Origin of the sequence: Streptomyces albiflavescens (genome assembly GCF_014645835.1) — a bacterium.
GTDB lineage: Bacteria > Actinomycetota > Actinomycetes > Streptomycetales > Streptomycetaceae > Streptomyces > Streptomyces albiflavescens.
In genome coordinates, this window is record NZ_BMMM01000030.1 from 1 (window position 1) to 111,767 (window position 111,767).

A 111,767-nucleotide genomic window follows, 5' to 3' on the forward strand; every position below is an offset into this window, starting at 1 on the left:
TCCTCGGTGACCGGGTGTTCGACCTGCAGGCGGGTGTTGACCTCGAGGAAGGAGATCGTGCCGTCCTGGCCGACCAGGAACTCACAGGTACCCGCGCCCTCGTAGGCGGCTTCCTTGAGGATGGCCTTGGAGGCGCGGTACAGCTCGGCGACCTGGGCGTCGGAGAGGAACGGCGCAGGGGCTTCCTCGACCAGCTTCTGGTGGCGGCGCTGCAGCGAGCAGTCACGCGTCGATACGACGACCACGTTGCCGTGCTTGTCGGCGAGGCACTGGGTCTCCACGTGCCGGGGGCGGTCCAGGTAGCGCTCGACGAAGCACTCGCCACGCCCGAACGCGGCCACCGCCTCGCGGACCGCGGACTCGTACAGCTCGGGCACCTCGTCCAGGGTGCGGGCGACCTTCAGGCCGCGTCCGCCGCCGCCGAAGGCGGCCTTGATGGCGATCGGCAGGCCGTGCTCCTCGGCGAAGGCCACTACCTCGTCGGCGCCGTTCACCGGGTCAGGCGTACCGGCGACCAGCGGGGCGCCGGCACGCTGGGCGATATGCCTGGCTGCGACCTTGTCGCCCAGGTCGCGGATCGCCTGCGGCGGCGGGCCGATCCAGATCAGGCCCGCGTCCAGGACCGCCTGCGCGAACTCCGCGTTTTCGGAGAGGAAGCCGTAGCCCGGGTGGACGGCGTCCGCCCCCGCCTCACGCGCCGCGTTCAGGACCTTGGCGATGTCCAGGTAACTGGTGGCCGGGGTGTCACCGCCCAACGCGAACGCTTCGTCCGCCGCACGGACATGCGACGCGTCCCGGTCCGGTTCCGCATATACGGCAACGCTCGCGATCCCGGCATCCCGGCACGCCCGGGCCACGCGGACAGCGATTTCGCCGCGGTTGGCGATGAGCACCTTGCGCACGATGGCTCAGTTCCCCTCGTGATCGTGTGGGTTGGTACGTCCAGGATCCGGCAGGGTGGCGTGGGACGTGGCGATTGGGCCCCGGGGCGGCTTCAGTGGCGCTGCGTGCCGCGACGGCCGTACGTCACATCGGGGGGTTCCCGTGCTTGCGTGACGGCAGGTCGGCGTGTTTGCTGCGCAGCATCGTCAGGGAGCGAATCAGCGCCGACCGGGTGTCGCGCGGGTCGATGACGTCGTCGACCAGCCCCCGTTCGGCCGCGTAGTAGGGGTGCATCAGCTCCGACTTGTACTCCTTGATCTTCTGCTGCCGCACCGCCTCGGGATCGTCGGCGGCCGCGATCTCCCGGCGGAAGACGACGTTGGCCGCGCCCTCCGCCCCCATCACCGCGATCTCGTTCGTCGGCCAGGCCAGCGAGAGGTCCGCGCCGATGGACCGGGAGTCCATGACGATGTACGCGCCGCCGTACGCCTTGCGCAGGATGAGCTGGACGCGCGGCACGGTGGCGTTGCAGTAGGCGTACAGCAGCTTGGCGCCGTGCCGGATGATGCCGCCGTGCTCCTGGTCGACGCCCGGCAGAAAGCCGGGGACGTCCACGAGGGTGACCAGCGGAATGTTGAACGCGTCGCAGAACTGGACGAAGCGAGCGGCCTTCTCGGATGCCCTGATGTCCAGCACACCGGCGAACGACGCGGGCTGGTTGGCCACGATCCCCACGACGTGGCCGTCGAGCCGGGCCAGTGCGCAGACGACGTTCGTCGCCCAGGCCTGCTGCACCTCGAACACCTCGCCGTCGTCGACGATCTCCTCGACGACCGCGCGCATGTCGTAGGCACGGTTGGGATCGTGGGGGACCAGTTGCAGCAGAGCATCGGTACGCCGGTCGGCGGGGTCGTCGCACGGTGCGGCGGGCGGGAGTTCGCGGTTGTTGGAGGGCAGCAGCGTCAGCAGGAACCGTATGTCCTCCAGGCAGGACTCCTCGTCGTCGTAGGCGAAGTGCGCGACGCCCGAGGTCGCCGCGTGGACGTCGGCTCCGCCGAGCCCGTTCTGGGAGATCTCCTCGCCGGTGACGGCCTGGACCACGTCGGGGCCGGTGATGAACATCTGCGAGGTCTCGCGGACCATGAAGACGAAGTCCGTCAGCGCGGGGGAGTACGCGGCCCCGCCCGCGCAGGGACCGAGCATGACGCTGATCTGGGGGATGACACCGGAGGCGCGGGTGTTGCGCCGGAAGATGCCCCCGTAGCCGGCGAGTGCCGAGACGCCCTCCTGGATGCGGGCACCGGCGCCGTCGTTCAGCGAGACCAGCGGGGCTCCGGCGGCCTCCGCCAGGTCCATCAGCTTGTGGATCTTCTCGGCGTGGGCCTCGCCCAGCGCGCCACCGAAGATACGGAAGTCATGGGCGTACACGAAGACGGTCCGCCCGTGCACGGTGCCCCAGCCGGTGACCACGCCGTCCGAGTGCGGCCGCCGCCGTTCCAGGCCGAAGCCCGTGGCCCGGTGCCGTCGCAGCGACTCGACTTCTGTGAACGAGCCCTCGTCCAGGAGCAGTTCGACGCGTTCTTGGGCCGTCAGCTTGCCCCTGGCGTGCTGCCGCTCGGTGGCGGCCGGGTCGGGGCCCTGCCGGGCCGACTCCTTGATCTGGTCCAGTTCGGTGAGGCGGTCGTGCAGCGTCAGCGACGCGGGGCGGTCGGCGAGGAGCCTTCGGCCCGGTCCGGTGGTCTCTTGGGAGGTGTCGGAAGCGGTCTGCTCAGCCGTGTGCACAGTGGTCCACCCTTTCTCCGCGGGATGCCCGCGTGATCCGCGTGATGCGTTGGTCAGGCCCGTGATGTGCTGTCCGTCGCCACGGCGGCGCAGATCCGCTCGGCGGCCGCCACGTCCAGGCCCATCACGGTGCCCATCCGTCGCGGCGGTGACGCAGCCCGCGCGCAGGGCATGCAGCGTGACCAGGCTGGTCAGGAACACCGAGGGCTGCGTGACGGCGGTGTCGCGCAGCCCCTCGGCGGAACCCGCCCAGCACGGCCAGGACAGGGCGGTGCGTTCCTTTCGGACGGCGCCGCCGTCCACGAGGACCTGCTCAGACCTGCGAACCGGCGCTGATGTCCTCGGCGTACGCCTTGGCGTGTTCCAAGGTGATCCGGCTGTTGCCGCTCAGCGCGGTGCGGGCGAACTCCCGGGCGTCGGCCACCGTGGCGGCCTCGCCGAGGACGCCCGGCACGGCTTCGGGCCGGATCGCGACGGTGTGCCGGGAGGTCACCGCGACGCCGCCGCGCACGGTCGTCACCCGCCACTCGCCCGTGTGGGCCGTCATCAGTGGGGGCACGACGGTCTGCTTGTAGACGATCCGTTCGTCGGCGAAGCAGACCCGCACCGACTTGGTGGTGTGCATGGCACCGTCGGCGGTGATGGTGTCCATCTCCATGATCTGGACGCCCGGTTCATCCTCCCTGAGGTCCATGCGGGCGACATGCGGCAGCCGCTCGGGCCACCGCCGGGCCTGGTACAGGAAGTCGTACACATCGCCTGCCGCGCCGTCGACGACGACCCTGTCCTCGAAGGTCAGCCGCAGTTCGGACCGGTCGGCCGCCTGCTCGGCCAGCGCCTTGAGATTCGCCAGCTCGGTGCGGCTGTTGCGGTCCGTGACCTCGGTGATCCAGGCGAGGTCGTCCGGGGCGTCGTCGACCGCACGGTAGCTGTGCTCAAGGGTGACCTCGGTTCCGCCGTCCGACAGACCCCGCAGCACCCATGCGCCGGACATCGCGGCGATCGGCGGCTGGGAGACTTCCTGCCGGAAGGTGATGCGCAGGGCTTCGGGGTCCAGTTCTCGGAGCGAGGTCCAGGCCTTGACCTGGTCGCCGGCGACCGCCCAGATCTGTATGCGTTCGTGGGACTCGTCCTGTTCGAGCGGTTCGACGTGGACGGTGGGATGGAAGTTCACCGGCCACGCGGAGGCGTCGGCCAGCAGCTCGTAGACGGTCTCGGGTGTGGCCGCCACCGTGAGGGCGTGCTGCACATCGCTCATGGGTTCACCGGTCCTTGTCCGTGGTTTCCGAGGCGTCAGTAGTTGCCGAGTCCGCCGCACACGTTGAGCGCCTGTGCGGTGATGGAGGCGGCGAGGTCCGACATCAGATAGCCGACCAGGCCGGCCACCTCCTCCGGGGTGGAGTAGCGGCCGAGCGGGATCTTGGTCTGGAACCGCTCCAGGACCTCCTGCTCGTCGCTGGCCCAGATCCGCGCGTAGTTGGTGCGTACCAGCTGCGCCATGGGTGTCTCGACGTAGCCCGGGCACACGGCGTTGACGGTGATCCCCGTCTTCGCCAGCTCCAGGCCCAGGGCCTTGGTGAAGCCGACGACCCCATGCTTGGACGCCGAGTACGGGGCTCCCAGGACGACGCCCTGCTTGCCGCCCGTCGAGGCGATGTTGACGATGCGGCCGCGCGGCTTGTCGCGCATCCCGCCGGTGGTGAGAACCTCCCGGGTCATCAGGAAGACGCTGTTGAGGTTGGTGTCGATGACGTCGTACCAGGTCTCGTCGGCGAGGTCGGCGGTGATGCCGCCGCCGCTGCGTCCGGCGTTGTTGACCAGGGCGTCGACGGTGCCATAGCGGTGCACGGCTGCCTCCACGAAGGCGCGCACGTCGTCGCGGGACCGGACGTCGCAGCGCTGCCCGTCCACTTGGAGGCCGCGCTCGCGCAGATCCTTGACGGTGACGGCCAGGTCCTCCTCGTGCCGCGCGCAGATGAACACCTTCGCGCCCCGCTGGGCCAGGGTCTCAGTGACCGCGAGGCCGATTCCGCTGGTGCCGCCGGTGACGATCACGATGTCGGCGCTGTCATTCGCCATGCTCTGTGCTCTCCTTTACCGGTGGATGTCCTGTGACCGATGGATTCCGCAAGCCCGAGGTTCAGGTGCCGACCGTGACCAGCTCGTTGACCAGGGCCAGGAACAGCCGGGGAGTCTCCGCCTCGCCGACTACGTCGTCGGAGAGCTTGATCCCCGTCTCTCGCTCGACGCGGCCGGCCGCTTCGAGCAACGCCAGCGAGTCGTAGCCGAGTTCGGTGAACGAGAGGTCGAGGATGTCGCCGTCGAGGTCGACGCCCTCGTCCTCACCGGCGCTCTCGCGCAGGATGCGGGTCAGGCCGGCCAGGGTCAGTTCGTGTGTCGCCATGGGTGAGGTCCTCACTTTCGGGGTGCCGCCGTCGGGCGGGCCGGTGGGTGTCGTACGGCGGAGCGGACTGCCGTCGATGGGCGGTCAGTTGCTGTCGGGCCCGGCGCGCAGCACGACGGCCGCGTTGAATCCGCCGTGGCCGCGGGCGACCACCAGCGCGGTGCGTACGGTCATCTCGCGCGCGGTGTCGCGGACCAGGGCGATCGGGCAGTCCGCCGCCTGGTCCGGCACGCGCAGGGTCGGCGGGACGATCCCGTCCCGCATGGCCAGCAGTGCCGCCGCCACGTCGAGGCAGGCCGCGCCGGAGTACAGTCGGCCGGTCATCGTCTTGGGCGCGGTGACCGGCACGGTGTGCGGGCCGAACACGGCGGCGAGGGTCTGCGCCTCCGTCCGGTCGAGATCGCGCACTCCGGCCGCGTCCGCGAACACCACGTCGATCTCCGGCGGCGCGACCGCGGCGTCCGCCAGGGCCAGCTCGACGGCCCGGCGCAGTCCCGGCTCCCGGTCGGAGCCGGGCGCGGGGTCGCAGGAGGCGCCGTAGCCGGCGATCGTGCCGTAGATCCGCGCACCGCGCTCCAGAGCTCCGGCTGCGCTCTCCAGTACGAGGATGGCGCCGCCCTCGCCGGGTACGTGACCGTCCGCGGAGACGTCGAAGGGTGCGTAGGCCCGCTCGGGATCGGCGGACCGGCTGAGCCGTCCGCTGGTGATCTGTGAGACCAGGCCCCATGGGGAGAGGGAGGCGTCCACCCCGCCGGACACGACGAGGCCGGTCCCCTTGCGCACGTGCCGCCGTCCGTGGCCGAGCGCGTCGAGGCCACCCGCCCCCTCCGTCACCAGGACGCCGCTCGGGCCTCGCATGCCGTGCCGGATGGAGATCTGGCCGGTGTTGACCGCGTAGAACCAGGCGAAGGACTGGTAGGCGCTGACGTATTCGGGGCCGTTGCTCCACAGCTTCTGCAGCTCGTTCTGGGCGAACTCGAAGCCTCCCGAGGCACTGGCGGTCACCACGCCCATGCCGAACTCCGGTACTGCCGCCGGGTCCACCTCGGCGTCGGCGAGCGCCCAGTCCGAGGCGGCCAGCGCCATCTGTGTCATTCGGTCGGTCTGCGGAAGCAGACGGCTGGAGAGATGGTCGGCCGCGTCGAAGGTCAGGACCTCCCCGGCCAGCGGCGAAGGATAGCCGCTGGGGTCGTAGCGGCTGATCCGGTCGATGCCGCTGACGCCCTTCAGTGTCGCGGTCCAGAACTCCTCGGTGCCCAGGCCGTTCGGCGCGACCACGCCGATCCCGGTGACCACCACGTCCGCGGTCATATGGCCGTCCTCCCGCCGGGCCGGGTCAGCACCATGGCGCTCTGAAAGCCGCCGAAACCGCTGCCCACCGTGAGCACCGTGTCCACGTCCTGCTCACGGGCCGTCAGAGGTACGTAGTCCAGGTCGCACTCCGGATCGGGGGTGTGGAGATTCGCGGTGGGCGGCACCACGCCGTGCTCGATGGCCAGCGCGCAGGCGGCGATCTCGATCGAGCCGATCGCCCCGAGCGAGTGCCCGATCATCGACTTGATGGAGCTGACCGGGACGTCGTACGCGTGCTCCCGGAGGCTGAGTTTGAAGGCAGCGGTCTCGTGGCGGTCGTTCTGCTTGGTGCCGGAGCCGTGTGCGTTGATGTACGACACGGCCTCGGCGTTCATCCGCGCCTCGGCCAGCGCGGTGGTGATCGCCTCCGCCATCTCCCGCCCGTCCGGACGCAGTCCGGTCATGTGGAAGGCGTTGCAGCGGGAGGCGAAGCCGGCCAGCTCGGCGTAGACGTGGGCGCCGCGCCGCCGGGCGTGCTCGTACTCCTCCAGGACGAAGACGGCCGCGCCCTCGCCCAGCACGAAGCCGTTACGGCTCTTGTCGAACGGGCGAGAGGCGTGCTCGGCGTCGTCATTGCGGGGGGTGGTCGCCTTGATGGCGTCGAAACAGGCCACCGCGATCGGTGAGATCGGGGCGTCGGTCGCACCGGCGACCATGAGGTCGGCGCTGCCCTCGGCGATCAGCTCGCGGGCGTAGCCGACCGAGTCGAGGCCCGAGGTGCAGCCGGCCGAGACGACCGCGGCCGGCCCCTCGGCGCCCACCGCCCAGGCGACCTCGGCGGCGATGCTGCTGGGTACGAAGTGCCCGTACAGATGCGGCACTCCGTAGGAGTTGTCGACCAGCCACTTGCGGCCGCTGTCGCTGAGGACGACGTACTCCTCCTCCAGCCCCATGGTGGCGCCGACCGCGCTGCCGATGGTCACCCCGATCCGTGCGGGATCCGGGTCGCCGAAGTCCAGGCCGCTGTCGTGAACCGCCTCCCGGGCCCCGACGACCGCGAACTGGGTCGCCCGGTCCATCCGGCGGATCTCACGGGGTGTCAGTCCCTGCTGGGCGGGGTCGAACGTGCACTCCGCCGCGACCTGGGAGCGGAACGGGGCGGGGTCGAAGAAGGAGATGCGCCCGGTCGCGGTGCGACCTGAGGTGATGAGGTCCCAGAACGCTTTGGTGCCCGTACCGCCGGGCGCCACGACGCCTATGCCGGTGATGACCACTCGGCGGGGGGCCGTGGGCGCTCGCCCCGGCTCCGGGGCGCGGCGGGCGTCCACAGCGGGGTCCGTCGCTGACATATGGGTTGCCTTTCGTGGATGAGTCCCCTTTGGCTGCGTCAGAACCTGGCCACCGTGGCTCAAGGACGACTCAAGGTCCGCACAAGGAGTTCGCGAACCGGACCCACGTGGGCATCCAACCTGCGGCGAGGTGTCCTTGACCGGCCTTCGAGCCGTCCTTGAGCGGGACTTGAGAGCGTCCGGCCAGCCACGAGACCGGCACCATCGACGCGATGCGAGGACTCCTTGAGCACGCACACGGCATCCGAGAAGAAAAGCCCCACGACCTCCCGGAAGAAGAGCTCGACGGCGGCGGAGGCGCAGGCCTCCACGGCGGGGGAGAGGAACTCCGTCGTCAACACCGTGGTCATCGAGGCTCCGGCCGACCGGGTCTGGCGCACCTGCACCGACGTCGAGCGCTGGCCGAGCATCTTCCCGACCACCCGTGAGGTCCGCCGCACCGAGGTCGGCGCCCACGAGGTGGTCATGGATATGACGGTCGCGAACGAGCTGGGCGTGAACGCCGTCCGCTCGCACCGCTGGTACCGGCCCGACGAGTTCCGCATCGACTTCCGGATGGTGACGCTGCCGCCGGCCATCGCCGAGATGGAGGGCAGCTGGACCGTCGAACCGGCCGACGGCGGCGCTCGTCTGGTCATCGAGCACATCTTCGTACCGCGGCAGGACGGGGAGCAGGAAGAGGGAGCGGACACGGCCGACCTCGGCGACACCCTGTTCCGTACGACGGAGAACGTACTGGCCGTGCTCAAGGAGTGGCTGGAGACCGACCGCGACCTCGCCGCGGACGAGGGCCTGCGCGACGCCTGGGGTCCGCGCAATGCCGGGAACGGCATCTCGGCCGAGACGTTCGAGAACTGCGAGCTGTTCTTCAGCCGCCTGGGCCTGGCGAGCCTCGACTGGGGCGACATCACCATGGTGCTCAAGGACCTGCGCAAAGAGAGCACGCACGAGGACTGGGCCGACTGGCACCGGCGGTGGTCCGCGCTCGGCGTGCACTACGAGGAGCGCGCCGCCGAGGCGCTCGCAGCGGGCCACCTGGAGACGTTCCGCACCGCCAACCGCAAGGCCGCCGCCTGCCACCACTACGCGGAGTTCTTCTACTTCGACGACGCGCAGGCCAAGATCGACAGCCGAGACCGGGTCACCGAGGTCTTCGAGCGCGGCATCCCGCACCTGAACGAGGTCGTCACCGCGTTCAATGTCACCTCCGACGGGCTGGTCGTCCCCGGCTACCTCATGCGGCCGCCGGGCGAGGGCCCGTGGCCGACCGTGCTGCTGATCAACGGCCTCGACTCGGCGAAGGAGGTCGAACTGTACGCCTTCGCCCGGGAGTTCATGGCCCGCGGCATGGCCGCCGTCGTCTTCGACGGCCCGGGCCAGGGTGTGCACATCGGCAGGACACCGATGGCGGTCGACTTCGAGCGGGTGGTTGCCACGGTGATGGAGGAGGTCGTACGGCGTCCCGAAGTGGACGAGGACCGTATCGGGATCTTCGGGGTGAGCTTCGGCGGCTACCTCGCCGCCCGCGCCGCCGCGACGGTCCCCGGCTTCCGGGCGTGCGTCAACCTCTCCGGAGGCTTCGACCTCGACAACTACTCCGACGTCAACGTGATGGTGAAGAAGGACTTTCGGTTCGTCTTCGACCAGACCGACGACGACGCCATGGCCGAGCTCGCCCGGACGAAGCTGAACCTGCGGGAGATCCCGCCGCTGCGCATCCCGCTGCTGGCCATCCACGGCGAACTCGACACCATCATCCCCATCGACTCCTGCGAGCGGATGCTGGACTGGGCCGCGGAGAAGACCGAAATGATCCGCTACCCCGGCGAACGCCATGTCGCCACCAACTACTTCGGCGACTTCATCCCCCGCTTCAGCGACTGGATGGCCGACCGGCTCGGCGCGCAGGCGCGGCCCTGAGGTCAGGGCCCTGCGGGGCGGCAGCGCGTCGGCGTCGGCGACGGGACGCGCTCCTCCCCGCGCGCGTTTGACATACATAGCAAGCTATGGATTAATCGAAGCAGTCAATGGCGCGCCGGAGGTGGACCGTGACCATGAAGCCCGAGAGCCTCTCCAGTCGGCCCACGAGCCGGCTGCCCCGGGAGGAGTCACTGGGGTACCAGGTCAACCATCTCGCGCGGCTTCTGGAACGCGCCCTGCGGCTGCGCATCGAGGAACACGGGGTCGTGCCGGGCCAGTTCGCCCAACTGCTCGCGCTGTACGAGCAGGACGGGCTCACCCAGCGAGAGCTGTGCGAGCGCGTACAGATCGAACAGCCGACCATGGCCTACACCCTGCAGCGGATGGAGCGCGACGGGCTGGTCCACCGCGTTCCCGATCCGCACGACAGACGCCAGGCGAAGGTCCTGCTGAGTGATCGCGCCCGCGAGCTCCAGGAACCTCTGGTCGCGGCCGCCGGCGAGGTCAACGATCTGGCGACCCGCGGTCTGGATGTGCCGGAGGTCGCCGCGCTGCTCGGCACGATCACGCGCCTCATCGAAAACCTGGAGTCGATCGGGCGCTCTTGAACCCGGGACGCCGATCGAGCGATCTTGAACCCGAGGCGGGGAGAAGTCCATGAAAACCCGAGTGCACGCCGTTGCCGGGGTTCTCGCGCTGACACTGATCAGTCTGTTCTTCACGGCATCGGCCGCGGTCGAGATCTTCGGCGACGACCACGCCGTACAGGTCGTCAAAACAGCGATCGCCTTCGCCCTGTTTGCGCTGGTGCCGTGCATGGCGATCACGGGCGGCACCGGGCGTTCCCTGGGAGCGAACCGGCGCCGCGCCCCGTTGATCCGGCGCAAGCAGCGCCGGATCGCGGCGGCCGCGGCGATCGGGCTCCTGGTCCTCGTTCCGTGCGCCGTCACACTCCAAGTGCTGGCCTCCGACCGCCACTTCGGTACGGAGTTCTCGGTGATCCAGGCCGTCGAGTTCCTCGGCGGCGCGGTGAACATCACCCTGCTCAGCCTCAACGTACGCGACGGAAGGCTGCTCACCGCGGCCGCCCGGCGTCGCCGGAACACCCCCGCATCCGTCGCAGCGCAGCCGTAGCAACACACACCGCAGCCGTAGCAGCAAGCCGCAATCGAACGGGAAGGGCCGGCTCATGGCAATCGCGGGAAAGGTCGCACTCATCACGGGTGCGAGCGAAGGCATCGGATGGTCCATCGCAGAGGCGCTCGTGGCGGCGGGTGCCCGCGTCGTCATCACGGCCCGCCGGGAAGGGCCACTGAAGGCATCGGCCGACCGCCTCGGCCCGTCGGCGTCCTGGATCGCCGGCGACCTGGCGGACGCGGCGACGGCGGAACACGCCGTCGCGCACACCCTCACCCTCCACGGGGGCCTGGACCTGGTCGTCTGCAACGCAGGCATCCTGATACCCGGGCCCCTCACCGAGCAGAACATGGCCGAGGTCGACCAGGTGATCAGCGTCAACCTCCGCGGCACGATCGCGCTGATGAAGGCCGCAGGGCCCGCGCTGGCCGGCCGCCCCGGCGCGTCGGCCGTCGTCATCTCGTCGTCCATCGGCAGGCACCCCACCGCCGGAATGGGTGTGTACGGCGCCACGAAGGCGGCCCTGCACTACCTCGTGCCCACCTGGGCCATCGAGCTGGCGCCGCGCGGCATCCGGGTCAACGCCGTCTGCGCGGGCATCACCGACACCCCGGGCCTGCGCGCCGGGGCCGCGCACATCCCCGGCCTCGAACAGGCTGTGATCGGCACCAACCTGATCAAGCGGATCGCCACGGCCGATGAGATCGCCCACCCCGTGCTGACCCTGCTGGACAGCGACGTCAGCGGCTATGTGACCGGATCGGTGTGGGACATCGACGGCGGCTTCCGGCGCGACGGGGGTGGTCCCGGCGGCCCGGCCCGGGACACCGACCTCGAAGGAGCACACCATGACGCGGCATGACGTGCACGACGTGGTGGTCGTCGGCGGGGGCCACAACGGGCTGACCGCGGCCGCCTACCTCGCCAAGGCGGGCCTGGACGTGGTGGTGTTGGAGGCGAAGGACTACGTCGGCGGCGGCGTCATCACCCGCGAGGTGACCGTGCCGGGCTTCCACCACGACCTGCACGCCATCGCGCACATCTTCATCCAGGGAAACCCCCTGATCCGCGACGACGAACTGGGCCTGCTGGCCCGCCACGGCCTTGAGTATGTCTTTCCGGACCCGAGCATCGCCGTCACCTTCCCCGACGGCGACTACATCGCCTTCTACCGGGACGTGACCAAGACGGCGGAGACCATCGCCAGGATCTCGCCGAGGGACGCGGAGAACTATCTGCGCTTCCACGAATTCGCCGACGGACTGCTGGACATGCTGATGGCGGGCCTCTTCGAACCCCCGCCGCCGCTGGGTGCGTTCTTCGGACAGCTCGACCAGTCCGAGGTCGGCCAGGAACTGCTCCGCATGCTGATGATGAGCTACCTCGACGTCGTCAACGAGTGGTTCGAGAGCCCCAAGGTCCGGGCTGCACTGGCCCGTTGGGTGTCGGAGATCCTCGCTGCCCCTGAAGAGGGCGGCACCGGAGCCTTCCTGCTGATGATGGTTCCGGTCATCCACCGCTACGGACTCGGCTACGCCGTCGGCGGCTCCGGATCGCTGACCCGGGCGTTGGTCAGGGCATTCGAGGAGCAGGGCGGAATCATCAGGACCAGTGCCCCGGTCGAGCGGTTCACCTTCACCGGTGACCGGGCCACCGGTGTCGTCCTGGCCTCGGGAGAGCACGTCGAAGCCCGGCGCGCCGTGGTGGCCGACCTGAACATCAAACAGCTGCCCGGCATGGTCGACCACCGCTTCGGAGCCGACTGGGAACGCAAGGTGCGGCGGATCAAGTCCGTCGGATTCGCCCTGCTGACCGGGCACCTGGCGCTGAGCGAGGCACCCGTCTTCAAGGCGGGGCCCGAGGTGGGGAGCGCGGGCTTCCAGGAGATCGCCGTACCCCTGCCCGAGCTGATGCGGACCTTCGACGGCCTGAAGTACGGCGTTCCGATCAGCAACATCCCGAGCATCGCGGTGGCCAGCGCCTGGGACCCCACCCGCGCGCCCGCCGGACAGCACACCCTCTATCTGCTGAGCTACGCGCCGCTCGAACTGGACCGGGGGAGCTGGGACGAGCGCAAGGAAGAGCTCTTCGACCGAGTCTTCGACACCTTCTGCGGCCTCACCACGAACATGAGCCGGGAGAAGGTGCTCGGCAGGGTCGTCGACAGCCCGACGGACGGCGAACGCTTCAACGCCTCGTGGCCGAACGGCGACCCGGGCCACTTCGGGTCGCAGCTCTTCCAGTTCATGGGATACCGGCCCCTGCCCAACATGGGGTACCGGCTGCCCGGCGAGGGCTTCTACCTCGTCGGACCGTCCACGCACCCCGGATCCGGGGTCACGGGTGGAGCGAGGGCCGGCGCCCAGGCCGTTCTGCGGGATCTCGGATTCGACGTCGCCGCGGTGATGGCCGGCCCGTAGCCCGTGGTTCATCCCTGCGCGAAGGCGAGCGACGTGGACATAGGAATTCTCGGCCCCCTGACCGTGCGACCAGTCGGCGGACAGGCAGTACCCACCGCACCGAAGCCACGGCAGCTGCTGGCCCTGCTGGCGGCGCGCGTGGGCAAGGTGGTGCCCGTGGATCTCCTGGTGGACGAACTGTGGGAGAGCGATCCGCCCAGGAGCGCCCTGACCGCCGTACAGACCTACATCGTGCAGTTGCGCCGGTCACTCGCGGGCACCCCGCGGACCGACACCGCCGAAGTGACCCGCGACGTACTCCCCTTCGTCGGCTGGGGGTACCGCCTGATCGCCGACCCCGACCGGGTGGACGCCAGTGCGTTCACGCGCCACGCCGAGCTGGGCCGACGCGCGCTGCTGGGCGGCGATCACCACCGGGCGTCCGTGTTGCTGCGTCGCGCGCTGCGGCTGTGGCGCGGTCCGGCACTGGCGGACGTCCGCATCGGGCCGCACCTGCTGGCACACCGGACCAGTCTGGAGGAGATCCGGCTGGGCGCCATCGAACAGCGGGTGGAGGCGGATCTGCGCCTCGGCCGTCACCACGAACTGATCGACGAGCTCTCCGGGCTGGCGGCACAGTATCCCCTGTACGAGAACCTGCATTCCCTGTTCATCATCTCGCTGTACCGGGCGGGGCGCCCCCGACAGGCCCTGGACGCCTTCGAGTTGCTGCGGAAGAACCTCCGCGAAGAACTGGGGATCGACCCCTCGCCCCGCCTGCGCACCTTGCAGGAAGCCCTTCTCACCAGTTCGTGAGCAGCCAGTTGTCAACAGCCAGTTGTGAACGGCCAGTTGTGAGCGGTCTGTTCATGAACAGCCCATTGTGAACGGTCAGTTGTGAGCAGTCCGTTCGTGAGCAGCCAGGAGTGCGCAGATGCCCACCGAAGCGACCTCCGGCCGGCGCCGTCCGGCCGACCTCCTCTTCGACCCGCTGCTGGGTCTGTTCTTCGTCCGCGGACGGGTCGAGGAAGTCGAACAGGTGACGCCCCGCGTTCGCAGGATCCGGGTCAGCGGGCCTGGGGTACGGGGGCTGAGCTGGACCCCCGGCCAGCAGGTGCGCGTGCATGTCAAGGATCTGGGGGCGCCGGTATGGGCCGGGATGCTGCGCGATGTGCTGCGCACGTACTCGGTCTGGTCGTACGACGGGGAGGGGCTGGAGCTGTGTCCCCTGGACCACGGGGACGGTCCCGGCTCCCGCTGGGCCCGCTCGCTGAGGGTGGGGGACGAGGTGTCCTTCCGTAAACCCGAGGGGAACTTCTGCGTCGTCGAATCCGCCGCGTACCACCTCTTCGCCGGTGAGGAGACCGCCTCGGTGGCCTTCGGCGCGATGCTGCGCGGGCTGCCGGACGATGCGCGCGTCCACGGGACCGTCGAGGTTGCCGGGCCGCAGGACCGGCTGCCGCTGCCGCGGGCTTCGGAACTGACGTGGAGCTTTCGAGGCGCCGCCACCGCGGCCGCGTCCGCTTCGCTGGTCGCGGCCGCACGGGCACTCGACCTGCCCGGCGAACCCGGAGTCGCGTATCTGGCCGGGGAGGCCCGCACCTGTCAGGCCGTGCGGGATCACCTCGTCAAGGAGCGCGGCTGGCCGCGTCGGTCCGTCCTGGTCAAGCCGTTCTGGACCCCCGGCAGGCGCGGGCTGGACTGACGGCGCGCGCCTGCCGGGCTCATCGGCCCCTCGTGGGAGCCCTCCAGGCTCACGGCATCACCCGCTCACCGGACGACTCGGGAGAAGCCGGGGCCCGGGTCCCGACGGCAGATCCAGTTCCAGCCGGAACAGCCTCGACCGCGTTTCCGCCTCCAGTATCGGGTCGGCCGCGAGGATGGCCTGCTGCAGATTGCGTATGCGCGGCGATGGTTCAATTCCCAGCTCTTCACTCAGGCACCTCCGGAGCTTGTGAAAAGCATCGAGCGCCTGACCGGGGCGCCCTGCCCGGTACAGCGACATCATGAAGAGCGAATGCAGGTTCTCGTGCAGCGGATTCTGGAGTACGAGCGCGGACAGCTCGCTGATCAATTCATGGTGATGCCCGAGCCGCAGATCTACTTCGACCCGTTGCTCGACGGCTGCCAGGCGGTATTCCTCCAAATTGGTGCGGTGCGCGAACAAGTGAGGTCCGAGCCGTACGCCCGCCAGTGCGGGGCCGCGCCACATGCGCAGCGCCCGGCGCAATATCACCGACGCCTGGTCGTGCGAACCGGCGGCCAGCGCCTCGCGCCCCATTTCCGCACAGCGCAGGAACGTCTGAGCGTCATGCGTTCCTCCGGCGGACGCCAGGCGGTACCCCCAGCCCGTGAACGGAAGGATGTCCCCGGCGACTTCGGCGGGGCTGATCCGCAGGGCGCCCGCGAGAGCCCTGCGCAACTGCACGATGTAGGTCTGCACGGTGGTCACCGCGCTCGACGGGGGGCGGCTCTCCCACAATTCGTCGATCAGCATGTCGACGGAGACCGCTTGGTCCACGCGGGCCGCCAGCAGGGCCAGCAGCTGTCGTGGCTTGGGCGCGGTGGGCGCGGCCTCACGGCCGCTCGACCGGACGACCAACGGACCCAGAATCCCTATGTTCATCCGACCCCCGTTGAATATTGCACGGTATCGCAGAATGAATCTTCCCGGCCGTGTTGCAGCAGGTCGTATCATTTAGAAATACGTGTCGGCTCGATCGTACAAGTGCTACCGGGCGGTGCGTCAAGACTTTTCGGACCGATTTACTCCGCAGTGAATTCGGTGGCATAGCGGTTAAGGTGAGGTAAAAATCGGAAGTGGGTGTTCCGTCGGCTGGATTCGGTGTTCGTAAAGAAAGGGAGAATTTTTGCCGACATTCACGCGGCGCGACGCCCGTCGTCGACTTGACCCATTCTGTGGCGAGACCGGCTTCTGTGGCGGGTTGAACCTGACGCCCCGTCCCCGACCGCTTTGCCCCGGGAGCATGAGATGGAAGCCACCCCGCACACCCTCATCACCTACCAGCTCGAACAGCTGGCGGAAGGCGTGTACGCCTATGTCCAGCCCGACGGCGGCTGGTGCCTGAACAACGCGGGCATCGTGACCGGCGGCGAAGGCACCCTCCTCGTCGACACCGCGGCCACAGAGGCGCGGGCCCTCACGCTCAGGGAGACTGTCCACACCCTCAGCGCGCGTCCGGTCGGCACCCTGGTCAACACCCACAGCCACGGCGACCACACCTTCGGCAACTATCTCTTCGCCGAGAGCGCCACCGTCGTCGCCCACGAGCGGGCGGCGGCCGAGATGGCCGAGTACGGCCTGGCGCTTCAGAGCCTGTGGCCACAGGTGCGTTGGGGCCGCATAGAGCCGGCCCTGCCCGAGGTGACCTACCGCGACCGGATGTCGCTTCCGGGCCTCGGCCTGCGGGTGGAACTCTTGCACCTCGGCCTGGGACACACCGCGGGCGACACCGTGGTGTGGCTGCCCGACCAGCGGGTGCTGTTCACCGGAGACCTCGTCTTCTCCGGCGCGACGCCCTTCGTGCTCATGGGCTCGCTGAGCGGTTCGCTGCGCGTGCTGGACCGGCTGCGCGCGCTCGACCCCCTGCACGTGGTCCCCGGTCACGGACCGCTGGGCGGCCCCGAACTGCTTGATGAGAACGCCGACTACCTGCGCTGGGTCCACGAGTTGGCCCGCGCGGGCATCGCCGAAGGTCTCAGTCCGCTGGACCTGGCGCGTACCGCGGACTCCGGGCCGTACGCCCAACTCCTGGACAGCGAGCGGCTGGTGGGCAACCTGATCCGCGCCTACGCCGAGGAGCACGGCGCGCAGTCCGCCGAACCCCTCGATGTGCAGGCGGCGTTCGCGGACATCGTCGCCCTGCACGGCGGCCTTCCGCATTGCGGAGCCTGACCCGCCGTCCGAGAGCCGACCGCGAGGCGCGGATGAGGTATGCGGCAAGGGCACGGTAGGGAGGGATCCCGGCCCGCCCTTCGCGTTGCCGGCGTCCGCGTCTGCTCAGCCCACGCCGGGCTGCGGCGACGGCAGCGTGCCGGAACAGCTGGCCCGGCCGAACGCGCCCGTGGCCGTGGCGCTCTGGACGTGGCGTCCGCGGATCGCGACCGCGCAGGTCGCCCGGCCCCCGCCGTCGCCCAGCGTGATGCCGACCACCGGGGTGCGACCGAGCGGCACCCGAACCGTCTTGCGCCAGGGCAGTTCGGCGCGGGACACGGTCGTGGCCGTGCCGTTCTCGCTCGCTCCCTGGTAGCTGATGTCGGCGCGCCCCTCGCCCGTCACTTCGTATGTGACCGCGGCGGTCGGCACCTTCGGGCGCGGCTTCGGGTCCTCGTCGCTCAGGACGCCGTAGAGGACGAACCCGGCACACAGGGCGAGTGCGAGTGCCGCCGCGAGCACTCCGGCGCGGACGGCGCGCCGGCGGCGCGCCCCAAACGTGTCCGCCTCGGGCTCCCCCGACTCCGTCCGAGACTCGGCCGCCTCCTGAGCGCTGCTGGTCATGACGCCCCTCCCCCTTGGCGCGGCCCGACGCCGGCGCGACGGGCCCGATCAAAGAGGGGTGCATGACGCCCTGTCAAGCAAGCGCAGAAGCACGGCGTATCGGATCTCGGAGCGACACCCTCTCCTACTTTGACAACATTTGACCTTGATGGAGCGATCTTTCCCATCGCTTGACATGCGCATATCGCGGCCATGTAGAACGTGCCGCGACCAACTGCCGCCCGGCGGTTGGTACTTGGTTCCTTCGCGAAGGGAAACCGATGCGCAGACCGAGAGCCTCGAGGCTCCTGGCCACCACCGTGGTGCTGGGGCTGGTCACCGCCCTCGCTCCCACGACACCCGCATTCGCACGACCACCGGACACCGCCCGGATCGCCGGCGGGATCAAGGGCCTGTTCGGGGGCGACGACAAGGAGCAGGCCACCGCGCCGAAGCTCCCCGACACCGACGTACCTGGCAATGAGCATCTGGCCAAGGGCAAGGCCGCCGCCAAGCCGAAGCGCGTCAAGGAGCTCACCGGGCGCAGGACACCCAACGCCCGCTACTGGCGGCTCTCGGACGGGCGGGTCCAGTCCGAGATCTCGTCCGTGCCCGACTCCTACCCCGTCGGCAAGGGGTCGCACCGCACCTGGAAGGCCATCGACACCGCGGTCGGCGACACCGACCGCAAGGGCTTCGAGGTCGCCAACGCCACCAACCTCGCCCGCAGTTACTTCGGCTCGCGCCCCGGTGAGCTGGTGCGCTTCGAACTCGACGCCGGGCACTGGGTGTCCCTCGGGCTCAAGGATCCCGCGGCGAAGAAGCTGACGCCGCGCGTCGAGGGCAACACCGTCACGTACCAGGACGCCTTGGGCGAGGGCGTCGACCTCACGTACACCGTCGGCAACGGCAGCGTGAAGGAGGGCATCGTCCTGCGCGAGCGGCCGCAGGGCGCCGATGCCCCGTCCTTCGACTTCACGCTCGACACGCACGGGCTCAGCGCCAAGGCGCAGAAGAACGGCAGCATCGCGCTGTACGGCGAGAGCGCCGGTGCGAAGCGGCCGGAACTCGTCATCCCCGCACCGTTCATGACGGACTTCCAGGCCGACCGCAGCTCCGCGTACGGCACGAAGTCCTCCGACGCCGTGCGGCAGCAGCTGACCGGCAAGGACGGCTCCTACGCCGTGAGCCTGCGGCCCGACGCCAAGTGGCTCGCCGCGCCCGCGCGGAAGTACCCGGTGACGGTCGACCCGACCATCACCATCGCGCCGACCCCGTCGCAGTCCGAGGACGTCATGATCTCCTCGGACGACGCCACGGCGAACCACGACGGCAGCTGGCGCCTCTCGGTCGGCAACACCAGCACCGGCTCCAGTCGCGCCCTGCTGCGGTTCGGGCTCTCCGGGATCCCTGCCGGGACCAAGCTGGACTCCGCCGACCTCAAGCTCTACTACGACCAGACGCACACCACCGGGTCCGACGAGGTCGAGCTGGAGGCGCACCGCGCCACCGCCGCCTGGACCGAGTCGGGTGCCACCTGGAACAACGCCAAGGACCTGACCGGCGAGCTGTCCGGCACCTCGGTCCTGGTCGACGACGGCGACTCCGGGACCACTGCCGCCCAGGGCGCCTGGCCCACCTCGACCAACACCGCGTACACGCAGTACGCGGTCGGCCAGGACTACCGCTACAACAAGGACGCCACCGCCGGCGACACCTACGCCTGGCAGCCGAACCTGCCCGAGGACGGCACCTACCAGGTCGACGTGCACTACGTACCCGCCTCGGACCGCGCCTCGAACGCCCCGTACACGGTGACGTACAACGGCGGCACCAAGGCGTACACCGTCGACCAGCGGGCGGGCACCGCCGGGATGTGGAAGACCCTCGGGTCGCATCCGTTCAAGGCCGGGACCGCCGGCAAGGTCGTCCTCGGTGACGGGCCCGCCTCGACGGCCACCACCGTCCTCGCGGACGCCGTCCGCTTCACCAAGGGCGGCGTGGTCACCAAGCGGGCCGACGAGGCCAACACCTGGCACAGCTTCGCGGTGACCAAGACCGTGCAGCAGTGGCTCGACGGCACCTACACCAACAACGGCTTCGTGGTGAAGGCCGCCGACGAATCCGCCACCGGGCCCAAGGGCGGCCCACGGTACGAGGCCGCCGAGTACGCCTACAAGGGCGAGGTCGCCAACTACCCGAAGCTCGTGCTCACGTACGGCACGCAGGGCGTCGATGTGAACGCCCCGCGCGTCGTCCACTCCACGGGCGCCGAGCTGACCTGGCCCACGTACACCGACCCGTCGACCGGCACCGGCGACGACATCGTCGAGTACCAGGTCCACCGCAGTGTCTTCCAGCACTTCACGCCGTCGTCGCAGACCCTGGTCTCGCCGGTGGCCAAGGACACCCGATCGTTCACGGACACCACGGCCACGCCGACCCCGGCGGACTCCGCCGATCCGCTCGGCAGCGCCTACTACTACATGGTCGCCGTGAAGCTCAAGGACGGGCGCGTCCTGCCGTCGACGACCGAACTGGTGCGGCTGCCCAAGGCGGGCCGCACGACCGTGGTGCTGCAGAGCGGACAGAACGACACCACCCTGTCGTCGGCCCAGCCGGCCACGGGGCACGACACGATCTCCGAGTCCGGGATCGCCCGACCGTGGCTGTCGGTGGGCAACAACTCGGCGACGTACGGCACCACTCGGGCGCTGCTCGACTTCCCCGGAGTCTCCGACATCCCCGCCAACGCGCGGGTGCTCGACGCCGATCTCGACATGTGGGGCTTCACGACCACAACCGGTACGGCGGGCGCGGTCTATGAGGCGCGCGGGCTGACCCGGGACTTCGACGAGACCGCCGCGAACTGGACCAAGGCGGACGCGACGACGCCGTGGGGCAGCGCGGGCGGTGACATGGACGCCGCCGTCTCCGACACGGTCGGCACCGTCACCAACGACCCGGCGCGGCAGAGCTGGTCGCTGACCTCGCTCGCCCAGCAGTGGGTGTCCACCCCGTCGAGCAACCACGGTGTGGCGATCCGGCTGCGCGACGAGTCGGCGGGCGGGCCGCAGGAGCGGACCCTGTTCCTGTCGTCCGAGGCCGAAGAGGCGCAGCTGCGGCCGCAGTTGGTGGTCACGTATCTCGACAAGTCGACGGAGAGCACGTACTTCGCGCCGTACACCCCGGCGCGGATGATCCCCGGCGACGAGTACACGGTCGACGTCACCCTCACCAACACCACGACCAGCACCTGGCCCGCGGGGCAGCGCGCGCTGTCGTACACCTGGTCGCTGCCGGACGGCACGGACGCCACCACCGGCGGCAACCAGCTGGAGACGGTACTGGCCGGCGAGGTGCTGCCGGGTGACTCCCTCACCGTCCCGGCGAAGCTGAAGGCCCCGATCAACTCGGACTCCGGCAACAAGCGGCTCGAGTACGTCCTGAAGTGGGACCTGAAGAACACCGCGAACAACACCTGGCTGTCGGCTTCGGACGCGATCGCCCCGCTCGCCCAGAACGTCCGCACCGAGGACCCGACCTCCAACCAGCTCGGTCTGGAGAAGTTCTACTCGTACGCGGGCAAGAACACCGGCGCGGGCTCGTCGCTGATGACGAACCTGTACGCGGGCAACACGGTCTGGCAGTACAACGCGTTCAACAACCCGGGCCGCGGCATCGCCACCTTCGCGCGGTTCGCGTACAACTCCCAGGACACCTCCGACACGGTGCTCGGCCACGGCTGGTCGGCGCAGCTCGCGATGCCGCTCAGGCTCGGCGCGGCGCTGGACTTCCACCCGAACCCGAAGCCGACGGAGGTCACCCTCCCCGACGGCGACGGCACCGCGCACGTCTTCCGCAAGCAGGAGGACGGCAGTTGGCGGGCTCCGGCGGGCGTGCACTACCTGCTGCGCGAGGGCGCGGGCGTCGACTGCAAGCCGAACGCCGACGGCGACCCGCGTGCGTGGTCGCTGACCCGGCCCGACCGCACCCAGTTCTTCTTCGACTGCGACGGCTATCTGACGTCGGTCGTCGACAAGAACGGCAACACGCAGACGTATACGTACGCCGAGCGCAAGTCGAACAACAAGCCGGTCAAGTTCCTCACGTACATCGAGGACCCGGCGCAGCGCCAGTCGCTCGCGGTCGAGTACTACACGAAGGCCGACACCAACAGCCCGAAGATCATCGACCACGTCAAGTCGATGACGGACATCTCGGGCCGCAAGGTCGCCTTCGAGTACTCCGACCAGGGCCTGCTCACGAAGCTCACCGACGGCTCGGGCTCGTCCCAGCCGAAGGTCTTCGGCTTCACGTACGACATGGAGCAGGGCAACAAGAACGCCAAGCTGGTCAAGGTCACGGACCCGCGGGGGAACGGCACTTCGCTCGACTATTACTACCCGAGCGAGGGCGACGATCCGAAGTTCCATTGGAATACACAGGCGTTGACGGACCGTCGGGGCGGTGCGACGAAGTACGTTTACACCGACCCGGACGGCACGGCGGGCTCGGTCATCAAAACAAAGGTGACCGACGCGGAGAACCACGACACCGTCCAGACCCTCGACGGGTACGGCCGCGTCACCGAGTTCACCAACGCCAAGTCCGAGACCAGCAAGATGGGCTGGGACGCGGACAGCAACGTCACGCGCCTGGAGGAGGCCAACGGCGCCGTCTCCACCTGGGTGTACGACACCAAGACCGGCTATCCGCTGGAGAAGAAGGACGCCGAGGCCAACAAGAACGGCACTGCGGCGCAGACCTTCACCTACTCCTTCGGTCTGGACGGCCACATCGCCGACCTCTTCCAGAAGAAGTCGCCGGAGGGCCGTACCCATCAGTTCGGGTACGACACCAGGGGCAATCTGACCTCGGTCATAGACCCCAAGGGCGTCGCCACCGCGGACGTCGACGGGGACTACACCAGCCGTACCGAGTACGACAGTTACGGCCAGGTCAGCCGGGAGATCGACGCCAACGGGCACGACACCAAGTACTCCGAGTATGACCCGGTCGGCTTCCCGAAGGTCATCAACGACGCGACCCGGCACGACTCGCACTTCGTCTACGACGTACGCGGCAAGGTCACCAAGGTCATCAACGCCAAGGGTGCGGAGGTCACCCAGACCTACGACGTCTTCGGCCGGCCGCTGGAGAAGAAGGAGCCCAAGGACCAGTCCGCCGGTGAGTTCATCATCACCCCGGCCCCGGTCTACGACGCCAACGACAACATCACCCGGGTCATTGCTCCCAACGGCGCCGTCTCCGACTCCGTGTACGACGCGGCGGACCAGCTCCTCGAGAGCACGGTGCCGGGTGACGAGGCGGGCGACCCCGCGCGTAAGACCACGCGGACGTACGACCGCGTGGGCAACGTCCTCACGGTCACGGAGCCCAAGGGCAACGAGACCGCGACGGCCGGCGACTACACCACGGTCACGCACTACGACGACGTGTACCAGCCGGTCGAGGTGGTCGATGCGAACGGTGGCAAGTCCACCTCCACGTACGACAACGTCGGCAACATCACCAAGGTCGTCGACGCTCGGAAGAACGCCACGGCCGATGCGGACGACTACACCACGAAGTACGAGTTCGACCTGAACCACCAGGTGGTGCGGACCATCGACGCGCTCGAGTGGTCCACCTCCGCCAAGTACGACAAGGACAGTCTGGTCGTCGCCGAGACCGATGCCGAGGGCAACGAGTCGCTGGCGAAGTACGACGAGCGCGGCGATCTGGTCGAGTACAAGGTCCCGGTCCGCAAGGACGGCTCCGGCAACCTCGTGTACCAGACGACCCGCTACGAGTACGACCAGGTCGGCAACCAGACGAAGACGATCACGCCGAGGGGTGTCGAGACCACCGACGACGCCACCGACTTCACGGCGGAGACCGTCTACGACGAATTGAACCGGGTCAAGGAGGAGCGCTCGCCCTTCGACAAGGACGACGCCACCTACTCCACCCCGGACTCGACCTTCTACAACTATGACGAGGTCGGAAACCTCGCCTCGGTCTCCGCGCCGCCGTCGGACGGGCAGTCGGTCCGCAACGTCACCAAGTACGAGTACTTCGACAACGGCTGGACCCGCAAGTCCGAGGACCCGTGGGACATCAGCACGTCCTACGAGTACAACGTCATGGGTCAGCAGACCCGCAACACGCTGACCTCCGCGGGTGGTTCGCAGCAGCGCACCATGACGTGGGACTACTACCGGTCGGGCAACGAGAAGGCCAAGGCGGACGACGGTGTGCCCGTCGGGCGCCATGTGGTCCTCGTGGACAGCTCCGACTTCAACAACACGGCGACCCAGGGCAGCTGGGCCCGTACTCAGGTGCTGCAGCAGTACGGCTACGACACCTACTCGCACCCCGCCGGTACCGGTGCGGCGTCGTTCTCGTGGCAGCTGAACATCCCGCAGGACGGCAGCTACGAGGTGTTCGTCCGGCATCCGCAGATGACGGGTGCCGCGTCCGACGCCAAGTTCAAGGTCGACCACGACGGCGGCAGCGCCACCAAGACGGTCGACCAGACCCAGCGTGCAGGCGAGTGGATCTCCCTCGGGTCCTACTCCTTCGTGGAGGACGGCCCGCAGAAGATCACGCTCAGCGACCAGGCCAACGGCACGGTCGTGGCCGACGCGGTGAAGCTGGTCCGCTCCACGTCCGGTGACACGGACAGCGAGCAGAAGGACTTCGGCTACAAGTACGACGCGAACGGCAACAAGGTCGAGGTCGTCGACCGCTCGCCTGGCGCGAAGATCGACACGTACAAGATCGCGTACGACGGTCTGAACCAGATCACCAAGGCCGAGGAAGTCGCGGCCGGCACGGTGAAGAACACCACCGAGCTGACCTACGACGTGAACGGCAACCCCCTCACGTCGCAGCACGACCTGACCTGGACGCAGATCGAGTACGACGAGCGTGACCTGGTCAAGAAGGTGACCAACGCCGATACGTCCACCGCGGGCGATCAGCAGATCACCACGATGACCTACACCGGCCGCGGGCAGCTGCTCAAGCAGCACAAGCCCAACGGCAACACGCTCGACATGGAGTACTTCCTCGACGGCTCCGTCAGGCAGTCGTTGGAGAAGACCTCGGGCGGCAAGGTGGTCGCCCAGCACGACCTGGAGTACTCCCTCAACGGGCATCGCTCCAAGGACACGCTGAAGTTGATGAACGCCGACAACAACGCGGAGTACATCGACAACACCTACACCTACACCTACGACCCGCAGGACCGCATCACCAAGGTCGACAAGGCCGGTGACGACCCCGCCACCGAGACCTACCGCTACGACCGCAACAGCAACGTCGTCGAGCAGAGCGTCGGCGAGGCCACCACCTCGCAGCGCTACGACCGCAACCGGTTGCTGTCCACGACGACCTCCGGTGTCACCTCCACCTACAACTACGACCCGCTGGGCCGTCTTGACACCGTCAGCGTGGGCGGGCAGACCCAGCAGAAGTACTACTACGACGGCTTCGACCGCACCGTGAAGACCCGGGCAGGTTCCGGTGCTTCGGCGGTGACCACGACGTACGCCTTCGACCCGTTCGACCGGACGGTCTCCCAGACCACCACCGGCACCGAGGGCAAGACGACCGCGTTCACCTACCTCGGCCTGGACACCACGCTGCTGCGGGAGACGGTCGACGGCAAGGCGGACAAGGACTACCAGTACCTGGCCGGCGGTCAGCGCGCCACGCAGATCAAGCACAAGGACGACGGTGCCAAGGAGGTCTCGCAGTACGTCACGAGCCCGCGCGGCGATGTCGAGGCAATCACCAAGGAGGACGGCAACACCCGCGCCACGTACGGCTACACCGCGTACGGCAAGGACGACGACGCCCAGATGACGGGCGCGGACGCTCCCGGTGAAGGCGGCGAGGCGAAGGAGGACTACAACTCCTTCCGCTTCAACTCCTCGCGCTGGGACAGCGATTCCCGCACGTACGACATGGGCTTCCGCAACTATGACCCGGGCCTGAACCGCTTCCTGTCCCGGGACTCCTACAGTGGCGCCCTGGACGACATGTCCCTGGCCACCGACCCGTTCACCGGCAACCGTTACGCGTTCGCGGGCGGCAACCCGATCTCGTTCGTCGAGCTCGACGGCCATCTGTTCGGACTCTCGCTGTCCGACATCGGCCATGCCGCGCTCGATGTGGTGGGTCTGGTCCCGGTGGTCGGTGAGGTCGCCGACGTCGCCAACGGCATCTGGTACGCGGCCGAGGGCAACTACGTCGACGCCGCGCTGTCCATGAGCTCCGCGATCCCGTTCGTCGGTTACGCGGCGAGCGCGGTCAAGGCGGGCAAGTACGCCAAGAAGGGTCTGGACGCCGTCGACACGGCGAACGACGCCCGTAAGGCGGCAGAGAACGCGGGGGACGCGGCCGCCGCGACCCGCAAGGCCGAGACGCCGGACGCACCGGCGGCGAAGCCGAAGGACGAACCGGAGGCGCCGCCGACGAAGAAGAAGCCGGAGGCGGAGAGCTGCCCCGTGCAGAACAGCTTCGTGGCCGGTACGCAGGTGGTACTCGCCGACGGCAGCACGAAGAACATCGAAGCGCTCGAGCCCGGTGACAAGGTGCTCGCCACGGACGCGGAGACCGGTGACACGGCCTCCCGCCTCGTGACCGACACCCGCAGTCACGCCACGGACGAGCCTTTGGTGACGCTCACGGTGGACTCGGACGGCAAGGCCGGAAAGGCCAAGCCGGGCAAGATCACCGCGACCGCCGCACACCTCTTCTGGCTGCCGGACTTCGGCCGCTGGTCGAAGGCGGGCGAGCTGGAAGCCGGCATGTGGCTGCAGACCGGATCCGGAACATGGGTCCAGGTCACCGCGGTCGACGTGGCCCATCGGCCCGCGCAGGTCTACAACCTGACGGTCGAAGGTGTCCACACGTACTACGTGGCCGCGGGCGGCACCTCCGTCCTGGTCCACAACGCCAACCCCGGTTGTCCGGTCGTCGTCGAGATCGACAAGGCCACGCACCCGGAGTCTGCGCAGCACATCCTGGACGCGCAGGCGGCGGGGCACCCGAAGGTGCTCACCATCAACCGTGGCGGAGCCAAGCAGAACCGCAAGGACTCGCTGCGCGGTCACGCCAAGGTCCCCGGCAAGCAGCTCGACGAATACCCTCCGGCCATGTTCAAGGAGGGTGGAACGGGAGCCAGCGTCCGGCCGATCGACGGACCTGACAACGGTGGTGCCGGTGCCCGGATCGGGAACCTGCTGCGTCCGTATCCGGACGGGACCAAGGTTCTGATCAAGATCATCGACTCCAGCATTCCGTAGGAGCCGGTGGGCAACAGCTGCACATAGGCGGTTCAGGCCGCCGACCCGCCCCCGAAGTGGCGCTTCGCGCGCCGCTTCGGGGGCTCTTCTTGGGTGATCACGCCGTGGATAGGGTGCCGCGTATGAGACTCCGTTTGTTCGCCGACTACTTCCAGCTTGTCCTCACCGACGAGGCCTCCGAGAGCAGCCTGGAAACCGCTTGGACCGACCAAGCACTGTCCGACCGGATCGCCGTCGTGGGGGAGACGTGCGGGGTCCGGACCGAGGTGAACGTGGATGTGGACGTGGAGGTGCACGTCGGTGCGCAGTCGCCCGCGCCGGAGACCCGTTCGTTCGACCACGTGGTGGAGGCCGGCCTCGAAGTTCCGTCTGGCCGCCTGGTGGTGATGGGCTGCACGGACTATCTGCCCGATGCCGCCCGGACCGACGTCCCGGCGGGGTGGGTCCGGATCCGGGTGCAGAAGCACAACTTGGCGCGGGCGATCGAGGCGGACATCGACTCCGACGAGTCCGAGGAGACGATGGAACGAATCCGGATCGACGTCTGGCCCGCCGCTTACGCACCGGCTCGGGTGCTCAAGCAGTGGGTTGGCTGAGCGTCCTCACACACGGACATCGGAAGGCAACGTCCCGTGGAGTACATACCGCAGTGGCTGAACGCCTCTTCGTGGGAAGAGAGTGGTGTCATCGCGCTCGACCTCGATGCCCTCGCGGCGGCGTCCGACTGGCCGGCCACCGTGCGTCAAGCACGGGAAGTCGCCGAGGAGTTCGGCCTTCCCCGGGAAGCCGCCATGTTCTGCCCGAGCACGGGTGGGGCTCCCTTCACGGACGTCTTCGGCAAGGCCGGCAAGCGGTACTGACGCCAGGGCCGGCACGACGCCCAGCTGACCCCCGGGTACCACGTGCCCGAGTACGTTCTGGACGACGAGGGCCGGGTGCTGCTGCTCGACCCTTCGCTGCCGGAGCCACGGTTCGTGAACTCGTCGCTGATCGCGTTCCTGGACGCGCTGGCGGCGTGGGATTACCGGTGCGAGCACGTCGGCGACTTCGACGACCTCGAGTCCGATGAGGACGGAGATGAGGGCGAGGACGACGACGTGGATCCGGCGGAGGCGGCCAGAGTCGCCTTCGGTCTGGAGATCAGGGACCGCCTCAAGGACCTCGACCCGCCGGCGTTCGCGATGGACACCTGGTGGGACCGGGTCTACGAGGAGGTGGAACTCGACGCCATCTGAGCCGTCCGACCGGCGTCGGTGAGTGATCAGGGGGCCTTGCTCGGCATCGTCCGGGCAAGGCCCTCTTTCCCATGCGATGCGAGCACCGTGACGACGGTGCGCCTCCTGACGCCGAAGGGCAAGCAGGCGTACGAGCACGCCGAGGAGGCCGTGTTCAACCGGGTGAAGAAGAACCCCGACTACGAGGTCATCTACGGAGGCACGTCACGCAACGTGTGCAAGGGCGTCTGCGCGCCGCTGGTTCAGAAGACCCTGAACCTGGACGGCAAGACGTTCCCGGGCCGGGGCGACAAGACGCGGTTCCGTATGTTCTGGCTCGCCACGCGGTACTAGGTCCTGTCGTCACATTCCCGTCGTCCGCCCGGAGGGCGGGCCCTGCGGCGTCAGGTGCGTGCTCTCGGCGTGCCGGGCACAGGCCCTCGTACTGGATGTACTTGGGTCTGTGCCCGGTGCGGCGAGAGTGCGTGCATGGCGTCGCGGGGCAGACGGGAATTTGACGACAGGGCCTAGGCACGACCTGAACACCCGCTGAACATCTGAACAGAAGCGGCCCGCCGGTCTTCGGACCGGCGGGCCGCGCCGCGTCAGGGTGCGTCGCCCGATGTCAGCCCGCGTCCGTCAACTCCCAGACGGACACGCTCGTCCGGTCGTCGGAGACCGTGTACCAGGTGCCGTTCCCCGCCACCCGGGCCGGCCCCGTGACCGGGTGCGGGTAGGTGATCCGGCTGCGCAGGGTCATGTCACCCGTGGACACCAGCCAGTGCCGGGCCGGCCCGTATCCCGCGTCGCTCCCCGCCGTACTCGCGACAACGGTGTCCTCGTCCGTGAAGGCCGCTTCGAAGTCCCAGTACACCCGTCCGCCGTCCTGATGCCCGGACACGGTGCCCTCCGCGTCCAGGTCCCGCAGGATCGCTCCGTCGTCGGCCGCGTGCAGATAGAGGGCGTCCTGTCCGACGTCGGTGGCCAGGAGGTGGCGGCCCGACGGGCTCACGTCGAGCAGCACCGTCTCGTCGTCGATCTTGTGGACGGTCAGGGCCCTGCCGTCCCAGCGGCCCCACAGCGCGGGCGACCCCTCCTCGCCCTCGCCGATGCTCAGGCCCATCTGCGCCGGGTCGGGGTGGGGGGTGTGATGCGAACCCGAGGCGAACGTGCCGGTGTCCGCGCGGGCCAGGACGCGGCCGTCCGCCGCGTCGAGGACGAGCCAGAGTTCGTTCCCGTCCTCGTCCTCGGCGTCCTCGGCCGCGTTGTCATCGTCCGCCGCCAGGGGGCCTCGCACGTGCGCCCAGACGAGCTTGCCGCCGCTGGAGAAGGCGGCCGAGCCGCTGTCGGGTGCGGCGTGCTCCTCGTCGTCGGCGTACTCTGCGAACTCCTCGTGCATCTGCAGGCATTCACCGGCCCAGCAGGCGTGCCGGACCTCCCAGCGGATGGCCCCGGACGCGTCGACGCAGCGCACCGCGTGCGTCCCGCAGTAGACGGCCGTGTCACCGTCCGGGGAGACCGTGACGGTCCCGAAGTCGCGGGGCCAGGGGGCGGGAAAGCGGGTCGCGGTACCCAACTCCTGGTCGAGGGCCACGAGTTCGGTGTCAGCGCGCTGCACCACCAGCCTGCGCCCGGCCCGATACAGCACTTCGGGGGCGTCGGCGGTGGCCGGGTCCAGCGGGGTGCGGACGGTGGCGGTGAGACGGGCGGCGGGCACGGAGTCCTCCGGCGGGCGAGGCGGTCTGAGTTCACCTTAGGACGTCCCCGGTGAGGCTCCACAGGTGGAGTGCAGTGTTGTCCGCGGCGACGGTGTCGGCGGAGAGTGTCTGATCAACGGCTCTTCCGAGATCTTCAGTCCGGCCGGCACCGGAAGTTCGAGGGGGCGGAGCCGCTGGATGCGACCCAGGTCCTTCACGAGCGCCGCGCGCTCCTTGCCGGCGTGCTTGCGGGTGCCCATCGTGCGTTCGTCGGCTCCTTCGGCGACTGCGACCGCTCAGCCGTCAACCGGTCGTCGGCTGACCGGATTTGCCGCTACGCATCCGTGCTCCATCGGGTTATTTTCGCACCTTGTCCACCAGATTCGCACTTCGCCGACCGGAAGAACGGACTGCACGTGGCAGATACGAAGGGTATTTCGGACGCCAGTGATCTGGTGGACCTCGCTGGTCTCGGCGATGACTTCACCCGCGACCCGTACCCGGTCTACGCGGCGCTGCGCGCCCGGGGCCCGGTGCACCGCGTACGGATGCCGGAGGGAGCGGACGCGTGGCTCGTCGTGGGGCACGAGGCGGGGCGCGCCGCGCTGGCGGATCCGAGCCTGTCCAAGGACTGGTCGAACGCCTCCCCGGACCTCGGCCTGCCGAACGTCGCGGCCGGCCGCCACATGCTGAACTCCGACCCTCCGCACCACACCCGGCTGCGCAAGCTGGTGGCGAAGGAGTTCACCCCTGCGCGTGTGCGGGCCCTCGAGCCACGGGTGCAGGAGATCACCGATGGACTTCTGGACGCGGCGCTCGCCGGACCCGGCGGCCGGGCCGACCTGGTCGAAGCGCTGTCCTTCCCGCTGCCCATCGCCGTGATCTGCGAGCTGATCGGTGTTCCGTCCCTGGACCGCGAGGCGTTCCGGCAATGGTCCAACACCGCCCTGACGTCACGGGATGCGGAGGAGCGAGTCACCGCGGCGGCCGCTGCGAGCGAGTACATCGCCGGCCTGATCGCCCGCAAGCAGCGGGAACCGCAGGACGACCTGCTGAGCGCGATGATCCGCGTCACCGACGAGGACGGCGACCGGCTGTCGGCCGATGAACTGCTGGGTACCGTCTGGCTGCTCCTGGTGGCAGGTCACGAGACCACGGTCAACCTCATCTCCAACGGCGTCCTGGCACTGTTGACCCACCCTGAGCAGCTCGCGGCCCTGCGCGCCGACCCCTCACTGCTGGAGAACGCGGTCGAGGAAATGCTGCGCTACGACGGGCCGGTGGAGACCCCGACGTACCGCTTCACCACCAAGCCGGTCGACATCGGCGGCACGGTCGTACCGGGCGGCGGGGAACTGGTACTTGTGGCGCTGGCCGATGCCGACCGAGATCCCGCGCGCTTCCCCGGCGGCGAGCGCTTCGACTTCCGCCGAGACGCGCGCGGCCACCTGGCCTTCGGTCACGGCATCCACCACTGCCTGGGTGCGCCGCTGGCACGTCTGGAGGGTCGGGTCGCGATCGGTGCCCTGCTACGACGCTGCCCCGCCCTCGCACTCGACGCCAGTCCCGCCACGATCACTTGGCGGGGCGGCATGCTCATCAGGGGACCGGAGCGGCTGCCCGTCCGGCTGCGGTGACTGCCGAGCCTTCCGCTTCGCTGGGACGACGTGCAAGCACCGACGCCTGGGGCGGCTCAGTCGCGAACGGGAGCCGGTTCGCCGTGGAGGTCAGCGCCACCGTGGCCGAGGCCATCGGCGCTGACGGGACAGGCATCAGCCTGTCCCGGGGCAACCCCGTCGACGACATCGCCGAGGATCGTCACGCGCAGCCCTGGCTGATGGTGGAACTCCGCTTCGTGCCCGGTGTCGGCTCGGCCGGGCGGCGCCTGCAGGCCGCCGAAGCTTCCCCTGGTCAGCACGGACTGTCCGACCGCGCAGCAGCGGCCAGGCTCGGCTGGAGGCGGCGGGCGGCGTTGAGGTGGTCGGCGGTCCAGACGATGCGGACGGCTGTGTCGGTGGCCTGCCCGCTTTCGTCCATGAGGTCGCGGCGGAGCGAGTCGACCAGACGTGCCTCGACCGCAGGGCTGCGGGGCAGTGGATCGGGGACCGCGGTGTGCCGGTCGAGGCTCGTGGCCAGGTCGCGGTACCAGGCGGACACTCGACCGGCCACACCCAGCAGTACGAGGCGAGCCTCGGCCCGGTCCGCTTCGGTGTACTGCTCGTCGCTGCGTCGCCACAGCCCCAGCACCGCTTCGGCGGCGAGGCGCAGCCCGACGACGCCGGTGACCAGGGTGGTCATGTCCGCCAACGGCAGTGATTTCGGCCCGCGTTCGGCGAGATAGCTGCGGAAGGCGTCGTCAAGTCTTCGGGCCGCGGCGGCAGCTTGGCGTCTCTCCTTCAGCGGGGCATCGGCTGCCGCAGGGCTGGAGCCGCAGCGACCGATCGCGTACCCGACCGCGCCGGTCAGATAGCGGGCGCTGTCCGTGTACGCCTCGGCGAGCGCCTGGTCGACGGCGGCCGCGGCGCCGCGTGGCCAGAAGAACAGGGCCACCAGCACGCTCACCGCGCAGCCGATGGCGATGTCCTGGATGCGCAGCAGCGCGATGTGCCAGTCCGGGTTCTGGCCGATGTTGAACAGGATGACCAGGGTGATGGTGAAGGCTGCCTGGCCGGCGGCGAAGGAGATGGTGTCGGGCGCGATGCCGGCGACCAGCACGGCGAGGGGGAGCAGGAACCAGAGCACGGTGCCGTGGTGACCGATGAGGTGCAGCAGCGCGGCCCCGATGAGCGACCCGGCGATCGTGCCGCCCACGGCGCGAACCGCGTTCTGCCCGGTGTTGAGCGCGTTCGAGCGCAGGACCGAGAGGGTTCCCAGGAGTACCCAGAACGAGTGCTGGACGCTCGTCAGATTCGCCAGAGCGACCGCGATGCCCAGCCCGACCGCTCCCCGGAGGCTGTTGTGCAGCCAGACCGAGTGCGGTGTGAGGTGGGCGACGGCCCGTTCGCGGGCCGACGCCAGTGGTCGGGCGAGGGCGCCGGGCTCGTGGCCGAGCAGCCGATCCGGCCAGCTGCGTCGTTGGGCCGCCGCGGCCAGATCCACGTTGCCTGCGATCTGGAGGGTCGCGAAGCCCAGTTCCTGGGCGCGGAATGACAGGTCGAGGATGTCGATGAAGGCGCGGGGTTCCCACTCCGTGCCAGGTCTGGGTGGGTGGAGGGGGAGGCGGGTAGCGGCGCTGCGCTCCATGCCGGTGATGGCCTCGTTCAGGTCCGCCGCTGCGGTGCGGAGCGCGTCGGGTGCGCCGTACGGATCGTCGAGCAGGTCGGCCGCCTGGTCCAGGACCGCGGCGGCCACCCGCCGGACGACGTATGCCTCGGGGTCGCACGAGGGGTGGTCGTGGCCTGGGGGGCCGCTGTCGGCCACGATGGTGCACAGCCAGGTGAGTTCATCGACCAGGCGGACCAGGGCGCGGGAGCTGGTGGACAGTCCGGTGGGCCGATAGGGCGTGGCGTCGAAGGCGGTACGGAGGTCGGATGCCGCGGCGGTGGCCCGATCGGCGGTGGCTTCGCACTGCTGGGCGCTCGGTGCGGCCGGCTCTTCGGCCAGAAGGGACGCGTCCGCGCGTAGCTGTGCCGCGGCCGCGCGGCAGACACGGGCGGCGGGCGCGCTGAGCGGGTCGGCGGTGGGCCGCGGCCACAACAGGGAGATCGTGAGCATGGAGCCGGCGGCCGCAAGGCCGGCTCCGGCGAGCCGGTCGGGTAGCTGCGACAGCGGCGCCGGCGAGGTCACCGGCAGGATGAAGGCCAGCAGCAGGGCGGTGGTCGTCCCCGCGAGGACGGAACTGACCACACCCGAGAAGAGCACCACGAAGCCGACCACGACGGTGGCGGTGACCGCGAGCCAGGTCTGCCCGGCCACGAGCGTGCCCAGGCAGATGAGCACCGCCCACGCCACCGCCAGGCCCACGTGTGCGCGCAGCCGCTGCACCATCGGGCCGGTGAACTCGACCAGCAACAACATCGAGAACGAGCCGAAGGCCGCGAAGGTGGCCATGGCCGGGTCGTGCAGCACCTGGGTGCACAGTGCGAACAGGGCAGGCATCACCAGCGCGGTGCGTGCCGCTCGGCGGGTCGCGGCGAAGTCCGGATCGCGGGTACGCAGCCACGTGAGGCCCCGGCCGGCTGTCTGCATCCGCTCGCACACCTCCTGTCGCCCGGCGCCCGCGTGCCCCATTCTCGCGAGTATCCGCCCGGGCCGGGGCCCGCGCAGGCTCAGTGACGCCAAGCAGGGCAGGCGACGCCCGGTCGAGTGATCGGTATGCAGTAGTCGCTTCTGGCGCGTCTCGCCGTTTGATGTGTCGGCGCACCCTCCCGGGCCGTGACGTCCTACGGGGCTATACCGACACCCTCGATACGGCTCCAGGCCTTCTCCTGCGCCGGGGTCATGGCCGGCCAGTCGAGTCCGCCCGGGCGGGCGGCGACGCGCGAGGCGTAGGGCGAGGGGCGGAAATCCGGGTCGTAGAAGCAGCCTGTGCCGTAGATGCTGTCGAATGTCGCGCACGAAGCCGCGATCGACTTCGGGGTGGGCTTCTTTCCGGTGCGCACCCACCTGTCCAGGGCTGAAATGGAGTCGGCGTATTCGGAGTTGCTCAGCTGACTGTGGTCATGCTCCCCGGTGAACGTCTGCACCAGATACTTGTCCCGGTGGCTGCCTTGCAGTGCGGCGCGGTAGGCCGCCTCATGTTCGACGAAGGCCGTCGGGTCGTCGATCGCGTGGAGCGTGAGGACCGGGATGTCGACCTTGCCCGTGAGGTCGCTGTCGTAGGACAGGTCCCGAACGGCGGTCGGATCGGAGGTGAAGCGCTCGACACCCGCGTTGAGGGCCTTGTCGTCATGGGAGCCGGAGTACCGAACGCCCAGGTTGCTGAAGGGGTTACGGCCGGCGAGGCGGGTGTGGACGATGTCGCGGAAGGTGAACGTGGCGAAGCGCAGGTGGGACTCCAGAGTGCGCTCCGGGATCTTCGTGACGGCGAGGATGTCGTCGAGGTTGCGCTGCTGCTGTGCGGTCCGCTCCTGCGGGGCGGAGGAAAAGCCGGTGCACTCCTGAAGGCGGGCGCGCAGACCGCTGGTGGTCATGGTGGAGTCGACCCGCAGTCCTTGCCACAGCGGGTACTGCGGTTCGGTGGGCCTGGGATGGTTCTGGCAGTAGTACTGGTAGACCACTCGCAGGTCGACACGGTAGTCGTAGCCGCGGGAGCCGCCGGCAAGAACCCCATTGGTCAGCAGAGCCCCGTCGTAGGGGCCGTTCTTCTTCCCGTACAGTTCGACGACTTTGGCTGCGACGTCTCCACCCCAGGACTGACCTTGCACGTAGGTCCGCTCGGGCCTGCCGAAGTGGGAGACGAACAGGCGGCGCACGTTCTCGGTGTCGGCGGCGGCCATGCGAGTGCCGTAGCCGCCGCGGCGGTAGGACGAACCGGCCCAGGCGTAGCCCTGATCGACCATGACCGCCCACCGCCCCAAGTCGTCGAGACTGCGCCCGGGATCGGAGCCGTCACCCAGGTCGGGCCCACCATGGGCATGCACGACGAGCGATCCGTTCCAGTGCTCGGGGACGGCGATGGCGTAGTAGGCGCCGTCGGAGTCCTGACCGGTGTAGCACTTGACCGTCCCCTCGAGACCGGATGGGCACGCCGCGGTCGCGGGTCCTGGGGTTTCCGCTGCCGCAGGTGTGGGGACTTGAGCGTCCGCTGTCGCAAGCGTGGCTCCGGCGAGCGCGCTGATGGTCATGCTCAACGAGACGGCGGCCAGTGCCGCACGAAGTCTCCTGCGTCGCTCACCTGTGTGCCGTGATGGATCTCGCCTGATCAAGGTCGGCCCCTTGCGTTCGTTGGCGCGTCTTTGCGCTGCGATGCTAGGAACGCGGGTCGCACCGGACCATGGCTCGATCAATTCTGTTCATAGTGTTCGACGGTCCTGGGGCGAGCCGGCGGGCCATGACGCGGTGATGGTCCTGGAGTCCCCGGGACGGCGCTCTGTGTTTCCGTACGCGGTGCTCATGGGATGACCGAAGTCTCCGCACGCGGTGCTCATGGGACGGCCGAACCTGCTCGGTCGATCCCCCCGCCCCCTGCGTCCCCGCCCCGGGCACTGTCGCCGGGGACGTCGCCGTCTAGGGTGCGGACATGATCTCGCAGGGCTATCTCTCCGAACTGTTCTCGCTGGACGGCCGGGTCGCCGTGGTGACGGGCGGCAGTTCCGGCATCGGCCGAGCGATCGCCGGGGCTCTCGCGCGAGCGGGGGCGAGCGTGGTGATCTTGGCGCGCAAGAAGTCGGAACTGGCCGCCACGGTCGACGAGCTGGCGGCGGACGGCTGCCGGGCGGCCTGGGTGAGCGCCGACCTGAGCACCCGCGACGGGGTGCGTGCGGCGGCGGAGCAGGCAGCCGAGGTGTTCGGCGAGCCCGACATTCTCGTCAACAGCGCCGGGATCAACCTGCGGCCGCCGATGGGCGAGCTGAGCGAGGAGACGTGGGACGCGACGATGGCGGTGAACCTGGAGGCGCCCTACTTGCTGGGCCGGCGGTTCGGACCCGGCATGGCCGAGCGGGGCTTCGGGCGGATCATCCACATCAGCTCCCAGCAGGCTCACCGGGCGTTCGTCCAGAGCGGCGCCTACGGGGTCTCCAAGGGGGCGCTGGAGTCGCTGGCCCGCTCTCAGGCCGAGGCGTGGTCGCCCCACGGCGTCACCTGCAACACGCTGGTACCCGGCTTCGTCATGACCCCGCTCAACGCGCGGCTGTCGACCGACCCGGAGAAAGTGGCGGCACTGGCCGCGCGCACGATGGTCGGGCGCAACGGCCTGGCCGAGGACTTCGCCGGAGCGGCGGTGTTCCTGGCCGGCCGCGCCTCCGGCTACGTCACCGGACAGGCGATCTTCGTCGACGGCGGGTTCTCCGTCCACTGAGCCCACCACGGTCATTGTCTGCCTGCTCGGGCCAGTGCTTCCTCCGCCTCTTCGGCGAGAGCGACGACGAGATCGGCTGCGGACGGCACGTCGTTGATGAGGTCCACCGCCTCGCCGGCCCACACCGGAAGTGGAGGGAGATCGCCGCGCGCCACGGCCTCGCGATAGTCCTGCCGGGCCCGGGGATCGGCGGCGAGTTCGGCCTCCCGACCTCGCCATTGATCGAGGACGGGGTGGCCGAGGGTGCGCGCCGTGTATCGCGACGGCCATCGGGAGCCTCGGGCGATGTCCAGCACGCGGCTGCGTTCTGTGTCCTGCCCGCGTCCCTCCAGGATCGCCTTGACGGCCGAGGGATCGACGAGTGCCTCGGCCGTGGCCTGGAAGCGGGTGCCCATGAGCGCCCCGGCGGCACCCAGAGCCAGGGCGGCGGCCACACCGCGTCCGTCGGCGATCCCACCGGCCGCCAGCACGGGCACCGGTGCGGCGAGGTCGACCACGACCGGCACGAACGGCAATGTGGACCGCCCGTTCCGGGCGCCGTGCCCCCCGCTCTCCGTACCCTGAGCCACGATGACGTCGGCGCCGAGGTCCACCGCCTGTCGGGCCTCCTCCACATCGGTGACCTGAATGATCAGCGCCGCGCCCGCCGCACGGATGCGCTCGGCGAACGGGCTCGGGTCGCCGAAGGACAGCATCACCGCCCGCGGACTGTGCTCCAGCACGAGGTCGACCGCTTCGACATCGATCGCCCAGGTCTGGAAACCGACACCCCACGGCCTCCCGGCACTGTCCGCGACGAGCGGCAGTTCTCGGGTCAGCCAGTCTGGGTCCCCGCCGCCTGCACCCAGCATCCCGAGCCCGCCGCCACGCGAAACAGCCGCCGCCAGCGCACCGCCGGCCGACCCGCCCATCGGCGCCAGCGCAATCGGATGCCGCAGCCCGAACAACTTGGTGAACGCGGTTGTCAACGCCATGGCCGACATCATCGCCCTTCACCGACGTACAGGTCGTCGAACAAGGTGAATCGGCCGCCCGCTGTGGACTCCGCGGCAGGGCCCGGTGTTGAAGCCACGCGTGGCGCGAGGCGCTAGGGACGGGCGAGTGCCGAGGCCAGCGCGTTCAGCTGACCGGACACCGGGCCGAGGGTGATCAGACCGCTTCCGGCTCCGGCGAGCTCGGCGGAAGCCGGCTCCAGTTGCAGGGAGGCACGCCGCATGACCGCGCGGTCGTCCACACGGATCGCCGCCTGCGCGACGAGACACCAGAGTGCCTCGAACATCAGATCGCGCGGCGGGGAAGCGATGTCCCGCAGTACGTGGCGGGCAGCATCGTCGTGTCCTTGGGACACGAGCAGAACGGGACGCACCCAGGGTTCGTAGGGGCCCCAATCGGTCCGCCCGTCCATCTCGGCGATGAGTGCCGGCCGGTTGTGGCGGACGTAGAGACTCAGTCGGGCCAGCGGCAGCAGGCCGCGTTGCAGCCCCGGCATACCGGCCCCGTCCAGGCGGTCCGCAGCCTCCTTGTAGGCGGATTCGGCCGTCCGCAGGGGCTGCGTCATGGAGGCGCGCAATGCTTGGTACCACGTGGTGAAGACGGATACGAGCGGTAGCTCGTGTCGTTCGGACAGCGTGTTCGCAGCCGCCGCGTGCTGGTCGGCTCCGGAGAAGTCGGCGAGGGCACAACGTGACTGAAGGCGAATGAGATGGCCCAGCACCTCGTAGGTGACGAGGTCGTTGTGCGCGGACAGCGACACCACTTCGGCGCCGATCGCGTCGCGTCGGGCAGCCAGCCCGGCCCGGTGAAACGTCTGCATGAAGAGGCCGTTCAAGGCGAAGGCCAGCAATGATGGGTTGTTGAGGCGCCGCGCGATCCGCTCCGCCTGCCGGGCGGCCTGGAATGCGCGTGCACCCGCACCCGCACCCGTGGTCGCGGGTTCGGTGGGGAGTGTTCCGCGGGACTCCACGGCGATGGTGGCGAGCAGCCGCCCCTGTGCCGCACCGTGGTTCGCGGCGGGCAGGAGCTGCAAGGTCCGTTCTGCCGCGCCCACCAGCCACTCTGCTTGTACCGGGTCATCCGACCGGGTCCAGATCGCGGGCACGTCGTAGATACCGATCACCCGGGCCGTGAGTTCGGGGTCGCCCAGCTGCTCCGCCGCGGCCACGGCCGCCACCCGGTGGCGCCGGGCGGCCTCCAGCCCGTCCCCTCCCGTCACCGCCAGGTCGCGCATCAGGCCGGCGGTGGACTCCAGCCGTGTCCGGGCCCGGGAGGCGACGGCGCTCTCGTAGGCTGCTGCCGCCTGAGCCCAGACCTGGTCCGCCGTTCCGCCGGGGCCCGGGTCCAGGTGATCGGCTTGCTGCAGCAGGTCCGCCTCCAGACGGCGCAGCCTCGGGCCGGGATCCACTCCCAGGCGGTCGCTGAGCATCTTCCGCGCGCGACGGACCACGGACAGCGCGTCTGCCTGCCGTCCGGAGCGGTACAGGGCAAGTGCGAGAAGCTGCCAGGCGTCCTCGCGCCACGGATGTTCCGCGACATGCGCATCGAGATCCGGTACGGCCTCGGCGGCCGCGCCCAGAGCGATCTGGGCCTCGGCACGGCGCTCAACGGCATGGAGGCGGAGTTCGGTCAGGCGGGAGCGTTCCGCGCGGACCCACGGCTCGTCCGCGAAATCGGCGTAGGCCGGCCCCCGCCACGATCCCAACGCGTCGGTGAGCCGGGACACCAGATCTGCGGGACGAAGATCGCCCCGGGAACCCGCGGCCTTCTCGAACCGCCAGGCATCGACCTCGTCGTGTGCTGCCCGTAGCGCGTAGCCGGGGCCTTCGGTGACGAGAAGCCGAGCGGGGGCCCGAGGCGGCCGGTCGGGTTCGAGGGCGCGGCGCAGGCCGGCGACGAACGTCCGGATCGTGCCGACCGCGTCCGCGGGGGGCTCCTCCCACAGATCCTCCCCCAGTCGTGAGACCGGTACGACGTGTCGGCGGGCCACGAGGAGACGGGCCAGCACCGCCCGGTGCATGGGTCCCTTGAGGGAGACGGCTTCTCCGGTCTCGTCCCAGGCCAGGACGGGCCCCAGGACCCCGAAGTCCACCCGCATGCCGGCGTCCGTCCTTCTCTCCCGCTCCCGCTCCCGCTCCCGCTCCTGACTCAACGTACAGCGTGTCCGTCGCTCATTGGCTGCTCATTGAGGCCCCGCAGGCTGGACGCATCGGGTGACCGGGACACGTCGCGGACGCCGGTTGGCCAGGCCCGACCGGAACGAAACCGGTTGGCCAGGCCCGACCGGAACGAAACCGGATGACCAAGCCCTGCCCGAACGACACCAGATGACCAAGCCCCGTCGGAACGAAAAGAGCCCAGCCATGGAACCCACCATCACCGGTTTCGACCACCAGCGCGTAGCGGTCGCCGACGAGGTCTCCCTCAGCGTCGCCGTGGGCGGCTCGGGCACGCCGGTCGTGCTGCTCCACGGCTTCCCCGAGACCCATCTGATGTGGCGCCACGTCGCCCCTGATCTCGCTGCCGACCACACCGTCATCTGCCCCGACCTGCGCGGCTACGGAGACAGCGACAAGCCCGTGGAAGACGGTCCCGACACCTACTCGAAGCGGACCATGGCACGCGACATCGTCACCCTGGCGAGGAGCCTGGGACACGACCGCTTCGCTCTGGCCGGTCACGACCGCGGAGCCCTGGTGGCCTTCCGGGCCGGGTTGGACCACCCCGACGTGATCACCCACCTGGCGTGTCTCGACGTGCTGCCCACGGTCGACATGTGGGAAGCGCTGCACGGTACGACCGCGGCCGTCGGCTTCCACCTGTACCTCATGGCCCAGCCGGCCGGCCTGCCCGAGCGGATGATCGCCGCCAGTGCGGACGCGTTCTTCGCTCACTTCCTCGATCTGTGGGCCAACGACCCCGAAGCCATTCCGAGCGAGATCCGCACCGCCTACCTGCGGGCCTGCCGCAACGCGGTGCCCTCGATCGTCGCCGACTACCGCGCATCCGCCGGCATCGACGTCGAACACGACCAGGACGACCGCGCGGCCGGCAACAAGCTGACCATGCCGGTGACCGTCCTTCAGCAGGACTGGGGCGCCGCACTCGGCTATGAAGCCGCCGCCCTGTGGGGAGCGTGGGCGCCCGACCTGCGGCACTCCACAGTCTCGTGCGGCCACTTCATGGCCGAGGAGGCTCCCACCGTCGTCGCCGCGCACCTGAGGGACCTGCTGGCGCGGTAGTGGCGAGGCGGCCCGGTTCATGATGGGCGTCCAGGCGGACGTGGGAACCGAGGAGTCATGGCAGACGAGAACGAACGGGCCGAAGTCCAGCGTGCGCACTGGCAGGACACGTACACCGCGCATCCGGGGATGTACGGCGAGCAGCCGTCCGCGCCGGCGGTCCACGCCTGCGCGGTGTTTCGTGCGGCAGGGGCGAAAGACGTGGTGGAGCTCGGTGCCGGCCACGGCCGCGACGCCCTCTACTTCGCGCGCGAAGGCTTCACCGTGCGGGCCACCGACTTCAGCGCCATCGGCCTCGACCAGCTCCGTGCGAGCGCCAAGGCCCAGGACGTCACTGGGCGAGCCACCACGATCGTGCACGACGTCCGCGACCCGCTGCCTCTTCCGGACGCCTCGGTGGACGCGGTCTTCGCGCACATGCTGCTCTGCATGGCGCTGTCGACTGCGGAGATCCGCGTTCTCGTCGGCGAGGTCCGCCGCGTGCTGCGACCGGGCGGAGTGTTCATCTACACCGTGCGGCACACCGGTGACGCCCACTACGGGGCGGGCACCGCTCACGGCGACGACATCTACGAGCACGGAGGCTTCGCCGTGCACTACTTCTCCCGCGACCTGGTCGACGCACTCGCCGAGGGGTGGACCCTGGAAGAGGTCTTCCCCTTCGAGGAAGGCGACCTGCCCCGTCGCCTGTGGCGTATCACCCAGACCCTGCCCCGGTGATCGCCCAAGAGCGGTCAACTCCCGTGCTGACAAGGGCCTACTGAACAGCGCGGTCACAGTTCGGCTGGACGGTTAAGGGGACGATCGGGCGATCGGGCCTGCGAAGATGCCCGTCATGGCCTCGAATTCTCCCGCGGCATCTGTGGGCACCGACCGTCTTCTGCGGAGGGGGTTCGCCCTCGAATGGGCCACCCTGGCCTGGAACGTCATCGGCATCGTCGTGCTCGCGTTCGCCGCCGTCGCGGCCCGCTCAGTGGCTCTGGCGGGCTTCGGCCTGGACTCCCTGATCGAGATCGGCGCCTCGACCGTGGTGATCTGGGAGCTGTCGGGCACCGGCGTGGAGCGGCAGCGCAGGGCCATGCGCTTGATCGGCGCGGGATTCGTTGCGCTGGCGCTCTACCTGCTGGTGCAGTCGACGTGGGTCCTGGCCACTGGTTTTCACGCCCACCACAGCCCGGCGGGGATCGCATGGACCGCGGTCACCGCCGTGGTGATGTTCGCCCTGGCCTGGGGCAAGGCCCGCAGCGGCGCGGCGCTGGACAACCCGGTACTCAGGACCGAAGGCCGCGTCACCCTGATCGATGGCCTGCTGGCCACCGCCGTCCTGCTCGGCCTGGTCCTGAACTCGGCCCTCGGCTTCTGGTGGGCCGACCCGCTGGCCGGCTACGTCATCGTCTACTACGGGATCAAGGAAGCTCGTGCGGCTCTGACTCACTGCGCCTCTCCGGTCGATGGCGACGCGGCGACATAGGGCCGCCGCGACTACGCGCAGACGGCGCTGAGGCCGGCGTGCCCACGCCCCCGGCTACTCCGCCGCGGTCAACGGCCGCCCGCAGCGCAGATTCCACCGCCCCGACCGGCCGCTGAGCTCCGTCACACTCAGCGGGGCGACGTCGAGCCGCCAGAAGGTCTCCGCCGGGATCGCGAGCGCGTGCACCAGGCCCGCCCGTACGACGGCGGGCTCGGCGACGGCGAGGATCGGCCCGCCGTGCCCGGACCACGACTCCAGCCAACTCCCCACGCGTTCCACCAGATCCGACACCGACTCACCGCCGTGTGGCGCCACGGCCGGATCGGTCAGCCACTCGGCCATCTCCTCCGGCGCCACCCGGGCGACCTCGTCCAGCGATCGGCCCTGCCAACGACCTACATCGAGATCCCGCAACTCCCGTACCACAGCGGCATCCAGGCCGAGGGCTTTGGCGGTACCGCGGCACCGCTCCGACGGTGCGGTGAACATCACTTCATGCGGCGGCAGGGCACCCGCGGCCGCACGGGCCCGCCGCGCGGCCGACTCGTCCAGCCGCGCGTCGTCGAACCGGACCTGTCGCAGGGCCGCGTTGACCGCCGGCGACACCAGCGTGATTCGCGCCACCAACATTCCTTTCATCTGTACCCATTCGCCCACCTAGGGGCGCGCATTCGGTCACATGCGCCGTAGCGGTCGTGGCCGCCGCGCGCTACGGTCTCATGGACATCGACGGCGTATGGAAGTCCGGTGAGAATCCGGCACGGTCGCGCCACTGTATGTCCGGCACAGGACCCGCACTCCGGGGCCGGTGCCGGGCGAGTCAGACCCAGGCCGTCGGAAGAGCACTAACGACCGGGACGCGTTGATCCCAGGAGGTTCTGCCATGGCCCAGTCCGCCATTCCCGCGCCGAGCGCACCCCAGGTGTCGGAGATCACCCCCATCTCCCTCAAGGCGATCGCGCCGTGGGCGGCCTTCATCGGCATCCTCGCGCTGATCCTCCTGTACTTCGTCGGCGCCGAGCAGGGCGCCACCGCCCTGATCTCCGGCGAGAACGTGCACGAGTGGGTGCACGACGGCCGTCACTTGCTCGGCTTCCCCTGCCACTGACACGGCTGACACCGCTTGCAGTCTCGGCCTCGTCCCCAGGGGAATCGAAGAAAATCATGAACTCCATATCGGTAAGGGCGCTACTCGTCCGCGGCATGCTCGCCGGCCTCGCCGCCGGCGTGCTGGCGCTGATCGTCGCCTACCTGCTCGGCGAGCCCCGCGTGGACTCCGCCATCGCCTACGAGGACGGCCACAGCCATGAGCACGGCGTCGAACTCGTCGGCCGCACCATGCAGTCGACCGCCGGCCTGGCCACCGGTGTCCTGATCTACGGCGTTGCCATCGGGGGCATCGCGGGCCTGGCCGTCTGCGTTGCCCTGGGCCGCATCGGCCGCTTCGGTCCGCGCGCCACGGCAGCTCTGGTCTCCATCGGCGCGCTGATCGCCGTGTACGTCGTTCCGTTCCTGAAGTACCCGGCCAACCCGCCGTCCGTGGGAGACCCCGACACCATCGGCAAGCGCACCACGCTGTACTTCCTGATGGTCGCGCTGAGCGTGCTCCTCGCGGTTGCGGCGACGATCCTCGGCAAGCGCCTGGCCCCGCGCCTGGGCAACTGGTACGCCACGGTGGCCGCGGCGGCAGCCTTCGTCACGGCCGTCGGTCTCGCTTACGCCTTCCTGCCCGCGATCAACGAAGTACCCAAGGACTTCTCGGCGACCCTGCTGTGGCAGTTCCGCCTGGCGGCCCTGGCCATCCAGGCCACGCTGTGGGTGTCCTTCGGCCTGGTCTTCGGGCACCTCGCCGAACGTCTCCTGTCACCTCGTCCAGCGGCTGCCACCACCACCGGCACGACGACGGGCGCCGCAACCGCGGCGCACTGACACACACGCTGAACGCTGAACTCCGTTGCGCCGTCAGGCCTGCCTTCTGGCACCGCAGGACGGCGCAACGCCGTTGAGTGAGAGGGACTTGTAGGCCGCGGTGAGTTTCTCGTGGCCGAGCTCGACCGGCCACATCCACGGGGCCGGTGGCGCGGGTAGCGAGATCTTCCGTGGTGCGGGGCTCGATGGCGGTTGCCATCGGTCACCGCGTTGGTTCGGGGTCGGGATGCTGGCAGTACATGTTTCGTGGTGCCTTCGCCTCCTGGTAGAGCCTGGCCATGGGGCGGCGGGCGGTGCAGCCGCCCGGATGGCCGTCGGCGTCTTTCTGGCCGAAGGCGCAGCCTGTGCAGCCACCGGTGTGAAGCTGTAGGCCGTCGGCGATGTTGCCGAGTCGCTTGAGTCCCTCCAAGCCGACCTACACCGCGGGGGATCTCTGGCTGCACTTCGGCATGCGTCGGCTCGTCGAGCTCGCCCCCGAGACGGCGCGCTGCCTGGTCCACGAAATCGCCGACCGCTTGGACAAGCGATCACAGGGTCGGCAACCATCAACTCCCGTTACGGGCAGGTGAGATGCTGTGCCAGACTACGATGATCGGAAACACCGCTGATCGCCTCGCGCGCTGGAGCCCGTCATGACGCCCGATATACCCAGCCCCTCGCGTTTCAACACGGACACGGCGCATCCCGCCAGGGTCTATGACTGGCTCCTGGGCGGCAAGGACAACTACCCCGTCGACGAGGCAGTGGGCGAGAAGCTACCGCCCGAAGCACGTGACGCGGCCCGGCAGAACCGTCAGTTCATGCACCGGGCGGCCGCCTGGCTCGCCGCACAGGGCATCGATCAGTTCCTCGACATCGGCACCGGCATACCCACCCGGCCGAATCTGCACCAGATCGTCCAACAGATCACGCCGACGGCGAAGGTCGTCTATACCGACAACGACCCGATCGTGCTGCGGCATGCGGAAGCCTTGCTGATCAGCCATCCCGAAGGGGTCACGGACTACATCGAGGCCGATGTACGGCAGCCGGACTCCATCCTCGAACGCGCCCGTGCCGTACTGGACTTCAACCGCCCGATCGCACTGTCCTTGATCGCACTGATGCACTTCATCACCGACGAGCAGGACGCCCACGGCATCGTCCGCAACCTGATCGCTACCCTGCCACCAGGCAGTCACCTCGTGCTGTCGCACGCCGCCTCCGACCTCTACCCGGAACTGGCCGAACAGGTCACCGCCGAATACGCCAAGGGCGGCATCCGCCTCGCCTTCCGCACCCGCCCGGAAGTCACCCGCTTCTTTGACGGCCTGGACCTTCTCGACCCAGGCCTGGTCACCGCCCCCCAGTGGTTCAAGACGGCCCCCGCACCCGCATCCGAGGGCAGCGGTATCTACACCGGAGTGGCACGCATCCCCTGACAGACCCTCATCTGCTCCTCCACCTCGTCCCCCGGTGGCTGGGCCCTGCTCCGCCAGCACATAGGGCGCAGGGGACGCCCTTCCAGCCGGGGATCGCCGGCGAGGCCGGTCAGCTCGCGGGGGACAGCGCCTTGGCTACGGGCCCGTCCGGGGCTGCAGAGGTGCGGGCCTGCCGCTCGTGCTCCAGGAGGCCAGCGGCTCGGGCATCTGCGCGGGCACCGCCTCCCGGCCGCCGACGCGCAGTGCGCGGCGCCGTTGCCCGCGATTGGCGGTCAGGCGACGCCGATGTGCTGGACGTGGCCCTCGGCCGGTTCGTAGACGGGCCAGCCGGGATTGCCGGTCTCAGCGAACCGTATCCACGATCGGTGGATCCGGGCGGCGAGTGGGGCGGACGGTTCGGCGTTGCCGAGGAGCCCTCGTGGGCCGCGCAGCGATGGCAGGGACAGGCGGTCGAAGACGAACGGCAACTCCATGACATGGCTGGCGCCCAGTCGCCCGTCGATCGCGTCGGAGCGCCAGACGAATTCGTAGCAGTACGTCCGTCCGGCCGCAGCGCTCGCGTGTGCGGCGGCCATCTGCCGGGTGCCGGCTGTGAACAGCCCGTCACCGAGGACGGTGGTGCGCAGGTCGGCGGCTGAGGCGGACGGGTGCTGTGCTCGGTAGGCACGGACGGCTTCGTCGGGGTCGGGGTGGAACCGTGCCGCGGTGTCCCGGACATCGGCATCGGTGGTGCTCGCCAGGAGTCCCAACGGGGCAAGGTAGAGACTGCCTTCGTCGAGATTGGTGCCGATCAGCAAGTCGACCTCGCCGCCCTGGCCGGCGGCGACCGCGGTGGCCGGCTGGTGCTCGCTGACCAGGCTGAAGGAGGTGATGCCGCCGAGCGGGTCGTGGTGGGTGGGCGTGCGCAGGTCCAAGCCGGTCAGACCGGCCACGACGGCGACGAGGCGCTCGTCGGGGATGTCGGCCAGGGTTTTGACGGTGGGTTCAAGGTCCAGCTCGCGTCCGACCGCCGCGGTGACCATGCCGGCCTGGTCGGGAGTGAAGGCGCCGGTGCCGGTGCCGCTTTGGATGATCGCCCGTCGGACGAGGCCGGCCGAGGCCGGGTCGGCGAGGATGCCGCCGACGATGATGGCTCCGGCGGACTGGCCGAAGAGCGTGACGTTGCCCGGGTCGCCGCCGAAGCGGGCGACGTTCTCCCGGATCCAGTGCAGGGCGGCCAGGACGTCGAGCATGCCGCGGTTGTCCGGGGCGTCGGGCAGGTGCAGGAAGCCGGGGATGCCCAGACGGTAGTTGACGGTGATCAGCACGACGCCGTCGCGGGCGAAAGCCGTTCCGTCGTAGAGCGGTGCACGGCTGGAGCCCGCGACGAACCCTCCGCCGTGCACGAACACCATGACCGGCCGGGTCGGTCCGTCCGGCTGCGGGGCCCAGATGTTCACGGTGAGGTAGTCGTCGCCGCGCTGCCAGCCCGGGCCGAAGTAGGGCGACATGTCGAGGGTGCCGAAGGAGTCCCGGGTGGGCTGGGGCGCGGTCGGTCCCGGCCGCGTTGCGTCACGGATCCCGGTCCACCGTTCGTGCGGGCTCGGCGCGGCGAAACGCGTGCGTCCGACGGGCGGTGCGCTGTAGGGCACATCGAGGAAGACAGTCCCGTGTCCGTGGCGGCGACCGCGGATCGGACCTGAGGTGGTGGTGACGGTGGCGGGATCGGCGGCTGCCATCTCGGATCTCCTCGCTGCTGGTTGCTCACGTGAATGCCGCCGCTGCGGGGTGGCCGGAGCGGCGGCGGGGTGGAGTCGGGGTCAGCACCTGGTGATCGGCGCCCACTTCTTGATCACGAATCCGCTGCCCTTGTCCTCGATTTCGAGGGCGCTGTGGCCGCTGAAGTGGGCGGGCAGGACGAGGGCGTTGGCGTCGGCGGCCCAGCCGAGCAGCCTGCGGCGGGTTGTGCGGGCCTGGTCCGGGTCCTGGCAGAAGCAGCTGTTGTGGTCGGGCTGCATGACCTGCAGGGGAGTGTGCATCAGGTCGCCGGCGAACAGGGCACGGTCGCTGCCGGAGGCCAGCTTGACGACGCTGGATCCGGGCGTGTGGCCGGGGGCTGCTTCCAGGCGCAGGTGCGCGTCGATGCGGTGGCTTGTCTCCCACAGCTGGACCTGGCCCGCGGCGTGCACGGGGGCGACGCTGTCCTCGAAGACGTTCTCGTTGACGCCGCCGGCGATGTCCGGGTTGTTCGCCGGGTTCCAGAACTCGAAGTCGGCCTTGGGCATCAGGTAGGTGGCGTTCGGGAACGTGGGCACCCAGGAGCCGTCGATCAGGCGGGTGTTCCAGCCGACGTGGTCGACGTGCAGGTGGGTGTTGACCACCAGGTCGACGTCTTCGGGCCGCACACCGGCGCGGGCGAGGTTGCCGAGGTAGTCCAGCCGCAGGTGGTCCCATCCGGCGACGGCCGGGCGGGTCTTGTCGTTGCCGACGCCGGTGTCGACCAGGATGGTCCTGCCCTCGCTGCGCAGCAGCCAGGTCTGCATGGCGACGTGGACCATGGCGTCGTCGGCACCCAGATGGTCGGGCACCAGCATCTCGCGGTGTTCCTGCCAGGCATGCTCGGGCAGGTCGGGGAAGAACTGGTCCGGGGGCATGATCGGACCGTGCATCTCCTCGATGCGGGTGACGGTGACATCGCCGAGGTCGAGCTCGTGCATGTTCTGCATGGCGTTCTCCTGACGTGCGGGTCTTCTCGGGAGGCCGGGGGTGGCCGTGACCGGCCGACCCGGGTGTCGACAGAGCGGGGCGGCCCGGAGCCGGTGTGCTTCCCCGGGTGTGCGCTTCCGGCCGACGCGGTGCTAGTCGTTCAGGTGGGCGCGGACAAGGTTGGGGTCCTTGGCGGTGACGTAGGCGGCGCTCAGCACGTAGACGGTGTCGCCGCGCAGAGCGATGGACGTGGGGTTCTGCAGGCCGTCGGCCGGGGTCAGCACGATGGAGTGGCTACCGCCGGGCCGGACGAGCGCGACCTCGCTGGGGCCGTTGAGGGCGGCCAGCAACTGGTCGCCGTGGCCGGTGAAGGCGAAGTCGTCGATCCCCGGCAGGCCGGTGGCCTCGGTCCGGACCGAACCGGCGCGCCCGTCTTGAAGGATGGGGATGCGCAGGATGGTGCCCTTGTCGAGGTTGGTGGCCCAGACCGCGCCGTTGTGGATCTTCAGGCCGTTGGCGCCGAGGAAGCCGGTGGAGGCCAGTTCGGGGGCAGTGGACCAGGCGGTGGGGGTGCCGCCGGTGGTGGGCAGGCTCCAGATGGTGCCCAGCACGGAGTCGGTGACGTAGAGGGTGTGGGTGCGCGGGTCCAGGGCCAGGCCGTTGGGCAGGCCGTCCGCGGGTAGCGCGGCGATGCGCTGCGGTTGGCCGCCGGGGCGCAGGCGCCACACGCCGGTGAGGTCGGGGGTGCCGGTGGCGTACAGGAAGTACAGGGTGCCGTCGTGGGCACGGACGATGCCGACGGTCAGCGGGAAGCCCAGGACCGGGGCGTGGATACCGCCGTCGGCGGGCTTGGGCAGGGTGGCCAGGATCCGGGTGGTGCCGTTGGGGGAGACCTCGGCGACCTGGCGGCCCTTGGCGAAGGTGATGTACGCGGCGCCGCCCGGTGCCAGGGCGATGTTCTCCGGCGTCTGGCCCTCGGCCAGGTCGAAGCGCATGGCGATCCGTGCGCTGCTCAGCGGGGCGGACTCGGCCGACGCCGCAGCCGGGCCCAGCGCTGCGGCAGCGGCCGCGACAAGGACAGCTGTCGACACGGCGGACGCGGAGAGCTTCTTGAACATGGTTGCTTCCCTGGTTTTCGGGCATGCGGCAGCAACACGCCGACGCACGCGTGGCTATAGGCGGATTCCGCTCGGGCTATGCGGGCCCGGGGGCTGATGCCGGCGGGTAGTCGTCGGCCGTGCCCGGGTGGGACGGGTGCTCGCACGTGCCGGCCGAGCGCCCGGTGACGTGGTGTGAGGTCAGCCGGCGCCGGCCCGTGGCGCCGGCTGCGCCGAGTCGGCCGGGATGGTGTCCTGGCTGATGGCCTGGGCGAGCAGGGCCAGCGCGGCCCGCGAGGTCGAGCCCGCCTCCGTGGTGGCGACCACCATGGTGGGGCCCAGCCCGTGACTCAGGGTCTGCTGAACGACGGTCAGGGGGCCGACCAGCGGGTGCCGCATCTCATAGGCGGCGACGGTGCACGCCTTGACCCGGTGGTCGGCCCACATCGAGGCGAACTCCGTGCTCTTGGCGCTCAGTTCACCCAGAAGCGCATGCAATGCTGTGTCCTGCGGATGCTGGGCCGCCACCAGGCGCAGATTCCCCACCACCGCCCTGGCCTTGCTCGGCCAGTCCGCGTACAGGTCGCGGGTATGAGAGTCGAGGAACACCAGTCTGGCCATGTTGGGACGCTGCGCCGACAGGTCCGGGGCACCAGGGTCCAGGTGCCCGGCGAACAGCGCGTGACCCAGGCGATTCCACGCCAGCACGTCGCTGCGCAGGCCCAGCACGATCGCGGGAACGTTCGCCAGCATGTCCATCAACTGGGCCGTCGCCTCCGTCACACGCTCCGGCGCAGGCCGCCGGCCCCGCGTGCGATGCCTGTCCGCCCGGGCCAGGTCGTGCAAGTATCGCCGCTCGGACTCGTCCAACCGCAGAGCCCCGGCGATCGCGTCCAGCACCTCGGACGACGCGCCCAGTGACTGCCCCTGCTCCAGCCGGGTGTAGTAGGAGGCGCTCACACCCGCCAGCTGCGCCAACTCCTCGCGCCGAAGACCCGGCACACGCCGACGCTCCCCGTAGGTGGGCACCCCGACATCCTCGGGGCGCAGCTGGGAGCGCCGCGCCTGCAGGAAGTCCCCGAGCTGCGATTTTCCGGTCATGGATCCGAGTATGGGCCGACTCGAAACGCACAGCCTGCTCCGGCTGTGGATAGGCACCAGCGGGTCTGGCTCCCCGCAGGGCCGGTGATGACGTGGGCGTCGCCGACCCGACACCATCCCGCACGCACCCAGGAGGACGCCTTGAGCGCCACCACCAGCGAACACGACCTCTTCGATGCTCTGGACGCATCGGGCTTCGCCTTCACCAGACGCGTATGGGTCGATGCCGCACCCGCCCGGGTCTATGACCTGGTCAGTGACGTGTCCGCGATCGGCCGCTGGAGCCCCAACGCGACCGACCTCACGTTCGACCAGAGCGCCGGGCCTCGGGCCGGCGCCTGGTTCAGCGGCCGCAATCAGAAGGACGGCATGGAATGGATCATCTGATCGTTGGTCCAGGGCTGCCGTCTCACCGTCTTTTGGCAGGCCGGCCAGTCAGGCTCGCGGTGCACCTGTTGACCAGTGGCCTTCCAGTCCGAGGGGCCACCCTTCGGCCGACGTCGCACGCGGTGCCGCTCGCCGCGAAAGGTGGCCGCTCGCGGTTCCTCTGGCCGGGAAGAGGCCTCGGCCGGGCTGAGTTCAGGAGATCGCAGACGTCAGGTACGTCAGGTAAACCCCTCCCTCGCAGTCGGGCATCTTCCGCAGCGCCCAGCGGCCCCGGACGGTCGTGGAGGAGAAGTTCGACTCGGCATCGTCCTGCTCCACCTCACCGTCCTTCGGGGCGTATCCGGCCTTCGGGAGCTGCTCGTGCAGAAAGGCCAGGGTGGCGTCGAAGCCGCTCCGTACGACCGTGGCGACGATCAGCCGGCCGCCGGTGCGGTGCTCCACCGAGGTCACGAGCGCGCCCTCGGGCACCGGCAGATCCGCCGGGAAGTCCTTGGGAAGCGGCAGTGAGGCGGCGGTGGGGCAGCCGCCGGGAGCGGAGGCGGCCGTGTACGGCGTCGCACGCAAGGGCCCGGCGTTCCGGGGCGCGGGCGAGCATCCGGTGACGGCCGCCAGACCGAGTATGGCGCCGACCAGCACGGCAGCCGGGGCGAACGGCTTCACCTAGCGGCCTCCCTTGGACTTCTTGTGGTTGCCGGCGGCGTCGTACGCGCCGTACAGCGTGTTGCCGGAGGACTGGCGGGCGATGGAGGCCAGTGCGTCGTAGTTCTGCGCGCCACCGGTGGCGCAGATGCCGGTGCAGCCGTCGGCGTAGGCGGCGAGCACGCGGCCCTGGGCGTCGAGGGTGACATCGATGAAGTCCAGGAGGTTGCGGTCCTGGCCGCAGGTGGTGCCGCCCGTGCAGATGGACCCCTTCTGTACCGGGTCGGTGGGGGTGGCGTCGACAGTGACCCAGGACTGGCCGCCGTCGTAGGTGGTGGCCACGTACAGGTGCCAGACGCCCTTGAAGTTGGCCGTGTCCTGGTAGTTGCCCCCGGTCGTGGTGCCCAGGAAGGCGAAGGCGGCGCGGTTGTCGTCGCCCGCGGTCACGGCGGGGAAGACGATGTTCTTGATGCCGAGGAACGCGCCGACGTTCTGGTCGTACAGCCACGTCTTGCCCTTGTCGTGGCTGACGGCGATCCGCGCGGTGCCGTCGCTGTTCTGGTAGCCCATGTAGACAGTCCCGCCGGCGCCGATTCCCACGCTCGGGTCGGAGTCACCGGGGGTGCTGGACGGGTTCTTGCGGACGGTCCACGTCAGCCCGTTGTCCTCGGACACGGCCACGGCCTGGTTGCCGCCGCAGCCCTTGTTGGGCACGTACACCGTGCCGTCCGGGGCGACCTTCACATGCCCGTGCAGGCCGCCACAGTCCAGCAGTGAGTACGTCGGGACGGCGGGCCCGTACGTCAGACCGCCGTCCCGACTGACCGCACAGGAAGCGTCGGCGATGTCCTGGGAGCAGTAGTAGACGGCGTTCGGGTACGACGTGACGGCGCCCGGCTCGCCCGTGGTGAAGGGGCCGCCACCGATGGTCTGGTGGTCCACACCGGAGTTGATGCCCGAGCCGCCTGTCGGCGTCCATGTCTCGCCATCGTCGTCGGTGTAGCAGGTCAGGGCGGTCTTTCCGGCGAGCTGCGACTCGAAGGTGCGGTGGGTGGCCGGGTCGGTGAAAAGGATCGGGTCGAGGCTGGTGATGCTGCCCTGGGGACAGCCGTTGCCCGCGTTGGCGCTCTTGTCCTGCCAGGTGGCGGCGCCGGCGCCGTCGTAGGTGACCTTGAGCGTCGAGGTGTACGCCTGGAACATCGCGGCACCGGTCGCGCGGTCGACGCCGATCGAGGGTTCGCCGGCGTTGTGCGCGTCCTTGATGCTGTCGGGCGCCGAGGAGTTCGCGTACGTCGGCGGGGTCGCCGTACTCGGCGGAGGATCGGCCGGATCGGCGACCAGGCTCGCGGTGCCGGTGAAGCTGTCGCCGAGCGGGGCGTACGGCACCACGCGCACGGTGTACGACGCCGTCACCGCCGGAAGCAGCACGGTCTCCGGGTCGCTGGAAGAGGCGGAGGCGGCCACCTCGCGGCCGTCCGCGTCGAGGACGTACAGGTCGAAGTCGGCGGCGGAGTCCGGCCACTTGACATCGACGCGCAGGCTGTGACCGGCGTCGTAGCCCACGGGCACTGACACCTTCAGGGTGTAGTCGTCGCAGAGTTGCGCATTCCCGCAGCTCACCGTTCCGGCAGTGCCGGAGACGTTCGGGGCGGCGAAGGGACCGGCGCTCCACGTGGTCGTGGGCGCAGCGTCGCTGACCGATCCGGAGGGCGGGGTGGCGGCGTCGGCCGGCACACTCGGCAGGGTTCCGGCGATGAGTGCCAGCAACCCGACGGCGATACGCCCCCGCGACCGTGGGTGGCGGTGAAGACGGAGTGTCGAGAGGAGAGCCACAGGTACCTCGTGGGTTCGCGAGTCGGACCAAGGGTGGTGGTGCGTAGCGGTACAGGTGGTGCCTTCGTCTGCTCTACGAGGAGGCAGGCGGCGTCCGTCGCGAGAAACCGAACTCTTTTCGAAGGGGCCGGAGAGTGCCCACGGGGTGCACCAGAAAGGACTGTGAACACGGCTTGACATGGACCACCCGCTCCCAGGTCGTACGAGCCGACCCCGGCGACGCCTTCACCTTTGTGGTCGGCGGCGCCGAAGACGGCATCGTGCAGTGGAGTTGGACCTTCCATCCCCAGGGACGCGGAACCGTCGTCGAGCAGTCCTGGCAACTCCTCCGCCTCGACCCGGTGCTGGGCACCACCCGCGGCGACCTCGACGCACTCCGCGACTACATGACGAACAGCGTCGAAGCCGCCCTGCTCTCCCTCGCCCGATGGATCGCCGAAGAGTGAGGTTCCCAGGTGTGGCTTCGTCGACGGCGGCCGGTGTCGAGGAAGCGCCTTCAGCGGCTCCAACTACCGCCCATTCGATCAAAGGACGCAAACGACACCTGATCATCGACACCCTCGGCCTGGTCCTCGCCAGGTTGCAGGGCATGCCGCTGTGAGCGCCACTACCGGTCGGCCCCGACCCAACCACCGACCAAGGAAGCCCGACCAGGATGACGAAGCAGACACAAAAGCCATGGTCGCGCTCGTGGTCTGGGTTCCAGTGGTCGTTGCAACACCTCAGCTCAGAGGTGGCAGTGGACTTCGAGATTCGTGGGGCCCGAGGCCTCAGGGCAACAGACCGCTGGTCCGGGAACGGGAGACATACACGTCGAACGCTGCCTACCTCGAAGATCTCGCCGCGTTCGTGGTGGCGGAGGGACGTACCGAGGCGGAAGGGCGCGTGCTCGCACGGTGGGTGATCGCGTCGGAGCGGATGACGTTCGGGTTTTACGACTCGGCGTATGCGGGGTGGGTGCAGTCGCTCACGTGCACCATGACCGTCCGGAACGTGGTGCTCACGTGTTCGCACGCCCAAGGCACCCGCGAGGTAGTCCGCCGGAAGCACCGACAGCACCGGCCCGGCGTCGGGGGTGGTGTCTTGACCGCCGGTGATCAGCAGGCCGTCAGCGCCGACGAAATCGCGCCCCGCGAACCGAGACGGGTACAGCGTCACCGGGGACGTGGCCTTGATCCAGGGACGAAATGATTTCGACAGGGTGAAGTGGAGCCTGTGGGGCGGTGTGGTCGGGAGCCGAGTCTTCGACAACGAGAATGGAGCCACCCTGTGTGACGGTGTGACATGCCGCTATCGGCGTAATAGGCGGGTTGGTCTGTTTGGGCGGGGCACTCTGTGCGGGTTGATCACGGTCGTGTCAGGAGACTGTGGGTGTACCGATCACGTGAGTGGCTGTACGAGCGGATTCGTCGGGACAGGCGAGAGGACCCGGAGGGCTCGGGACGGGCGCTGGCTCTGAAGTACCGGGTGGTCGCGGAACACGGTGGCGAAGGCGCTGTGGCATCCAGTGCCGTTGAAGCGGAAGAAGCCAACGCCGAGGGAGAGAGTGCCGGAGCCGGTGAAGGGCTTCATCGACGCGATGTTGCGCGCGGACTTGGCGGGGCCGAAGAAGCAGCGGCACTTCATCGACCGGGTCTTGCAGCGGCTGCCCGCAGAACACGACTTCGAGCAGGCGTCGTATTCGACGGTGCGGGACTACATGCGCAGGCGCCGCCCTTCAATGAGCCGAGGCTCTGTGCGGCCATCGCCGACCGGATCACCTTCCGCTGCACACTGATCCAGACCGGCACCGACTCCTACCGCTTCCAGCAACCGAAGCCGACCGCACCACGCGCACCGTGTCACCAGGCCGACTCCGGCACTGACCCCGGCGGCCGGCCCAGGCAGGTACGGCGAGCGCCTTCAGGACAGTGGCCCTGCGAAGGGGAACGAACATTATGGATGAGAGGGCTGGGCAGCTTCACGGACTGCTCGAGGAAGCAGACGCGGCGGCACCGGTGGAGTCGCTCGACGTGGTCGCCGAGGACCTGCGCCGGCGCTTCGGCGCAGAGACGGTCTCCTTCCTCATCGTGGACCTCACCGGCAGGGCGGTGGTCCGGCTGACCACCGCCGGCAGCGTCAAGTCCGGCCGACGCGCCGAGCGCATCGAGCTGTTCGGCAGCGTCTACGGACAAGTGGTGCGCACCCAGCAGTCCCACCAGGAACCGGTCGCCCGCGGACAGCTGGTGATCACTCCGGTCACGAACCGGGGAGACGCCATCGGACTGCTTGAGCTGACCCTGCCCACCTCACCTGAAGAGCCGGTGCTGCGCGCCGTGCGCGAGGCCGCCCGCGCACTGGCCTACATCGTGATCGCCAACCAGCGGTACACCGACCTCTACACCTGGGGCAAGCGCACCACCCCCCTCAGCCTCCCCGCGGAGATCCAATACCGGCTACTGCCCGCCTCACTGTCCTGCGAGACGGCCCAATTCGCGATGAGTTGCGCCTTGGAACCCTCCGCAAGCATCAGCGGCGACACCTTCGACTACGCCCTGGACCGCGAGACCCTGCACGTGTCGCTCACCGACCCCATGGGTCACGACCTCGACGCCGCTCTGCTCGCCACCGTCCTCGTGGGCGCCCTGCGCCGCGCCCGCCGCGCAGGAGCCGGCATCACCGAGCAAGCCCGGCAAGCCAACCAGGCCCTTCTCGACTACGACCGGGGCCATTCCACCGGGCAACTCCTGCGCATCAACCTCCGCGACGGCCAGACCCAGTTCGTCAACGCCGGGCACCCCTGGCCACTGCGGGTACGCCAGGGACGGGTCGAAGAAGTCACCATCGCGATCGATGCACCCTTGGGTCTGTTGCGCCCCCATACCTACCAGATCCAGAGCCTGGACCTCCGCCCCCGCGATCGCCTGGTCATGCTCACCGACGGCATGCTCGAAGGCGGCTCCGAAGGCGTCGACCTCGCCGCTGTCCTGCACGACTCCCAAGACCTCCACCCCCGTGAGACCGCACTGGCCCTGACCACAGCGGTCCTGGAGGCCAATGGCGGCAGGCTGGTTGACGACGCCAGCGTCATCGTCCTGGACTGGCACGGAGCGCACCGTCCAACCAGCACCAGCCCACCCTGACCCCGGCCACACCCAAGACAGCCCACGCCACACTGGGCCCCGAAATGGGAGCCGAGCCCGTCACACCCGCGCCTGCCAGGGACGCCGGCAGCCGGACGCGCGCGTCTGCGCACCGGCGACGTCGCCTGTGCTCCTGCGCAACCACGCCGAATAGGAAGCCTGCGCATAGCCCGACACGTCGGCGGTCCTCCTCGCGGGCAGAGGGCCGGAGCCTTCGGCGTAGCCGCCTGCCCCCTGTTCGGAGTTGCAGGGCCTGCCGCTGTGAGCGCCACTACCGGTCGGCCCCGACCCAACCACCGACCAAAGGAGCCCGACCAGGATGACGAAGCAGACACAAACGCCATGGTCGCGCTCGTGGTCGCCCGACCACGGCCCCGACCAAGACCGATTCAGTGCCTGACCGGTAGATCCGTGTGTCTCGCGGCCACCTCGTGCTCAGAAACGACGGCGATCTCAGATGCGCGCACTCCCATGAAGCCGTCGATAGCCATGTTGGGATGTGCAGCGCAGCCCAACGAGGAAGTCGCAGTCGCCTCCTGGCGAACGAGTCTGTCGACGCGGCCTGACATCGAACGCGAACCTCGTCCGGACCTCTCCGGGCGGGGCTCTTGTGTGTCAGAGTCCTGACGCCTGAGCTGTTACGCCTCTTGCGCCCGCCAGTAGGTCACCCAGTCGTGGGCGAGCCGCGCCATGTTCTTCTTCCAGTCCTGTGGATCGTTGCGGGCGATCTCGTCCCAGGTTCGTGCGTTCGCCTCGGAGAACGCCATCACGGAGGGATGGGGAGCGGTTGTCCTCAAATGCAGCTGACTGACCTGCGGAAACGACGAAGCCCCGTCCACCTCCCAGAGGCTAGGGAAGGCAAACGGGGCTTGTAACCCGCTGCGACTCACTGACGTGAGACTGGGAGAGCGGGGATACACCCCCGACCCTGGCGCCGGCGAACCAGGGGCGAGGCTCGTCACGCAGCGGGCAGGATCCGGGAGAGGCCGACCTCACTCGACTCACCGGACCCTGCCGCCCCGCCGCGCGCCGGCGGCACGGGCCTCTAGCGCGCGGGCTCGGGGGGTGGCTCGTCCTCCGGTGCAGATACGGCGACGAGCCGCCAGCCGGTCTGACGCAGGAGCCTGTACCGGTCATGCGTGGGGTTGCGCCGGATGTGGACATTCGCCCACGCGCTCGCCCCGTCGGTGTCTTTGATGTCCTGCCACTCGATACACGAAGCGCATTCGACCCACCGACGGACAGGGAGATCGTCCAGCGTGGCGCGTGTACTCACTGCGGGGTACGCGAAGGTGCGGAGGGCTTCCGTCATCGCCGCGCCTTCTTCTGACCGGGAGTGTCCTGATGGCGCCTCAACTCGACGATTAGGTCCGACGCACGGGAGAGGCCATACTCCAGGCTCTTCGCGTTTCGGGCGGACTTCCACTGCTTCACGAGCGCCGCGCATACATCGCACCCCGGCGTAGGTTCCGGGTCCCCGGATAGCGGGTCTGTGAGCTGAATCGGATCTCTCAGCGTCGTCTCGAGTGCCATCCCTACACCTCCGCGGCGGACTTTGATGCTTCGACGCTACGAGGGGGCGGCAGACGACTTCCACGAGGTTCTATGGAATTCTGTGCAGGTTTAGCCGAGGGAGGTAACTGCGGCCGTGACGATTGCCCGCGCGTCTGTCCCGTAGACAGCAAGAGCGGCCAATTCCTCGAAGGCATGGGCGTATTGCGCGATCTCACCGGGCGTCGTCACGGTGACAGCGGCCGTCAGCAACTCCACATGAACGCGTGACTCGTCGAAGATGTTGAACGTCTCCAGCGTCCACATGTCCCGCGTGCGGCCGGCCGGAATGACGCCGACGGAGACCGCCGGGTACGCCATGACGGCCAGGAGATGGCCGAGTTGCCCGGCCATGGTCTCCGCTCCTCCGACGACATGCCGGAGTACGGACTCTTCCAGGAGGAAGGCTAAGCGGTGGTCCCCCTCGCGGATGATGCGTGACCGCTCGACGCGGGCGGCTGCTGCGTCTTCCACGTCATCCGGGGTGCCGTGCACGCGCGCGATGGAGCCGAGGAGCGCAGCCGCGTACTCGTGCGTCTGGAGAAGCCCCGGGACAACGCTGGAGCTGTAGACGCGGAACAGCCGTGTGCGCTCGTAGAGCGGGACACGTGCCTCCTGGAGCCGTCGCAGCCCGGTGCGCTGCACGCGGCGCCACTCGACGTACATCGAGTCGGCCGTGCGGTTCGCCGCAATCAGGTCCGGGACCTGGTTCGCGGCGTCGCATGCGAGGCACCATGCGCGGATGTCGTCGTCGGATGGCGGCGTGGTGGCGTTCTGGATCCGTGACACCTTCGACGGCTGCCACCCCGTCCGGGCCGCGATGTCCCGACCCGTCAGCCCAGCGTCGAGGCGTATCTCTCGAAGGCGTCCGGCGATCTCGCTTCGGACAGCCTGAAGGCTGGATGACGGGTACGGGGGTGGCATCGTCGGGGGCGCTTAGATCCTGAAGTCCTCGTGCGGGATGGCTCGCTCCCAGACTGCCTCGAAGGCCTCTGCGTGGCGCTTCACGACGTCCGGTGCGTCCTCCATCGCGTGCCCGACGAACGCTCCGTCGCCGGAGAAGAGTCCGAAGCGGATGAGCCGCCCGTCGAAGAGCCATAGGTCGTTGCCCGGGAGCAGCAGATCTGACGCCAGGCGCCGCGGGAGCCACCGGACATCTTCGCCGGCCGCGATGTTCTGCGGCGTGCACGAGTGCTCGAACCGGATGTAGTCGCTCACAGGCTCCGACACCACACGGGCGCGACGGACGACAACTCCACGGCTCACAGCGTCGGCCGCCGTGGTGTGGAAGTCGTTCCACCACGTTGCCCGGTCGGCCAGGTCGTACCGGTGTCCCGCGAGCCAGGACGCGAAGTCCTCGTCCTCTTCCGCAACCCCGTAAACGTCGCGCATCTCCAGGTGCACGGCCGATCGTCGACAACCCGCCAGCAGCTCAGCGAAGGGCGGAACCTTCTGCGGCATCGCACGCCTCCCTGATCACGTCCATCATGCGGGCGGGCAGCCTGACGACTGCCTCAGTGTCGGGAATGGGCCCCGTGGACAGGCATTCTTCCTCAAGAGTGTCGTCCGCCTTCCAGCCCTGGAACACGAACTCTTGCTTCTCCTCGTCGAGCCACACCGTCGGGCAGTTGTCCCCATTGGTGTTGGGGTCCTTCGCGATGAACCGTAGCGCCATGATGACCTCCGAGGGCACGTGGATTGCGCAATGTTCTACGAACATCACGCCCACGGGTGGCGCCGTCAAGGGGGCGTTACACGCCAGCAGTTCGGCGCGCTGCTAGTCGAAGTCGACCCCGAACGCGGCGTCTGAATGGCAGAACGCGCAGACCCATAGCTGTCCGTCGACGATTGCCACGCGCGCGTCCATCCCGCTCACCGCGCGCGACAGGGGGCCTGCCAGGTTGCAGTCAGCAGTGTGGACGGACGCGGGTACGGGACCGTCGGAACCAGCCCACCCTGACCCCGGCCACACCCAAGACAGTGCACGCCACACTGGGCCCCCGGAAAGGGAGCCGGGCCCGTCACACCTGTGCCGGTCAGGCACGCCGGCAGCCGGACGCGCGCGTCTGCGCACCGTCGACGTCGCCTGCGCTCCTGCGCAACCACGCCGAAAAGGTAGCCTGCGCATAGCCCGACGCGTCCGCGGTCCCCCACGTGGGCAGAGGGCCGGAGTCTTCGGCGTAGCCGCCTGCCCCCTGTTCGGAGTTGCAGGGCCTGCCGCTGCGCGCCACTACCGGTCGGCCCCGACCCAACCACCGACCAAGGGAGCCCGACCAGGATGACGAAGCAGACACAATGGCCACGATTGCGCGCGCGGTCGCCCGACCACGGCCCTGACCAAGACCGATTCAATGCCTGACCGGTAGATCCGTGTGCCTCGCGGCCAACTCGTACGCAGAACGACGGCGAGCTCAGATGCGCGCACTCTCATGAAGCCATCGATAGCCATGCTGGGATGCGCAGCGCAGCCCAACGAGGAAGTCGCAGTCGCCTCCTGGCAAACGAGTCGTGCGCTGCGTAGCTGCGCAGTCGTCTCCGGCGCCCAGTGCGCACGGTGCGCACGCCCTTCTGTGGCCGGGTGCGCAGCGTTCGTCTGATGTCCGCAGCAGGCGTTCTCCGACCAACCGGTGATCCGGATGAAGCGGGTCCCGGTGGTGTGCCCGATCTGCTCGGGTCCCTCGCCACGCAGCACGGCAACGTCCCTCCGCATCGGCAGGCCGGGCGCCGGGCTGGACATGGTGAAAAGTGAGCTGTCTCCCGTGAGCAGCGATGGTGAGGCGCCAACGGTTGAACCATCTGTTGCGGCAACTCTTGAACCTAACTGTTGCGTCAACGGTTCCCCACCTTCTCTCAACACCTGTGCGTAGGCACAGGTCAGCCCCCTCTTGAGGCGTGGTCGGGGAGCTGACATCCCCTCTGCTGCCGCTGCTCCCATGCCCGGTGGAGAAGAAAGAAGGGTGGTGGGCGGGCTGGGTCGGCGCGGCGGCCTCGGGGATCGGGGCCGGTTCAACATGGTTGCGCGTCGGCGGCGGCCTCCGCGCTGGCCGCTGACGCGGCTTGAGAGGGGGGAGCGGCGAGGTGCTGGAGAGGGCTGTGAATTGGCGACCTCGACGGTCCGCGCTGCGACCCGGTTGGGCGGTAGGTCCACAGCCAGGCATCAGCTCGCAGCATCCTGCAGTCCCGAGCTTTGCGGCACCTCCAGTGGCCGCACGCCTCGGCCCGCTCGCGGGCGGTCGGACGTCGGCGCGGTGAGTTTCGTAACGCGCCCAATACACCGGTCATCTGATCGATCCCACGGACCGCCACATGCGCCACTGTCGAAGCATGACTGATACCCCCCACCCCATATCCGCGGAGCCGGAGCGCGCCCCTGAGCCCGCAAACGGTCCGGCCCGCGCAACGCGCAGATCTGTCATCGCCACCCTGGGCGGCGCGACCCTCGGAGTGGCCGCCCTCGGGCTGACGGGCTCCGCGACCGCACAGACGACCGCTGCCACGGACCGGAACGCCGCGGCCCAGTTACCCGCCCGGCCGGCCGCCGCCTGCGTCCTCACGCCCGAACAGACCGAGGGGCCCTACTACTTGGACCTGGAAACGGTCCGCAAGAACATCACTGAAGGCAAGGCCGGCGTGCCGCTCACCCTCCGCGTCACGGTGATCGACACCAGGACCTGCTCCCCGCTGCCCAGCACGGCGGTCGACATCTGGCACTGTGACGCGCTGGGGATCTACTCGGGATACGTGGCCGGTGGTTCCACTCCGGACACGACCTTCCTGCGTGGCGTGCAACTGACCGACTCCGCCGGTGTCGCGGAATTCACCGCGATTTACCCGGGCTGGTACGTCGGCCGTGCCCTGCACATCCACGTCAAGACACATGTCGGCGGGACGGTTTCCGGCGGGGTGTACCGGGGAGGCCATGTGTCCCATACCGGCCAGCTCTACTTCCCGGAGACGTACAACAGCAGGGTCGCCGCCCTGGCCCCCTACCGGAACAACACGGCCACCCGCACGCTCAACGCGCGAGACGGCATCTACCGCAACGGCGGATCGTCGACCCTGCTGACCATCACACCGGTGGGCAGCGACCTCAGCAAGGGAGTGACCGGAGCCGTCGTGCTCGGCATAGATCCCGCCGCCACACCCTGACGCGCACTCACGAGCGGTAGTCGGTTCACTTCGAAGGTCCCGGCTACCGCTGGTGTGTCGTCAACGGCCGCCGTGCGCGCGCGAAGGGACACGCAGATGGACTCGATGGTTTCGTCCCTGGAACGTGCGGCCAGGAATCGGGGATGAGCCGGAGTCGAACGTGTGAGGTGTGCGGCGCAGCGCTGACCCCGAGACCGCACGGCGGTCGACCGGCTCGCTACTGCTCCAACGCGTGCAGACAGCGGGCGCTCAGGCAACGGGCGGCGCGCGGGGATTCCCGCCGGTCCCAGTCGACAGCGTCACCGGCCTCATCTGCCGCGTCGACCGCTGTCTCCTCGGCCGCCCGCGGCCGTGACCTGCCACGGGCGCTCGACTCCTTCGTCGGCCGACGGCAGGAACTGTCGCGCCTGCGCACCCTGCCAAGGACCTCACGGTTGGTCACGCTGACCGGTGCCGGCGGCGTCGGCAAGACGCGCCTGGCGCTGGAGTTCGCCAAGGGCCTGCCCGGCCGTAACGGACGTGTCGACCTGGTCGAACTCGACTCGCTGCAGGACGGCGCTCTGTTGGCGCAGTCGGTGGCCGCCGCGTTGGCCGTGGGCGAAGGGGCGGGACGAACCGGCGTCGACGTTCTGGTCCGCGCGATCGGCGACGCTTCCCGGCTGTTGATTCTGGACAATTGCGAGCATCTGGCCGAGCAGTGTGCCCGGCTGATCGCGGTCCTCCTCGGCCGCTGCCCTCGGCTACGGATCCTGGCCACCAGCCGGGAGGCCCTGCGGGTACCCGGCGAGATCGTGTTCAAGGTCGGTGAGCTTCCCCTACCGCCGGCCGACGCCGGGGAGGACCCGATAGCCCTGCTGCGATCGGATGCCGTCCGGCTGTTCGTCGAACGTGCCTCGAGTTGTGCACCCGGATTCACGCTCCACCGTGGCAACGGCCGGGCCGTTGCCGAGATCTGCAGCCGACTGGACGGCCTGACACTTGCCATCGAACTGGCGGCTCGCCGGGTCGGCACCCTTCCACTGAATGACATCCTGGCCGGACTGGACGACCAGCTGTCGCTCCTGACCGACGGAAGCAGAATCGGGCCGCCACGCCACAGCGGACTGGCCGCCGCGATCGACTGGAGCCATAGGCTGCTTGATCCGGCGGAGCAGGCCGTCTTCCGGCGCCTCGCGGTCCTCGTCGGCGGGTTCGACACCGCTGCGGCGCAGGCGGTCTGCGCCGGCGACGGCATCGCACCGCGGCAGACACTCCGCGTCCTGTGCGCCCTTGAGGCCAAGTCCCTCATCGCACGGGTGCCTGGAGACGCGCAGCCCACGCGATTCAGACAGTTGGGCGCCATCCGTGTCTACGCGATGCAGCGCCTGCACGCATCCGGCGAGCTGCACACCACTCGGCAACGGGCCACCGAGTGGCTGATCGCTCTGGCGGACCGGGTGAGCGACGAGGTGTTCGCCGACCAGGCCGGCGGCCCGCTGACCGTGGAACGGGACAATCTCGCGGCGGCCCTGGCCTGGACGGTCGGCAGCGACGGCTCTTCGCACCTGCGGCTTGCGCTGGAACTGGCTCGGGTGCACTTCGAGCAGGAGCAGCCGTCGGCCGCCCGTTCGCTGCTGAGCGGACTTCTGCAGGAGGCCGACGGCCGGGCGTTCGGCGGTGCGGTGTTGGCACTCGCCGCGCGCGTGGCGTGCCAGCAGGCCGACCTGGCACACGCACTGTGCCTGGGCGAGCAGGCGGTCGACATGGAGCGCACCCGTGCCCGTCCCGCCGGTCTTGCCAACGCCCTGGACGCGCGAGCCGCGGCACGGCTGTGCCGCGGCGAATTCGGCGCGGCCGTCGCGGACCTGCGCGAGTGCCTGGACATCGTCGCCGCGCTCGGCAAACCGCACGACACCGCGTGGTGCACCCATCACCTGGCCTGGGCGCTGCTCCAAGCCGGCCGGGAACTCGAGGCCGACTTGCTTATGTCCCGCTGCCTGCCGGTGCTCAGGGAGCACGCCCCGTGGAGCCGGGTCGCGGCCGCTCTGCACACCGCGGGCGCCGTGCGGCTGGCTCTGGGCCGGCTGGAAAGTGCCGAGGCTCTGTTCACCGAAGTGCTGCGGATCGTCCCCGAAGCAAGTTTCCACGCTCTGTACCCCATTGAGGGCCTGGCCCTCGTGGCCGCCGAGAGTGGCGACCTGCAGCGGGCCTTACGACTTTACGAGGCGACGGCGCAGGCACGCCGCGGGTTGGACACCGAGCCCGAGGCTCCATGGCGACGCCAGGTGGAACAGACGGCGACTCGTGCGAGGACGCGGCTGTCGGCGGCCGCGCGGGACGCGGCCGTCAGCGGCGGTCATCGGCTGCGCGGGGACCGACTTGTCGCGTACGCCCTGCGGAAAAGGGGCGGTGGCCACCGAACGGCGACGGACGCCGTACAACTCGTCGACGACCAGTCCACGCTCACCGCAAGAGAGTTCATGGTGGCCGAACTGGTCGCCGACGGACTGACCAACCGGCACATCGCGGACCGGCTCGGTCTTTCGATACGTACGGTCGCCACGCATCTGGACAAGGTCCGCGACAAGCTGGGCGTACGATCGCGCACGCAGATCGCCTTGTGGGTGGCCGCACGGGCCATGGACGGGCGCACTTCCTTGCGATGAGTTCCGCGAGGGGTCCAAGTGACCCGCTGCAAGACCACCTCGAAGCGCCTGTCCCGGTAGTCCTCAGGGCTCCAGGACGAGCAGCTGCGCCTCCTCCGGGGACCAGCCGACGGTCACCTCACTGTCCAGGCCGCCCGTCGCGCGCGAGCCCGTGCCGAGTTCCCGCATGACCACGTCCTGGCCGCCCACGTGCAGCCGATGACGGATCGTGGCGCCGAGGCCGGTGGACGACAGCACCCGGCCGGAGCCGCGGTTCTCGCAGCGGTCGGCGTCGACGAACCGCAGATGTTCGGGGCGGATGGAGACCGCGTACGCGTCGCCCTTGGCCCCGCGGTCCCGAACCCGGCCCACTCCCCACGCACCGAGGTCGACAACGGCCTCGCCGTCCTTGCGTTCCAACACCGTGCAGGGCAGCAGATTGGTGTCGCCGAGGAAGTTGGCCACCCAGTCGGTACGTGGATGCGCGTACACGTCCTCGGGGGCGCCCTCCTGCACGATCCTGCCGTCACGCATGACCACGATCCTGTCGGACATGGACATGGCCTCGTCCTGGTCATGGGTGACGAACAGGACGGAGATACCGAGCGACTGCTGCAGGGTCTTGACCTCGTCCTGCATCTGCTCGCGCAGGCGCTTGTCCAGGGCGGCCATCGGCTCGTCCAGGAGAAGGGCCGCGGGGTTGAACACCAGGGCACGCGCGAGCGCGACGCGCTGCTGCTGGCCGCCGGACATCTGACGCGGACGACGGTCGCCGAGCCCGGCCAGACCGACGCGGGCGAGCGCCTCCTCCGCGCGCCCCCGCCGCTCGCCGCGCTGGACCCCTCGCATGCGCAGCGGGAACCCGACATTCTCGGCGGCGCTCATGTGCGGGAACAGGGCGTAACTCTGGAAGACGACGCCGAGGTTGCGGTCCTTGGGGGGCAGCCGGTCCACCGGTTCGCCGTCGATCAGCACGGTGCCGGAGGTGAGTTCCTCGAAGCCGGCGACCATCATCATCGTCGTGGTCTTGCCCGAACCGCTCGGCCCGAGCAAGGTGACGAACTCGCCGGGTTCGACCGACAGATCGAGATCGTCGACGGCGGCGATATTCCCGTACATCTTGCGGACGCCCCTCAGCTCGATGGCGCCACGCCGCTCCTCGTGGGGAGCCGAGGCGGACGTCTGCTGTGTGGTCGTGGTCGTCATGGATCACCCTGTCTGTTCGGGGGCGGTCAAGGGGAGCAGCCGGGCGACGGAGCGGCGGCGGATGGTGAAGCAGACCTGTACGAGCAGACCGAGCGTGGCGACGGTGACGAGCATCGCCGAGGACACGGCGATCTTCGGGGTCAGGTTGTACTGGATGTCGGTGAACATCTTCACCGGCAGCGTCGTCGCGTTCGGGGACTGCAGGAACAGCGCGATGACCGTCTCGTCGATGGACACCGAGAAGGCGAACAGGGCTCCCGCGACAAGCCCCGGCCGGATGACCGGGAGATAGACGAACCGCATGACGGAGAACGCTCCCGCGCCCAGACTGCTCGCCGAGCGGACCAGCGCCGGGTTCAGCCCGGCGAGGCTGGCCCGCACGGTGAGGAAGGCGTACGGCACGGCGAGCACGGCATGGGCGAGGCCGATCGGCAGGACCGTCCCCACCATGCCGACGGAGATGAAGAACTGGTAGAACGCCAGAGCCAGCACCACCGCGGGCACGATCATCGGTGCCAGCAGCAGGCCCGTGATCGCCGCCTTCCCGGGAAACGTACGCCCGTGCAGCGCCACCGCGGCCGTCCCGCCGAGCAGGACCGCGATGACCACCGCGACACCGGCCGCCTGGAGGCTGGCGGACAGGGCCGACATCCACGCCTGGTCGCGGAAGAATCCTGTGACCGCCTCGGTGGACAACTGCTGGGGCGGAAAGGTGATGTAGCGGCTGCCGGTGAAGGCCACGGGCAGCACGATCAGCGTCGGTACGACCAGGAAGACGAAGACCGGCACCGAGGCGATCAGCGAGGACACATGTCGAGGTCTAGCCGGCCTCATATTCGCCTCCTGCACGAAGGATCCGCTGGTATATCGCGACGAGCACGCTGACGATGACGGTCAGCAGCAGCGCGAGCGCCGACGCACCGGCGAAATCGGTCAACTGCCGTGCGTAGAAATCGATCTGATTGGCGATCATCATGTCGCCGGGACCACCGAGGACGACGGGCGTGATGAAGAATCCGGTGCTGATGATGAAAACCAGCAGACCGGCAGCGGAGACGCCCGGCACGGTCAGAGGCAGGATGATCCGGCGGAAGATCGACGCCTCACCCGCACCCAGCGACCGGGCCGCCAGTTCGAGCCGGTCGTCGATCGCGGCAAGGGCCGCGAAGATCGGGAAGACGGCGTACGGCAGCAGATAGTGCACCATGCCGAGCACCACGGCGAAACGGTCGTGGAGCAGTGCCAGCGGGGCGTCGGTGACACCGAGCCCCTGCAGCGCGGTGTTCACCAGGCCGTTGTCCTGCAGCAGGACCGCCCAGGCGAAGTTCTTCACCAGGACGCCCGTCCAGAAGGGCAGCAGCACCAGAGCGAAGAGAATGACCCGTGCCAGCGGCCCGCGCCGCCAGATCACCACGGCCAGCAGGTAGCCGAGCACGACCGTGGCGAGCGTCGACAGCGCGCTGATCTCAAAGGTGTTGAGCAGCGACCGCGACACCAGCGGGTCCTTCAGCACGCGTTGGTAGGCGTGGTCGTGAGTGCTCGCCGCGACGAGTTTGCCGAGAGGCGTCAGGAAGAGTACGGCGTCGAAGGCGAGTACGGGTGCCAGCAGCAGCAACCACGTGCCGCGCGGGCGCCGCCGCCGCCGCGGCGCGCCGGCACCGGCGGAAGCGGAGGCGGTCGCCGCGGCAGGCGTGACGGTGGACGTCATCAGTTGCCCGCCTGCCACAGCTTGAAGCGCTGCTCGGTCGCCTTGAGGTTCTTGGCCCACCAGGCGTCGTCGCGTACCAGGATGGAGTCCGCCAGCTTGGGGCTGGTGGGCAGCGAATCGGCCACCGAGGAGGGCAGCTTGGCCAGGGCCGGGGTGTTGGCCAGGGTGAGGTTCGTGGTCTGGATGAAGTCGGCGCCGGCCGCGGCGTCGTTGCTCATGAAGTCCAGGAGCCGGAAGGCCGCCTCCTTGTTCCTGGCGCCCCTGGGGACCACGAAGTAGTCGCCCGCGACGACACTGTTGGTCGCGGTGAAGTTGAGCCTTGCCCCGTCCTTGCGGGCGGCGCTGATCCGGTTGTTGAAGCTTGTCGAGAGCGCGACCTCGCCCGAGGTCAGCTGCTGGATCGGCTCCTGATTGGCCGTGTGGTAGATCAGTCCGTCGCGCCCGGGGTGCTGGGCCAGGTACTTCAGGGCGGCATCGACGTCGAGGGGGTAGATCTTGTCGAACGGCACGCCCGCCGCGAGTCGTGCCGCCTCCAGGATCGAGCTGTCGGACAACTGCGCGTAGACGGATCGCTTGCCCTTGTAGCGCCCCTGGTCCAGGAACTGCTCCCAATTCTTGGGCGCTTGCTCATCGGGGATGTGCTTTTGGTCCCAGGCCATCACGAAAAGGAAGCTCAGATATTTGATGCCGTAGTCGGCCTTCGCGTACGACGGCAGCCCCTTGTCGTTGATGACGCCGTAGTCCAGCTTCTCCAACAGCCCCTCATCGACGGCCTGGAGGTATTCCGGTGCCGTCAACTCCACCAGATCCCACTGGACATCGCCGGACTGCACCTGGGCCTTGAGTCCGGCGAGGCTGGTGTTGGCCAGCAGCGACGGACGCACACCCGACTTCTTCTCGAACGGCTTGAGCAGGGTCTTCGTCAACTGGTCGTTGTACGAGCCGCCGTACGAGGTGACGGTCACCGTGGTGTTCGGCTTGGCCGACGGGGTCGACTTGGTGCTGCACGCGGTGAGTAGACTCCCCGCCAGAGGTGCCGCGAGCGCGGAGGCTCCGGCCGCCCGCAGGATCGACCGGCGGCTCACGCTTCTGTGTGACTGCTCGTTCATTGTGGCCATGCCTTTCTTGGAAAACGACGTGGAACACGACGGCCCCGCGTTTCGGAGCGCACCGATGACAGGTGCGGGGCGCGGTGAATACGGGCGTGCGGCAGGGATCGCCAGAGGGGCAAACAGGTGAATCTGCGATCTGCGTCATGAACGATCAGGTCGAAAGGTGACCTGAGGAGCCAATGGCCGTCGCCAACGGCCATGACATTCCGGAACTCGTTCGCATCCGCGATCACTATCAGGCGATCCGCGGAAAAAGGAACGATCCGGTACACGCGGTCTGCCTCAGCCCGGCGACCGCGTGGCGCAACAGTAGGGACATGTCCTCTGCGCGTCAATGAGTGATTTCCCAGCGGGTGCGCCCATGTCCAGGAGACAGATGTCGCCTCGTCCTACCCGGACGGCATCAACCCTCGCGGGTGTGCAGATCATCCATACGGTTTCGGGACTATGGATGAATCCACCACTTCTTGGCTGTTCGGGTGGCGGATAGCGTCACTGGCCTGGAACGGAGACCGGGCCTGGTCAGGTCGTCCGTGCCTCAGCTGCTGTACCTCAGGCATGGCCCGTCGGCGCGGATTCGCCAACTCTGCGCCGTTCGGGTCGGCCCTCTTACTCGGCACGACCGGAACGCAATTCCACAGCCGCCCTCCACCCCTGGGGCGCTGCGTCATCGCCATCCTCAAGCCGGCCTCCCAGCAGATCTCCTGTATCCCTACGACTCTCAAGCCACAAGGAGCACGGAACGTCGTGAGCGAAATCCTTACGCTGCGCAATTTCATCGACGGCGAATTCGTCGACGCGAAGGACGGTCGCACGCTGCCGGTCGTCGACCCCACCACCGGTGAGGTGTACGCGAGTTCACCGCTCTCGGGGGCGGCGGACGTGGACGCGGCGATGGCAGCCGCGGCGGCGGCCTTTCCTGTGTGGCGCGACTCCACGCCCAGCACCCGGCAGAAGCTGCTCCTGAAGATCGCGGACGCCGTTGAGGCACGCGCTGAGGAGCTGGTCGAGGCGGAGTGCCGCGACACCGGCAAGCCCCGCGCCGTGACCAGGACCGAAGAGATCGTCCCCATGGTCGACCAGCTGCGCTTCTTCGCGGGCGCCGCACGCCTGCTGGAGGGCAAGGCGGCGGGGGAGTACGCGGAGGGCCTGACCTCCATCATCCGGCGGGAGCCGATCGGTGTGTGCGCGCAGGTCGCGCCCTGGAACTACCCGATGATGACGGCTGTGTGGAAGTTCGCACCGGCCGTCGCCGCGGGCAACACCGTGGTCCTCAAGCCGTCGGACACCACCCCCGCGTCCACGGTGCTGCTCGCCGGGATCATCGGTGGCGTGCTGAAGGAGCTGGATCTGCCTGCCGGTGTGCTCAATGTCGTGTGCGGTGACCGGACCACAGGCCAGCTCATGGTCGAGCACCCGGTTCCGGCCATGGCCGCCATCACCGGTTCCGTACGTGCCGGCATCCAAGTCGCCGAGAGCGCCGCCAAGGACGTCAAGCGTGTCCACCTGGAGCTCGGCGGCAAGGCACCCGTGGTGGTCTTCGACGACGCGGACATCGAGCAGGCCGTCGAGGGCATCACGACGGCGGGCTTCTTCAACGCCGGCCAGGACTGCACCGCCGCCACCCGCATCCTCGTCCACGAGTCCATCCACGATGAGTTCGTCGCCGCACTGGCCAAGGCCGCAGCCGACGTGAAAACCGGTGGCATCGACGAGGAGGACGTCCTCTTCGGCCCACTCAACAACGTCAACCAACTCGCCCAGGTGAGCGGCTTCGTCGACCGGCTCCCTTCACACGCCAAGGTCGAGGCGGGTGGGCACCGCGTCGGCGAGACCGGCTACTTCTACGCGCCGACCGTCGTCTCGGGCCTCGAGCAGGACGACGAGATCATCCAGAACGAGGTCTTCGGCCCGGTCATCACAGTCCAGTCCTTCTCGGACGAGGACCAGGCAGTGGAGTGGGCCAACGGCGTCGACTACGCCCTCGCCTCCTCGGTCTGGACGAAGGACCACGCCCGCGCGATGCGCATGTCCAAGCGCCTCGACTTCGGCTGCGTGTGGATCAACACCCACATGATCCTGGTGGCCGAAATGCCACACGGCGGCTACAAGAAGTCCGGCTACGGCAAGGACCTGTCGGCGTACGGCTTCGAGGACTACACACGGATCAAGCACGTCATGACGTCGCTGTGAGGTGCCTGGTCCGGGATGTCCGACCTGCCGGTGGTCTACCACGCGCCTGGTGAAACCCGCCGGCCGCCCGCGTCTTCGTGGGACAGGTTTGCCGGATGATCGGGCGCGGGCGCGCCGTCCAGCTGGTCGAAGCGGTCGTCATCGTGGTAACCGGTCCGTGACGTTGTGTATCGCATCAGTCGACGAGGTCCGCCCGCGCCAGATAGCGGGCCAGTTCGGAGCGTGAGCGGATACCGAGCTTGCGGTACACGCGGGTGAGGTGGGCCTCGACCGTTTTGCGGGACACGAACAGGGCCGTGGCGGCCTCGACGTTGCTGAGACCCTCTCCGATGGCACGGGCCACTTGGAGTTCTTGCGCCGTCAGGAGGTCCACCCGTGGCGGCTGGGCGGCGCCGGGTACGGGGCGTCGGCCGGCCGCGGCGAGTTCCGAAGCGGCCCTGGCTGCCCAGGTGGCGGCGCCGAGTGCCGTGAAGGTCCGGTGGGCGGCCTGAAGGGGATCGCGGGCCGCCGCCGGGCGTCGCAGGCGGCGCAGGGTCTCGCCGCACACCAGCCGGGTGCGGGCCAGCTCGTAGGGCATCGCGCGCCGGGAGTGCGCCCGCTCCGCCTCGGCCAGCCATTGCTGCACGGTGTCGGCGGACTCGGCGAGCATGGCCCGGCACCGGGCGTAGGCGGCCGCGGGCCAGGCCAGCCCGGTGGATTGCGCACGTTCGCGCAGCCAGAGGGTGATCTCCATGGCCCGCTTCCGGTTCCCGGTGCGGCTGTGCGCCTCCGCCAAATCCGCGACGAACGGCATCAAGTTGGGGTTGCCCAACCCCATCTCCGCCGCCGCAGCGAACGCCCGCTCCAGATGCGAGAGGCACGGCCCCGGGTCCCCGGAGGCCAGGGCCGCGGAGCCCAGCGCGGACTCCGCGAAGATCTCCAGGCCGGGGATGCCTTCACCGCAGTGTTCCTCGTAGTACGCGATACGTTCCTCGCAGGCGGCCCGTTCCCCGCGCAGTCCCTCCAACCGTGCCAGCGACGTCAGCGCGTACCCGGTCATCGCGTTGTGCCCGAACTCCTGCCCCCAGCGCAGGGCCTCGGCTGCGTCCGCCCGGGCCGCCGCCCACCGGCCCCACGACTCCGTCTCGCAGCGTCCCACCAGAGCGAAAGGCAGCAGAGCGGGGACACCGTCGCGCCGGGCCCGGTCGATCACCGTGCCGAACACCTCGCGGGCCGCGTCCTCCTCGTCCACCCAGGAGAGCGCCTGGCCGATCAGGACCGCCAACTGCCGTTCCTCCAGTGCCCAGTTCCCGTGCAGGGCCGCTCGGGCGTCGAGCACCAGCCGGCGACTCTCCCCTACCTGCCCGGTCAACGCCTGCGTGTTGCCCCGCAGCACCCTGGCCAGTTGTAGCTCCGGCCCTGTGGCCAGTGTGTCGGCCAGTTCACCGCAGCGGGCCGCGGTGTCGGCCGCCCAGCCGATGTTGCCGCCCATAGCCGCCGGCATGACGGCCGCGCCGTACAGCGCACAGGCCCACGCCGGATCCACCCCCTCGGCCGCCGCGGCCGCAGCGACCAGCAGCCGGTGCGCTCCGGCCGGATCGCCGACCCAGCTGCGTGCCTGTCCGCGGAGCAGTTCGATGCCGGCGGTGAGCGCCGGTTCGGCACTGTGGCGCAGTGCCTCTTCGCACCACTGGGCGGCATCGGCTGTAGCGCCGCTGTAGAAAGCGTCCTGGGCGGCGTTGAGCAGGCGGACGGCTTTGTCCGATGCCTTGGGGGACAGTTCGGCCGCCCGGTGCCAGGCCCGGGCCGAGGTTCCGAGTGCCCCGCGCCGCCGTGCTTGTACAGCCCCGTCGGCGAGTGCCGCGGCCACTGTCTCGTCCGGTCCGGGCGCCGCACTGGCGAGGTACCAGGTGCGCAGCTCTCCGGACGACAGATCCGCGAGTACCCGGTACGCGCGCAGGCGCTGAGCGACCGGACAGTGCGCCAGCACCAGCGGGCGCAGGATGGGATGCCGCAGTTCGTAGCCCTCGTGCCCAGCACGGACCAGGCCCGCCTCCTCGGCAGCCGTCAGAGAGCTCAGCGACAGACCTACGGCATCGAGCGCCCGCTCTAGCACGGCGTACTTCGGGGAACGGCACAGCGCGACGTACACCAGTGCGTCGCGCGTTCCCGGGGCCAGCGCCCGCATCCGGCCCCACCAGGCTCGCTCCACCAGTGGCCCGGGGATCTCCCACTCCTGCTCCGCCAGACCGTCGCCCCGCGCCCTGGCTTGCGCCAGCGCGTCCGCGTACTCCACCAGGACCAGCGGGTTCCCCATACTCAGCGGGATCAGCCGGGCGGCCGCAGCCTCCGCCGGATCCAGTCCGCGCCGCCGCAGCAGCTGCCGGCATTCGTTGCCGTCCAACGGGGCGAGCACTACGTGAGGCACGCCGTCCCACATGCCGTCCTCGCCGCCCTCCGTCCGTACGGCCATCACGAGAGCCACCCGCTCGGTGGACAGCCGCCGTGCGACGAACTGCAGTACGCGCCGGGACGAGGGATCCACCCAGTGCAGGTCGTCGATCAGCACCACCAGCGGCTCGGCTTCGCCCGCCGCCGCCAGCACGCCCAGCGCTCCGGCGCACACGGCGTACGGATTCGGGTCGGCGACGTCCGCCAGCGCGAGACACCCTTCCAACGCCCTGCACTGGGCGATCGGCACCTCGGCGAAGTACTTGCGCAGCGGCAGCAGCAGATCGGCGAGGACTGTGTACGGAAGAACCGCTTCCGACTCGATCCCGCGGGCTCGCAGTACGCGAGCACCGGCGCGCCCCGCGGCATAGTCGAGCAGCGTGCTCTTCCCGATCCCCGGATCACCGCGCAGCAGCAGCGCCGCGCCCCGGTCGGGCAGCGAGTCCAACAGCCCGTGGAGCAGGTCGCACTCACGGCCGCGGCCGATGGGCTCTTCCCCGTCCTGCCATGCCGACTCGTCCATCACGCCCCCGTGCCCCCGAGTAGTGACGAATTCCGCCCCGCTGCACCAGGGTGCTCGACACGAGGTGATCGCCGAGGGCACTTCGCCCTTTGGCGCGAATTTCTGTTGGACCGTCAGATTCTGCTGAGATATAGGGAGTTCCCTGTTGCGGTGCGGGCCGTCGAAGCGCTGGGCTGCCTGGAGGAGTGCGCTCTTTGGGAGGCACGCAGTGGTTGGTCGTGACCGGCTCGACGCCGTCGTACTGAAGGTGACGCTGTCACCGGCCCAGGCCCTCGCCGCAGGAGTGTGGGAGGAGGATGCGGCAGAGGACCTGACTGGCCGCATATGGTTCTGCGAGCGCTCCGACGCCTCTCCCCACCGGCTGCCTTTGCTGGAAGCCGGGGTGATCCTCCGCTTGCGCGAGACACCACACCGTCGCGACGACACCGTCGCGGAACTCTGTCCGTGCCGACGCTCACGTATCGCCGGACAACGACCCACCCGCATCGAGGCGGAATGGCGGGGCGAGCGGCGGGTGCTCTCCGCCGTGATGGCCGCCTCTCACCGGGAAGGCACCGTCGCCGGCGCGCTCGCCCGACGCGACCCACTGCATGGGCTGTTCACCGATGCTCAGCGAGCCTTCCTCGACGAGTGCGCCGACTGCCCGCAGAACTTCGACGCGCTCAGGGTCCTCGGACCGGTCGTGGTACGGAGCCGGCCCCAGCTCACCTGGTCCACCACAGAATTGGCAGTGGAACGGTGGCAGATCCCCGGTGCGAAAGGCGCCTCCCTGGACTTTGTCGAACTCTCCCGTCGCGTCGACCGGCCAGGCGCCGAGATCGCCCAACTCGCCCTGGAAAGTGCGCTGCGCCGCCGCGGAGTCGACCCCTGGGAGTACGAGACGGGTACGGACACCCGCCGTGTCCTTGCGCTCCTCGCCGGACGCGATGGGCTCCCGGGCCGCCCCAACCCGGAGTTGTAGGGCGTTCCCCGATGCGTCCGGCCGCGCCGGAGTGCTGCGCTGGGAACCGCTGGTGACATCGAGTGAGGGGGCATCACTGATGAGCGACTCAAGGCCCGCGTGGGTGGCCAAGCCATGAGCATCGGCACCGTCATGGGCCGACTTCTCCCACACCGCCGACGAGCCGACGCCTGCGGAGCGCCGACTCCCGCGGTCCTGAACCGGCAGCCGACGGGTGCCGACGCCACACCTGAGCAAGAGAAGGCCGTGTATCAGGAGATCTGCGTGAGCTATCGCGCGATCGACGACTTCCGCGCCAAGCTCCTGAGTCTCCTTCCTGTGGTGTCAGGAGTGGGCGTGGGTCTGCTGCTCGGAAAGGATCCCGGCGATCCGGAACCGATCTGGTTGCCGGTCGGGGTCTTCGGCTCGGTGGTGACGCTGGGGCTGTTCGCCTATGAGCTGTACGGCATCCGGAAATGCGGCGGCCTCATCGCCGCGGGCCGACGGATCGAGTTGACCTGGAACTTCCCCGGGCAGTTCGACGGACGCCCGCATGCACTCGGCGGCCTGATCAACGAACCGTTCGCCGCGGCCCTGGTGTACCCGGCCGTCCTGGCAGGCTGGGCGTATCTGGCGCTGGCCGGCTGGTCCGAGCGCGGGGCCGTCATCGTCGTGGCCGTACTCTTCGGCGCCCTCTTCTTGCCGGGCTCCCTGCTGTGCATCCGTATGCACCTGCGTGACATGAGGGAACGCGAAGCCGAGGCTGCCCGGCGCAGTGCCGCCGATCCCGCTTCGGGGGGTGCACCGTGACCGCTGCCGATGGTTCCACTCGGCTGCGTCTGCTCGACCGCTTCGAGCTCTCGTACGGCGGTGAAGCGGTCGACGTTGCCGTGGGTGGCCAGCGGGTGCTGGCCTTCCTCGGACTGCGGAACCATGCCACCCGCACCGTACTCGCCGGGACCCTGTGGCCGGACGTCACCGAGGAGCGCGCTCAGGGAAGCCTCCGTACGGCACTGTGGCGGTTGCGTCGTGGGCCTCGACACCTCGTCGAGTGCAGTCACGACACCCTGTCGATCACGGACCGCGTCAGCATCGATGTGCACGGCCTGACCACGACCGCGCTGGGGCTGGTGTCCTCACCCGCGGCAGGCGGCGAGGACCTGGCGCTCGGACGCCTTCGCAGCGGTGATCTGCTGCCGGGCTGGGACGAGGACTGGGTGATGTTCGAACGCGAGAGACTACGTCAGTTGCGACTGCACGCGCTCGACACGCTGGCCGCACAGCTCGTCGCACAAGGCCGCCACGCGCTCGCCCTGGAGGCGGCGCTGGAGAGCATACGGATCGAGCCGCTGCGCGAGAGCGCACACCGAGCGGTCGTGTCGGTCCACCTCGCGGAACGCAACGTGGCGGAGGCCGTCCGGCATTTCGAGGCCTTTCAGCGGCTCCTTCACGAGGAACTGGGTGTCCGGCCATCCCCCCGATTCGCATCAATGCTGTCGGACCTCCCCGCCACTCAACGGCTTTCCCCGTGACCGGCCGCTGACGCCGTGGTGACGCGCCCGCGGGAGAGTGGAGCATCCGCAGGCGCCCCCGATGAACGGATCGCCATGGATGAGGTCCCAGCGCCGCCCAGCGCGATCCTCCTGATCTCCGTGTGGTGGGAGCCCGGTCCGCCTGCTGTGCGGGCCCGCATCATCCGGACCCTGGACGCGCGCGAACCGAGCGACGAGATCCTGCTGATGGCCGGTCGGCAGGCGGTCCTGGCTGCCGTCGAGGACTGGCTGAACTCATGGGAGGAGTCTCACCGTTGACGGGCGCGTGATGGGCGGGTGACGGCGTCCTCCTAGCGTCCGCCGTAGCCCGTTCCGTGTGAGGGGGAGGGGGAACGATGGAGAGCGCGTATCCGAAAGACCTGGGCCACGCCTTGGGCCGGCTGGACAGCCTGCTGCGTGACACGGTGGCGCGGGTGCTGGCCGCCTATGGCTCCGCGACGGCCGACGACCCCTTCCGCGGCTTGTACATCAGCCGAGGCGACATCACTCGGCTGCTCGACAACTGGGATGCGCACCCGGTCTTCACCGCCTCGAACCGCCCCGGGGCTCCCGCTCTGCTCGACGGCCTGAGCCAGGACTCGCGGCTTCGCCGCTTCGCCCGCGCATTCGGTCTCGGCGAGGTGGACCTCTGGCTGGTCGTCATCGCCCTCGCACCCGAAGTCGATCTGCGCTACGAGCGCTTGTACGCCTTCCTCCAGGATGATGTCTCCCGGCGGCGTCCCAGCGTCGACCTGGCGCTCACGCTGTTGTCCGCGACCCCCGCCGAGAAGCTCGCCCGCCGGGCGCACCTCGTCGGCGACGCTCCGCTCGTACGACATGGTCTGATCGCACTCCCCTCGGAGGCGCAGAGCATCAGGTGGCCACTCCCCGCCTGCTCGCTGGTGCTGGACAGTGCCGTCGTACAGCATCTGCTCGGACGAGATGAACTCACCGCGGATGCGGGGGACTTCACCGAGCTGCTGCGGGGCGAAGACGCCGAAGCCCTGCCGCCCGAGGTGATGCCGGCTGCGGTGAGACTGCTCCCACAGCTGATCTCCGAGGCGTGCGAGGTCGGGGCGGAGCCACTCCACCTGTACTTCTCCGGTCCGCCGAGCTCCGTCAAGAAGCGGACGGCGTTGGCGCTCGCCACGGAAGCCGGCCGCCCCGTCGTCGCCGTGGACCTGGAGACGGCGACGCGCGGCGACGAGGACTGGCCCCGAGCCGTTCTGCGGGAGGCGTCGCTGCGGGGGGCGATTGTGTATGCGGAGCCGTACGGCGCCCTGCTCGGCGAGGAGGCCACGGCGCAGCGGCTCCTGTGGAACAGGACGTTGGCGGCGCATGGGGGTGTTTCGATCATCTCCGGTACGTCCGGGGCTCTTCCTCCGGGGTTCGATGCCGCGCGGATCGTCCCCGTGGACTTCCCGCTCCCGGAGGCGCCTGACCGGCGCGCGTACTGGAACCGGTGCCTGGATCGGTCCGGTGTGCGTCTGTCCGCACCAGGGCTGGACGTCCTGGCCGGCCGCTACCGCCTGACGTACGACCAGATCGAATCCGCCACCACCCTGGCCACCACCCGGGTCCACTGGCTGAACGGCCCCGACTCCGCACCCTCGCTCACCGATCTGTCCACCGCCGCCCGCGCACAGTCCGACCCGGCGCTGGGGGAACTGGCCCATGCGATCGAGCCCGTGCACGGCTGGTCGGATCTGGTCCTGCCCGAGGACACGATCCGGCTTCTCGACGAGCTGTGCCGGCAGGTGGAGTGCCGCCAACGAGTGCTTCACGACTGGGGATTCGGGCGCCGACTCTCACTCGGCCGGGGCACAGCCGCACTGTTCGCCGGGCCCTCGGGAACAGGCAAGACGACGGCAGCGGAGATCATCGCGGCCGAACTGGGCCTCGGCCTGTACAAGATCGACCTGGCCGGTGTGGTCAGCAAGTACATCGGCGAGACGGAGAAGAACCTGCAGCGGATCTTCGCCGCGGCCGAGAACGCCAACGCCGTTCTCTTCTTCGACGAGGCGGACGCGCTGTTCGGCAAGCGCTCCGAGGTCCGCGACTCGCACGACCGGTACGCCAACATCGAGATCGCCTATCTCCTGCAGCGGATGGAGAGTTACGAGGGTGTGGCCATCCTCGCCACCAACCTCCGCCAGAACATGGACGAGGCGTTCGTGCGCCGCCTGCAGTTCGTCGTCGAATTCCCCTTCCCGGACGAGGAGCAGCGCGCCGACATCTGGCGCCTCCACTTCCCGCCCGAGGCCCCGCACGACGAGGCCCTCGACCTCCCTCTGCTGGCCCGGCAGTTCCGCATGACGGGCGGTTCCATAAAGAACGCGGTGCTGGCCGCGGCGTACCTGGCGGCCGCCGACGACCGTCCCATCGGCATGGGGGACCTGCTGCATGCGACGGCACGCGAGCATGCGAAGGCGGGGCGGGTGCTGGTGGGGGAGGACTTCGCGGCGTTCGAGGAGCGTTGCCATGGGTGAGCACAAGCGGACGCGGATCTCACCACCTGCTCTGCGGAGTCGGTCGGCGTCACCGTCTCCCGCCTCCAGTGGCGGAGGGCTGGCCAAAACTCTCAAACCTGCGGGAAATCAAGCACTCGCTGACGCGATCCTTCAGGCCCAACGCGCTCAGACGGGCCTACGCGGTCCCACGCCCGAGGAAGAGGCCGACCTTGAACGCAGGATCGCACCCATGCAAGTGGGGAGGCGAGGCCCATATGGCCAGTACGGCGTGGGCATGGCGCTCCCAGTCCTCTCCCAGACGGCGCGCCCGTTGCTGCCCATTTACGATGCGGTCTCCGCATTCGTGGAGACCGTCTCCGAGTCGGAGTTCGTACAAACCGTCGGTGGTGGCCTCAAGGGAGAGTTCAATGAGGACCCGACCATCGGAGAGATCACGGTAGACACCGTGGTGAGCCTGATCCCAGTTCTGGATCAGCTGTCCGACGCGCGTGACCTCACCGCACACATGTACTTCATGATCGGCGAACGGCAATATGACCGACCCATGCGATGGGTCGGATTGGCATTCTCGCTGATCGGCGTCATCCCGGAGGTCGGTAGCGCTATCAAGCAGGGGAGCAAGTACCTGATCCACGGTGCGGGCGCAGCCGCAGCCAAGCTCAATGAATTAATTAGATTGATGAAAGTGGTCGATCCCGTGCTGGATGGCCTGAAGGGAATTAGAGGATTACTGTCGAGGAATTGGGGGCGCTGGACGGCCACGGCGCTCATCAAGCTGCAGGGATGGCTGGCCGTAGCTGCCTCTGTGATCCGCTCGGCCCCTCAATGGCTCATCAAGAGGAGGAATGAATTCCTTGATGCAGTAGCCGAGATCGGAAAGATGGCTCCGGTCGCTCTCCGCGAAGCTTTCTCGCGGATCAAGCAGAAGATTGACGATACCCTCGATGAGCTCATACCTCACCACGATCTCGCTCTACCTGGCGGCGGCAGGCTGTCCGGTATGGATCCCGCTATGCCCGCGACCACAATGAGGCGCAGCACAACAGAGGAGATCCTGGCCAGTCATGCAGAAGATACTGGGGCGCTCCACTATACCGGAAAGGACTCGTCAGGAATTCGGGCACTAGGGGAATCTGGAGTCGCGGAGCGGACGGCGCGTGCGGCGTATGAATATCACCATCTGCTGGTCCAGGAACTTAGAAAATGGTTCAGTGAAAGAGGAATCAAAAATATCGACGACTACACCGTCAGGCTCAGCTCCGACGAACACCGGTGGATCCATAATGAATACCACTGGAATGAAATTTGGAAGGATTTCAAGAAGGCGAACCCCAAGGCCTCAGTCAAGGCTATAGAGGCTCAGCTTGAAACCATGATGAAAAAGTATGGAATCGATGGGCTGGAAATCGTCGAGTACCCCTGGTAGCCAATTGAGATGTGGCGGCATCATGTTCCACGACCTGGACAGCACACTAACCCGACTGCTGCACGACGCCCCCGCAGCCGAGCTGCCTGAACTCCGCGCCGCGGACGTGAGCTTCGAGACGCCGGACCGGGCCTTCGGGCCCGCGAACGCGACCGTGGATCTGTTCCTGTACGAGGTGTGGGAGAACCGCGAGATACGGGATCCCGTTCCCGTTGTCGAGCGGGTCGGTAACACCTTTGTGCGCAGTCGTCCGCCGCTGCGCGCCGACTGCTCGTACATCGTCACCACTTGGGCATCCGGGGCCATCGGGGCCGCTCGGGTCGCCGCCGAACATCAGCTGCTGGGGCAGGCGTTGGGGTGGGTCAGCCGGTTCCCGCGCATCCCGGAGGCGTATCTGCAGGGGGTGCTCGCGAGTCCGCGGCGCGTGTATCCGTTGCCCACGATGATCGCCCAGCTCGACCCGAACCAGCATGCCGGCGACTTCTGGGCGGCGATGGGGATCGCGCCGCGGCCCGCCTTCTATCTCACCGTCACGACCGAGCTGCCGGTGGGCTTCCCCGTCGAGGGGCCGCTTGTGACGACCGCGGTCGTCAACTACCAGCAGGACACGGATGCCGGCACGCGCGAGACGCTCGTCGACTTCGGCGGCACGGTGCGCACCGCCGCCGGGGATCCGGTGGCAGGGGCGTGGGTGCGGCTGGACCCGATCGGGCGGACTGAGACGAGCGACGCCGACGGCCGCTTCACGTTCACCCGGGTTGTTCCGGCGCCCGGGTTCACCCTACGGGCGCGCGCGTTGGGCCTCGGTGACGTCAGGCGGGACGTCGATGTTCCGCAGCAGAGCGGTGAGTTCGACCTTCAGTTCGCCTGAGCCCGCTGTCAGAAGAGGAGCAGCACCAATGGCCGTAAGCCCTACATATCCCGGGGTGTACATCGACGAATTCACTCCGGCTCCCCCGATACAGGGGGTCGGTACCTCGACCGCTGCCTTCGTCGGCCGCGCCGTCCGGGGTGTCCTGACTACTCCTGTGCAGATCACTCGCTGGGAGCAGTTCGTCGCCGAGTTCGGCTCCGAACCCCGGCCCGGTACGTATCTCTGGTATGCAGTGCGCGGTTTCTTCGAGAACGGCGGACAGACCTGCTACGTGGTCCGGGCCGGCAACGCAATCCAGGCGCAGGCGTCCTGCAACAACAAGGACGGGGATCGGGTGTTGCGCTTCAAAGCTCGTGTCGCCGGGAATCCCCATCCGCAGATCACGGTAGAGATAGACGAGGCTCACCTCGTTGCCGGCGCGGAACTCTACCGCCCGTCCGCGGCCTACACGGTGACCGCCGCCCGAGTCCTCACCCTGGGCAGCGCCGCCGAGGCCCAACGGTTCCGGGCCGGAGACTGGATCAGTCTGGGGAACGCCGAAGACCCGCGTCTGCAGATCGCTGCACCTGAGGGTGCCGTCCTTCGCACCACGAGCGACATCACCACCGTACTGGGTAGCCTCGGCACCCTTCGGCTCGCCGACACGGTCGCAGGTACCCAGATCGTACGCATTGCCTCCGCGGCGCCGTTGGCCGCCGGAGCCCTCGTGCCAGGGACGGTGCTGTCCTTCACGCAGGGCGCGGGAGGAGCAGCAGTCACCGAGACCGCGGTCGTCCAGTCCGTGGATCCCGAGGGGCAGCCCGATGCGGGCGTGGCCCGGTGGACTTACCGCGTCATCCTCCGGCAGGGCCTGACCGAGACGTTCGAACTCGACCCTGGCGATCCTCCCGGGCCGACGGCGGTCGAGTCCCAGGAGTTCACGGTCACCGTCCACCAAGTGAAGGACGCCAAGTACGCGGATCTCGCTACCGATCCGGCCCACCCCCGGTACTTCCTCCCGTTCATCAACGGTGCCGCCGAACCGGAGGACGTCGCCGCCGTCGAAGCTGTCGGGGTGCTTCCACCGGATGTAGGTGTTCCGGCCTCCACGGCCGGGGCGCAGCCGCTCATCGGTGGTACCGACGAGACCGACGGGCCGCTCACGCCCGGCGAGTACACAACAGCACTGAACACGCTGCGCACCATCGACGACGTCAATCTCATCGCCGTACCCGACAGCACCGACACGCTCGTCCAAGGAGCGGTCAGGGCGCAATGCGAGCAATTGAAAGACCGCTTCGGGATCCTCGACTCCCAGCCCGGGCTGCTCCCCGAGCAAAACGGTCCACTGGCCGAGCAGCGCCGGTCACAAGATTCGAAGGATGGGTACACCGCCCTGTACTACCCATGGATCCAGGTCCCGGCGGCTTCCGGCGCGGGTTCGCTGCTGGTCCCGCCGTCAGGGCACGTCTGCGGGGCGATTGCACAAGTCGACGGCACCAGCGGAGTGTTCAAGTCACCGGCCAACGTCTTCCTCAATGGAACCAGCGACATTCAGCCCACCGGGAACATGACCAACCAAGAGCAGGGCCTCCTGAACGAGTTGGGGATCAACGTCATTCGCGTGTTCCAACGTGGCGGACGCCCCCGGATCTGGGGAGCCCGCACCACCGCCACCAACGTGAACTGGCGGTACATCAGCGTCCGGCGCCTGTTCCTCTTCCTGGAGGAGTCCATCCAGGAAGGCATCGAATGGGCGGTGTTCGAGCCCAACAACCTTGCGCTCTGGCAGCAGCTGAAGCGTGCGCTCCGTGCCTTCCTGTTCCAGCAGTGGCAGGACGGCGCACTGTTCGGCGAAACCGCGGATCGCGCCTTCTACGTGACGATCGACGAGACCAACAACTCCTCGGACGACCGGCGCAAAGGCCGAGTGAACGTCGATGTCGGTATGCGGCCCACCCGCCCGGCCGAGTTCATCGTCGTCCGCATCGGCATCTGGGACGGCGCAGCGGAAATCACCGAAGGCTGACCCGCAGCGGACCAGAAGGAGGAGATCCCATGCCGCGCGTGGACCCGTACCGGAACTACAACTTCTTCATCGAGATCGACGCACTGATCGTCGGGGGCTTCACCGAATGCACCGGGTTCGGAGCCAGCGTCGACCCCATCGAGTACCGCGAAGGGAGCGAAGCGCCGACAGCGCGAAAACTCCCCGGGATGACCAAGTACACGAACATCACGCTCAAGTGGGGTCTCACCGATTCCCGGGTCCTCTTCGACTGGTTCATGGGATTCACCCGGGGCGTCATCGACCGCAAGTCCGGCAGCATCGTGCAGGTCGATATCGACGGGGTCACCGAGAAGACCCGGTGGAACTTCTACGAGGCCTGGCCGGCCAAGTGGGACGGGCCCGACTTCAACGCCACTTCCAACGCCGTCGCCATCGAGACCCTCGAACTAGCCGTCGAGCGCATGGAGAGGGCCTGATCCGTGATGATCGCCACCGAGCACCCCTTCACGCTGCCCATCGGCTACCTCGACGACGAAGGCACGCTCCACCGCGAGGGTGTGATGCGCATGGCCACTGCGGGCGACGAGATCCTGCCGCTCAAGGACCATCGTGTGCAGGCCAATGAGGCGTACCTCATCGTCATTCTGCTGTCCCGGGTCATCACGCATCTGGGGACAGTTCCGAGCATCAATCCGAAGGTGATCGAGAACCTCTACGCCGGAGATCTGGCATTCCTGCAGGACTTCTACAACCAGGTCAACCGGACCGGTAACACCCGGCTCCACGCCTCCTGCCCGCGCTGCGAGCACGAATTCGACATGGAGTTGAGTGGAGTGGGGGGATCGTAGGCTACCGCCTCGTTTCCCTGTACGAGGAGGTGGCCTTTCTCGCCTACCACTTCCACTGGCCGCAGGAGGAAATCCTCGCCATGGAACACGCCGAGCGGCGGCAGTGGATCGAGCAGATCTCGTCGATCAACCGGCGGATCTCCGAGGAATCGGAAGGGAAAGGGAGGTGACGGGGGGAGTGGACCCGAACGCTCTGCGGTGGCGTGCCTGGGCCGGTGTGTTGGCCGGCCGATACCGGTGGCGCAGCATGTACGGGCATCGTGTGGGGTTCGCCTTCGTGCGTCGCCGCGGACCGCTGCTCGTACGGGTGCTGCGCACCGCGGTGCGTACGGCCGAGGGAGCCATCACGCCACGTGGGCCAAGCCGGTCAGCCGTCTGCGGTGCGACGTTGCGGCCGACGAGAGGCGTTGAGGTCCGAGTGCGGACCCTCGCGCTGAACCGGACGCCTGCGCCTCGCGTCCCCGCACCGGCAGGTCACCTGCGGCAGGCGGCACCGGTCTCCCCGTCCCACCGCGACACCGCGCTGGTACGGGCGACGACCGTGCTGATGCGGAGGTCGGTTCCGACCGTGAGCCAGAACCCGGTCTCTGCCATGCGTGTGACAGCGATGGAGCGTTCGGTCTCGGTGGGACGGCCGCGCGTGGCGGCTCTGCGGCATGCCGTGCCAGGGACGGTCCAGTCCAACGTCCCAGTGGTGCGTGCTTCCGTACCGCCGCAGCCCGGCTCCCTGCGCACCCTCCAACTGCCTGTCACAGCGCCCCGGCTGCGCATCGAGGAGCCGCCGCATCGTTGGGCCCAACCCCAGGCCCAGCGCACTATCCCGGAGAGCAACAGCCCCACAGCCGTAGCCCAGATGCGACCGGCCATGCCGGTACAAACGCGCCAGCGACCGACGACGGCTTCCATCGAGGAGCCGCGCCCACCGGCCGCCCCACGGCCGCCGATTCCCCAACAACCACCGGTGAACATCGACCAGTTGACCGACGACATCGTCCGGCGCATAGACCACCGCATCACCGCCCACCGAGAACGGCTCGGGCGGATCTGACACGGAACGCCTACGCACACACATGCCCGCGAAGAACCTGAGGGGAGGACGCGGAACCCATGCCGATGAAGCAGCTGACGATCACGCCGCTGGACGGCAACGGACGGGCCCGCACCAGCCGGACGGTCACCGTGGCCTACAACCCCGAGGAATTCAGTGTCAGCAAGGACAACAACTTCGCCGTCCAGGGGATCCCCGGGCTCGGATCGCCGCTCGTGCAGTTCGTCAACGGCAACCAGCGCACCCTGGATGTCGAGCTGTTCTTCGACACCTACGACACCACCAGCGCCAACAAACAGGACGTACGCGAGCTGACCGCCCAGGTCACCGACCTGATGGAGCTCGATCCCGAACTGCACGCCCCACCCGTCCTGGCCGTTGCCATGGCCGGCTTCCGGTTCACCGGTGTGCTCTCCCGTGCCCAGCAGCGGTTCCTTCTGCTGATGCCCAGCGGGAAACCGGTTCGGGCCCGGGTGAACTGCACGTTCATCGAGTACAAGGAGCCGGCCCGCGCCGCCGCCGAAGCCAATCTGCAGACCGCCGACTACAGCAAGGTCCACACCGTCCTGCCGGGCGAGACGCTCAGCTCGATCGCCGCCGCACGCTATGACGACCCGGCCCTGTGGCGGCCCCTCGCCCTCGCCAACGGACTCACCGACCCGCGGGCCCTCCGCCCGGGCCAGACGCTCCTCGTGCCCGCGCTGCCTTTCACCGATCCGCGCACCATGGAGGTCCTGGCATGACGACGCCCCCGCCGCACACCTCCTACGCGCCCGCATTCACCCTCTCGCTCGGCGGGGCTCCGCTGCCGACCGGTATGCGCGCCTGTGTGACGAGCCTGCGCTACCAGGACGGCCTGGACGGCGCCGACCGCGTCGAGCTGACCATTGCCGACGACCGCATGCAGTGGCTCGACCACCCCCAACTCGCCCTCGACACGCCCTTCGAGCTGTCCATCGGCTACGCGCCCCAGCCCCTGGAGAAGGTCTTCACCGGCGAAGTGACCGGCATCGACGCCGCGTTCCCCTCCTCCGGTACGCCGACGGTCACCGTCGTCGCCCACGACTTCCTGCAACGGCTCACCAAGGGAGCCAAGGACCGCGCCTTCGCCCTGAGCCGGCCGTGTATCGGGAAGTTCCCGCTGCCCGACCCGATCGTCGCGGCGACGGTGGCGGCGACCAACCTCCTTGTCCCCGTGGTCGATCCGGCCGGTGCGGCGCTGTCCTTCCTCGCGCTGCTCGCGACGTACGCGATCGATCCGGCGGACGCGAAGCGGTCGGTCCGTATCCAGCAGGGCCAGAGCGACTTCGACTTCCTGAGCGGGCTGGCCCGGCAGAACGGCTGGGACATGTTCATCGACCACACCGCGCAGCCGCAGGGGTACGTGCTGCGCTTCCTTTTCCCCACCCCGGAGTTCCCGCCCGCGGCCGTGCTGGCCCGCGGCAGCACGCTGCTGGACTTCACGCCTCGCATCAGCGAGGTCGGGCAGGTGGCGGCGGTATCGGCGCGGATCTGGGTCTCGGCCCTCAAGGCCGAGTTCGTCGTCGTACTCGGCTGGGACTACGACAGGGCCGGCTTCGACCTTCAGGTGTATCCGGGGCTCGGCGACCTCGACGCACTGCTCGGCGACGAGAAGGCCCGCAGCACCCTCACGGTCACGGCCGACGGCCCGGCGACTGTGCCCCGGCGCATCCTCGGCGAGCTGCTGCCCCGGCTCAACAGCCGTCTGACCGCGAGTGGTTCGGCGATCGGCGACCCCCGGATCAAGGCCGGGAAGGTCATCGCGGCGACGGGCGTCGGTGAGCGGTTCAGCGGCCTGTACCGGGTGACCTCGGCCACCCACACCATCGACAGCGGCGGCTACCGGACCGCCTTCGACGTGCGCCGCGAGGTGTGGTTCCCGGAGCTGCCCCTTCCACGGGGGCTGCGGCTCCAAGGCCAACGAGTCCTGTGAGAAGGGGAGTCCGACATGGCTTACAAGCTGTACGAGTCCGATCCGGGGCCCGAGAAAGAGGGGCCGGAGTCCGCCACCCGCCTGGTCAGCGGCACCGTCGTCAACGACTGTGAGGGTGCGGCGCACGGCAATGTGCTCGTGCGCATCCCGGCGCTCGGCGAAGAAGTGTGGGCCCGGCTGGTGGTGGCCGGCGGGGGCCAGGGCACTGGGATCTACTACCAGCCACGGATCGGCGACGAGGTGCTGGTCGGACTGAGCGGCAACGACGCGTTCGTCATGGGCGGGATGTTCAGCCCGCGCGCCGGACCGCCGGTGGACACCGCCGCGGACGCGCAGACCAAACGCGTCATCCGCAGCGGGCTCAAGGACCGGCCCGACGGGCACCGCATCGAACTCGACGACGGCCGCCGGTCGCTCTCCATCACCAGCACGACCGGGCAGCGGGTGACCCTCACCCCTGAGGAGATCACCCTCTCCAACAAGGCGGGGACGGTGAGCATCACGCTCACCGACAAGAACAAGCGCATCACGGTCAAGGGCGCGGACATCGAGCTCGAGGGCACGACGTCGCTCACCCTCAAGGCCCCGAAGATCGACATCACGTCCACCACCGGGGCCGTCACCATCAACGCGCAGACCGGGGCCACCGTCATCGGCGGCCATCCGATCAAGCTCAACTAGGAGGCGACGGCATGCCCTTCGCGGCCCGTGTCGGCGACACCACCAGCCACGGCACGCCCCTCACACCGCCCGGCCCGCCCGGCGGCAGCCTCGACGTCCTCATCGGAGGCAGTCCGGCCTGGCGCGCCGGAAGCGATGTGCACGTCTGCCCACAGGTCTCGGGAAACGTGCCGCACACCGGCGGTGCGGTGGCCATGGGCAGCAAGACCGTATTCATCAACGGCCTGCCCGCGGCCCGCAGCGGCGATCAGATCACCGAGACGGGGCCGCCCAACTCGATCGCTGTGGGCTGCCCCACTGTGGAGATCGGAGGCTGAACCGCATGGGCACCCCTTACCCCGACCCTGCGCGGGCCTTCCTCGGCACCGGCTGGGCCTTCCCTCCGCGTGTCGAACCGGACGGCCGGATCGCCGAGGCGGTGTACGAGGAGGACGTGCGCCAGGCCATCGTGATCATCCTGGGCACCGACCCGGGTGAACGCGTCATGCGTCCTCGCTTCGGTGCCGGGCTGAGCACTTTCGTCTTCGAGCCCATGACGGCCGCGCTGACGGCCCGCATCGCCGAGCAAGTGCGGAACGCGCTGACCGACTGGGAGCCCCGGATCGACGTCGTCTCGGTGGAGGTCATGGCGCAGGAACGGGCAGCGGGCACCCTGCTGATCGACGTCTCGTACCGAGTGCGGGCGACCAACACGCTGCGGAACCTGGTGTACCCCTTCTACCTGGGTGAGGGGGCCGGTACATGAGCACCGACAGTCCGATCCCGCGCCCGGGCATCGAGGCCGAGGACCTCCTGCACCAGCTCCGGGCGCTGATACCCGGGTTCGTACCGGAGTGGATTCCAGGAGAGCAGGGCCCAGACGCCGCGATGCTGCGGATCGCGGCCCGCTGTCTGCACGCCCTCGCGCAGCGACTGGCCCAGGCACCGGACAAGAACCGGGCGGCGTTCTACGGGATGCTCGGGCTGCGGCAGACCCCGCCGCAGCCCGCCCGCGTACCGGTCGTGTTCCGGTTGGCCGAGGGCGCCGCCGACGTACGGTTACCGGCCGGGACACGGGTGGCAGCGCCCCCGCCGCCCGGCGCGTCCGCCCAGCTCGTCTACGAGACGGAGCAGCCCACCGGACTCACCGCGACGGGCCTGCGCGAGATCGTCAGCCTGTGGCCCGGCCGGGACCAGTACCTCGACCACAGCCCGGAGCATGAGCAGCGGCTGCCGTTCCGGCCGTTCGACCGACCGGCTCTGCGTAAAGTCCCGCACGAGTTGTACCTCGGGCACGACCTGCTGCTCAATCTGTCGGGGCGCAGCAGCACCGCAGTGTCCTTCGACCTGACCACCCCCGGCAGCGAACATCTCGACATCCGCTGGGAGTACTGGGACGGCACCGGCTGGCGCGGCTTCGCCGGGATGCGGCCGTCCTGCAGTGATGCCGCGGCGCAGCAGCCGGACAGCACCGACGGGATGCGGCGCAGTGGCACGTACCGGCTGGAGACGGACTGCGCGGAGACCGCGAGGACTTCGGTCGACGGCGTCGAGACCTTCTGGGTCCGCGGACGTCTCGCGGAGACGGAGCCCTTGCCGCCCGACCCCGCCCGCGTGCTGCCGGAGGTTGACGCGATCCGGCTGAGCAGCCGGACGTCGCGCGGCTACGCGGCGGTGTGGCGGGTCAGTGCAGGGGACTCCGTACCGCGTCAGGGCCACGTGGCGGTGCTGGTGCGGGACGCGACCGGTGTGCCGCTGGAGAACGTGCGCGTTCGGGTCGAGGGGAGCGACGCCAAGCGCACCAACCGCCGTGGCCATACGGAGCTCGCTGCCTCGGCGGGGGATGTTCTCGTTGTCGCCCTCGGGTCGTTCGAGCAGGAGGTGCGGATCCCCGAGGACATGGCGTCCATGGTCTTCACACTCGACATGCTGCTCGCGGACCGAGCACTCGCCGCCGATACCGAGGTGGATCTCAGCAAGCCCTTCCTGCCCTTCGGAGCACAGCCGCAGTCGGGAGCGGCCTTTCACTTCTGCTGTGAGGAGGCGCTGAGCAAACCGGGTGCGCGGCTGCGCGTCTATGTCCGGCCCGCTGCCCTGCTGCCCGGCGACGGCACCAAGATGCCGCATGTGGTGAGCTGGGAGTACTTCAACGGGCGGGAGTGGACCTCGGTACGGACCGACGTCACTCAATCCCCGGGCGACTTCACCCGGCACGGCTTCGTCGATCTACCGCCCGTTCCCGCCGACATGGCAGCCGTCGAGGTGGCGGGTGTGACGGCTCGCTGGATGCGGGTCCGGCTGGTCGGCGGCGGATACGGCGTCACGCGCACCGTCACGGTGGGGGAGGACGCCACGAAACTCTCGCTCTTCGAGAGCCGCCCTCCCGTGCTGGCCGATTTCCGACTCGGCTACACCTGGCAGCAGGGGCCCTTCCCGCCCGAACACGTGCGTACGTACAACGACTTCCGCTTCGAGGACCGGACGGAGGAGGCCGCCTGGCCCGGCGGCACCTTCCAGCCGTACAAGCCCGTCTCCGAGGCCCTGCCCGCGTTGTACCTCGGTTTCGACGGCGGGCTGCCGGTGGACAGTGTCGGGATCTTCTTCGACCTGGTGGAGGAGGCCGGAGGCTCGGTGCCGCCCAGGCTGGTTTGGGAGTACTTCAACGGTTCTGGGTGGGCCCGGCTGAGCGTCGTCGACAGGACCCGAGAGCTGCGCGTACCGGGTGTCCTCACCTTGGTCGGTCCCCAGGACAGCGCGCTGCTGGCCCGTTTCGGCACCCCGCGCCACTGGTTGCGGGCCCGCCTGGCGCAGGACGGTCCGCCCACGGCTTCCTTGATCAATTCCGTACGCCCGAACGCGGTGTGGGCGGTGCAGCGGCAGACCCTGCGAGCTGAGCCGCTCGGGACCAGCACGGGCACTCCTTCGCAGGTCTACGCGTTCCGACAGATCCCGCTGCTGCCGGAGCGCCGTATTGAGGTGCGTGAGCTGTCGGGTCCGCGAGCGGCGGTGGAGTGGCGGTTCGTGGCGGCACAGCTGTTCGGCGGGGACGAGGGGGCGATCCGGGCGCTGGAGCGGGACCTGGCCGCCGACGGCGGGCCCGAGGAGGTGCGGCGCGGGCCGCTGCGGCTGCGCCGTGACCGGCTGGGGCGGGTCAGCGAGGTCTGGGTGCTCTGGGAGGAGCACGACAACCTCGACGCATCGGGGCCCGCGGACCGTCACTTGGCCATCGATCCGTTGCGCGGCCGGGTGCTGTTCGGCGACGGGACGCACGGCCGCGTGCCGCCGCCAGGCGCCGCGATTCTCGCCGATCTCTGCAGGACGGGAGGCGGCAGCGCAGGCAATGTCGCGACGTACACCGTCAGCCAGGTGCTGGGGGCGGCCGCCGGCATCGAGGAGGTCGGCAACCCTGTCCCGGCCGAGGGCGGGGCGGACGCCGAGACGTTCGAGCAGCTGCTGCGGCGCGGGCCGGGGACCGTACGGGCCCGGGGCAGGGCGGTCACGGCCGGGGACTACGAGGCACTGGCGCGCGCCGCATCGCCTTCGGTGGCCCGGGTACGGGCGTATCCGGGGCACGGCACCGACGGCCGTCCGGCACCGGGGCGGGTGACTCTGGTCGTCGTGCCCTTCAGCGGAGAGCCGCGGCCAGGCCCCTCGTTCGGCCTGTGCGAGGAGGTGCGGCGCTCCGTCGCGGCCCTCGCGCCCGCAGGTCTGGCCGACGGAATCGCCGTGATCGGCCCCGCGTATCTGGAGGTCGGCGTCGACGCGACACTCGTGCCCCGGGACCTGACACGGGCGGGCGCGGTCGAACAGGCGGCGAGGCAGGCGTTGAACGCCTTCTTCGACCCGGTGCGCGGCGGCCCTGACGGTGCCGGTCTCGAACCGGGCGGTGACGTGTACGCCTCCGATCTGGCCGCCGTGCTGGAGGGCGTGGAGGGCATCGACCGCGTCGAGGAGTTGGCGCTGCTGCTCGCTGCCGTACCGCAGGGCGATGTGGCGCGGATACCCGCGGGACGCCTGGCTGCCGCCGGCCTCCTGCGTCTGCGATTGACGGGAGAGTGAGCCATGGTGCTGTCGCTGCCGCAGCTCGACGACCGGCGCTGGGCGGATCTGGTCGAGGAAGCGCGCTCCCTGATTCCGGTGTACGCGCCGGAGTGGACCGACCACAATGCCTCGGACCCGGGCATCACCTTCGTGGAACTCCTGGCCTGGATCACCGAGATGGAGATCTTCCAGCTCGATCAGATACCCGAGCGGCACCGCCGCGCGTTCCTCGCTCTCGCCGGAATCACCCCCCGTCGACCCCGGCCCGCGCGCACGGTCCTCGAGGTTGCTCTGCGGGCCGGATCGGGCCCGGTGACGTTTCCGGCCTCGGTGGAGTTCGGCGGCCGCGATCCGCACGGCCGACCCGTCCGGCTGCGGACGCTGGATCCCCTGCATGCCACGGTCGCCCAACTGGCCGCGCTGCGCCGCGAGGACCGCGACGGTCCGGCCGACCTGACGGAGGGGCTGCGGCGCGGTACGACGGTGGCCCCGTTCGGGCCCGATCCGCGGCGGGGGGACCGCATACTGCTCGAGTTCGACGCGGCGGTGCCCCCGAGCACGCCCGTCAGCATCGTGGCGACACCCGAACTCCCGCAGTGTGACGGACCGTTGGAGCACCATGGGGCGCGTACGCACTGGGAGATCGCCACCGCGTCCGGCGGCTGGAGGCTCCTCTCCGCGGACGAAGTCACGGACACCACTCGGTGCTTCACCCGGACCGGCATGGTCGTGGTCTCGGCACGGACCGGTTTCTCGCGGCTGAGCTGCCGGCTGGTGCGGGCCGGCTACGACCAGGCGCCGATGCTGTCAGGGTTCGCGGTGAACGCGGCCGTGGCCGAGCAGTCCGTACCGGTCGGCGAGGTGCGGTGGGACCTCGCCCCCGGGGCCGCCGTCCCTGCAGCGGTAACGCGCGGCCGCACCGTGCGCCTGGGCGTCCGGCTCGACGCGCAGGGCCGGATCACCGCCTGGGACACGGAAGTTGCCTCCGCGCCCGCCGTCCTCGTACTCGACCGACGTCCGCACCAGGTCACTCTCGAAGCCGCCGACCTCGGGCACGCCACCGGCGCCCCCGAGCAGACGTACCTCGTCAGCGAGGAGCCGGCCGAGATCTCCGGGCTGTGGACGCTGGAACCGGCGAGCGATCAACACACCTGGCGGCAGTGGCGGATTCGGCCCACACTCGACGCCTCGGGGCCGGCCGACCCCCACGCCCTGCTCGACGCCGCGACGGGCCGGATCACCTTCGGTGACGGCGAGCGCGGCAGGGTGCCCCCGGCGGGGGCACGCGTCATCGCCGTCGCCCGAACGACGGCCGCGCAGGCCGGGAATATCGCTGCCGGACGCGTCACGGCCCTGGCCGCGTCTCCACACAACCGGGCCCTGCTCACCGACGCCTCCATCGATCCGAATGCCGTGAGCCGGGCCACCAACTCCCTTTCTGCCGAGGGAGGTTCGGCGGCGGAAACTCTCGCGGCAGCGGAGGTGCGCGCCGCCCGGTTGTCCGAGCACACCCTCCGCGCGGTCACTCTCGCCGACCACGAGCGCCTCGCGCTGCTGACTCCCGGCGTGCGGCTCGCCCGTGCGGTCGCCCGCGCGAACAGCCACCCCGCCTTCCCATGCGTCGTCGCACCCGGCGTGGTGTGGGTAACTGTCGTGCCGTACCTGCCTCTTGGACGGCCCATGCCGGGCCCCGGTCTTCTCGCCGCTGTCCGCGCCCATCTGCACGCCCATCGCATCCTCGGCACTCGGGTCGAGGTCACCGGCCCCTCGTACCAGCGGATCACGGTACGGGCCCAGGTCCGGCCTCGTCCGGGGGCCGACCCCGCCGTCCTGCGGACACAGGTCGCGCGGGCCCTCGACGCGTTCTTCGACCCGCTCACCGGCGGACCGGACGGGGACGGCTGGCCACTGGGCCGGGACGTCTACCGCTCGGAGATCCTCCAGGTTCTCGACGGGGTTCCGGGCGTCGCCCATGCCACTGGACTGGAGCTGCTCACCGACAGCGGCGCGCACTGCGCCAACGTCTGCATCCCGCCGAACGGCCTGGTCGGGTCGGGCCCGCACGAAATCGAGGCCGTATGACGCACAGGCAACGCCCCCTCGACCTGGAGCGGCTGCGGCACGCCCCCGGACAGCTCCTGCGCACCCGAGACCTGCGCGACCAGCTGGCCCGCGATGCCGAGGTGCGCTGGTGGCACCACCGTGCCCTGCACACCGGCCTGGGTGTGGTCGAAGGGATGGCCGTCCGGCTCAGCAAAGACGGTCGTTCGGTGAAGGTGGAGCCCGGGACGGCGTACGACAACCGTGGCCGGGAAGTTCTCGTTACCGCCCCTGTGACCCTGGCCCTGCCCACCGGTCCTGCCACCCTCGTCGCACGCCTGCGGACACCGGGCCCGGGGAGGCCGGACCGCGTGACGGTGACCTGGCGCGACCCCAAGGGCGCTACCGATCCCTGCGAAGAGGGCGCTCAGGGCGCTACCGATCCCTGCGGAGAGGTGGTCCTGGCCGTACTGGCCTACGACCCCCGGCGCAGGCCCCAATTGACGTCCGCGCCGACGGGACGCGACCAGGCACCCCCGTACCTGGGCTTCGGCACCACTCCTGCCGACGGCACCGTGTGGGAATCCTGGGAGCCGTCGGAGTTGTCGGTCTTCGAGGCAGGTCCGCTGGGCATCCAGGTCGCGATCGACACCACAGCCGCCGGTTTCGACCGCACCCCCTGTTACTTCGCCTGGCTCCAGTGGCCCGCCCCGCAGGCACCGGCCCTCTTCCCTCCGCTGATCCGTACAGCACAGAGCTACGTGGAGGAGCCCACGCCCGGCGGATTCCTGGTCCGGGTCGCCCTGTCACCCCGGCTGCGGCCTCCGCAGGGTCTGCCCCTGCCCGGCCGTGACGTGACCGCCCAGTCGTTGCTCCGCCTCGCCCGCGCACAGCGTCTGTCCGTGGCCTGGCTCGGCATCGGCCACCGAGAAGGGACGTGAACCATGCACCCGCTTCCCGATCCCGGCGCCCTGGAACGCCCGCTCTTCTTCGACGGTCAGCAGCTGTACGCCGAGGACCTGCAGGGCCTCGAAGCCCACAACCGGGCACTGCGCTGGCTGCACAACCGCAGCCTCCACCAGCCCGGTGTGGGCAACGGACTCGCCGTTTCGGGCCGCCGAGGGGAGCGTGAGGTACGGATCCAGCCGGGCTACGCGCTGGACGCGGAAGGTCGCGAACTCATGCTCGGCGAGCCGCTGACCGAACCGGTGCCCCCGGTCGCAGGTGAGCCGGACGGCAGCCCGGCGTACTTCGACCTGACCCTCTCCTACCCCTCGGACGACGACTTGGAGGAGACCGAGACCCGCGACGGCGTGTGCGCCCCGCGCGGCGCGGTCCGCCTGCGCGAGCGCCCCGTGCTGTGCTGGGCCCGGCTGCGGCCGGACGCTGCAGGCGCCCTGCGCCCGGTCGACGACGCGCAGCGCCTCGCCCTGCAGGAGGGCCGCACGATCGCGCTGGCACGCGCCGGGATACTCGACTGCCGCCTCCACGCGGACATTTCGGCAACCCTGCGCCGCAATGCCAGGCCTCAGCAGCGCCCCCGCATCGTCTGCGGCACCGTGCCCGCCGATTGGAAGCCTTGGTACGCCGTTCCGGAAGACCCCGAATCAGTGCCGCTCGGGCTGCAGGCCGAGGTCCTTACAGGGGCCACGAGCTTTCGTACCACCCCTTGCTACACGGCCCAGGTCAACGGGCACCGTCCGCTGGTGATGCCGGGCAAAAAGGCACAGCCGGGTCTGGTGGCACTCGACGGGCCCGCGTACGTACAGGCGGCGACACCCGAACAGTTTCTCTGCTGTGTGCCACTCCTCGTGTACGCGGGCGATCTCGCCGTCATCTCCTCGGCGCTGCTCAGGACCGCCCAGCGCGAGTGGCTCGTCACCTGGTCCGCGATCGAGGAGTGAGCCGTGCCCGAGCCGCCCGCATATCGCTATCTGAACCGTGAGGGCCGCTGGCTCGGCATGGACCGCAGCGGCCTCGCACTCGGTCCCGACGGAGGCCTGCGGCTGGAATCCCTGCCCGCTGTCGACGGCCCACTACCGCCCGAGGACGGTGACGCCTCGCCCGTGCTCCCCGCGGGTGTGGCCGCGTTGCCGCACGGCGACGTCTTCTTCACCCAGCCCGCGGAGCACCGGCTGCTGTTCGTCCGTGCCTGCGACCCCGAGCGGCGCGCGGCTGTGTGCCTGAGCGGACCCGGCTCCGGCTCCGCGGAACTGCACACCCCTCAAGGTGTGCTGCACCATCCGCGGCGCCACGCCCTGCTGATCGCCGACAGCGGGAACGGCCGGATCCTCCTCCTCGACCTCCGGACCCTTCAACCCCTCGACATCTGGGGCTCGTTCGCGTCGCCCACCTCCCTCGCGGCGGGACCGGCGGGGGAGGTGTACGTCGTCGACGCCGGCCGCATCCGGGCCCGCGACCCATGGGGCCGGCCGCTCGTGGGCTTCCGGCACACCGTCCCGGCCGAGCCGGCCGAAATCGCCGTAGCGGACTCAGGCGGCCAGCCCGTGATCTTCGTATTGGACTCAGGCGGCCGTGTCCATGTCCTCGCTGCCGACGGCAGCCCCTTGCGGGACTGGGCCACAGAACTGGAACAACCCATGGGTCTCGCCGTCGCGGGGACCACCGTGTACCTCGGCGACAACGGAGACCGACGGCTGCACGTCTTCGACACCGACGGACACCGCGTCGGGGCCGCATACGGCTACACCCGTCCCGTCGCCGCCCTGGCCACGGACCACCACGACGGTCTGTTGGCCCACACGGGAGGCCCGGTGCCCCCGGTCCGCCTCCATCGCCATGGCGCGTACCGCACCAGCGGAGTGCTGCGCGGCGGCCCGTACCGCAATCCGAGCTCCCGCGGCGCCCCTCTGCACCTGGTGCGCTCACAGATCACCAACTCCGGTACGGGAGCACACTTCCAGCTCCATGTCTGCACCCGGACCGACGGCCGAGCCCCGGACGACTCCGCCGGCCCCTTCACCGATCCGGGCTGGCGGGCAGTGGCGTACGACGCGCCCTACACCCTGCTGGCGGGCAGTCCGACGGACGATCTGTGGATCGGAATGTCGTTCGGCGGCAATGGGCAGGCCACCCCGGTCCTCTCGCAGATCCGTATCGACTTCGCCCACGACTCGTATCTGCGCCACCTTCCGGAGCTCTATCGACAACCAGCCATGGAGGGCGACTTCCTCGCCCGTTGGCTCACGGTCTTCGAGAGCGCCTTCGACGACATGCACCGCGGCATCGAGGCGCTGCCCACCCTCTTCGATCCGGCGGCGGCACCGGCCGCGCACCTCGCCCGGCTGGCCGACTGGCTGGCCGTGACACTGCCCGCCGACGCCGACGAGCCACAGCAGCGCCGCATCCTCTGTGACGCGGCCACCGCCGACGCGCGGCGCGGCACGCCCGCGGGCCTGCGGGCCGCGATCCGTGCCCGTGCCGGCGTGGAAGCCGTCATCGAGGAACCCGTCGTGCAGACCAACTGGTGGGTGCTGCCCGGTGGTTCATCTTCCGACGCGGGCGTCCCGGCCGCCCGGCTCGGCCTCGACACCGTACTCGCGGCAGCCGAGGCGCAGGGCGCCGTGGTCGGATCGACCGCGGTGCTCGAGGGATCGGTCCTGGCCCCGCAGGACGCGTACGCCACCCATCTCTTCGCCGACGTCGCCCACCGCTTCACCGTCCGGGTCCGACCGGGCCCCGGCTTTGGCGAGCACACGGTGGACGCCGTGCGGGCCGTCATCGACGAGGAGAAGCCCGCCCACACCACGTACCACCTGTGCACGATCGAACCGCGGATGCGCCTGGGCATCCAGGACCGGCTTGGTGTCGACACGGTCGTCGCAGGGCCGCCGCCCGCCACACCACTGGATTCGCCCGGCACTTCCGCCCTCCGGCTGGGAGGCCCGCCGCCCGCTCGGGTCGGCGCGGGGGCGGCCGTGGGCACCACACGCCTGGCCGGTGGCCCGCCGCCCGGCCACGAAGGAGGCACCCGATGACACCCATGAACGGACATGACGCCGCGGGCACCCGCCCGGCCGCCGTCGAGGCTCCCCTGCGCAACCACTACTTCCACGGCCGACTGATGAACGTGCCGACCTTCGAGCTGGAGACGGAGTACTTTCTGCGGCGCAGCCGGCTGCTCACCCGCCTGGCCATGGGATACGGCGTGGTGTGCGGACTGGACGTCACGGTGGAAGGCGAGGGCGACAGCATCCGCGTCCAGCCCGGTCTCGCCGTCGACCGATGGGGGCGCCAGATCGTCGTTCCCGAGCGCACCGACCCGCTGGAGATCCCGTACGAGGTCATGGAGTCCGCCGTCGAACGGGCGGGTGCCTGCCGGGAGGACGCGGCCGTCCAGGTCGTGCTCTGCTACCACGAATGCCTCGGCGACCCGGTCCCGGCCTACGTCGACGACTGCGGCGATCCGCAGGCGTGCGAGCCCAGCACGATCAGGGAACGCTACCGCATCGAGTTCCGGGACAAGCCGGCCAGGAAACCACCCCCTGGACCGTTCGTCCCCGGGCTGCTGCGCGACGGACGTATCGATCGCGACGCGCTGGCTCGCTGGGTCTCGCGCGACTGCCACAAACCGCCCGCCGATCCGTGCGTACCGCTGGCCAACCTGAAGGTGACGGCCGACGCGCACGGCTCGCTGCGCTGCCCGCCGGACGGCGCCGACATCGCCGTACGGCCGGTCATGGTCACGAACACCGTCCTGATGGCGCTGGTTCTGGCGCTCCTCGACTACCCGCCGCCCGACTACTGAGGAGCCCGTGATGCACTCTGCGCCCGGTCCCGTGTCCCAGCGCCCGCGCTACTTCCCGCGTCAGGTCGTCACACCGACCGAACTCAACCTCGCCAACCAGTACTTCATGGACCGCATGCGGCGGCACAACCGCATGATGCACGGCTGGGGCGTCGTCTGCGGCGCCCTGGTGTGCCGGGCCGCAGTCGCGGACGGCAGCGGCCCCGAGCCGTGGAAGATCGCGATCAGCGCCGGCTACCTCCTCGATCCGCAAGGTAATGAGATCGCCATCGAGGAACACCGGGTCGTCGACGTACGCACGGAGGGCATCACGGTGATGCCGGACGACCCGACCGGCGAGATCGACGATCCTTGGTGTGCCGACGCCCCGCCCGTATCCCGCACAGGCAAGCAGTGGGTGGCCGTCCGTTACGAGGAAGGGCTGACCCGCCCGGTGAGGATCGAACCCTCGGGCTGCGGCTGCTCCGGCACGGCGTGCGAGTACTCGCGCTGGCACGACGGTTACCGAGTCGGCTTCCTCAGCGACTGCCCGCCGTCCCATCGCGGGGACCCACCGCTGCCGGACGAGATCACCACGGGCCATGGCCCCGCCGTCGCCTGCCCAACAGACGATCCAGGCCCCTGGGTTGTCCTGGCCGTCCTCGACATCGCGTCCGACGGCACGATCACCTCCATCGACAACGGCAGCTGCCGCCGGATGGCCCCGTCCTTGGCCGCGCACTGGTGGCGCTGCGTGCCGGCGACTCTGACCGTCGACACCGTCAGCACCACACCGGCGGGCTCCCACGCACCGGGAGCGTCCGCCATCAAACTCACCGTGGCGGGTTCGGGGTTCAGGCCCGGCGTCAAGGCAAGCCTCGGACCCGGAATCCGCATCAGCGCCCTCAAGGCCGCTCCTGACGGGACCTCTCTCACCATGACGGTCCGTGTCAACACCTCTGCCCAACAGGGCGACCGCACCCTCTCCGTCACGAATCCGGACGGCTCCGAGGCGACCGCTTCCAACGCTTTCACCGTCGCCTGAAACGTCCAGGGATGCTCGTGGAGAGGCCTCGGCCATGGGACGACCTGGCAAGCGCAAGACACCGCGGCACAAGGCTCCCGTTCGGCAACCGGAGGAGCAACAGCAGTCGGCAGCACCGAAGATCTCGGGACGGGGAGCCGACCCGCTACAACGGCTGCTCCGAGTTGTGCAGGGGGCGGGCAATGCGGCTGGAGCAGCAGCCCTTCAGCCGAATCCGGCAGGCGCTGGTGGCAGCACAGGCGGCACCCCGGCGTACGCCACAACTGATCTCAAGCGCCGCCTCGCCGCCACCGTGCTCGCCGAGTCGACCGAGAGCCAGCAAGACGACATCAGGTGGATCTACTTCAATCTGGTCTCGGCAGCGAAGGGCGAGGGCGGGCTCGCCAAATCCTCCGCCTACAGCCACAAGAGCATCTGGTACCGGATCTGGCTCCACGTACTGGGCGACACGACCTATGGAAAGGATCCGCTCCCCGGCAAGAAGAAGGAGTTTTCGGAATTCAAGGGTCAGACCGTCAAGGACTTCTGTGAAAAGAACGGATGGATCAAGACTGTTGCGGCACCGCGCGGCAAGAGCCTCTACGCCCAGGTCGAGTCCATGTTTACCAATCCGACACGGAACCCGTACGAGAACTGGACCGGCCAGGGAAATCTGGCCGATTTCAACAACAAGAGCAACAGGGACGTCTACTGGAAGAAGGCTCGCGCTTACTGGTGGCTCCAGAAGGACGGGAAAGTGAAGAGCATCCACGTCAAGGTCCTGCCTGCGGGGAAGGATACGCAGTTCATCTTCAACCCCAGCGCCATCGATGCCTACTTCCGGAAGAACCCCTTGCCCGCCAAGGTACCCGAGTACGTTCCCTGAATCCGGTCAGGAGCACAGCACCTCGTGACTGACGTGAACACAACGGCACTGATCAGCGCAGCCGGGTGTGGACCGATCGTCGCCCTTGCTGTCGTCAATCAGCTCCGTCTGAAGCGGGACAGTTCAAGTCCCCACGGTCGCGCGTCGCCCGTGGGGATATGTCATTCCGACCATCCCGTGGCAGCGGTCAAGGCCATGACGACCAGGCGCCCACACGGTCTTCCCCGGGCCGGCCGGGCGCGGGCCTGCGGGCCTTGGGGCGCCTGTCGGATCTCTGAGCACGCTCGTGGTTACCAGGAGGACGGAGGTGAAGTGCGGGTGACCACGGCAGGAAGCTGTCCGCTTTCGATCACCTGCTGCGGGAGTGACAGCCCGAAGTGTTCACCGACGACTTTCAACACCCGGCGCTTCTCTTCGGCAGGCGACAGCTCCTCGTCCTCGCCGAGCAGGTCATCGATGGAGTCCTCCGGCGGGATGACTCCAGCCGCTTCCAGCGCCGGGCGCAGGAGGTCGGGCTGGGCTCCGACGGGGTCGTAGCCGAAGCCCAACTCGAAGTGCAGCTGCAGCTCACCGTCGGCGAGGTACCTGAAGAAGGAGGGCGGATCGTCCGGCCGTGGGTCGAAGATCAGGACCTCGGCGCCGCGGGATGCTGCCGGGTCCAGGGCCCAGCCTCCACTGCCCACACACTCCACGATGAACGACCAGCCGCCGCTTTGGCCGATGCGGCCGACGCAGTAGATCTGCGTGAGGTCGACCATGCGGTGGGCTTCCTGGATGGTGAGGGCGGGCCCAACCTCGACGGGCTCATGGTCGGCCATGCGTTCGGCCAGCTGCCGAGGGCTGAGGCCGCGGGCGCAGGTGATGTACAGGTCGGTGGCGCTCGGGCTCGCGCCGCGCCAGGCATCGGCGATCCATGCGAGATTTTCAGGCATTGAGGTTCACTCCTTCCGTGCACAACGTGGTGCCGGTGGGGCAGAGCGAGAACCAGTGCTGTGCCCCACCAGCGGTCAGAAGACTGTCACGGCATGGGAACCGTGCAGGCCACGGTCGCCTTGGACGCATCGCAGTGCGTGAACTGGGGGAAGTTCACCCAGTACGGGTCCTGATCGAGCAACCGGTACTTGCCGGAGAAGCCCCCGCTGAACGCTCCCCCATCGAGGTGGAGTTGATCCATCCCGACATGGCCGAGCGGCCACACACCTCCGCCCATGTCGGAGCAGGCACACGGATGTCGTCGTACAGATGCCATTCACCCTGCTTGACCCGGGTGGCATAGGTCTGCACGCAGTCGTTGCCGGTGTCGACCTCGTTCATGCCGCCTATGCGGGAGGGCATGCCGCCGGAGTTGTAGGTGGAGGCGTAGGCGAACTCGTCACATGACGCCTTGTCGGTCGAACTGATCTCGGGAACGGTGGTGGCGTCCGGGTTGCCATAGGTGGCGGCCCACCCGTCAGGGCAGATCACCTTGCGGTTGTCGTCCGGGTCACGGTTGTGCGCGTTCTTATCCTCGGCAGGAAGAAAGAACAGCGGCTTGTTGGCTGCCTTGCTGCCGGGGTGGTTGGGCAGCTTGGCCTGGATCAGCCATGCGTGCGCGACGGCCGGCGGCGTCTTGGCGAAGTTCATCACCCACGTCGGGATGTATTTGTAGAAGGTGCAACCCGGCGTGGCGGAGGAGATCTTGTCGCATCGGATCTGTGCACCATCGGCCTGCCACCGCGTCGCGGCCGGGTTGGCCACCGGCGAGTGGGCGGTGATCTTCGTGGACAGATCCAGCTTGTCCGCGTTGTTCGCCGCGTTCCAGGTGTGGTCGATCTTCCCGACCGCGGAGTGTGAGAAGGGATCCGCCCCCGTCCACTCCAGTGCCCCGTTCCACGACTGCGGACCGTTGGAGCACCGGTCAGCCAGGAGGCAGTCGAACTCCACGTTGAGTGTCACCGAACCGAACTTCGCGTCGACCTCCACCGGCACGAGGACGAGCTGCTGCGTGAACGTCGCCGAGTTCCCCGCCAGTTTCACCTCCTGGCCGACCGCCCATGAGGCGTTCAGGATTTCACCGGTGGGCTTTCCGTCCTTGACGACGATGCCCTGGTACTCGTACGTGAAGCTGCCGATGCATGCCTCGCACCGCTTGATGTGCGAGTCGAGGAGGTTCGCGCACCAGTGAGTGGTGTGCATCGTGAAGTTGCTGGTCACGGGTCTGGTGTGAGGGCCGGGAGAGCTACTCGCGCTGGTCGTCGGCCAGTGTCCACGGCGAAGATCGTCTTACGGGGGGCGTCCTCAGGTTCTGCTGCGCTTGCCGCGGTACCGCTTCTACGATCCGTCACCGGGCAGGTACCGCCGGGAGAGCGGGGGAGGGCGTGGGGATGCGGGAGCTGGAGCGGATCTCGGCTCGCCGGAGTGAACTGGACAGGCTCGCTGCGGAGTTGGCCTAGCAGCTGCAGGAGGTCCAGGCCGAGCGGGAGGAGCTCGTGATCGCCGAGCGGGTCCTGAACCGGCTGGTCGAGCTGGCCTACGAGGAAGGCTCGGGGCCGTCGTCGCCGAACTGCCGGTGTCGGGTCATCGAGCGGTGAGGACGTGCGCCCACGGCTCATCGATGTCGGCCAGGCCCAGCACGGCGGCCACGTTGTCGAGCATGCCGGCGCCGAACCAGCGCCGTACGGCGTCGTCGTCGCCCAGCAGCTGCCGGACGGTGTCGACCTGCTTGGCGTAGCACCGGCGCACGGCCTGTGCCACCAGCGGCTCGCCGGCGGCACAGTTCGCGTGCATGAGGAAACGCAGGATGTTCCGGTCCGCGACGAGCGCGGCGTAGGCGCCGCGCGCCGCGTCCAGCGCCGCCTCGGGCGCCGGCCCGGCCCCACCCGAGGCCGGTGAGTGAGCGACCAGCGTTTCGGTCATGACGACGGACACGTGGTCGACCGCCGCCGCGAACAGTGCTTCCTTGTTCGGGTACAGGCGGTAGAGATACGGCTGAGAGATGCCGACCCAGTCTGCGATCTCGTGTGTCGTCGTACCGTAGAAACCTTTTTGCGCGAAGCAGTCGACCGCGGCGGCCATGATGGTCCGACGTCGTTCGTCGCTCTTCGTGCTGGTGCCGGGGGCGGGCATGGGCGTCAGTTAAACACGGCTCCTTTCAGCTTCCAAAAGTCACGCTGAGGTCGGGGTCGGACGGCACGTCGTCGGGTGTGAGTGCCTCGATCGCCACCAGCGGGTTCCAGTAGTCCAGGTAGTGGGTGATGCGCGCGTCGTCATCGGTCCGGACGACGGAGATGCAGGTCTGCTCGTACGGCTTGCCGGTCGGTAGCGCAGTGCCCTTCGAGCGGAATTCGGCGATCACGACACTCGGGTCGACGGTGTCGTGGAAGACCAGGTCGACGAACTCGACGTCGAAGGTCTCGGGAAAGTTGCTCATGTGCGCGACCAGTGCGTCTCGCCCCGTTACCCGCTGAGGCACGCCGGCCGGCGCGTACGGGAACTCGAGCACCGCGTCCGGTGCGAACAGCTCCACCCATTCCTCGACGCGTCCTGCGGCGGTAAGGCGCAGGTGCTCGGCCAGGGCGTGCTGGGCAGCGGCGCGGCGGGCGGCGTCGTCTTCCTTGGCTGTCATCTTCACTCCTCTGTTAGTGGTCGACCTATAACCTACCACGCCGCGAGCCGTTGCGGGTGGACGAGCAGAGGTAACACCAGGGGATCCCGGTCCGGTTCACGTACAGGATGGCGTCCGGTGAGGTCGGGACGTGTTGGCCTGAAGGTTCGGCTGGTGTGTGATCAGCAGGCGCTGTTGCGGACGAGGACGAGTTCGGTGCTTGCCCGGCGTTGGGTGGGGCGCCGTGCGGACCGGTCGGAGACGAGGCTGGCGATCGCCAGATGTGTCTCGGCGTAGGTGTCACGGCGTCCGGTAAAGCGTCGCAAAGGTGTCCACTGCCGCAGCTCGGCGTTGGTGTGCTCGACACAGATCCGGGCCGAGGACTGGCGCCGCCGCGCTTCGTTCCAGGCCCGTTTGTCACCGTCGCTCGCCTCGCCCTTCGGCTTCTTCGGCGGGGCGGTGACCTGGTCGGGGAACTCCTTGGCCGGCCCGGCATACCCGGCGTCGACCTGAGACTTCACCGATGGGTGGAGCCGGAACTGTTCGGCGATGCCCTCGGTGCGTACGGCGGTCTGGTCGTGCATCCGGCCGGGCCGCACGACCCCGGACAGCAGCATTCGGCCCTGCCCGTCGCTGAACGTGGTGGTCTTTATCGTGTTCTGTCGACGTTTGCCCGAGATGAAGGCTCGGCGCCCGGGACGGCCCGCCTGTGGGCGTCTGACCTGGGTCTCGGCGCCGTCGAGTCGAGGCTCGACCCCTTCGGCCTCAGCGTAAGCGAAGAGGTCCTCCAGTGTCCGCAGACGCATTCCGGGTCGGTCGGGCACCGCGAAACCACGGGCCGCAAGCAACGAGCGGACCTGCCGGATCGCCGTCGAAACGGTCGAGCGGTCGACGTCGTACAGCTCGGCGAGAACCTCGTGCGGCAGCTGATGGCGCAGGTGCACCAGGGTGAGAAGCGGCCGGTCGCAGAGGACCAGCTTCGGCTTGCGCCCGGCGCCGGGCGCCCTACGGCGTTCACCGCCCCTGGCTTCGCGAAGCGCAGACTGTCGCGCTGCTTCCCACGGGGCGGCGAGTTCGGCGAACAACTCGCCGAAGTGTGCGCGGGAAACACCGGACAGGGCAGGATGGGAGCGGGCCGTGCGGGCCCAGGTCAGCGTCACAACCAGCCCAACCCGCACGGCCCTTCTCATGTCACGGCCGAATCAGCCGGACCGTCGATGCGAGCGGCAGAGCCACCTCACATGGGTTCAACCAGAGCCGCCCGCCACTCCGGGCGCGGATCAGCCCCAACGCTTGTCCAGTACTCCCGGCCGCGCACGATCTGTCCCTGCTCGACGGTCCAAAATGAGGCTGCGCGGAACACGCCGAACTCGTCATGCGGCACCTCGACCTCGGAGACCACCTCGTTGCCGTCAGCCACAATCCGCAGCACCCGAATCGACCAACCTCCCGGGTATTCGCTGTTCACCGCGACGAAGTTCTTGTTACCAACGATGCGCTCCGCGCTGATCGGCCACTCCACCACGACGTCCTCTGCGACCAAACCGGCGACAGCTGACCAATCGCGCGCCTGGATCCGATCCCACAATGCCTCAACCACTCCTGAAGACTCCATGGGAGGCACCCTTGCACGAGCCACTGACACCCGACCTTGGGGGTCCAGGAGCAACCTGGCACGCCCCCTCAAGCAGCAGCCCCTCCCCGCCGCTAATAAATCCCAAGGTCGTTACGCTCGGCGGTGCGGTTGAAGCGGGAGAGCGCCTGCACGGCCGCGATGCCGGTCAGGGTCTTGTTGACGTACATCGTCGTGAGCAGCGGCTGGTCGAAGCCGGTCTGGTACTTCTCGACGACGACCAGGATCAGGCGCCGACGGTGTCTCCGCCGAGGTCCACGCTTCCGGAGACTCGTCGAGCCCGGAGCCGAAATCCGTCGCACCTGGCGTGCGGACCTGCCACACGGAGACCTGCCCAGGTGCCCGGCGCAAGGGGGGCTGACATCAGCCTGAGCAGCGGCCGGTTGCGGATGGAGCCGCGCTACTCAGGAGCGTTGGGCCGAGCGAGCCCAAGGTCGTACGCCAGGATGACCGCCTGGATCCGATCGCGCGCTCCCACCTTCGCCAGCACCCGGCCCACATGGGTCTTCACCGTGGATTCCGCGACGACCAGGCGCTCGGCGATTTCGCGGTTGCTCCAGCCCCGGCCGATGGCGACCAGGATCTCGTACTCGCGTTCGGTCAGGGCCTGCACCCTGGGGTCGTCGGCGGCCTTGCGGCTCGACGTCTCGTGGGGGAGGTGGCGGGCGTAGGCGTCCAGGAGACGGCGGGTCAGGGTGGGGGCGATGACGGCGTCGCCGGCCGCGACGGCGCGGATGCCGGCCAGGAGTTCCTCCGGGTGGGCGTCCTTGAGGAGGAAACCGCTGGCGCCTGCGCGGAGGGCCGCGTGGGCGTACTCGTCCAGGTCGAAGGTGGTCAGGATGAGGACGCGGGAGCGGTCACCGGAGGCGACGATGCGGCGGGTGGCCTCGATGCCGTCCATGCTGGGCATCCGTACGTCCATGAGGATGACGTCCGGGCGGAGTTCGGCGGCCTTGCGGACGCCATCGCTGCCGTGGGCCGCCTCGCCGACGACCTCGGTGTCGGGAGTGCTCTCCAGGAGCATGCGGAAGCCGAGGCGTTGCAGTGGCTGGTCGTCCACGATGAGCACGGTGGTCACGCGACACCGCCCAGGTCGGCGGGCGGGGTGAGGTCGAGGGTCGTCCGCACCGTCCAGCCGCCGCCGGGGGCCGGCCCCGCGGTGACGGTCCCGTTGTAGAGGGCTGCGCGTTCTCTCATGCCGGCGAGTCCGTGTCCTTCGTCGTGGGGCGGTCCGGGCCGGACGGTCGCGTCGGCCCGGCCGGTGTCGTGGACGTCGATGTGCAGCCGCGTGTCCTCGACGTTCACCGCCAGGTCGACGCGCGTCTCGTGGCCGGCATGCTTGAGGGCGTTGGTGAGGGCTTCCTGGACTATGCGGTAGACGGTCAGCTGGACACCGCGGTCCAAGGTGTCCAGCTCGCCGCCGGTGCGGTAGCGCACCTGTGGACCGGCGGCGCGGATCCGGGTGCACAGGGCGTCGATGTCCGCGATGCCGGGCTGCGGGCTGAGTTCGGGGGCGGCGGGAGTCTGGGTCTGCTCGCGCAGGACGCCGAGCATGCGGCGCAGTTCACCCAGCGCCTGGCGTCCGGTGTCGCCGATGAGGACCAGTGCCTGCTTGCCGCGGTCCGGGGCGCGATCGATCGCGTACGCGCCACCGTCGGCGAGCGTGATGATGACGGACAGGTTGTGGCCGACGATGTCGTGCATCTCGCGGGCCACCCGGGTGCGTTCGGCGGCGGCGGCCAGCTTGCTGCGCTGGTCGCGTTCGATCTCCAGGCGGGTCGCGCGGTCACGCAGCACGGCGAGCTGGGCGCGTCGGATCCGTACGGCCAGACCGAGCGCGACCGCCGCGGTGATGGTGCTGAACAGGAAGAACAGGGCGTCCAGGACCGACACTTCGGGCGGCAGCCGCAGCGTGAGCAGGCCCAGGGCGGCGGCCGTGACGGCGCAGGCCACGGGCAGTCGCCGGAGCTCTCCATGCAGCACCAGGCTGTAGAGGGCGATCAACAGGGCGACGTCGGCGCGCAGCCAGACGCCCAGGCCCAGCTGGACGAAGAACACCGCGGCGATCACGGCGAAGGCGAGTGACGGCCTCTTGCGCCGCCATAGCAGGGGGAGGACGAGTCCAGCCTGCAGCGCGAGCGTCTCCGGCCAGGGCAGATGAGTGACATTGGCGCCGAAGGCATGCCGTCGGCCGTCGTCGTCGTGCACCAGGTCCGGCACGCAGAACATCAGCACCACGACAGCGATCACAGCCGCGTCCAGGATCCACGGGCGGTTCCGGTCGCCCTGCTTGAGCCATCGGCCGAGGCGGGTCAGCCCACGGGCCAGGGGGTGATTCCACGGGAGGTCCGCTTCCGGGAAGGGCGGTTCCGGGGGCGCCTCCGGACGGGCGGTGTCGTCGATGCTCATGGGTGTCACTGATCCGGGCTAAGGGGGGTCACCTGTCCATTGTGGGTCCGTCCGCTGTGGGTCCGTCCGCATGCGGGGCAGCGGAGCGGCCGACCGGCGCTGTACCCGACCCGGTGACTCGGTCGGGTACAGCGCCGGCCCCGAGGAGGGGTGGTCTCAGGCATCCGTACGTACGAGTCGGTAGGCCGCGCCCGCCAGCGCGAGCGCCGTCCAGCCGAGGAAGACCAGGAGCCCGGCGGCGGGCGACAGGGCCGTCGAGTCATGGGTCAGCGCGAACATCGACTCGCCCGCATTGCTGGGCAGGTACGGGCTGATGTTGTCCTGCCACGAGGTGGGCAGCAGCGAGATCAGGCCCGGGACCAGCATCAGCGTGGCGACCAGCACCGCGATGCCGCCGGCGACCGAGCGGAGCAGCGCGCCCAGAGCGGTGCCGATCACGCCGACCAGGCCGAGGTAGAGACCGGCGCCCAGCAGGCCTCGTACGACACCGGAGTCGGAGAGCGTGAGGTGCGCGCGCGTGCCGGAGAGGATGCCGCCGGCGATCGGGAAGGCGATGAAGACACCGAGGGTGGCGACGGCCAGGGCGACCAGGCCGAACACGGCCGCCTTGGACCACAGCACCGGCAGTCGGCGCGGGACCGCGGCCAGCGTGGAGCGGATCATGCCGGTGGAGTACTCGCCGGCGGTGACCAGCACGCCCAGGACACCGAGGGCCAATTGGGCGAAGTTCGTCCCGAACAGGGAGAGGCTGAGCGTGGTGGCGCCGACCTCGTCCGGGCGCAGCGGACGACCGGAGTTGAGCTCGGACTTGTAGTGCGCGGCGGCGATCACGCCGAACGCGATCAGGAACAGCAGGCCCAGACCCAGGGTGATCCAGGTGGAGCGAAGGGACCACAGCTTGGCCCATTCGGAGCGCAGGACGCGCCGCCCGGTGACCTTGTACTGCGGACGCTCCGTCCGCACCGGCGCGGGCGCGGAGCTGTCGGTCACGGTGATGGTGCTCATGCGGCCCTCCCGGGGGCCTCGACGGTGGTAGTGGCGTGGTACTCGACGGCGTCCCGGGTCAGGTCCATGAACGCCTGCTCCAGAGAGACGGTCCTGGAGCTGAGCTCGAACAGCGGGATGCCGTGCTCGGCGGCCTTGAGGCCGATGGCACGCGCGGACAGGCCGGTCACGTGCAGCTCCTCGGAGCCGATCTCGCCGGTGATCTCGACGCCGGGGCCGGCCAGCACCTCGCGCAGCCGGGCGGACTGGTCGGACGCCACGGTCACGGTGTCTCCGCCGGCCTTGCGGACCAGGTCCTGCACGGTGGTGTCGGCGAGCAGGCGGCCGCGTCCGACGATGATCAGGTGGTCGGCGACCAGCGCCATCTCACTCATGAGATGCGAGGAGACGAAGACGGTGCGGCCGTCCGCCGCGAGCCCGGTCAGCAGGTTGCGGATCCACAGCACGCCCTCGGGGTCCAGACCGTTGACCGGCTCGTCGAGCATGATGGTGGCCGGGTCGCCCAGGAGCGCCGCCGCGATGCCCAGCCGCTGGCCCATGCCCAGGGAGAACGCGCCCGCGCGCTTCTTGGCCACGGAGCGCAGCCCGGTCAGCTCGATGACCTCGTCCACCCGGCGGCGCGGAATGCCGTGGGTGTGGGCCTGCGCCATCAGGTGGTCGAACGCCGACCGGCCTGGGTGGATCGACTTGGCCTCCAGCAGTGCGCCGACCTCCTGCAGCGGCGCGCTGTGCTGGGCGTAGCGTCTGCCGTTGACGGACACACTGCCGCTGGACGGTGCGTCCAGACCGACGATCATCCGCATGGTGGTGGACTTGCCCGCGCCGTTCGGGCCCAGGAAGCCGGTGACGGTGCCGGGCTTGACGACGAAGTCCAGCTGATCGACCGCCGTCTTCTCGCCGTACCGCTTCGTCAGCTGATGTGCCTCGATCATCGTTGTTCCCTCGCGTTCACGTGCCGCCCGCTCCGGGCTTTCTCACAGGGAACGCTAAGAGCCCGCGGGCCGCGATTCGTCGTACCCGGGGGGTCAATGATCGGAAGCTGGTAGTACCCCGGTACGACTCGGGCCGGGCCGCGCCAGACGTCCGAGTGATGTCCTGGACCCCGGGGGGCGGCGACGCTCCCGCAACCGAGCCGCGTGAGTGCCGTCCCGCAACCGAGCCGCGTGAGTGCCGTCCCACGCGCGGTGCGGGAACCGTCGGCCCCGTCGCCGCCGCCCGCTTCTCTGGTACTACCGACGTATGGCCATAGAGCGGTTCATCGGTATCGACCTCGCATGGGCGCCGGGTGGACCCCGAACCAAACCCAATGAGACGGGCGTCGCCGTCATTGACAGATCGGGTGAAGTGCTCGACTGCGGCTGGACCCGTGGGCTCGAGGAGACGATGTCCTGGCTCGATGCGGTGGCCGTGGACGGAGCTTCCCTGTGCTTCGTCGACGCGTCTTTGGTCGTCGACAACCCGACCGGCCAGCGGCCGTGCGAGCGGGAGGTCGGCCGACGGTACGGACGCTGGAAGGTGAGTGCGAACAGCACCAACCAGAGGTCGCCCCGTCTGGCGGGGGTGCTCCTGCGTGAACGCCTGCGGGCCATGGGCTGGGTGTACGACGACGGCAGGGCCGGCCCACCGACGGGCGGGCTGGTCCTGTCCGAGTGCTACCCGTACACGACCCTGGTCGGAGCGGCCGAGTTGGGCTACGACCGGGAGCGCCCCCCGTACAAACGCCGGCCCGCGCGCGTGCCGCAGGCCCAGTGGCGAGCGGTGCGCGCGGGGGAGTGCGACCGGCTGATCGCGCGCATGGCGGGCCTGGCCACAGCCGATCCGCCCCTCGTGCTCGCCTCCCACGCGGTGTCGGGCCGGCTCATGGACGAGCCCACGCCTCTGGCATCCGGAGACTACAAACACCGCGAGGACCTCGTCGACGCGCTGCTGTGCGCGTGGACGGCGGCTCTGTGGTCGCGCCACGGGCTGGCGCGCTGCCAGGTCCTGGGCGAGGAAAGCCCCGCGCCCCCGGGAGCCGCCGCGACCATCATCGCGCCCGCCCGCCCCGAGCAGCGACGCGACCGAAGGGCTGAGTGAGCGCGGAGGCGAAATCTTCCGGGCGCCCCCTGGACATCCTCTGCATCTGCCGCAACCATGAGAGCAACTCCATACGGTATGCAATCTACAGTATGGATTCAGGTCACGGCGGCTACGTATACGTGAGGTGGCGATCATGACGAAGGCTCTTGAGGGCGTGCGCGTCCTCGATATGACACATGTGCAGTCCGGCCCGTCGGCGACGCAGATCCTCGCCTGGCTCGGCGCCGATGTGATCAAGGTGGAGGCGCCGACCGGTGACATCACCCGCAAGCAGCTGCGGGACATCCCGGACGTCGACTCCCTCT

At 69.2% G+C, this 111,767-nt stretch carries 98 protein-coding genes, 1 pseudogene and 1 riboswitch; of the genes and pseudogenes, 56 read left to right on the forward strand and 43 right to left on the reverse strand.

Annotated features, from left to right (window positions below; genetic code table 11):
- From IEY95_RS45755 to IEY95_RS45785, 7 genes are all read right to left on the reverse strand, one after another.
- Positions 1-902 (reverse strand): ATP-binding protein (locus tag IEY95_RS45755; protein ID WP_189192247.1); only part of this gene is annotated, 902 nt, incomplete at its 3' end.
- Positions 903-1,026: 124 nt separating this feature from the next.
- Entirely contained in the window at positions 1,027-2,577 is a 1,551-nt protein-coding gene (locus IEY95_RS45760) for an acyl-CoA carboxylase subunit beta (RefSeq protein WP_229703823.1), read from the reverse strand.
- 400 nt (positions 2,578-2,977) lie between these two features.
- A complete protein-coding gene (locus tag IEY95_RS45765) occupies positions 2,978-3,922 on the reverse strand; it encodes an aromatase/cyclase (RefSeq protein WP_189192248.1) in 945 nt (314 codons plus the stop codon).
- Between the two features lie 35 nt (positions 3,923-3,957).
- Positions 3,958-4,743, reverse strand: coding sequence for a 3-oxoacyl-ACP reductase FabG (gene fabG / locus IEY95_RS45770; protein WP_189192249.1), 786 nt, complete (start codon positions 4,741-4,743; stop codon positions 3,958-3,960).
- A gap of 61 nt (positions 4,744-4,804) precedes the next feature.
- Entirely contained in the window at positions 4,805-5,068 is a 264-nt protein-coding gene (locus IEY95_RS45775) for an acyl carrier protein (protein ID WP_189192250.1), read from the reverse strand.
- 84 nt (positions 5,069-5,152) lie between these two features.
- Positions 5,153-6,379: a ketosynthase chain-length factor gene (locus tag IEY95_RS45780; RefSeq protein WP_189192251.1), complete on the reverse strand. Its 1,227-nt coding sequence runs from the start codon at positions 6,377-6,379 to the stop codon at positions 5,153-5,155.
- On the reverse strand, positions 6,376-7,710 hold the full coding sequence (locus IEY95_RS45785; RefSeq protein ID WP_189192252.1) for a beta-ketoacyl-[acyl-carrier-protein] synthase family protein: 1,335 nt from the start codon (positions 7,708-7,710) through the stop codon (positions 6,376-6,378). Before IEY95_RS45785 ends, IEY95_RS45780 begins: the two co-directional genes overlap by 4 nt.
- 225 nt (positions 7,711-7,935) lie before the next feature.
- Between IEY95_RS45785 and IEY95_RS45790 the strand changes: the two genes are divergently transcribed.
- From IEY95_RS45790 to IEY95_RS45820, 7 genes are all read left to right on the forward strand, one after another.
- The gene (locus IEY95_RS45790) at positions 7,936-9,630 is read left to right on the forward strand and encodes an alpha/beta hydrolase (protein ID WP_189192253.1); all 1,695 of its coding nucleotides are present in this window, start codon (positions 7,936-7,938) and stop codon (positions 9,628-9,630) included.
- A 134-nt stretch (positions 9,631-9,764) separates the two neighbouring features.
- Entirely contained in the window at positions 9,765-10,238 is a 474-nt protein-coding gene (locus IEY95_RS45795; RefSeq protein ID WP_189192254.1) for a MarR family winged helix-turn-helix transcriptional regulator, read from the forward strand.
- Positions 10,239-10,287: 49 nt separating this feature from the next.
- Positions 10,288-10,764 carry a hypothetical protein gene (locus IEY95_RS45800; protein WP_189192255.1) on the forward strand — a complete coding sequence of 159 codons (477 nt, stop codon included), beginning with the start codon at positions 10,288-10,290 and terminating at the stop codon, positions 10,762-10,764.
- 55 nt (positions 10,765-10,819) lie between these two features.
- Positions 10,820-11,629 (forward strand): SDR family NAD(P)-dependent oxidoreductase, encoded by an 810-nt coding sequence (locus IEY95_RS45805; RefSeq protein WP_189192256.1) that lies wholly within the window; start codon positions 10,820-10,822, stop codon positions 11,627-11,629.
- Complete coding sequence (locus IEY95_RS45810) at positions 11,616-13,187, forward strand: phytoene desaturase family protein (RefSeq protein WP_189192257.1); 1,572 nt, start codon at positions 11,616-11,618, stop codon at positions 13,185-13,187. The genes IEY95_RS45805 and IEY95_RS45810 overlap by 14 nt, the downstream gene beginning before the upstream one ends.
- 33 nt (positions 13,188-13,220) lie before the next feature.
- Positions 13,221-13,982: an AfsR/SARP family transcriptional regulator gene (locus IEY95_RS45815; protein WP_189192258.1), complete on the forward strand. Its 762-nt coding sequence runs from the start codon at positions 13,221-13,223 to the stop codon at positions 13,980-13,982.
- Positions 13,983-14,100: 118 nt separating this feature from the next.
- Positions 14,101-14,871 (forward strand): siderophore-interacting protein, encoded by a 771-nt coding sequence (locus IEY95_RS45820; protein ID WP_189192259.1) that lies wholly within the window; start codon positions 14,101-14,103, stop codon positions 14,869-14,871.
- A 57-nt stretch (positions 14,872-14,928) separates the two neighbouring features.
- On the opposite strand, the gene IEY95_RS45825 is transcribed toward IEY95_RS45820, so the two are convergent.
- Entirely contained in the window at positions 14,929-15,864 is a 936-nt protein-coding gene (locus IEY95_RS45825) for an AfsR/SARP family transcriptional regulator (protein WP_308429424.1), read from the reverse strand.
- Positions 15,865-16,158: 294 nt separating this feature from the next.
- On the opposite strand from IEY95_RS45825, the gene IEY95_RS45830 reads away from it, so the two are divergent.
- Positions 16,159-17,082: an MBL fold metallo-hydrolase gene (locus tag IEY95_RS45830; protein ID WP_189192261.1), complete on the forward strand. Its 924-nt coding sequence runs from the start codon at positions 16,159-16,161 to the stop codon at positions 17,080-17,082.
- A 105-nt stretch (positions 17,083-17,187) separates the two neighbouring features.
- On the opposite strand, the gene IEY95_RS45835 is transcribed toward IEY95_RS45830, so the two are convergent.
- On the reverse strand, positions 17,188-17,685 hold the full coding sequence (locus IEY95_RS45835) for a hypothetical protein (RefSeq protein WP_229703813.1): 498 nt from the start codon (positions 17,683-17,685) through the stop codon (positions 17,188-17,190).
- A gap of 260 nt (positions 17,686-17,945) precedes the next feature.
- Between IEY95_RS45835 and IEY95_RS45840 the strand changes: the two genes are divergently transcribed.
- The 5 genes from IEY95_RS45840 (at position 17,946) to IEY95_RS45855 (ending at position 28,552) form a co-directional block, all read left to right on the forward strand.
- Entirely contained in the window at positions 17,946-26,984 is a 9,039-nt protein-coding gene (locus IEY95_RS45840; protein WP_189192262.1) for a golvesin C-terminal-like domain-containing protein, read from the forward strand.
- 122 nt (positions 26,985-27,106) lie between these two features.
- Positions 27,107-27,580 carry a hypothetical protein gene (locus tag IEY95_RS45845; RefSeq protein WP_189192263.1) on the forward strand — a complete coding sequence of 158 codons (474 nt, stop codon included), beginning with the start codon at positions 27,107-27,109 and terminating at the stop codon, positions 27,578-27,580.
- A 36-nt stretch (positions 27,581-27,616) separates the two neighbouring features.
- Entirely contained in the window at positions 27,617-27,844 is a 228-nt protein-coding gene (locus IEY95_RS49870) for a hypothetical protein (RefSeq protein WP_229703814.1), read from the forward strand.
- 42 nt (positions 27,845-27,886) lie between these two features.
- Entirely contained in the window at positions 27,887-28,219 is a 333-nt protein-coding gene (locus tag IEY95_RS45850) for an SUKH-4 family immunity protein (RefSeq protein ID WP_229703815.1), read from the forward strand.
- A gap of 96 nt (positions 28,220-28,315) precedes the next feature.
- Positions 28,316-28,552: a hypothetical protein gene (locus tag IEY95_RS45855; RefSeq protein ID WP_189192264.1), complete on the forward strand. Its 237-nt coding sequence runs from the start codon at positions 28,316-28,318 to the stop codon at positions 28,550-28,552.
- Positions 28,553-28,823: 271 nt separating this feature from the next.
- Here IEY95_RS45855 and IEY95_RS45860 read toward each other — a convergent pair whose 3' ends face one another.
- Complete coding sequence (locus tag IEY95_RS45860) at positions 28,824-29,915, reverse strand: hypothetical protein (protein ID WP_189192265.1); 1,092 nt, start codon at positions 29,913-29,915, stop codon at positions 28,824-28,826.
- A gap of 396 nt (positions 29,916-30,311) precedes the next feature.
- Here IEY95_RS45860 and IEY95_RS45865 point away from each other — a divergent pair, with 396 nt between their 5' ends.
- Positions 30,312-31,532: a cytochrome P450 family protein gene (locus tag IEY95_RS45865; RefSeq protein ID WP_229703816.1), complete on the forward strand. Its 1,221-nt coding sequence runs from the start codon at positions 30,312-30,314 to the stop codon at positions 31,530-31,532.
- A gap of 274 nt (positions 31,533-31,806) precedes the next feature.
- Here IEY95_RS45865 and IEY95_RS45875 read toward each other — a convergent pair whose 3' ends face one another.
- Together IEY95_RS45875 and IEY95_RS45880 are read right to left on the reverse strand one after the other, a co-directional pair.
- On the reverse strand, positions 31,807-34,083 hold the full coding sequence (locus IEY95_RS45875; protein ID WP_189192266.1) for an FUSC family protein: 2,277 nt from the start codon (positions 34,081-34,083) through the stop codon (positions 31,807-31,809).
- Positions 34,084-34,277: 194 nt separating this feature from the next.
- Complete coding sequence (locus tag IEY95_RS45880) at positions 34,278-35,681, reverse strand: hypothetical protein (RefSeq protein ID WP_229703817.1); 1,404 nt, start codon at positions 35,679-35,681, stop codon at positions 34,278-34,280.
- 395 nt (positions 35,682-36,076) lie between these two features.
- Here IEY95_RS45880 and IEY95_RS45885 point away from each other — a divergent pair, with 395 nt between their 5' ends.
- Positions 36,077-36,856 (forward strand): SDR family NAD(P)-dependent oxidoreductase, encoded by a 780-nt coding sequence (locus tag IEY95_RS45885; protein WP_189192268.1) that lies wholly within the window; start codon positions 36,077-36,079, stop codon positions 36,854-36,856.
- Between the two features lie 11 nt (positions 36,857-36,867).
- Here the strand turns inward: IEY95_RS45885 and IEY95_RS45890 are convergent, their stop codons facing one another.
- Together IEY95_RS45890 and IEY95_RS45895 are read right to left on the reverse strand one after the other, a co-directional pair.
- Positions 36,868-37,830 carry an NAD(P)H-dependent flavin oxidoreductase gene (locus IEY95_RS45890; protein ID WP_189192269.1) on the reverse strand — a complete coding sequence of 321 codons (963 nt, stop codon included), beginning with the start codon at positions 37,828-37,830 and terminating at the stop codon, positions 36,868-36,870.
- Positions 37,831-37,943: 113 nt separating this feature from the next.
- A complete protein-coding gene (locus tag IEY95_RS45895; protein ID WP_189192331.1) occupies positions 37,944-39,947 on the reverse strand; it encodes an AfsR/SARP family transcriptional regulator in 2,004 nt (667 codons plus the stop codon).
- Positions 39,948-40,212: 265 nt separating this feature from the next.
- On the opposite strand from IEY95_RS45895, the gene IEY95_RS45900 reads away from it, so the two are divergent.
- From IEY95_RS45900 to IEY95_RS45910, 3 genes are all read left to right on the forward strand, one after another.
- The gene (locus tag IEY95_RS45900; RefSeq protein WP_189192270.1) at positions 40,213-41,091 is read left to right on the forward strand and encodes an alpha/beta fold hydrolase; all 879 of its coding nucleotides are present in this window, start codon (positions 40,213-40,215) and stop codon (positions 41,089-41,091) included.
- A 57-nt stretch (positions 41,092-41,148) separates the two neighbouring features.
- Positions 41,149-41,811 carry a class I SAM-dependent methyltransferase gene (locus IEY95_RS45905; RefSeq protein WP_189192271.1) on the forward strand — a complete coding sequence of 221 codons (663 nt, stop codon included), beginning with the start codon at positions 41,149-41,151 and terminating at the stop codon, positions 41,809-41,811.
- Between the two features lie 115 nt (positions 41,812-41,926).
- Positions 41,927-42,562 carry a cation diffusion facilitator family transporter gene (locus IEY95_RS45910; RefSeq protein ID WP_189192272.1) on the forward strand — a complete coding sequence of 212 codons (636 nt, stop codon included), beginning with the start codon at positions 41,927-41,929 and terminating at the stop codon, positions 42,560-42,562.
- Between the two features lie 54 nt (positions 42,563-42,616).
- Here IEY95_RS45910 and IEY95_RS45915 read toward each other — a convergent pair whose 3' ends face one another.
- Positions 42,617-43,189 carry a histidine phosphatase family protein gene (locus tag IEY95_RS45915; RefSeq protein WP_189192332.1) on the reverse strand — a complete coding sequence of 191 codons (573 nt, stop codon included), beginning with the start codon at positions 43,187-43,189 and terminating at the stop codon, positions 42,617-42,619.
- A gap of 68 nt (positions 43,190-43,257) precedes the next feature.
- Positions 43,258-43,412, forward strand: a riboswitch (cobalamin riboswitch).
- A gap of 33 nt (positions 43,413-43,445) precedes the next feature.
- Here IEY95_RS45915 and IEY95_RS45920 point away from each other — a divergent pair.
- The 3 genes from IEY95_RS45920 (at position 43,446) to IEY95_RS45930 (ending at position 45,912) form a co-directional block, all read left to right on the forward strand.
- The gene (locus IEY95_RS45920) at positions 43,446-43,670 is read left to right on the forward strand and encodes a CbtB domain-containing protein (RefSeq protein ID WP_189192273.1); all 225 of its coding nucleotides are present in this window, start codon (positions 43,446-43,448) and stop codon (positions 43,668-43,670) included.
- Positions 43,671-43,726: 56 nt separating this feature from the next.
- Positions 43,727-44,491 (forward strand): CbtA family protein, encoded by a 765-nt coding sequence (locus IEY95_RS45925; protein WP_189192274.1) that lies wholly within the window; start codon positions 43,727-43,729, stop codon positions 44,489-44,491.
- Positions 44,492-45,123: 632 nt separating this feature from the next.
- The gene (locus IEY95_RS45930) at positions 45,124-45,912 is read left to right on the forward strand and encodes an SAM-dependent methyltransferase (RefSeq protein ID WP_189192275.1); all 789 of its coding nucleotides are present in this window, start codon (positions 45,124-45,126) and stop codon (positions 45,910-45,912) included.
- 272 nt (positions 45,913-46,184) lie between these two features.
- On the opposite strand, the gene IEY95_RS45935 is transcribed toward IEY95_RS45930, so the two are convergent.
- The 4 genes from IEY95_RS45935 to IEY95_RS45950 all read right to left on the reverse strand — a co-directional run bounded on the left by IEY95_RS45935 (position 46,185) and on the right by IEY95_RS45950 (position 50,795).
- Complete coding sequence (locus IEY95_RS45935; protein WP_189192276.1) at positions 46,185-47,630, reverse strand: carboxylesterase/lipase family protein; 1,446 nt, start codon at positions 47,628-47,630, stop codon at positions 46,185-46,187.
- A gap of 81 nt (positions 47,631-47,711) precedes the next feature.
- Positions 47,712-48,608: an MBL fold metallo-hydrolase gene (locus tag IEY95_RS45940; RefSeq protein WP_189192333.1), complete on the reverse strand. Its 897-nt coding sequence runs from the start codon at positions 48,606-48,608 to the stop codon at positions 47,712-47,714.
- Between the two features lie 141 nt (positions 48,609-48,749).
- A complete protein-coding gene (locus IEY95_RS45945; protein WP_189192277.1) occupies positions 48,750-49,715 on the reverse strand; it encodes an SMP-30/gluconolactonase/LRE family protein in 966 nt (321 codons plus the stop codon).
- Between the two features lie 180 nt (positions 49,716-49,895).
- Positions 49,896-50,795 (reverse strand): helix-turn-helix domain-containing protein, encoded by a 900-nt coding sequence (locus tag IEY95_RS45950; RefSeq protein WP_189192278.1) that lies wholly within the window; start codon positions 50,793-50,795, stop codon positions 49,896-49,898.
- A 141-nt stretch (positions 50,796-50,936) separates the two neighbouring features.
- Between IEY95_RS45950 and IEY95_RS45955 the strand changes: the two genes are divergently transcribed.
- Positions 50,937-51,182: an SRPBCC family protein gene (locus IEY95_RS45955; RefSeq protein WP_189192279.1), complete on the forward strand. Its 246-nt coding sequence runs from the start codon at positions 50,937-50,939 to the stop codon at positions 51,180-51,182.
- A gap of 192 nt (positions 51,183-51,374) precedes the next feature.
- Here IEY95_RS45955 and IEY95_RS45960 read toward each other — a convergent pair whose 3' ends face one another.
- On the reverse strand, positions 51,375-51,842 hold the full coding sequence (locus tag IEY95_RS45960; RefSeq protein WP_189192280.1) for a hypothetical protein: 468 nt from the start codon (positions 51,840-51,842) through the stop codon (positions 51,375-51,377).
- Positions 51,843-53,588, reverse strand: a complete 1,746-nt coding sequence (locus IEY95_RS45965; protein WP_189192281.1) for a sialidase family protein — start codon at positions 53,586-53,588, stop codon at positions 51,843-51,845.
- Between the two features lie 239 nt (positions 53,589-53,827).
- Here IEY95_RS45965 and IEY95_RS45970 point away from each other — a divergent pair, with 239 nt between their 5' ends.
- From IEY95_RS45970 to IEY95_RS45985, 4 genes are all read left to right on the forward strand, one after another.
- The gene (locus IEY95_RS45970) at positions 53,828-54,100 is read left to right on the forward strand and encodes a hypothetical protein (RefSeq protein ID WP_189192282.1); all 273 of its coding nucleotides are present in this window, start codon (positions 53,828-53,830) and stop codon (positions 54,098-54,100) included.
- A gap of 232 nt (positions 54,101-54,332) precedes the next feature.
- The gene (locus IEY95_RS45975) at positions 54,333-54,845 is read left to right on the forward strand and encodes a hypothetical protein (RefSeq protein WP_189192283.1); all 513 of its coding nucleotides are present in this window, start codon (positions 54,333-54,335) and stop codon (positions 54,843-54,845) included.
- Between the two features lie 355 nt (positions 54,846-55,200).
- On the forward strand, positions 55,201-55,431 hold the full coding sequence (locus tag IEY95_RS50930; RefSeq protein ID WP_189192284.1) for a hypothetical protein: 231 nt from the start codon (positions 55,201-55,203) through the stop codon (positions 55,429-55,431).
- Between the two features lie 160 nt (positions 55,432-55,591).
- Entirely contained in the window at positions 55,592-56,776 is a 1,185-nt protein-coding gene (locus tag IEY95_RS45985; RefSeq protein ID WP_189192285.1) for a PP2C family protein-serine/threonine phosphatase, read from the forward strand.
- 638 nt (positions 56,777-57,414) lie between these two features.
- Here IEY95_RS45985 and IEY95_RS50305 read toward each other — a convergent pair.
- The 6 genes from IEY95_RS50305 to IEY95_RS50935 all read right to left on the reverse strand — a co-directional run bounded on the left by IEY95_RS50305 (position 57,415) and on the right by IEY95_RS50935 (position 60,455).
- Positions 57,415-57,543, reverse strand: a complete 129-nt coding sequence (locus IEY95_RS50305) for a hypothetical protein (protein WP_268240558.1) — start codon at positions 57,541-57,543, stop codon at positions 57,415-57,417.
- A gap of 278 nt (positions 57,544-57,821) precedes the next feature.
- Positions 57,822-58,223: a DUF7848 domain-containing protein gene (locus IEY95_RS51135; protein ID WP_444544774.1), complete on the reverse strand. Its 402-nt coding sequence runs from the start codon at positions 58,221-58,223 to the stop codon at positions 57,822-57,824.
- A 176-nt stretch (positions 58,224-58,399) separates the two neighbouring features.
- The gene (locus IEY95_RS45990; RefSeq protein WP_189192286.1) at positions 58,400-59,251 is read right to left on the reverse strand and encodes a helix-turn-helix domain-containing protein; all 852 of its coding nucleotides are present in this window, start codon (positions 59,249-59,251) and stop codon (positions 58,400-58,402) included.
- A gap of 12 nt (positions 59,252-59,263) precedes the next feature.
- On the reverse strand, positions 59,264-59,788 hold the full coding sequence (locus IEY95_RS45995) for a DUF6879 family protein (protein WP_189192287.1): 525 nt from the start codon (positions 59,786-59,788) through the stop codon (positions 59,264-59,266).
- Entirely contained in the window at positions 59,760-60,002 is a 243-nt protein-coding gene (locus IEY95_RS46000) for a hypothetical protein (RefSeq protein ID WP_189192334.1), read from the reverse strand. The genes IEY95_RS45995 and IEY95_RS46000 overlap by 29 nt, the downstream gene beginning before the upstream one ends.
- A gap of 102 nt (positions 60,003-60,104) precedes the next feature.
- Positions 60,105-60,455: a DUF6233 domain-containing protein gene (locus IEY95_RS50935; protein ID WP_373294682.1), complete on the reverse strand. Its 351-nt coding sequence runs from the start codon at positions 60,453-60,455 to the stop codon at positions 60,105-60,107.
- Between the two features lie 1,196 nt (positions 60,456-61,651).
- Here IEY95_RS50935 and IEY95_RS46005 point away from each other — a divergent pair.
- A complete protein-coding gene (locus IEY95_RS46005; protein ID WP_189192288.1) occupies positions 61,652-62,476 on the forward strand; it encodes an intradiol ring-cleavage dioxygenase in 825 nt (274 codons plus the stop codon).
- Positions 62,477-62,910: 434 nt separating this feature from the next.
- Positions 62,911-65,121 carry an ATP-binding protein gene (locus IEY95_RS46010; protein ID WP_229703818.1) on the forward strand — a complete coding sequence of 737 codons (2,211 nt, stop codon included), beginning with the start codon at positions 62,911-62,913 and terminating at the stop codon, positions 65,119-65,121.
- Positions 65,122-65,184: 63 nt separating this feature from the next.
- Here IEY95_RS46010 and IEY95_RS46015 read toward each other — a convergent pair whose 3' ends face one another.
- Genes IEY95_RS46015 through IEY95_RS46030 form a run of 4 tightly spaced genes read right to left on the reverse strand, consistent with a single transcriptional unit; the run spans position 65,185 to position 69,099 of the window.
- Positions 65,185-66,306 (reverse strand): ABC transporter ATP-binding protein, encoded by a 1,122-nt coding sequence (locus IEY95_RS46015; protein ID WP_189192290.1) that lies wholly within the window; start codon positions 66,304-66,306, stop codon positions 65,185-65,187.
- 3 nt (positions 66,307-66,309) lie between these two features.
- Positions 66,310-67,116, reverse strand: coding sequence for an ABC transporter permease (locus IEY95_RS46020; RefSeq protein ID WP_189192291.1), 807 nt, complete (start codon positions 67,114-67,116; stop codon positions 66,310-66,312).
- Between the two features lie 10 nt (positions 67,117-67,126).
- Positions 67,127-68,014 (reverse strand): ABC transporter permease, encoded by an 888-nt coding sequence (locus IEY95_RS46025; protein ID WP_189192292.1) that lies wholly within the window; start codon positions 68,012-68,014, stop codon positions 67,127-67,129.
- Positions 68,014-69,099 (reverse strand): extracellular solute-binding protein, encoded by a 1,086-nt coding sequence (locus tag IEY95_RS46030; protein ID WP_189192293.1) that lies wholly within the window; start codon positions 69,097-69,099, stop codon positions 68,014-68,016. Before IEY95_RS46030 ends, IEY95_RS46025 begins: the two co-directional genes overlap by 1 nt.
- Positions 69,100-69,873: 774 nt before the next feature.
- Between IEY95_RS46030 and IEY95_RS46035 the strand changes: the two genes are divergently transcribed.
- On the forward strand, positions 69,874-71,319 hold the full coding sequence (locus IEY95_RS46035; protein WP_189192294.1) for a gamma-aminobutyraldehyde dehydrogenase: 1,446 nt from the start codon (positions 69,874-69,876) through the stop codon (positions 71,317-71,319).
- Positions 71,320-71,494: 175 nt separating this feature from the next.
- On the opposite strand, the gene IEY95_RS46040 is transcribed toward IEY95_RS46035, so the two are convergent.
- Positions 71,495-74,272 carry an AAA family ATPase gene (locus tag IEY95_RS46040; protein ID WP_189192295.1) on the reverse strand — a complete coding sequence of 926 codons (2,778 nt, stop codon included), beginning with the start codon at positions 74,270-74,272 and terminating at the stop codon, positions 71,495-71,497.
- A 208-nt stretch (positions 74,273-74,480) separates the two neighbouring features.
- Here IEY95_RS46040 and IEY95_RS46045 point away from each other — a divergent pair, with 208 nt between their 5' ends.
- The 25 genes from IEY95_RS46045 to IEY95_RS46165 all read left to right on the forward strand — a co-directional run bounded on the left by IEY95_RS46045 (position 74,481) and on the right by IEY95_RS46165 (position 100,753).
- Complete coding sequence (locus IEY95_RS46045) at positions 74,481-75,233, forward strand: hypothetical protein (RefSeq protein WP_189192296.1); 753 nt, start codon at positions 74,481-74,483, stop codon at positions 75,231-75,233.
- Between the two features lie 114 nt (positions 75,234-75,347).
- Entirely contained in the window at positions 75,348-76,022 is a 675-nt protein-coding gene (locus IEY95_RS46050; RefSeq protein ID WP_189192297.1) for a hypothetical protein, read from the forward strand.
- The gene (locus IEY95_RS46055; RefSeq protein ID WP_189192298.1) at positions 76,019-76,744 is read left to right on the forward strand and encodes an AfsR/SARP family transcriptional regulator; all 726 of its coding nucleotides are present in this window, start codon (positions 76,019-76,021) and stop codon (positions 76,742-76,744) included. The genes IEY95_RS46050 and IEY95_RS46055 overlap by 4 nt, the downstream gene beginning before the upstream one ends.
- A 75-nt stretch (positions 76,745-76,819) precedes the next feature.
- Positions 76,820-77,023, forward strand: a complete 204-nt coding sequence (locus IEY95_RS46060; RefSeq protein ID WP_189192299.1) for a hypothetical protein — start codon at positions 76,820-76,822, stop codon at positions 77,021-77,023.
- Between the two features lie 77 nt (positions 77,024-77,100).
- Entirely contained in the window at positions 77,101-79,233 is a 2,133-nt protein-coding gene (locus IEY95_RS46065; RefSeq protein ID WP_189192300.1) for an ATP-binding protein, read from the forward strand.
- Positions 79,234-79,489: 256 nt separating this feature from the next.
- Positions 79,490-80,641: a DUF2380 domain-containing protein gene (locus IEY95_RS46070; protein WP_189192301.1), complete on the forward strand. Its 1,152-nt coding sequence runs from the start codon at positions 79,490-79,492 to the stop codon at positions 80,639-80,641.
- A gap of 22 nt (positions 80,642-80,663) precedes the next feature.
- Positions 80,664-81,512: a Pvc16 family protein gene (locus IEY95_RS46075; protein WP_189192302.1), complete on the forward strand. Its 849-nt coding sequence runs from the start codon at positions 80,664-80,666 to the stop codon at positions 81,510-81,512.
- A 28-nt stretch (positions 81,513-81,540) separates the two neighbouring features.
- Positions 81,541-83,523 carry a phage tail sheath subtilisin-like domain-containing protein gene (locus IEY95_RS46080; protein ID WP_189192303.1) on the forward strand — a complete coding sequence of 661 codons (1,983 nt, stop codon included), beginning with the start codon at positions 81,541-81,543 and terminating at the stop codon, positions 83,521-83,523.
- Positions 83,524-83,552: 29 nt separating this feature from the next.
- Positions 83,553-83,981 (forward strand): phage tail protein, encoded by a 429-nt coding sequence (locus tag IEY95_RS46085; protein ID WP_189192304.1) that lies wholly within the window; start codon positions 83,553-83,555, stop codon positions 83,979-83,981.
- A 3-nt stretch (positions 83,982-83,984) separates the two neighbouring features.
- Entirely contained in the window at positions 83,985-84,353 is a 369-nt protein-coding gene (locus IEY95_RS46090) for a hypothetical protein (RefSeq protein ID WP_373294684.1), read from the forward strand.
- A 29-nt stretch (positions 84,354-84,382) separates the two neighbouring features.
- Positions 84,383-84,523 carry a DUF6760 family protein gene (locus IEY95_RS46095; protein ID WP_189192305.1) on the forward strand — a complete coding sequence of 47 codons (141 nt, stop codon included), beginning with the start codon at positions 84,383-84,385 and terminating at the stop codon, positions 84,521-84,523.
- A gap of 422 nt (positions 84,524-84,945) precedes the next feature.
- Complete coding sequence (locus tag IEY95_RS46100; RefSeq protein ID WP_229703819.1) at positions 84,946-85,401, forward strand: hypothetical protein; 456 nt, start codon at positions 84,946-84,948, stop codon at positions 85,399-85,401.
- 59 nt (positions 85,402-85,460) lie between these two features.
- On the forward strand, positions 85,461-86,144 hold the full coding sequence (locus tag IEY95_RS46105) for a CIS tube protein (protein WP_229703820.1): 684 nt from the start codon (positions 85,461-85,463) through the stop codon (positions 86,142-86,144).
- Positions 86,141-87,355, forward strand: coding sequence for a phage late control D family protein (locus tag IEY95_RS46110; protein ID WP_189192307.1), 1,215 nt, complete (start codon positions 86,141-86,143; stop codon positions 87,353-87,355). Before IEY95_RS46105 ends, IEY95_RS46110 begins: the two co-directional genes overlap by 4 nt.
- 15 nt (positions 87,356-87,370) lie before the next feature.
- Positions 87,371-88,036: a phage baseplate assembly protein V gene (locus IEY95_RS46115; protein WP_189192308.1), complete on the forward strand. Its 666-nt coding sequence runs from the start codon at positions 87,371-87,373 to the stop codon at positions 88,034-88,036.
- Between the two features lie 11 nt (positions 88,037-88,047).
- Positions 88,048-88,353 carry a PAAR domain-containing protein gene (locus tag IEY95_RS46120; RefSeq protein WP_189192309.1) on the forward strand — a complete coding sequence of 102 codons (306 nt, stop codon included), beginning with the start codon at positions 88,048-88,050 and terminating at the stop codon, positions 88,351-88,353.
- 5 nt (positions 88,354-88,358) lie between these two features.
- The gene (locus IEY95_RS46125) at positions 88,359-88,781 is read left to right on the forward strand and encodes a GPW/gp25 family protein (protein WP_189192310.1); all 423 of its coding nucleotides are present in this window, start codon (positions 88,359-88,361) and stop codon (positions 88,779-88,781) included.
- On the forward strand, positions 88,778-92,074 hold the full coding sequence (locus IEY95_RS49885; protein ID WP_229703821.1) for a putative baseplate assembly protein: 3,297 nt from the start codon (positions 88,778-88,780) through the stop codon (positions 92,072-92,074). The genes IEY95_RS46125 and IEY95_RS49885 overlap by 4 nt, the downstream gene beginning before the upstream one ends.
- Before the next feature lie 3 nt (positions 92,075-92,077).
- The gene (locus IEY95_RS46135; protein WP_189192311.1) at positions 92,078-94,138 is read left to right on the forward strand and encodes a putative baseplate assembly protein; all 2,061 of its coding nucleotides are present in this window, start codon (positions 92,078-92,080) and stop codon (positions 94,136-94,138) included.
- Positions 94,135-95,037 (forward strand): hypothetical protein, encoded by a 903-nt coding sequence (locus tag IEY95_RS46140; RefSeq protein ID WP_189192312.1) that lies wholly within the window; start codon positions 94,135-94,137, stop codon positions 95,035-95,037. The genes IEY95_RS46135 and IEY95_RS46140 overlap by 4 nt, the downstream gene beginning before the upstream one ends.
- Positions 95,038-95,040: 3 nt before the next feature.
- Positions 95,041-96,000, forward strand: a complete 960-nt coding sequence (locus IEY95_RS46145; protein ID WP_189192313.1) for a hypothetical protein — start codon at positions 95,041-95,043, stop codon at positions 95,998-96,000.
- A gap of 3 nt (positions 96,001-96,003) precedes the next feature.
- A complete protein-coding gene (locus tag IEY95_RS46150) occupies positions 96,004-98,094 on the forward strand; it encodes a phage tail protein (RefSeq protein ID WP_189192314.1) in 2,091 nt (696 codons plus the stop codon).
- On the forward strand, positions 98,091-98,864 hold the full coding sequence (locus IEY95_RS46155; protein WP_189192315.1) for a hypothetical protein: 774 nt from the start codon (positions 98,091-98,093) through the stop codon (positions 98,862-98,864). Before IEY95_RS46150 ends, IEY95_RS46155 begins: the two co-directional genes overlap by 4 nt.
- 10 nt (positions 98,865-98,874) lie before the next feature.
- Positions 98,875-99,888: a hypothetical protein gene (locus IEY95_RS46160; RefSeq protein ID WP_189192316.1), complete on the forward strand. Its 1,014-nt coding sequence runs from the start codon at positions 98,875-98,877 to the stop codon at positions 99,886-99,888.
- Positions 99,889-99,922: 34 nt separating this feature from the next.
- Positions 99,923-100,753, forward strand: a complete 831-nt coding sequence (locus IEY95_RS46165; RefSeq protein ID WP_189192317.1) for a hypothetical protein — start codon at positions 99,923-99,925, stop codon at positions 100,751-100,753.
- Positions 100,754-101,043: 290 nt separating this feature from the next.
- On the opposite strand, the gene IEY95_RS46170 is transcribed toward IEY95_RS46165, so the two are convergent.
- The 11 genes and pseudogenes from IEY95_RS46170 to IEY95_RS46220 all read right to left on the reverse strand — a co-directional run bounded on the left by IEY95_RS46170 (position 101,044) and on the right by IEY95_RS46220 (position 110,315).
- A complete protein-coding gene (locus IEY95_RS46170) occupies positions 101,044-101,685 on the reverse strand; it encodes a DUF6461 domain-containing protein (protein WP_189192318.1) in 642 nt (213 codons plus the stop codon).
- 154 nt (positions 101,686-101,839) lie between these two features.
- The gene (locus IEY95_RS49890; RefSeq protein ID WP_229703822.1) at positions 101,840-102,946 is read right to left on the reverse strand and encodes a hypothetical protein; all 1,107 of its coding nucleotides are present in this window, start codon (positions 102,944-102,946) and stop codon (positions 101,840-101,842) included.
- A gap of 363 nt (positions 102,947-103,309) precedes the next feature.
- Positions 103,310-103,858, reverse strand: coding sequence for a TetR/AcrR family transcriptional regulator (locus IEY95_RS46180; RefSeq protein WP_189192319.1), 549 nt, complete (start codon positions 103,856-103,858; stop codon positions 103,310-103,312).
- A gap of 25 nt (positions 103,859-103,883) precedes the next feature.
- Positions 103,884-104,357 carry a nuclear transport factor 2 family protein gene (locus IEY95_RS46185; protein WP_189192320.1) on the reverse strand — a complete coding sequence of 158 codons (474 nt, stop codon included), beginning with the start codon at positions 104,355-104,357 and terminating at the stop codon, positions 103,884-103,886.
- Positions 104,358-104,518: 161 nt separating this feature from the next.
- Entirely contained in the window at positions 104,519-105,514 is a 996-nt protein-coding gene (locus IEY95_RS46190; RefSeq protein ID WP_373294685.1) for a transposase family protein, read from the reverse strand.
- Positions 105,515-105,573: 59 nt separating this feature from the next.
- The gene (locus tag IEY95_RS46195; protein WP_189192321.1) at positions 105,574-105,951 is read right to left on the reverse strand and encodes a nuclear transport factor 2 family protein; all 378 of its coding nucleotides are present in this window, start codon (positions 105,949-105,951) and stop codon (positions 105,574-105,576) included.
- Between the two features lie 113 nt (positions 105,952-106,064).
- Positions 106,065-106,196 (reverse strand): annotated as a pseudogene (locus tag IEY95_RS50940) (type I restriction enzyme subunit R domain-containing protein); the annotation flags it as partial.
- Between the two features lie 173 nt (positions 106,197-106,369).
- On the reverse strand, positions 106,370-107,047 hold the full coding sequence (locus IEY95_RS46205; RefSeq protein WP_189192322.1) for a response regulator: 678 nt from the start codon (positions 107,045-107,047) through the stop codon (positions 106,370-106,372).
- Positions 107,044-108,378: a sensor histidine kinase gene (locus IEY95_RS46210; protein ID WP_189192323.1), complete on the reverse strand. Its 1,335-nt coding sequence runs from the start codon at positions 108,376-108,378 to the stop codon at positions 107,044-107,046. Before IEY95_RS46210 ends, IEY95_RS46205 begins: the two co-directional genes overlap by 4 nt.
- Before the next feature lie 156 nt (positions 108,379-108,534).
- A complete protein-coding gene (locus tag IEY95_RS46215) occupies positions 108,535-109,383 on the reverse strand; it encodes an ABC-2 transporter permease (protein WP_189192324.1) in 849 nt (282 codons plus the stop codon).
- Positions 109,380-110,315 (reverse strand): ABC transporter ATP-binding protein, encoded by a 936-nt coding sequence (locus IEY95_RS46220; protein ID WP_189192325.1) that lies wholly within the window; start codon positions 110,313-110,315, stop codon positions 109,380-109,382. Before IEY95_RS46220 ends, IEY95_RS46215 begins: the two co-directional genes overlap by 4 nt.
- 307 nt (positions 110,316-110,622) lie before the next feature.
- On the opposite strand from IEY95_RS46220, the gene IEY95_RS46225 reads away from it, so the two are divergent.
- Together IEY95_RS46225 and IEY95_RS46230 are read left to right on the forward strand one after the other, a co-directional pair.
- On the forward strand, positions 110,623-111,459 hold the full coding sequence (locus tag IEY95_RS46225; protein ID WP_189192326.1) for a DUF429 domain-containing protein: 837 nt from the start codon (positions 110,623-110,625) through the stop codon (positions 111,457-111,459).
- 136 nt (positions 111,460-111,595) lie between these two features.
- Positions 111,596-111,767, forward strand: a 172-nt coding sequence (locus IEY95_RS46230) for a CoA transferase (protein WP_189192327.1), incomplete at its 3' end; no start/stop codon positions are given.

Bases quoted from the DNA above. Each gene is read 5' to 3' on its own strand.
- IEY95_RS45765 (WP_189192248.1), bottom strand. From the start codon at position 3,922: ATGAGCGATGTGCAGCACGCCCTCACGGTGGCGGCCACACCCGAGACC.
- fabG (WP_189192249.1), bottom strand. From the start codon at position 4,743: ATGGCGAATGACAGCGCCGACATCGTGATCGTCACCGGCGGCACCAGC.
- IEY95_RS45775 (WP_189192250.1), bottom strand. From the start codon at position 5,068: ATGGCGACACACGAACTGACCCTGGCCGGCCTGACCCGCATCCTGCGC.
- IEY95_RS45780 (WP_189192251.1), bottom strand. From the start codon at position 6,379: ATGACCGCGGACGTGGTGGTCACCGGGATCGGCGTGGTCGCGCCGAAC.
- IEY95_RS45785 (WP_189192252.1), bottom strand. From the start codon at position 7,710: ATGTCAGCGACGGACCCCGCTGTGGACGCCCGCCGCGCCCCGGAGCCG.
- IEY95_RS45795 (WP_189192254.1), top strand. From the start codon at position 9,765: ATGAAGCCCGAGAGCCTCTCCAGTCGGCCCACGAGCCGGCTGCCCCGG.
- IEY95_RS45800 (WP_189192255.1), top strand. From the start codon at position 10,288: ATGAAAACCCGAGTGCACGCCGTTGCCGGGGTTCTCGCGCTGACACTG.
- IEY95_RS45805 (WP_189192256.1), top strand. From the start codon at position 10,820: ATGGCAATCGCGGGAAAGGTCGCACTCATCACGGGTGCGAGCGAAGGC.
- IEY95_RS45810 (WP_189192257.1), top strand. From the start codon at position 11,616: ATGACGCGGCATGACGTGCACGACGTGGTGGTCGTCGGCGGGGGCCAC.
- IEY95_RS45820 (WP_189192259.1), top strand. From the start codon at position 14,101: ATGCCCACCGAAGCGACCTCCGGCCGGCGCCGTCCGGCCGACCTCCTC.
- IEY95_RS45825 (WP_308429424.1), bottom strand. From the start codon at position 15,864: ATGATACGACCTGCTGCAACACGGCCGGGAAGATTCATTCTGCGATAC.
- IEY95_RS45830 (WP_189192261.1), top strand. From the start codon at position 16,159: ATGGAAGCCACCCCGCACACCCTCATCACCTACCAGCTCGAACAGCTG.
- IEY95_RS45835 (WP_229703813.1), bottom strand. From the start codon at position 17,685: ATGACCAGCAGCGCTCAGGAGGCGGCCGAGTCTCGGACGGAGTCGGGG.
- IEY95_RS45840 (WP_189192262.1), top strand. From the start codon at position 17,946: ATGCGCAGACCGAGAGCCTCGAGGCTCCTGGCCACCACCGTGGTGCTG.
- IEY95_RS45845 (WP_189192263.1), top strand. From the start codon at position 27,107: ATGAGACTCCGTTTGTTCGCCGACTACTTCCAGCTTGTCCTCACCGAC.
- IEY95_RS45875 (WP_189192266.1), bottom strand. From the start codon at position 34,083: ATGCAGACAGCCGGCCGGGGCCTCACGTGGCTGCGTACCCGCGATCCG.
- IEY95_RS45880 (WP_229703817.1), bottom strand. From the start codon at position 35,681: ATGACCATCAGCGCGCTCGCCGGAGCCACGCTTGCGACAGCGGACGCT.
- IEY95_RS45885 (WP_189192268.1), top strand. From the start codon at position 36,077: ATGATCTCGCAGGGCTATCTCTCCGAACTGTTCTCGCTGGACGGCCGG.
- IEY95_RS45890 (WP_189192269.1), bottom strand. From the start codon at position 37,830: ATGGCGTTGACAACCGCGTTCACCAAGTTGTTCGGGCTGCGGCATCCG.
- IEY95_RS45895 (WP_189192331.1), bottom strand. From the start codon at position 39,947: ATGCGGGTGGACTTCGGGGTCCTGGGGCCCGTCCTGGCCTGGGACGAG.
- IEY95_RS45900 (WP_189192270.1), top strand. From the start codon at position 40,213: ATGGAACCCACCATCACCGGTTTCGACCACCAGCGCGTAGCGGTCGCC.
- IEY95_RS45905 (WP_189192271.1), top strand. From the start codon at position 41,149: ATGGCAGACGAGAACGAACGGGCCGAAGTCCAGCGTGCGCACTGGCAG.
- IEY95_RS45910 (WP_189192272.1), top strand. From the start codon at position 41,927: ATGGCCTCGAATTCTCCCGCGGCATCTGTGGGCACCGACCGTCTTCTG.
- IEY95_RS45920 (WP_189192273.1), top strand. From the start codon at position 43,446: ATGGCCCAGTCCGCCATTCCCGCGCCGAGCGCACCCCAGGTGTCGGAG.
- IEY95_RS45925 (WP_189192274.1), top strand. From the start codon at position 43,727: ATGAACTCCATATCGGTAAGGGCGCTACTCGTCCGCGGCATGCTCGCC.
- IEY95_RS45930 (WP_189192275.1), top strand. From the start codon at position 45,124: ATGACGCCCGATATACCCAGCCCCTCGCGTTTCAACACGGACACGGCG.
- IEY95_RS45935 (WP_189192276.1), bottom strand. From the start codon at position 47,630: ATGGCAGCCGCCGATCCCGCCACCGTCACCACCACCTCAGGTCCGATC.
- IEY95_RS45940 (WP_189192333.1), bottom strand. From the start codon at position 48,608: ATGCACGAGCTCGACCTCGGCGATGTCACCGTCACCCGCATCGAGGAG.
- IEY95_RS45945 (WP_189192277.1), bottom strand. From the start codon at position 49,715: ATGTTCAAGAAGCTCTCCGCGTCCGCCGTGTCGACAGCTGTCCTTGTC.
- IEY95_RS45950 (WP_189192278.1), bottom strand. From the start codon at position 50,795: ATGACCGGAAAATCGCAGCTCGGGGACTTCCTGCAGGCGCGGCGCTCC.
- IEY95_RS45975 (WP_189192283.1), top strand. From the start codon at position 54,333: ATGGTCGCGCTCGTGGTCTGGGTTCCAGTGGTCGTTGCAACACCTCAG.
- IEY95_RS45985 (WP_189192285.1), top strand. From the start codon at position 55,592: ATGGATGAGAGGGCTGGGCAGCTTCACGGACTGCTCGAGGAAGCAGAC.
- IEY95_RS50305 (WP_268240558.1), bottom strand. From the start codon at position 57,543: ATGGCGTTCTCCGAGGCGAACGCACGAACCTGGGACGAGATCGCCCGC.
- IEY95_RS51135 (WP_444544774.1), bottom strand. From the start codon at position 58,223: ATGCGCGGCGCTCGTGAAGCAGTGGAAGTCCGCCCGAAACGCGAAGAG.
- IEY95_RS45990 (WP_189192286.1), bottom strand. From the start codon at position 59,251: ATGCCACCCCCGTACCCGTCATCCAGCCTTCAGGCTGTCCGAAGCGAG.
- IEY95_RS45995 (WP_189192287.1), bottom strand. From the start codon at position 59,788: ATGCCGCAGAAGGTTCCGCCCTTCGCTGAGCTGCTGGCGGGTTGTCGA.
- IEY95_RS46000 (WP_189192334.1), bottom strand. From the start codon at position 60,002: ATGGCGCTACGGTTCATCGCGAAGGACCCCAACACCAATGGGGACAAC.
- IEY95_RS50935 (WP_373294682.1), bottom strand. From the start codon at position 60,455: ATGCGCAGGCTACCTTTTCGGCGTGGTTGCGCAGGAGCGCAGGCGACG.
- IEY95_RS46005 (WP_189192288.1), top strand. From the start codon at position 61,652: ATGACTGATACCCCCCACCCCATATCCGCGGAGCCGGAGCGCGCCCCT.
- IEY95_RS46015 (WP_189192290.1), bottom strand. From the start codon at position 66,306: ATGACGACCACGACCACACAGCAGACGTCCGCCTCGGCTCCCCACGAG.
- IEY95_RS46025 (WP_189192292.1), bottom strand. From the start codon at position 68,014: ATGACGTCCACCGTCACGCCTGCCGCGGCGACCGCCTCCGCTTCCGCC.
- IEY95_RS46040 (WP_189192295.1), bottom strand. From the start codon at position 74,272: ATGGACGAGTCGGCATGGCAGGACGGGGAAGAGCCCATCGGCCGCGGC.
- IEY95_RS46050 (WP_189192297.1), top strand. From the start codon at position 75,348: ATGAGCATCGGCACCGTCATGGGCCGACTTCTCCCACACCGCCGACGA.
- IEY95_RS46060 (WP_189192299.1), top strand. From the start codon at position 76,820: ATGGATGAGGTCCCAGCGCCGCCCAGCGCGATCCTCCTGATCTCCGTG.
- IEY95_RS46065 (WP_189192300.1), top strand. From the start codon at position 77,101: ATGGAGAGCGCGTATCCGAAAGACCTGGGCCACGCCTTGGGCCGGCTG.
- IEY95_RS46070 (WP_189192301.1), top strand. From the start codon at position 79,490: ATGGCGCTCCCAGTCCTCTCCCAGACGGCGCGCCCGTTGCTGCCCATT.
- IEY95_RS46075 (WP_189192302.1), top strand. From the start codon at position 80,664: ATGTTCCACGACCTGGACAGCACACTAACCCGACTGCTGCACGACGCC.
- IEY95_RS46080 (WP_189192303.1), top strand. From the start codon at position 81,541: ATGGCCGTAAGCCCTACATATCCCGGGGTGTACATCGACGAATTCACT.
- IEY95_RS46085 (WP_189192304.1), top strand. From the start codon at position 83,553: ATGCCGCGCGTGGACCCGTACCGGAACTACAACTTCTTCATCGAGATC.
- IEY95_RS46100 (WP_229703819.1), top strand. From the start codon at position 84,946: ATGCGTGTGACAGCGATGGAGCGTTCGGTCTCGGTGGGACGGCCGCGC.
- IEY95_RS46105 (WP_229703820.1), top strand. From the start codon at position 85,461: ATGCCGATGAAGCAGCTGACGATCACGCCGCTGGACGGCAACGGACGG.
- IEY95_RS46110 (WP_189192307.1), top strand. From the start codon at position 86,141: ATGACGACGCCCCCGCCGCACACCTCCTACGCGCCCGCATTCACCCTC.
- IEY95_RS46115 (WP_189192308.1), top strand. From the start codon at position 87,371: ATGGCTTACAAGCTGTACGAGTCCGATCCGGGGCCCGAGAAAGAGGGG.
- IEY95_RS46120 (WP_189192309.1), top strand. From the start codon at position 88,048: ATGCCCTTCGCGGCCCGTGTCGGCGACACCACCAGCCACGGCACGCCC.
- IEY95_RS46125 (WP_189192310.1), top strand. From the start codon at position 88,359: ATGGGCACCCCTTACCCCGACCCTGCGCGGGCCTTCCTCGGCACCGGC.
- IEY95_RS49885 (WP_229703821.1), top strand. From the start codon at position 88,778: ATGAGCACCGACAGTCCGATCCCGCGCCCGGGCATCGAGGCCGAGGAC.
- IEY95_RS46135 (WP_189192311.1), top strand. From the start codon at position 92,078: ATGGTGCTGTCGCTGCCGCAGCTCGACGACCGGCGCTGGGCGGATCTG.
- IEY95_RS46140 (WP_189192312.1), top strand. From the start codon at position 94,135: ATGACGCACAGGCAACGCCCCCTCGACCTGGAGCGGCTGCGGCACGCC.
- IEY95_RS46145 (WP_189192313.1), top strand. From the start codon at position 95,041: ATGCACCCGCTTCCCGATCCCGGCGCCCTGGAACGCCCGCTCTTCTTC.
- IEY95_RS46155 (WP_189192315.1), top strand. From the start codon at position 98,091: ATGACACCCATGAACGGACATGACGCCGCGGGCACCCGCCCGGCCGCC.
- IEY95_RS46160 (WP_189192316.1), top strand. From the start codon at position 98,875: ATGCACTCTGCGCCCGGTCCCGTGTCCCAGCGCCCGCGCTACTTCCCG.
- IEY95_RS46165 (WP_189192317.1), top strand. From the start codon at position 99,923: ATGGGACGACCTGGCAAGCGCAAGACACCGCGGCACAAGGCTCCCGTT.
- IEY95_RS46170 (WP_189192318.1), bottom strand. From the start codon at position 101,685: ATGCCTGAAAATCTCGCATGGATCGCCGATGCCTGGCGCGGCGCGAGC.
- IEY95_RS46180 (WP_189192319.1), bottom strand. From the start codon at position 103,858: ATGCCCGCCCCCGGCACCAGCACGAAGAGCGACGAACGACGTCGGACC.
- IEY95_RS46185 (WP_189192320.1), bottom strand. From the start codon at position 104,357: ATGACAGCCAAGGAAGACGACGCCGCCCGCCGCGCCGCTGCCCAGCAC.
- IEY95_RS46195 (WP_189192321.1), bottom strand. From the start codon at position 105,951: ATGGAGTCTTCAGGAGTGGTTGAGGCATTGTGGGATCGGATCCAGGCG.
- IEY95_RS46210 (WP_189192323.1), bottom strand. From the start codon at position 108,378: ATGAGCATCGACGACACCGCCCGTCCGGAGGCGCCCCCGGAACCGCCC.
- IEY95_RS46215 (WP_189192324.1), bottom strand. From the start codon at position 109,383: ATGAGCACCATCACCGTGACCGACAGCTCCGCGCCCGCGCCGGTGCGG.
- IEY95_RS46220 (WP_189192325.1), bottom strand. From the start codon at position 110,315: ATGATCGAGGCACATCAGCTGACGAAGCGGTACGGCGAGAAGACGGCG.
- IEY95_RS46225 (WP_189192326.1), top strand. From the start codon at position 110,623: ATGGCCATAGAGCGGTTCATCGGTATCGACCTCGCATGGGCGCCGGGT.